Genomic DNA, 115343 nt, shown 5'->3' with positions numbered 1-115343 from the left:
CGGCTTTATAATATCAAACAAACGAAACAGCAAAAAACCTACAATAATCGACTTCCACGATACAGGGATTAACGCCATCGTAATTAAATAGCCGACAATTTCATCCCAAACAATAGCCGGGTGATCATGCACTTTTGCGGCTTTAGCAGCATGAGAACAAATATAAATACCAAATAGCGCCATCACGGCGACTACCGCTAAATAAGTCATAGTGGGTAGCGGCGCTAATAATAAAAAGACAGGAATTGCAGCTAAAGTTCCGAAAGTTCCAGGTGCTTTAGGAATTAATCCGCTACCAAAACCCAGTGCTAAAAACTGCACGGGATCTGACAACGAAAATTTGGATTTGATCTCTTTGGGTTTATTATTCATTTGCAAAGTGCTCGAACCCTTTCACATTCAGCTGTGTTGGTTTGTTATTTAACGTGGTAGTGATTTTATGGTTGCCGTTTAACTGGCCAATACAAGTCACTTTCGTACCCATATCTGCTAAAGTAGTTTCCATACCCACTTTGTTGTCTTCTGAAACCGCCAGCAAAAGTTCGTAATCATCTCCTCCTGACAGCGCGAGTTCCATAGCTTTTTCAGCACCTAAACACGTCAACATGGTGTCAGACAGAGGCAAGTCTTCAAGTACAATATTAGCACCAACATTCGATGCTTTACATATGTGTGATAAATCCGCTAACAAACCATCTGAAATATCGATGGCCGCTGATGCGTATTCCCTTACTGCTTGACCCGCTAACACTCTAGGTTTTGGCTCGTTTAAGCGATTCATTGCATAAGCAAGCGAGTCACCTCTTAATGTGATATCGCCGTAGTAATGTTTTAACGCTAAGGCGGCATCACCTAATTCACCTGTAACGTATATCCAATCACCGGCTTTAGCACCACTACGACAAATTTGCTTATTCACAGGTACAACACCCTGGGCTGTAATCGTAATGCTTAATGGGCCTTGGGTGGTATCACCGCCGATGAGTTGTACATTATAAAATTCACATAATGCAAACATGCCTTCACAAAAGTTACTGATCCAGTCTTCATCTATTTCGGGTAAGCTAATGGCGATAGATATCCAAGTTGGTTCTGCCCCCATTGCTGCAAGATCAGATAAATTAACGGCAACAGCCTTATGGCCAATTGCTTTTGCAGGCGTATTTTTAGGAAAATGAACGCCAGCAATTAATGTATCAGTCGTGATGGCAATATTTTGTTTTTCTGCCGGCGTGATAACGGCACAGTCATCCCCTATGCCCACCACTACATCACGTCGATTTACCAGTTGTTCGGTAAAGTATGTGTTAATCAGCTCAAACTCTTTCATAACAAACCCTAATATAAAAGCAAAAGGCGCTTAAAAGTAAAGCGCCTTATTTGTTTTATTTTTCGTAGAAAAGTAATTATTCTGGGCGAATAACCTTAACGGTTTTATCTAATACACCATTGATAAATTTATGGCTATCATCAGCAGCAAATACTTTTGCAAGCTCTATCGCTTCATTGATAACAACACGATACGGTACGTCAGCACAGTCACTGAGTTCATAAACAGCTACTCTAAGAATCGCTTTTTCAATATGATCTACATCATCTAAATCACGATCTAAATACGGTGTAATCGCTAAATCAATTGAACTTGTTTGACTTGTAACACCACGAAATAGCTTTTGAAAATAGTCAATTTCAAAACGACGTTTGGCATTTTCAGTAATAAAATGCGCTTCAACGTCAGTCACTGAGTTGTCACTCATTTGCCACGAGTAAACCGCTTGAACCGCTAACTCACGAGCTTTTCTTCTAGGAGATGGTTTCACAAATATATCCTGTATTAATTTCTAGCTTAATTATAGCTTAGCAAGCACATTAACCATTTCTAATGCGCCAAGAGCCGCTTCACCGCCCTTGTTACCAGCTTTCGTGCCTGCACGCTCTATGGCTTGTTCAATTGAATCTGTTGTGATCACGCCAAATGATACCGGAATTTCAGATTCTAAACACACTTGCGCTAAACCTTTGTTACATTCACCAGCAACAAAATCAAAGTGTGGTGTTCCGCCACGAATAACGGCACCTATTGCAATAATTGCATCGTATTTCCCTTGTGCTGCTGCTTTTTTAGCAACTAAGGGTAACTCATAAGCGCCAGGTACTTTAATGACTGTAATATCACTTTCGGCAACATCACCATGACGTTTAAGTGTATCAATAGCACCTTCTAGCAAGCTATCAACAATAAAATGGTTGAACCTAGAAACCACAATGGCAAACTTTTTACCTGTTGCAACAAAGCCACCTTCAATTACATTCATGGAAAAATCACTCTTTAGATGAAAAATTGCCGCGATTCTAGCAAAAAAACTGCTATTTAGGTACTAGTTTGTCTACCAAACAATAAAATACTTCTACAAAATTAATAAATGATTCATTCAACCAGTTAATGTAAAATATGCTAAATTCCACAGACGAATAAATCATGACTATGGCGTTCTATTTATCTTCAAAAAATATTTCCAAACTAAAAGATTGCTCTTTAAAAGAGCGAAAAATAAAGATAGCGGATGCACAAAATAGAATACCAGCTCCACAAAAGTTTATTTTAAATATCCTTAAACTCGTAATTTTGATTCCTCCATTCTTTTTTCTTTCGCAACAAAGTTGGGGATATTTAGCATTGAGTTTATTGTTATCGCTCATTTTTTACTTTTTCATTGCGGTTCCTATTAAACTTCAATTTTGTCTAAAATATCTATGAATACGAACCATTCATTATTTAAATAAGTAAATAACTCAAAAAATTCATTAAAAGTTTGTTACGTTAGTCAAACTTTCAATTTAAAAATATCAAGTTGCTATTACCCCCAGATAATCTGACAAATAGTAAGATATTTTCTAAATAGGACGTATTAAAATGCACGTTAACCTTCCTAAAACTGTAGATTGTATTTATCAAGAAATCGAAACTGAGGGTTTCGCCTCAATTGAAGACGCTATTAGTGCTGAAGACTTAAATACACTACAAAGTTTTATCATTGAATTAACCAATAAAAATAAAGGAACATTTTCAATTGTTGGACATGAAAACCTAAAAAATTCATTACTTGGTTCTTTGTATAACAATGAAAAATTTTTATCATTTCAAGCAGAGCTTGTTTCAAAAAAAACTAATGAGAATCCTGACTCTTCTTCTGAAAAGTATCAAGTATTAAGAGTTCTCAATGGAGGGAACCTCAATACCCAATCTCATTTATTTCACTTTGACAACTTTACCTTAACGGTTCTATTACCGATTTTTATTCCTTCTGCGGATAATGAAAAGAATGGAGACTTATTAATATTACCTAATATTAGAAAAGTATCATCATCACCGGTTAAAAACGCACTCATTAAACTCTTCACACAAAATCCTGTAACTAGATTTATTTTAAAAGCTGCTATGGTAAGGAAGCTTTTGAATTTTAAAAGCATCAAATTAGAACCAGGTAAGTTGTATTTTTTCTGGGGATTTAGTACGTATCATGGCAATGACGATTGCCATCCAGGCAACATGCGCTCTACGGCTCTCTTTCATTTTCATAAACCAGTAACAAAAAAAAGTATACTATCAAAAATTACAAGCACAAAAAAACGCTCAAGAGTTAAGGTATAAAATGAACATGCAATATAGAAAATTAAGAGGTACCGACTTAAAATTATCTGTACTAGGAATGGGGTGTTCAAGCTTTTGGGCATTAAAATCCACACCTGAAGAGACGGCTATATCGCTTCTTCAGCATGCTTACGATAAGGGAATCAACTTCTTTGATACGGGCTCAAGTTATGCGGATGGAAATGCAGAACGTAGGTTAGGTAAATTCATTAACAGTATTGAAAGAAGTTCAGTTGTTGTCAGTACAAAAGCTGGTACAAAACAAGCTTCTATGGGGAATGCCACAAAAGACTTCAGTCCTAAAGCAATTAGAGAGTCAGTAGCAGAAAGTCTTGAAAGACTTAATACTGAATATATTGATATACTATTTTTACATAGCCCTAAATTAGATGAGTTATCAAGTGAGCTTTTTAATGAGATCGAAAAACTCATAGATGAGGGAAAAATTCGATTTGCAGGCGTTCATTCCTCAGATAAAGTGGTAGTGGACACAGTAAAATCAATCGATTGTTTTACAGTGTTTCTTTCAGACTTTAACCTAACAAGAGCAAGTTTTGAAACAACAATTAATGACATTGCTAATTTAAATAAAGGCTTCATAGCAGCGACACCGTTAGCCCAAATGCTATTTACAAATAAAATATTTTTCCCGACGAGTAAAAAAGACTTTTGGTATTTAGCGAGGGCTTTAAAAAATAGAAGGAAACAACTAATAAATAGCTTTAAATTAAGGTTTGCAAGTCAATTGCCTAATATTCCAGCAGAAGCCGTTGCTTTAAATTTTGCATTAGACAATAAACATGTTTCTTCGGCAATATTTGGCACCACTCAACACAAAAACATTGATAAAAACATTGAAGCATTAACGTTTTCAATCCCCCAAGAAGTATTCAACAAAATAAGAAGAATAAAACTTCCTTTCAGAGAATAAAAACACGAAAAGTATCTTTAAACACTTGATAGTTAGGTAATTAAGAGGGAACTATGAGTCCACTTACTCCCTCTTTGAATCTCTATTTAAATCGGATCTCCAGCACTTTTCTCTAAATTAATTTATTGGTTTAATTTGAAGAAAGCCCTTACAGCATAATGAGAAAATACATAGCAGGATTTAATTAAAGATAGCTTTTCAATTTCTCTATAAACTCGCCATATTTTTAAAGCTTTTTTGTACTTATTTCTTGATAAGGAGTTTTCTACAATTCTATATTCACTTAGAGGTTTCGAAAAAATAAAAGCATCTTTTCCAGTTTTTAAAAGCTTTAGCCACAATGCATAATCTTGGCCAGCACGAATCAATGGCATAGTTAAATCATTGAATGAACCCTTACGAACCATCACTGTACAACATCCCATTGTTGCTCTTTTTAACAACATGTCTTCATAATCAAAAGCACCTGACAACCGCATATCAACACTTACATTTAACCTATTACTACTTTCGTCAATTAAATGATACGGTGTAAAAGACAAATCTATATTATTGTTAAGCATAAACTCAAGATGTAACTCTAGCTTTGAAGGGAGCCATAAATCATCACTATCTAAAAATGCGATGAACTCACCTTGAGCCCTTGATATAGAATTATTTCTGCTTACCGCGGCGCCAGAGTTTTGCTTATTCTGTATAGGCTTCACGCGACTATCTTGCTTTTGCAATTTTTCTAATATTTTCCAAGTATTATCACTTGAACAGTCGTCAGTTACTAACCATTCCCAAACTGTATGTGTTTGATTTTTTATACTTAGGTAGGTTTCTTCAATAAACTTTTCTGAATTGAAGGACGGGGTAATTATAGAAACTAGCATTTAACCCTCATAAAAATTTTAGTCATAAAAATTACTTCTTAAAAAACTTAACCCTGAACCAATCGAGTAAGTACTTAAAGGGTTTAAAATTTAAGTTGATAAATAGTGACAGTGAATACTTAATATTTTGTCTATTGGTTAACCTAACGAAATCAACAGCCCCGAAATGCTCTTTTGTTAACTTTTTACGCAATATTTCCATTGATGCTTTATGATCTTTATTCATTAAATAACTATGCTTCTGATAAAATAAATTAAAAGCATTAACACGCCGGATTGGGCTCTCACTAATACGACCTAAATTGTGATCTGTAAACCAAATATAACTTGCAATGCTTGACTTATACGCTAAACCAAAACGCTGAACCAAACGTACCCAAGTATCATAGTCTTGAAAAGCTGGCATATTAGGATCAAAACCATTAATTTGTTTTAAATAATCAGTCTTTGTAAGCACTTGGTTTCCCAAAAGGTTATGATGTAATAACTTATCTAAAGAGATAACCCCAGCCCCCGAAGTTCTAGTTATGTCACCCTGAGGTGTTCTTTCAGTGATTGAACTAGCGATACATGAAAAACATCCTTTTTCAAACTCCGATACCAAATGTGAAACCCTGTTGGACGTCATAACATCATCATCATCCATGCCAGTAATGTAATAACCTTTAGCAATTTGAATTGCTAAATTTCTAGCAGCGCAAGCTCCTTTCGGAACTTCACTCTTAACATAAACGATCTGTTCATTATCAATATAAGGCTGTAACCGTTCATAAGTCTCATCTGTTGAACCATCATCCGCTATAATTAATTCTATATTGGAATAGCTTTGATTAAACACCGAATCAACTGCTCGAAGCAATAAATCAATTCTATTATGAGTAGCGATATAAACAGTCACTAATTTATTATTAGCCATTGTTTTTCCTTACGTAATTTTGATACTCCCAGAATGTCATGACTGCTAAGAAAAAGTAGAGCGGAAGAAAATAAACAGCCGAACTAATAGCAATTACAGACCCAAGAGTAGGTAAAGCAATAAAAATACTTCGCCAGGGCAATCTACTCGCAAGTAATTTCATCATTCCAAGATAAAAAATGTAATAACTTACCCCTAGGTAAACTATAATTTCCAAATAAAATAAATGAGGTGAAAAAAATTCGATTAAACCTCCCCATTTATTGTTTATGAAAGATATATTTAAATTGCCAAATCCAATACCAAACACCCAGTTAAAGAAAGAAAAATTTGATAAAACACTTAACATCTCAGACAGTGCATATGCTCTAATAGCAACAGAAAACATATTGCCAGAAGATACAATTTGTTCCAGCAGCTCAGGGTTTTCGAGTAACTCAAATACTCTGTCCAAATTATTAACAACAGCATCAACATGTTTATCAAATAAAAACAAAATTAAAGGTGCTAAAAATAAAAGGGCTATAATGAAAACAACTCTAATTACGCCATTCTCTATTAACTGGACCCATAATATTTGGCCAATTAACGCTAAAATACATAGTTTAGCATCAACAAAAAATGCCAAGATCAATAATGGAAATGTATTCAAATAAAATGATTTTTTGGCACCCAAGAAATATAAAGACGTATTAAAAAGTATTAATGCTACTACATTTGTATTCATATTCGCCCAAAATGAAGATCCAACTTGATACTCCGTACCAGCAAGCGGGTTATTTCCAAAAAAACTAGCACCAAGCATAATTTCAATTGAAGCAAATATAAGATCCAAATAAATAAAGAAGTTGATAAATCGACATATCAACTCTTTTGACAAAATAAAAAGAGCTCGAAATGAACAATAATAAACAAGGAGCGTAAATGTAAAATAAAAAACATACGCTAAATACCTTATAGATAAAGAGGAATAAAAAATGTGGCTAACTATCCAAGCACTTAAAAAACTCAGATAGAAAAACAATAAAACAAGTTTTCGCTTATCAAAAGCACCGGCTCTAATAATATACAAGCCACTCAAAACTAACAAAAAGAAAAGCGCTAAATGCACTCCCCTTAATTCAAAAATAGCTAACGTTGGCCCCAAAAAAAGAGAAATTAAAAAGACCAAATACCTGATAGGCGTATTACTGGTTGCATAGATAGTGGAATCAAACTTATGCATGGTTTTCGCTAAAGTCTTGATATAGTGAAATCATAGTTTCAACAGTCGAAACTTCACTAAACCTGTTTAATACATCCTTTCTTCCAGCCTTACCAAAAGACTTGCTTTTCTCAATATCTTCTATCAGGACAATTAGAGCATTGGAAATTTCTTCACTAGATTCCGGCTTTACAACTAACCCCGTTTCTCCATCTGTAATAACTTCAGGCAGCCCCCCTGTATCCGCTACAATACATACGCGTTCACAAGCAAGAGCTTCAACAGCCGATACACCAAAACTTTCTATACGGCTAGGCACAACAAAAATATCCATCTCATTAATATATTTTGGAACAGAGTCATTTGGTACTTTCCCTACAAACTCTACCTGAGAATCAATTAACAGCTTATCAACTTGTGCACTTAATACCTCTTTTAACTCTCCCCCTCCAACAATCATTAATTTAAGTGTTATGGGTATATTTCGATAACAAAAGTACTTTTCTAAAGATGAAAATGCTTCAATTAAAAGATCAATGCCATATTTATGTTCTAGCGTTTTAACAATACCTATCGTTATTTCAGCGCTAGAAAAAGGATCTCTCGTAGAATAAAACTTTGATAAATCAACTCCGAATGGCGTAATTGCAATATCTTTAGGATAGTCTTCTACTAACTTCAAAACTTGTCTAGCCATATCATGGCTTGTTGAGGCAATTTGATCAGCACTCAATAAGGACTTCCTCGTTAACCATCCTTTAAAAGAGGAAAGGTACGGATATTCATAAACATCACTCCCCCACACTGATAAAATATACGGTGAAATTCCAGATAACATGGCTAAAGTGCCATACCCAGTTGCATAGTGTACATTTACCACATCAGGTTGCAGCTTACTTATCATGCGACGCAAAAGTATAGCGTTTAAAAAGTAACCTAAAGTGCCTGAAAAAGGTAAATATTTAACTGTAACACTTGGACGAAGTCTACTTTCCACTCTATGTTGCGTAATCAAAGTAACATCGATCCCTTTTTCACTTAAGGAATTGACCCACTTAACAGTATGATTCACAGAGCCAGGTGATATAAAAGCAAGTTTCATAGACGAATATATAACTTAGTAAGCTATCTATTTATTATAGTTAGCAAAATAACGTACAAGAGCAATAATGGTAAAAATGATGCTTCCTGCAATGGTAACTAATACACAAATAACAGCTCTGGCCGGTTTAGACTTCTTTTCAGGAACACTAGGAGGGTCAATTGTTCTAAATACATAATCAATGCGAGCTTTACTAAGCATTAATTTTTTCGTTTGTTCTTCAATTAAGGAATAAAATACTTGATGTAAATTTGAGTTATTTGTTTCTTCAATGAGTGAACTTAAGTATTCAATATTCTTAGATGTTTGACCAATATCATACTCTCTGATTGTGTTATTAACTTCAGCAATCAACAGTTCTAACCATTCTTGAGCTAAATATGGCGAATAAAATTCCACACTTAATGTTAACACCCCAGTTTTTGAGTCTTCACTTAAGCGAACAATTTCCTTAAATCTTTTAACTACGTCTTCCTTTCTTGGACGTAACAATGGATTTGAGTTTTCGTCAATTTTCCATTCATTTAAAGATGAGTCATAAATATCTTCATCATTAATTAATTCATTGGAATCTACTTTCCAACCTTTACTTGCCATCATTGGGACTAACATTAAGTGTTTATCTACAAAATTCAAGATAAACCCCTGTGAACTGATAAGCTCCCTTGCAACAATAGGGTTAGAGTTATCTGAACTATTACCGATATTTATCCCTGCAATATTAGCTAAGCCGCCTAACCCGCCAGCTAAGCTAGCCAATTTACTATTTGAATCAACATTAACAATAAGTGTCGCAGAAGAACGGTATTGATTAGGTAACGATAAAGACACAACAACGGCGAGGATTGCAGAAGCGAGTGTGCCTAAAATAATGATGAATTTACCATGGTAAATTCCCGAGAATAATTCAGCAAAAGTTATGTCTTGTTTATTATTTTGTGTTGCCAATTGTTATCTCTCCTTGATCTTACTGCAAACTGTCAGCCACATATCTTCAGTGATAGCTTTAAATTTTTTAGCAGAACTATTAATGTTAGCCAAATACTCCGTGTTATTATTAATAACATCATCTAATAATCGCTCTAAATCATCTTTTGAGCTATTGGGATTGATTAATAGCTCAGGTACTATGTACTCGTTAAAAAGCTGCTCATATTTATGACTCCAGCTTGTGCCTAAGTTAGGAATACTTTGAGAAAGCGCACTTACACAGCCATGAAAACGTGAGCATACTATTGCTTTAGAAGCACCGATAATCCCCTTCACTTTGAGAGGATCACTTTCTTCAATAACCTCTAATTTATTATCAAAAAAACTATTCAATTTCTCACAAATATCCCTATCACCATCACCTTCATGATTTAATAGTACAGGCACTAAACCAAGTTCTTGGGTTTTTTCCATTAATAACTTCATGATATCAAGGTAATTTTTTTTCCAACTTTCGTTCTGATTTTTATCCCCAATCATATTACTATTTGGAATAAAGCAGACTTTAGTGTCACCATCTTGCCAATAATCTGGTACTACACCTTTTACGGCATTAGTAAAATCTGGGTATTGTATTAAATTACTTGCATCACCAATAATATCACGAATATTGTCATAAGATTGTTGTTCACGAGCACATATCAATGCAGCTTTAGGTAAATGATTTTTTAATACTTTAATATCCTCGCTACGAGTGAATGGCCCGAGCGCTTGAGGTAAAAATATATATTTACAACCATTCTTTTTATATCGTTTTAGTTCACCACCAAGGTGCTTTATCTTTAATGCCCCCCACTGATCACCATAAGCAAAGCCTGCAGCATCTAATACTACGTCGATATCAGCTTCGGTAACGACCCCCCATTTTTTCAAATAATTTCGAATAAAATTTGGTAAATAATAAGCAATAAAATTCAAATCCAAAACATTTTTTCGTAAAGATAACTTTTGAAAAGCGCCTAACATCGCCCTACTTTTGTATGGGGAAAAAGGATTCCCCTCTAACACAATTTCAGCTTCCGGCCAGTATTGTTTTACTCGCTCAACCACTGAAGCTAACATTAGTTCAGCCCCTTTATTAACAAATTGAACGCCTTTAATTTCAATAAACATTTAGTTAACTTCCTTTAATAATATTTCCGCACTTTTCTTCTGAGAATAAGGGATTTTCCCAGTTGATTGCCCATAACCGACTGACATTAACATGATAGGCCGCAAGTGTTTGTCGAGCGCTAATTTTTTAGCAATTTTCCGTTCACAAATTTCAATGTCGGGCCAATTAATAGGACATGAAGATAGACCCAATGTTTCAAATGCCAACATCAACTGCATTGATGCTAGTCCACCATCGATATAGATAACATGTCGATCTCTTTCTGCTGGATATGCAGATAAATCTCCCATAACAACGATCAATGCAGGAATATTATCTGAAAATCCTGTGGTCCCCATAGCAATAGATGCAACATCAGATGCTTTATTCATATCGGTAATGGTATAAAATTGGAAAGGCTGCCGATTGCATGCACTTGGAGCTTGTGATGCCATTTCGATCGCCTGTTTTATCAGTTCTAATTCAACAGGCTTTTGTTCGTACCACCTGACAGAGCGCCGCTGTTGAAACAAGGCCAATAATTGATCGGAGGAAACTTCAGCTTGAACTCTAGCTTGATGCTGATATGGTAAAGACTCAGAAGCACACTCAAATGACTTCAATGTTAATGTTTCAAAACGCGCTTTTGCATTATTTATAATATCGCTATCACCAACAATAGCAAAATAACTAACTAATACATCTTGCGCCCACTTTAGTTCATCTGAGCAGATTGATGAAGATGCAATACATTTACGAAAGCACTCTACAGTTTCTTCAATATAAGCCTCAGCAAATATTTCTCGCCTTGGCTGCATGATAAGGCCTTTTTCTAAGCGATGAGTATTGCGTCTTAGCAGTACACTTGAATGATTAATAGCATCAAGAGATGCCTTATAGGCTAACCTACCTTTTAATACAGATTGATGTTCACGTCGAAACTTAGTGCTAAAAAAACAATAGTAAAAAGAGCTTAGAAAACTATTACTAGCAAAGAAAGGGATAATTTTTTTGTCTACTCTTTCTACCACACTTTTTAATGACGAAACTAACGATGGCGATAAGAGTTTGCGTAAAACAGATTTCATAACTTGAGTTCTATGCTCAACATAAAGTAACAACTAAACGGGCTGCAAATTCTACCCGATCACAAGATAAACAGCTAGATAAGATAACAATTTGAAACTTTTAATTTCGTGATTAAACAATCAAAATCCAATACAAGCGCTATTATTTTATTTAGAACAATAAAAAACGATGAAACTTAAGGTAATTAACATTTATAAAGACAATTCGCTTATTACTTTGTTTAATGCTAAGGTCGCCTAATATATTTAACCAGATTAAACATTTAGTTCTTCAACAATTGAATAATGAAACAAGACAAAATAGATAAGATTTTAACGAAAGCTAGTACAGCTATTAAGACAAAAAAATTTAGCCAAGCGGTTACCTCATTAAAAAAGCTTAATGACTCAATTTCGCTTCGTTCATATCGAAGTCTCATGTTAGAAGCAAATGCTTTATCTGAATTAAAAAAAAATAAACAACTACTACAAACCTTATACAAATTAAACCAATTAGAACTCACTAAAGAACAGAAAGTCATAGTTTTAGGGTATATAGGCTGTGTTTTAAGAGACTTAACTTTCTCAGGAGAAGCGACACAAGACGAAGCTATTTCTTTTTTAGAACAAAGTGTTAAGCTAGATAGTTCAGTCAATAATGCACATAATCAATTAATTTTGTGCGAGCTTTACCAAGAAACTAAACGCTTTAAAGAGTCAGAGTTATTAGCAAACAACCTGATCAAATGGAGCGCATACTTTTCACATGCCCAATATCAATTAATATTAATCGCAAGAAGTCAACGCGATAAAGAATTAGTTGTTTCACGTACAAAACACTTATCTAATCATTTTAAACAAATTGACGATAAATATATTGAAGAAGCCATTGAATCACTAAACTTTGTTGGTGCTGAAGATGATGCATACCTATTGTTACAAAAAGCCCAGTCACATTTAGGCTCAAAAAACTGGATGAAATATCCAGAAGCTGTTTATTGGTATGGACAAAAAGAATATGAGAAAGTAACCAATTTAATAACGGATACAGTAATAAGTACAACAACTTGTCCTAAAAAACTCAAAAAACTCTATAGCTTACGCGGGAATGCCTTTGATAAGTTAAAGCTTTATGATGACGCATTTCAAGACTTTTCAACCTTAGGAGCATTAAAAGAAAAAATCTATAAAAACAAAAAGGTTACCGACTATGCAGCGGTCTATGAAAAATTAAACTTAACCTCTTTACCTAAAACATGCCAAAAAGTGCCAAAATATACCCCTATTTTTATGGTTGGCTTTCCTCGTTCTGGAACTACACTATTAGATAGTGTTATAGATACACAAAAAAATGCGGTAACACTTAGTGAAACAGCAACACTTTTCACGACTATATGTGCCTTCAAAAAACTGAATAAAACTTACCCAAACGATTTACTAACTCTAAAAGATAGTGAAATTAATTTTCTACGTAATGTCTATTATGACTTTGTTGAAACATTAAATTTGAAAATAAATGATGAAACACTTGTAATAGATAAATTGCCTCATAATACCGTTCATTTACCGCTAATTTTAACGCTGTTCCCAGAGGCAAAAATTATTTTTTCAATACGCCACCCGTTAGATGTTTGTTTAAGTAATTTACAACAAAATTTTTCAATTAATATTGAAAACTCACACCTTACTACTTTACGCTCTTGTGTTCGAAGGTATCGGCAAATATTTACCTTATTTGAAAGCTATCAAGAAAACTTAAAACCAACCGTGTATTTTGTAAAATACGAAGATTTAATTGATAACTTTACTGAAGAAGTAAACAAAATATTTAAATATTTGAATATAGATAACAATGAAAGATATGACAATTTTCATAAACACGCGCAAACACAAATTATCACAACATCATCAAACAAACAGGTTACACAAGCTCTATACGCAAATGCTAAATATAGATGGAAACATTATCAAAAACATTTATTGCCTTTTGCTTCTGAATTACAAAAACAAATGAATAAATTTGGCTATGAAATATAGTTTTAACTTCAAAGATAAGTAGTCAATTCAGCACCGTTCACTCTTTAACCTAATATTCAACATGGTATTAGTCCTAATGTGCTTTTGTTTTTAACTTGTGTTTCTGTATTTTCAGTACTTTCATGGCTAAATACGAAAATAAAGTGCCGTTAGCATAGGGGTACTTTAGCTTACGAAGTAGCCAACGATAAAAAGGAACTAACGCGTAAAGCCCATTTTCATCAGTAAAGTAATCTAATATGGTTCTTAAGCGCCTTAATTTTGGCGAATATTGATCAGCTACATTGCCATACCTGATATCATCACCTGAAATTTCACTATATTTATCTTCGACAAAATTTTGCCAAAGCTTTGAGTTTATTCGATGCTCTACCGGTGTTTTTTGCCAAAATGAAATTACCGATTCATTCCACAACGGCATCCACCAATCTAGCTTAAAGAAGTCATAATAGCGATTTGAATTGACAATAAACTTAGCCTGACGTTCAAAAAACTCCCAAGATTCAAATACTGATGCGGCGCTGGCTTCAGCCCCCATATTTTCTGTATATTGCCTTACTTGAGACCTAAGTTTATTGTTAAGTTGAACAAAATCTACTTTCTTCACCTTATTTTTAAAATGACGAGACTTAATCGTTTCTATAATCATGTCTTCATGATCTTTAGCGAGTTTGCCGATTAAGTTGTGTGGAATGTGCCCGCCAGAAACAAAATCGCCCGTATGCCCTGGCACAACCACTGCATCTTTATCAATAACCCCTTGTTCAAAAATTGCTTTTATTGCGGGGTAAACTTGAACATTAGGCACAGAAACAAAGTTGCTAATATACATAAGGTATTCATTAAACAGTGAACTCTTTTCTATTGTCGACCATAATCTACTGTCATATTCTACAAAATGCCATGGAAACCCAAGTGAATCAGCAATGCGCTTACTTATCACCACTTCTTTACTCGACATTCGTCCAAAAGTAAAAGTAACAATATTCTCGTAACCAGATTTTTTTAAATAAACAGCAATTGCTCGAGAATCATAACCACCACTTAAAGGTACAACTAACTGCCGTCCATTTGCGTAGGTAATCAGTTGTTCAATTGCTTGCGTCATCGCTATATCAAGCTCAGAATAAAGTAATGCTTGGCTAATTACGGAGTTGTTATTATCAGGTTTAAACTGAAAGTAACAGGCTTGTTCTACCGTTTGATAATTTCCAAAGAGCATATGACCAGCTTGCACCTGATATACATCCTTAAGCAAGGTGTCACTACCAGTGACATAACCTGACAGTTGAAACTCTTGTTCCGATATCTTTGAAAACTGATCTGCGCCTACTTTATTGACTAATAAAGCAACAGAATCAGAGATGCATAATGTATGTTCTGCGTCAAGCGCGTAAAATAAAGGTCTACTTCTGGTTTTATCGCAAGCAACTAACACATGCCCCTCTTTAATTAGCACAAGGGAATAAAAGCCGGATAGCTGAGCTAATAATGATGAAATTGATTGTGAAGTTATTGCTGCTTTTAGCTGTTTGTAGAGTTGCGCCGCTGTTAATGGTTTTTCATCAACAAAAGCCTGGCCAATATAATAAAACTTTTGTTCTATCGTCTCTACATTACCGAATAAACCATCTATGTTAGCGTCAACTCGTTTAATGTCAGCTTGTAATCCCTTTGGGTTCATACCGTTAATTCTCTTCTGATATCTTATCGCACTCTTTGCAACAACAATAATAAGCTAATGCGATAATCACCACATTATGCAAAATACTTGCAACAACAAAAAGCTTGAGTGCTAGCCATTCATCATTGGTATAAAGCGCACCCGCAATTAACACTAACATGCGTATAGGCATTGAAATTACATTAACCAATAAAGACCGTTTCTGCTTTTTCAAGGCAATGATCATTTTCAAACTTGGTGCATTAATTAAAATAAAATAGGTCCATAGTGATAACCATTTAGCATACATGCCAGCTTGATACCAAGCGTCACCAAATACCCAAGAGAATAATTCAGGCCCATAAAACCACACAATACCTAAAGGTAGAAGAGCGACAACAGCGAGCGAGCTAGTCGTTTGAATAAAGTACTTTCTCGCGTCGTCAAACTGCTGTTGATTAATTTGTTTGGAGAACCTACCAAAACATACATCGCCTACGGCTTTACCCATTAAGGTAATGGGTATCGCTAATATAGTACGGCTAAAAGTATAAAACCCGGCAGACACAGGGCCGAAGAAAGCGGCTAACACGATAACAGGGCCACTTTGCGAAAGAGCATTTAGTAATGCTTGGGGTGATTGAAACAATGGAAAATCACGGTACTTGGTTGTCAATTGCTGATAAGAAGGCCTCTCATGCTTATCGTCTTCTGTATTATGCATCAGCGCGTTACGAATAGGCACACCCAGTAATAAACCATTAAGTAACGGGTTAACAATTGCAATCGCAATTAATGTAATAGCATGAGGTATAAAAAAGCCAATTACTAGCTTTAGTGCATTAATAATTAAGGCATGTAAAATCGATACTTTTGCTCTTAACTTAAAAAGAGACAATTTTATGGTCCAATTCTCACCTAACTGGAGTAACGCACCACATAACACGGCAACAGGCACCCAGTATAAATAACTGCCATTACCTTTAGCGTTTAAGACATTAACTAACCATTGTTTGTTTATCACAATAAATAAGGTAAATACTAAAGACACTAACAGGGCTAGATACATTGAAAGCTTTGTCAGTGCTTTTGCTTCATTATTTGATTTAGCAAGCACAACTGCCATGGGCAGTGTTAACGCTGTTATCGGCATTAAAATGGCAAACAATGCTAAAAATACACCCAAATGGCCGAAGGCTTCCGGTGAAAAAATGCGGGTAAGTAAAGGCGTAAACGCTAACGTTATCACTTGTGCGCCTGCTGTACCTGTGAGCACAGTAAAAATAGCAGAGAGGTCTTTACGCACAATGTCCCTTTTTCGTGATTAATTAGCAAGAGATAAAAACGAAGCTATTTAACCATAAAACCGTTAGAAATTCGAGTATTGTTCACGTTAAGGGTGATAGATAACCGCTTGTCTTAATGGTGTAATAAATAACTTGCTTTTTTAATAAACAACACCTTAATAAAAATGTTTCAAGCTAAAAAATTAGCCTTGTAGCATAAGTATGCGCTCGATATTTTACCAAAAAAAAACGACCCGAAGGTCGTTTTTAAACAAGTCAATAATCTAAACTATAGATTAGTTACAAGTGATAGCTAAATCATCATTACCAGCTGTACCTGTTAACACACAGTTAGCTTTATCTGATTCACCTTCGTATGCATCACTTAATAGTGCCATACGACCACCAGAAGCTAGGTTGCTATAACCAGTGATCTTGATGTCAGCATCAGGAGCAGTAGTAGAGAAAGTAACGCTTAATGACGTACCAGCAGCTAAGCCTAATGCACCATATACTTCAGCACCACTAATTTTCGTTAATGATTCTGCTTCTGCTTTACCTTCTAAAGTACCGCTGTAAGCAACACCTTCACGAGTGAATGCAGTAATTAACACATCGCCTTCTTGATCGCCTGAGTTAGCAAGTTCGAAGTTAGTTGTGATGTGGTCATAACCGAGTGGTGCGTAAGGGAATGTGATTTCAGAACCGTTTAAGTCCCAAATAAACGCATTCGCGCCAGCAGATGAGCTACCTAAAAGGTAAAATGCTTCTGTATCCGTTTCAGTTGGTGTAATCATCATAGAAGCTTTAACAGTACGTGTTGCAAGGTTAGTATCACCGTCAACTGTAATTGCAACTGTTGCATCAGAGATACCAACACCTTCAACCATGTTGTCAGCATCGAATACTGCCGTATCATCAGTACCAACTAAGTCAGTCTCTGTATAATCTGCTTGTTCAACACCTGAAAAGTTACCAGTTAATTCCATCGCAAACTCTGCGGTTGTATGATCAATACCTAAATCAATCGTACCGTCAACTGTAATATCAAATACAAAGTCAGTTGTTACATCATCACCGATAGCATCAGAGAAGAATAAACGATCTTGTTCAACATCAATGGTATCAGTTACTGCTGTTGCAGTTAATGCAAATTGGTTAGCCGTAGTTACTAATACTTCTGCGCCAGCTACTGGTGCAGATAAAGAAACACCTGTGTCATCTTTTGCTTCTGGTAATGAAACTGTTAAATCACCTGTGCCAATTGTTGCTTTAGTGAAGTTAGTTGTAATATTCGCAGCGCCATCATCATTTGTATCATTAAACACTAATACTTCATCAGCTGTTAATGTAGCATCAGTAATTTTAAATAATGCCCATGTGTAGTCGCCATTTGCATCGGTACCAAAATCAACCAAATCTGCTGCATCTGCAGCATTCGTTGGAATTACAGTACTTGTGATTGCAGTATTTAACCCTTTAATATTTGCAACAGTAGTCGCGAAGTTAGTATCATACAATTCGGCATTAATTGCTGTTTTAGCTGCTGTACCATCAACTGTTTCATCAGCTGCTTCTGCATCTGTAATTGCACTAATTGCAGCTGCTTTTAAATTAGCTAAATCACCTGCAGTATCAGCTGGTGCCAATTCAACAACTGCGTCTACAGCAGTATCAATTGCAGTCTGAATTGTTGCATTATCAGCATGAGTTGCAAAAGCAGTAATTTTTTGTAGTTTAAGACCAGTATCAGCTGAAATTGCACCACCGTTAAATTCAAACTTCAAAGTATTATTAACGCCTAAAGCAATACCTGGAAAGTAAGCAATACCGATAGCGGCCGTTTCTAAGTTACCTTCTAATGCTGAACCAGTGTAGGCATTTAAGTACTCATTACCTACTTTATAAGCGGTACCTGAAACAACAATATCACCAGCAAATGCTGAACCTGTTGCAGCAGCAAGAGCAGCTGCCATCAATGTTTTTTTGAACATTTTAAATCCTTATTTTTCATGAAAATGAATTTTATTATAACTTTAGTTATTATTTAGCTAAGTAATAACTAAATAAAAGTCATTATTTAACGTTAAAAGACTTTAACATGTTAGTGGAAGTACCGCTAAAATGCCAAATCTTGAAACAATTTATATCAACTAAACCAAAGGTGTCAACACCTAATTTCGTAATTAATTCAGTGTCTTTTATTTAGCCAGTGCTAATTTGTTTATTAAAACAGCAAAACAGAACTTATCGGTTAACGTTAAAATAAAACGCTATGATAACACACAAGAGCAGCGATTTAGCAAGTTATTGTTTTTAAAAGACTATAAAAACACAAATTACTCGCGAAGGTAAAAAATATGTTAACCATAAAATTAAACCGCGTTAACCACTTAAGCGCGAACCTTGTTGCTACTTGCTTATAAGCATAAAATTAAAAGGTTAAATATTCTAAATTTTGTTTAAATGAGTCTGTAATTTCTTGCCACTGATCTGTTCGGTCTATCACCTTAGGCGTTATCAGCATGATTAACTCAGTGCGGTTTGTACTTTCGCCATTTGATTTAAATAAGTGCCCAACTAACGGAATATCACCTAATAATGGCGTTTTCTTATCACCTTGGTTGGTGTTTTCACTGATTAGGCCACCTAAAATAATGGTTTGACCGCTTTGCGCGACAACTTCCGTTTTTAAGCCACGCTCAAAAATATTGGGATTGCCACTTGCGCCTGAAGAATCAGGTACTTCATTAGAGATTGTTTGGCTTATTTCCATGATCACAATACCGCGGGCATTAATTGACGGTGTAACCGTAACATCAACACCCGTTTTACGGTATTCCGAACTGGTAGTTTGTCTATCACCACTGATAGGGTCTTCTGTGGTTTCACCAACAACAGAAATATCAGAACCTACATTAATATTAGCAGATACACCATCACGCACGAGTAAACTGGGGTTAGATAATACTTTTATTAAATCATTTGTTTCAATAAAATTCGCTTTTATGCTACCGTCTGCGCCGTTTAACGCTAAACTAAAGCCGCCTATTCCCGTAACACCAAAGGCATCTTTTGTGCCCATGCTAAGTTCACCTTGGGTAAACGCCCATTCAACGCCATGTTTAAATTCATCGCTTAGGTTTACTTCGGCAATGGTAATGTCTAGCATTACTTGGCGCGGCAATACATCTAGTTTTTTGATAAGTGGCAACAATGCTTGATACTTATTACCTGAGGTATAAAAAATAATCGCGTTTGACCGTTCATCGACCACTAATGTCATGTCTTCTGAACTTACGCCTGTCAAGCGGGTATTTGAAGGCGCATTGCCAGTAGAGCTTTTACTACTTTGACTGTTCGCTCGAGCTGTTCCACCTAATAATGCCGATAAGCTTTCACCCAGATCTGTTGCTCTGGCATATTGCGGATGATACATAAAATATTGCTTTGTCACGCTTTGTAAAGGCTTATCAATTAATTTTGCCCAATAACGCACACGATCAAGCAACGATTTATCAGCAGCAAATACCGCAATAGAGCCTATTTGCGCAATAGGTACCATGACTAAGTTTTTACTACCCGCGTTATTTGTGGCGATAGGTATGCCTTCATTTTCTAATAACGTGGTAATTTGAGTGGTAAACTCTTCACTGGTTATATAGGTTAGGTTAATTAACCCGATATTTTTACCACGGTTTGATGGCGCATCTAGTAAGTGAATAAATTCAAGTGATCGCAGTATTTCTTCGCGCTTACCTTGTAAAAATAAAGCACTTTGATCTGCATCCGTTGATATTTGCACACCTACTAATTGTCTTAGTGCTTTTTCAATACTAATTTTAACGCCATACTTTAATGGGATAATCTGCAGAATATCTTGTCCTGTTTGCGGCACGTCTTCTAATTCTCTGCCTACAGCAGTCACTACATTTTTTGCACGCTTATTAAGCTTAGGTTTATTAATAAAGTACAAACCATCATTGAAGTTGATGCTGATCTCTTGTTCCATTAATAACTCACTGGTGAGTTGCATTAAACGACGTGGACTAATGTTTTCTTGTATATTTAAGGTTATTTTTTCTTTTGATGGTTCTACACTTTTATCAATAATATAATTTATGCTTAATAACTCACCCAACGCATAATGTAAAAATTCGTTTAACGGCATTTCATTAACAGATAGGCTCAACGTCGCTTCTTGTGAAAACGGTGCAGATAATTTTTCAGCTTTACGTAAATTAACTTGTTGGCGAGGTAATGGTTCAAGGTTTTGAATTTGTGCTAAATCAGTATGTACAAATTCTTCTTCGTCTGGAAGCGTTTCCTCTGTTGAGATCACGACCGTATCGTCTTTACCATTTAAGTATGATTCTGGTACTTTAAACCCAGAGCTTTGACCTGCTTGGTTTTGTTGTGTAGAACTGCAACCAAACAAAGCAAGTGTACAAAGTAGTAATGCGAGTTGTGTATTTCTTTTGTTCATAATTATTTTACTTAACGTAACCTACTGCTAGCTATTTGTATTATACAGGTGAAGGTTTATCTCATTATTGTAACCAGTTAATACAAGTTTATTTGGCAAAATGTTCTGTACGGTGTAACCGTCAATGGTATCAGATAAGCTGACTCTTAAAAGTTCACGCTTGCTTGTGGTTAAATTTTCCTGAGCAATAACCGCAAAACGGCCACCTTGATTAAAAACACCGACTAACGTTAACCGCATGTTTTTGGCGTATAACTCGTTTAAGTCACCTTGTTGGGCGATTCTTTCAGCTTCAGTTAACCCTTGTTGTTTTTCAACGCCTGGTTTTTCTGATTGTTCGAATTTATCTAATTTATTAGCAAGCTCATTCAAGTGAACGTTATCTAATAGCAGTAACGGTGTTGTCGACAAACTTTGTTGAGACCATACATTATTTATATCATCGCTGCTTGTATTTATGCGTGTAAATAGATCAAATAATATAAATATGATTAGCACTAGCCAAACAAAGAGTAATTCTTGTTTGGTGAATCTATTAAGCCAAGTTGCCTTGCCGTGTTGTTTTTTTGACGATTTTTTTAAGTTCAACATTATTCAGCTACCTTTTTGCTACTAAGGTTATAAGCTGAAAAAACAAGACTTCCTGATGCAACACCTAAAGAGTCTTCTTTCATTTTTCTGATGTGAATTGTCCATTCAGCAATGTTAAAAAGCTTTGTTTGAGCGGAAAGGGCCAAATGTAATTTTGCAAGATCTTTGGTATTGCCATCAAAAAAAACTTTGGCGCGTAATTCTGTAATATTACCTGGTAATTCATTAGGCCAAGTAAAATTTTTAATTTTCACCGAATGCTGGCTAAATATCTTTTCAACTTGCTGTTGCAACGATAATTTCATAGCATTTGTAGATGTAAAGTTATGGTATAACACCTCTGTTTCTTCGTTACTTTGCTGAACATCGCTAAGAAGCGTTGTTAATTTAGCTTGTCTGTTGATTACGTTTTCAGCTTTATCCAATCGTGTTATTTTTGCATCGATATCATCAATTTTTTCTTCTTGCCATTCAAATATGGGCACAATAACGAAACGAATAACAGCTAAAAGCGCTACAATTAATAGTAAATTTTTGCGAGTTACTGAACTCATCGTTACTCCTTACCAGCAACAGTTGTTGCTTCTTTAACAGATGCTGTAACTGTTTGCTCTGCAGCACTGGACATGACTGCTTGTTCACGATTAAGCGAAAAACTAATACTGAATTCTTCACGCCCTCTGCTTTTACGCACTGGTTTGGAAAAGCTAGGCTGTAAAACGTAAGGATTTTTTGTCAATTTCGCTAAGATATCAGTTGCTCGATTCCCTTTATCTGCCCAACCCTGAATAGTTACCGTTTCATTTTTGTAAACGATGGATTTTAATGTAGATTCTAAAGCAATAACGTCTAACGCAACATGCCATAAATTCCAATGGGGTATTTGTTGCTGTAATGGTACTTGCAACTGTTGATGCCTTGATAACTGGGTTTGATACGCTTTTTGCAAGGCAAGAGATTCATTCACTTGTTCTGTATTCGTTGTTAGCGCATACTCTAGTTGCGCCTCCCTTAGCGTTAACCAGCCGCTAGTAAGTATAAGGTAGCTAGTAAAAACTGCTGAACATATTATTCCAGCTTCTTTCCAAGGATAGTGTTTCCAATTCACTTTTTCAGACTTGATGAAAAAGCCTTGTAATGAAGCAATCGATTGTTTGCGTAACCCTTGGTAAAGCAGTTCAATAAATGCCTGATGGTCTTCAGTGGTTAACTGTTTTACTTCGCCATTTGCAAAAGGTGCCCCTGATGCTAAAGCGAATAGTTCAATTGACGGAGTATTGGCCGACTTAATACCCGAAACAATTCCTTGGCTGGTTTTAGAAATAAATAACGTACTTGTTAATGTGTTAATACTGGCTATCGATATTTCGTTATCAAGCGCGTTTGCTAACAAAAAAGATTCTGGAATTACCAACCAAGGTTTTATGTTTAATGAATTAAGGAACTCAGGCTCTATTACCCAGAGTGTCACTCTATGACTATGTTCATTAACACGCTCTATAAATTTAAGTGTGGTGCCGGTAAAAGGGGTATTGCTGTCATCGTACTCTATTGCTTTAAGAAGCTCTCGTTTGTTTGCAATAGGGTATACTTTTGACACTTCAAAATAGTGTTGTCTACCCAATATCAACCAATTAGCCTTTGACGCCATGTTATTGGGCTGTTTAATTAATGCAACATTATTATTTTTTTGTTCGATTGCATAAAAGTCATTCGCGAAATAGCCACCTCGCTTTGCTAACAAATCAGTGATGAGAGTTAACATACGCGATTTAGATTGAGTATATTCAGATGTTTTATGATTGGTTTGTTGCAATGTTCTTTCTTAATAGTCGCCGAATGATCGGGGGTAAAATTATACACGACAAAAGTTATATTGGAAGTGTCGATTCTTGTTCAAGGGTCTACCAAGTTTTATACTTAAAACAAAGCTTACAATATGTTTATACCCTTTACTCTTTTAAATTGATTTCATTTAGTAAAAGAATATTTCGAACATCGCTACCATTATAAATATCGTACACATGACAGTTAATAACCATTTGTTTTATTTATAAAATTCAGTTCAAGAAAGAAAAAATTGATGAGATATTTTGCATTGCAATTATATTTTAGTAACTCACAACCTATCACGCAACGCATTCAGTTCACCCCGCGTATCACCTGTCTGAAACTGTAGCAATCAGATAGTAGTACCTAATAACGCGCGAAAATAGTCAGAGGGTTATTGGTATATTGTTCAAATTTGAATTCTATCGTTTCCTGTATGGTAACGTCACTTATTTTGACTTGAATACTCATTGTAAGATGATCAGCGGAGAAAAAGGATAAATACGTCTCATCATATTGATTATTCAACAAGCCAACTATCTCTTGTTTAGTAATATCATCGTTACTACGTTTTGAAATAATTTGTTCCGCAACATCAGTTGAAAATAATAGCGTTAATAACTGGTTAGGAGCATTCTGAACTTTAAATCCAGCTAAGGGGTAAAGTGTGCTGATTGATTTTATCGTTTCTAACGTAGAATGATCTTGTTCAAAAAACAAATCAACTTCTTGTGATAACTGTGCCGGAAAGTTTCGATATTCAAAGCCATTATCTAAGGTGAGCGGTTCTTGTTCGCCAACAATCCATGAATCGGTATCATGATCTTGCCAATCGCTAAAGCGCCCTATAAACTCTTTTGCTTCTTGCTCTTGTACGCCTAAATTTTCAAGAGCAACGCGCCAAAATGGCCATTTAATAAACTGTAATGGTAATAGGCCCGCATTGTCTTGAATGCGTACTTTGATTTCAATATCTTCGTTACGTTCTAAAAGGAAAGGTTCGCCATAAACATTCCATGGTTCACTCGAAGGGTATAACTGCTCTAAATGTTCTTGGTTTTGTTGTGTTAGTAGTAAGTAAAGCATAGTGCTTTGTGTTGATTTTAATAGGTGACTGGCACTTACTCGATTTTCAAGTGCTGATGCTGTGGAAACTTGTTCACGGGCAGTATAGCTGAAACTCAAGGCCAATAGGCTAATTATCATACTGATAAGTAACACTTGCACCAAGGCAATTCCTGATTGGCGAGCATACCTAGTGTTTTTATTGTTGTTGATTGGCATAATTTGACAGTACGGCAGGGATTGGCTTATTTAAACGTGATTGCAATGAATATTGTTTGTCGCTTATCGTAAAAGCAACTCTGACTTGGTTTGGAAAAACATTTTTCTCTAAACTATTGTAGTTACTCGACCACTCTTTGGTGGGGGGCTGCATACTCGTAAAATCAGGTGTCCAATTCTTACTTGCTAATGATGGCCAACCATAATAGCGAAACTCAGCATTTTTAACACTTTCGAATAACGTCACTGAATGCACAAAGTCTAAGTCTTGTGTTGCTTGCACTAACATTTGATCTTCCATTGGTGACTCTTGATAAATTAAACGAAAAGTAAAGTCATCATTTTGTTCGAATTTCAACCTTACAACTGCTGCAACACTTGGGTTAAACATTGACCTTAAGGTAACCGCAACAAAACCATTACGGTTTCCCTCAAAGTAGTATTTGGCGCTTTGATTGTCATCAGAAACAACATAACCGATTATGCTTTGTAGTGACTCTTGCACAAGTAATAAATTTTTCGTAGTCGCTAACGTTTGATTAAAGTGGCCTAATCGACCATTCCACCGTTCACTAAATAAAGAATAGGCGCTAGTTGCGATGAGCATCACCATAGAAAGTAATGTCATTGATACTAACATTTCAATTAACGTGAAGCCTGCTTGTTTCTTCACCAACTTACCTCATTAAAGTGATAAACTCTCAGTGCGTTATCTATCTTAAGCTCTAATTCTACGTTCCATAATACAAATTGATTTATCGATTTTTCTAACTCACCGCTAGCCATATTAATCCGTTCAGGTGGTGCTGCAACATAAGCAGGCGTAGCAACCCACGAGTAGATAACAGTTCCCCATGTTCCTTGGCCATCAACCATATCAGTTTGTTTCGTTGCTTGAATATTAGCTCTTATGCTTTCAGTAATTGGTTCAACGGCGGCTGTAAATAATAAAGTACGTTCAGCTTTACCACTCGACAAAAGTGCGCCACGATATACCAGTGTGATTGACGCAATCACTAAAAATAATATAAATGAGGCCACTAATACTTCTATTAACGTAAAGCCCTGCTGTTTTATGTTAACTCTCAAAGTTCAGCCCCATTTAATGTTCCAACAAGGCAATCAAGTTAAGTTGGCGACTTTTATCTAGCTGTTGAATCTCTAATATCTTCGTATCTACCATACCGTTTTTATTAAAAAACAATATAGTTTCTTTGAAGTATAGAAATTCAAATGTTTGTTCCAACAAAACGGTATTGTTAGCTTCTGATTGTTTGTCAAACACATTATTAGCATCTACTTTTGTAATGACAATGCTATTTTTATTCAGCTGAATTTTTACTCTTGCGCCATTGACAAATGCTTTTGTGCTCGCTCTTCTTAATAGGTTACAGAATGTTAAATATTCACTTTGGGCACTTGCTTTATCAACAGTGTTTATCGCAAGGGGAGCAACGATTGACATCATTGTCATCATGATTGTTATCACAACTAATAATTCAATCAAGGTTACACCTTTTATGAGCTTCTTAGTTTTTTTATACGTGATCAACCCCGTTGATGATTGAAGCAACATCTTAAAATCCGAGTTCATTAACCGAGATAATACTTAATAACATTGTTACAACAACACTGCCTACGATTCCACCCATCGTAAGAATTAATAACGGCTCTAAAGTAGAAGTCATTTTGTCTGTCCAACTTTCAAACTCAACACGCGATCGAGAGGCTATTTCGTTAAAAACCGGCGAAAGCTTGCCACTTTCTTCACCAACTTCTAGTAACGACAAAAAGAAATCTGGATAAATTGGACTTCGACCTAACGAAGCTGTTAAGCCTTCACCCTTCTTTATTTGTTCTTTTGCTGCTATCAGACCTTGACGAATAAAGCGATTATTAACACTGCCGGCAGAAAGTTCTAACGCTTTATCAATAGAGATACCGGCATCTAACATCATTGAAAGTGCTGCATTAAACCTTATTCTTTCAACGACTAATAACGCCCCTTTTATTAATGGTACCTTTAATAAAAATTCGTCTAGTCTTCGTTTAGTATTAGGATTTTTAAATGCCATCACTATTCCAATGATCGCAGCAACAATAAAGATGAAAAGAAACCACTGATATTGTTGCATCCATGCACTAACGTCTAACAAAATTTGTGTATAAATAGGTAATTCAGGCAGCCCGTCAAATAACCCGCTCATTTGAGGAACAATATAGTTAAAAATAAATAGTATACACAGAATACACACACTCAAAATAACTAATGGGTAGGTCAAAGATTGGATAATTTTTCGTTTTAAACCCGCTTTAAACTTTAAATCTATGGCAAGTTTTTCAAAAACATTTGAGAGATCACCACTAGCCTCCCCTAATCGCACTAAGTTAATATATAAAAGGTCAAACACCTTCGGATGTTCAGCCATCGCATCAGATAACATATGCCCACGTTTTACCGCTGTATATAAATCTCTTAGTAACTTTTCTGACGCTCCTTTGGCTTTATTCTTTTGAAGTATATATAAACTTTTATCAATTTTAACGCCGTTTTTTAACAATATTGAAAGCTCTGAAGTAAGAAACTCAAGCTCTTCAAGGCTGACGGTTTTGCTTTCAAAAAAATTAGTAGACGTTTGACTGTTAGTTTGTTCTTTTAACGAAACAATTATCAGCTTTTGCTGTACGAGCTCTTGTTTAGCTAATTCAAACGACTTAGCCTCTATACTACCTTCTACTTTTGCGCCATGAGCATCATAAGCTTGATACAAAAAAAGAGCCATTAACCACAAACCCTTATAATTTCATCAATGGTAGTAAGACCGCGCATTGCCTTTACTAGCCCATCTTCAAGTAAGGTACGACCACCAATACTCTTATTATGTGCTTTAGCTTGAGCTATGAACCTTTCATTTTTAGGAAGGCTTGTGATTTCATCATCTGAACGAAGGTACTCAATGACTGCCATTCGCCCTTTATAACCAGTATTATTGCATTGCTCACACCCGTTCGGTTGGCAAAGGTCAATTTGTGTTAAATTGCTTTGTTGTGCTAGCTTTTCTAATTGATACTTTTCAATCAACTCTGCTTGTTCAGGATGCGGCACAGTACAGTGTTGGCATACTTTTCGCGCTAAACGTTGAGCAATAATAGAAACTAAGGCAGCATTTAACAAAAACTCTTCAACACCCAAATCAAGTAGTCGCGTATATGCACTTGGCGCATCATTTGTGTGAACTGTAGAAAATACTAAGTGTCCTGTTAACGCTGATTGCATCGCTATTCGAGCCGTTTCAGCATCACGAATTTCACCGATCATTATGATATCAGGATCTTGTCTTACAATACTTCGTAAACCAGCACTAAAATCAAAACCAATGTCAGGTTTAACTTGTACTTGGTTAACTCCTTCTAATTGATATTCAACAGGGTCTTCCAATGTGATTATTTTAACGTCATCGTCGTTTAATTCATTTAAAAATGTGTACAAAGTGGTAGTTTTACCGCTACCTGTGGGACCTGTAAGTAAGATTACACCTGCAGTATGTTTTAAATCGTCTTTAATTTTTGTTTCAATATCTTCTGATAGCCCTAGTACGTTCATTTCATACTGAACAGCGTCTTTTCGTAAAAAACGCATAACCATACTTTCACCATCGTTTAATGGTAGTGAGGAGACACGAATATCTAGCGCAATATTTGAAATTTTCATTTCAATTTTACCATCTTGCGGTCTACGCTTTTCGGCAATATCCATATCAGACAATATTTTTAACCTTGAGATCACAGGAAGTTGAAGTCGGATAGGTAGTGTTTCGATTTCTTGCAGTACTCCATCTATACGAAACCTTACTCGATATCTTCCCTTTTGTGGTTCAAGGTGCATGTCTGATGCACCTTGTTTTAAAGCTCTAGCAATCAATGAGTTTAACAAGTTTACCGTTGGTGCTTCACTTGCTAATTCTCTTAATTTGTCTTCTTCTAAATCTGATAATAATTGCGACTCACTACTATTATCTTCATCTTTTTCAAGTAAATTAGTTTGAAAATTTTGAAACACATCATCAGTAGTAATGACACTACTGTAGTCAACATTTAAGCTTTGTAAATATTGTATAACTTCCCAATTTAATGGAGCTACTGTCGCAAAGCTAAATTTTTGCCCACTTTGTTTAAACGGATACCAACCCCGATCAGATAAAAACTTTGTATTAAACGGTGTATCAACGGGAAGTTTTAGTGACTCAGCCTCATCTGACGACAACATAGGGAGCTTTAATAATCGACTATAAAAAAAAGGCAAATTATCTTCTGAAAAGCTCCCCATATTTATCAGTAATCGTTCTAAAGCTCCCCCAAATTTTGCTTGGTAAGCTTTTGCTTTTTCAATATCTTCAATAGACACATCAAATTCAAGTAGCGTTTGTTCCATTTTCAACATTATTGATGTACCAAATCTTCATCTTCATCTTTACCACCTAATTCGCCATCCTTTCCATAACTCATTAGTAGGTATTCTTCACCATTAGGACCAGGTGACTTATAATGATAAGCATTACCCCAAGGATCATTTGGCACAGCTTTGGGTATATAAGGTCCATCCCAATTTGGTTTTTCTGAAGACCTTAACTCTGAAAGAGTTGTAGGGTAATCACCAATATCTAAACGATAGGTATCTAGAGAGGTTTGTAACATTTGCATCTGTGCCAATGCGGTTTTTTGTTTTGATGAGCCTACTTTTGAGAACATTTTAGGAGCTACTAAAGACATTAGTAAACCTAAAATAACAATTACAATCAGCAGTTCAATTAAAGTAAATCCACGATTTCTGTACATAAAAAGATAACACTATTAGTCAAATTAATGCCGCAAATACTATCAAGTTAATACAAATGAGTCATTAAAAGATTAATGGCAATATGTAAGAAAACACTTATAAGCTTCAAGAACATTTAGCCTTTATGAAGCACAAATAAACTATATATTTTTATTGATGTGTTTAATGAGTCGCCAAGCATGCTGCATTGAGTAAGAATAAATGCAAAATATCAATAAAAAAGTGCTTAACATGATCGGTTCTGATACGTTGAAGATTTCTCCCATAATACCAATGCTAGAAAAAATAACGGCAAGAGCACTGATTGCCCACAACGCTTGACGAGAAGACAAACCCAATCGCATACAAATATGATGTAAATGACCATTATCGGCTCTGAAAGGCGATACACCCTTACGCATTCTTCGGATCATAATCGCAAACATGTCCATTAATGGCACTGCGATAACCCACAAAGCAGTGACAGCTCTAAATGAGGCTTCGCCATAAACCGTATCTTGTGTTTTTAATGTTAACAACCAAATAACGGTTAATCCCATAAACATACTACCAGCATCGCCCATAAAGATTTTTTTACCACGCGGGTTTCGGGTGCTTACATTGTAAAAAAGGTAAGGAATTATCGCGACAACAAGAATTAATGGTAAAAGTACATCTGCCGAATTATCGTTAAGCATGGTTAATAAAGTAATAGAGAGTATTGAAATAATACTCATTGAGCCTGCAAGACCATCTATGCCGTCAATCATATTAAAGGCATTAATAGCAGCAACACAGGCAAGCATGGTAAATATCATGCCATATGAACCGACATTTACATTACCAAACGAGAATAAGTTGCCGAAATCATAGATATAGATACCGGCACCAAACACCATTAAAGACGCAACAATGCCTTGAAAGATCATACGAGGAGCAACACTTAAATCGTAAATGTCATCCATTGTGCCAATAAACACGAGTAACGCTGAGGAAATAAAATATAAATTAATAATTTGATTTTGTTCAACAAAAAAAGTAGAAGCAATTAACACCCCAGTATAAATTGAAATGCCGCCAATTAACGGAATTGCACCATCGTGCTTTTTGCGATCATTGGGTAAATCAACTAAGCCAATATGCGGCGCTAAAGGGAGTAATACTTTAATTGTAGAAATAGATACACAGAAAGCGACAAGTAAAGCACTTAAAATAAGAAGCATTCAATAAACCTTGGTATTTTTAACAAATACACTAGCTAAGTAAGCATAAAAAATTGCGCTAATTATAGTAGGCATGCCAGCTAGAATCTAGGGTAAACAGTAAATATTTTACAAACAATGTAAGGTCTTCATAAAATATAGCGCTAGCGAGTTAATACTTTACCCATTAACTCGCTATGAAACCAACGTTAAAGGTTAGAAATTGCCGCAACTGCAACCGCTGCTTGATAAATTATCTGTGTGGCTGCCTGCCACAAGGTTAAATCTTCCATATAATAAGAGTCTAACGGTACAACAACGGTATCACCCGGCTTTAATCCTTGTGAACTGGAAGCGAACCAGCTGCCATCATTTGGAATATGCACTTGGCCATTCGCTTTGATGACATAAACACGTTCATCATCCGCTTGCTTTTTCATTCCACCACTTAAACCTATATAGTCAAATGCATCTAAATGTGTTTGATAAATATGTGATGAGGTCACTTGTACTTGTCCTACCACATTCACAGAATTTTGTTTGGTAGGAATATACAACATATCACCGTCTTCAAGTATGACATCTGTTTGTTCATTGGCGACAATTAACGGAATATCAACTACTAGCCTACCTATTGGTTTAACGCTGGTTAAGTCAGCAAGTAATTGGCTCGTTTGTTCGTAGTCAAACGAGCTATTGCCGTCTCTATCTGATAGATTTTTAGAGGCAATCTCCATACGCAAGCTTTCTGACACCTTAACAAGGTTTTTCAGCTCTAACTCTTTGATGGTTTCTCGCGTAAATAATGAGCCTTCAAGATAGGCAAAATCAGTAAAACCACCTACGCGTTTTATTAATTGCCCTAGTGTTTCTCCCCTGCGAATGGTGTATTTACCAGGGAACATAAATTCACCTTTTAGCTCAACAGTGTGGTTTTCTTGCCAAGCAGGTATGTGATGAATATTCAATCTATCTTTGCTTTGTAGTTGTTTATTTTGACTGCTTTCCCCTGCAAGTGCACTTGCAAGGTCAATTTTAAACGCTTGTTTTACCGCTAAACCTTCTACAATATCATTTCTGGTCATCTCAGCATTTGCCAAATATGCCGACTCTTGAAGTCCACCAGCTGCTCTAACTAAGTCATCAACTCGACCATTTTTTGCTAATGGATAAACCCCCGGAAACTTTACCGCGCCATCCACTTCAACGAGTTGTAACGGTTCACCAGAGGCCGCTTGACGTTTTAGTTGTTCAATAACAGGTGCTAACAAACGCTTACGTGAGAAAAAGTTAAGCTCTCGTAGTTCCGGCTCCTTTTCTTCAGCGCCGGTTAATTCTTCGATTGATTTATAGGTTTGTTTGAGTGTTTCTTCCGCTTTGTTGACTTCTTCCGTTAAATTCAATGAGTTCTGTGAATTTTCATCTTCATAGTATTGCCAGAACAGTTTATCTTCATGCCTTTTTTCTGCATTTTCTTTTTCTAAGGTAAGCAACTCATCTTTAGTAAAGGCTAAACTTTCTAAGCTATCGATTTCAGTTGATATAACTTCTTGATTCGAAAATATTAATACTCTATCACGCGCTTGAAGTGCTAGGTTGTCTTCTGAGTTTTTGTCGCTAACTGCGTTAAATAAATTAAACTGTAGAGTGTCAATATTACGACCAATGTCTTTTTCGCGGATCACTAAACCATAAGTTAAGTCGGCATCACTGGCAACATAAGCATGAATGTTCGGAATTAAATCAGCTATGCGTTGCCCTTCGTACCATTGATATTTACCTGGACGAGTAACTGCACCAATAAAGGTAACAGAGTTTTCGTATTGCTCAGATGTTTTCATCACCTTGATAACATCACCGTCTTTAGCGTTCTCAGATAAAGCTTTAGATGATTTGAAATCAACCGTTTTGACTGTTCTAAGGTTATTATCATTAAATCCTTCAACAATGGTCGACGATGGATATGCAGAAGGCAACATGCCACCAGCCATTTTAATAACATCTTGGAAGTTTTCACCTTCTTTTACTTCGTAAATTGCAGGTCTTTTAACTTCACCATCGACAGTGACTCTATCTCCAACAGAGGATATAAAAACTACGTCTCCAGATTTTAAAAGAATATCGTGACTAGAATCGCCTTTGATAAGTAAATCATATAAATCTAGGTTTGCGACGAGTTTTCCACCGCGTTTAATTTGTATGTCACGCAACGAGCCTACCTCACTAATACCACCTGCTGCGATAATAGCGTGTGTAGCGCTGGATAACGAGTTTAACACGTATTGACCTGGTCTATAGGCATCACCTAGCACAAACACACGGATTGAGCGTAGGCCATCCAAAGTAACAATTACGTTAACGCCTAATACTTTGTTTTTGATTTCACTGGCTAAATATTGCTTAGCCTCAAGAAAAGTCATGCCGGTAACATTAAATGCTCCGAGTTGTGGAACAACAACATCACCTTCTCGTGAAACATCTATTTCATAATCATTACTTTCTTTGCCAAACATTTGAATTTTTAGCGTATCACCCGGACCAACTAAATAGTTTTCTGGAATAGCAATATCCATAGATGGAGCAAAAGTAAAAGGTTCATTGGCAAACACATCATAACCAAATGGCTTTGGTTTACCGTCATCTTCTTTTTCTAGTTCGGCTTCTTGATCAAAAATTGGGTTACCAAATTCATCGTATTTAGTACCTCGAGGAAAAAGTTGCGGCAACGCTTCTTCTTTTTGCTCTGTTTTTTTGTTGCTGTTACCAGAAAGCTGAGCTCGTAGCGCGTTGTAATCAATTCCCATGCTTTGCGCTAATGATTTTTGCTGCGCCGGTGGCAACCGTTTAAATTGTTCGAGCTGCTGTGGAGAAATATTCGAAGGTATTTGTGCCGCTATAGCATTGCCTATAGATAAATATATAAACAAAAATACTGTGATAATTTTTTTCATTGATAAAACCAAGTTAAACCCAAATTATTATTACTTACTCTTCGCTGCCGTCGAGTTCGTCCATAAACGCTTCAAAGTCTGCATCGTCTTCACTCTCTTCAATAGGAGGATTACCATCATAAACTTTAAACTTCATATTTTGAAAGTACGCATTTTTAACAAACTGGTAGGTGTCTGTCGAATTTTCTAACATTTGTTCTTGATCTTTTAACTGCGCACGTTGTTCTAACGCGATAATACCAACTCTGACTAGGTTTGGCCAAAAGTCAATCACCGCCATTGGCCAGTAGTAACGATCAACATAGTCGCCTACTTCATCGCGAACAGAAGTCGGCCCCATCGCTGGCAACATTAAGTACGGGCCGTCGCCAACGCCATAACTGCCTAGTACCTCACCAAATTCTTCATGTTTTCTTCCCCAGCCAAAGTCGCTTGCTGGATCAAAAAAACCTAATAAGCCGATGGTTGAATTTAATAGAAAGCGCCCTGTACTTTTAGCTGCATCGCTAAATTTACCCTGTAATAGGTTGTTTATCACCGCAGAAGGTTCATTTAAGTTCAATGCCATATTGTAAACACCAGAGCGAAAGTCTTGGTCTACATTATTTACATAGGCTTCAGAGGCTGGTTTTAACACATACTTATCAGCGTATTCCCAATTAAACGTCCAAATTGGGCGGTTAATGGTTTCAAAAGGGTCTTTAGGATCACCAGCGCCTTCATGATGCGTTGGTGTAGAAGAGCAACCTACCAACCACAAGGTGGCAAATGCAATACATAAACTTTTTAGGTGAATAAATGACCGTGACAACGTACTCTTTCCTTAAGAAAATCTAAGCTTAAAAAATTCCGAGCAAAGTTTAGCACGAGCTAACGCCGCGATATAGCATTTAACACGTGAAATTAAGTAGAAAAGTTTATAAAAAATGTAAGATTTAATAAAATCAACTCGTCGTTGATAGCGCTAATTTCTTTGTACAGCGTGGAAAAGGTGCCTTGATTTTTGGTGAACTTTTGAATCTAGACAACAATATTATCTGAAAGCACCACACGTTCCACAATTAGCTTGTAGGTTTATTATTTTTCTTATGCATAGCAATTAACATTTCAGCTTCTATTCTAGGCAATTGGCATTCTGTCATCAGTTCATCAACATCAGCGCCTAATTTGACCATTTTTTGCGCGCGTGAATATAATTTGTCTTCAGGTTGTTGTTGCACAAATTCAGCTAATTCTGCTTGTAATGTAGCGATTGAATCTTTCAATGCATTTGTTCGGTGAGTTAATTGACCACTAACTTGTTCTTGTTCTACTTGCCAATCAGCTGCTATAGATAATTTATCGTTAACGGTCTTCGAAGTGTTCATCAACTCTTGTTGTAAATCTGTAACAAGAATTTCCAAACCGGAAAGTTGAGTGGTTAAGTACGCTGTTTTTCTTGAAAGATTCATTATTTTAACAAAACAAATAATGATCAGTAGCAGCAAGCACGCAATAACTGCATATTCAATATAGTTGAGTAGCTCATTCATAATGTTTATGGTATTTGCCACCTCAGTGGCAACTACTTAGAATTGCTTCAATTCATCCCACTCGTCGTCAGTTAGTAACTTATTTAAATCAACTAAAATAAGTAATTCACCGTCTCGGTTTGATACACCTTGAATAAATTTAGCACTTTCTTCGTTACCAACATTTGGGGCAATATCAATTTCAGACGCTTTTAAATAAACCACTTCAGCAACGCTATCGACTAAAATTCCTATCACTTGCTTTTCAGATTCAATGATGACAATTCTTGTATTATCCGTGACTTCGGATGATGGCAAACCGAATCGTGAACGGGTATCAATGACAGTAACAACGTTACCACGTAAATTGATAATGCCCAGCACATAAACCGGTGCGCCAGGTACTGGTGCTATTTCACTATAACGTAACACTTCTTGAACTTGCATTACATTAATGCCGTAAGTTTCGCTATCTAGCTTAAACGTTACCCACTGAAGTACTTCATCATTAGTGTCTACGTTATCACTTGCACTGCGTCTTTCATCAGACATACCGCTCGCCTCTTTCGCGTTAATTCTTCAAAAACCTATTATAAAGATAGATTTACCTTGTTAATACATCAAATTAATTCTTACGTGTTCAAGTATTTTGATGAATATTAGCACCATCACTTAACATCTTGATTAATGCGTCTACATCAATTAATGCACACATACGTTCTTTTATTAAGCCCGCTAACCATGGACGCTTCGTTGAATCTGTTAACCATTTTACGTCGTCTTGTTCTAAGGTTACCGTATCAATTAGATTCTCAGCCAACAAGCCCCACTGACTGTTATTTAACATTATAACATACTGATAGTTCAATGAATTAATTAGTGTCTCATTACATTTTTCCGGCATTATCCATTGTGCGGTATCAACAACATTAATTTTTTCGTCTCTGTGTAGCATAACACCTTTAAACCAAGCGGGTTTACCCATTAAACTATTGGTTTTATCTACGTTATGAATACCGCCTAATTCAATAAGAGGTACCGCAACAATAAGCCCTGCCACATCGAAAAACATTGCCTGAAAAGCTCCTTTACGATAGTTTTTTTCAGGTTTAACGGTAAATTCAGCTTTACTCTTACGTGTGGTAATTGCTTCAGGTTCTTCTGTAGTCGCTGGTACTTTTATTTGTGGTTCAGCCGTTTTCTCTTTGGCTTTTATTTCAGCTTTAGCTGTTATCTCAGGGGGTTTATTTAACGACTTTGCAGAAGTGATAACATCAAGTTGTTTTTCATCAACATTGTGCGTCACACTTGCTTGCTGTAATAACTGATCTAACTGTTTTTTCTGTTCTAGAATAGGCTCAACGGGATCTTCTGTTAATAATTCAGACAGATAATTTTTCATTAAACCTTTGCTTGCACTTAACGAGCCTTTACCTTTTGCAGCCATTAATGACGCTCCTGAATACTTTCAAGAGATAAAAGATAATCTAACAAGTTTTTATAGGCTGTAACCCCTCGCGTTGAAGCTTGAAAATCAGAAGGTATTTTTTGTGCTAAGCTGGCATTTCTAAAGTTTGTATCTATCGGGATAACTCCTTGCCAAACGGTGTTACCATAGACTTCTTGAAGCTTTCGGTATGCTAAAAGTGATGCTTTGGTTCGTTTATCAAACATGGTTGGCACTATTGTATAGGTAAAAGGATCTTGTTGCTCACCTTGCATAATATCAAGCGTTTTCATCATTCGATCTAACCCTTTCAACGCTAAAAATTCAGTTTGTACTGGCACAATAATACGATCTGCAGCGGCAAGTGCATTCACCATTAAAACCCCTAATACTGGTGGGCAATCCATCAAGACTACATCATACTCACCATGAAGTTGCGCAATGGCTTTTTTGAGTACTAAGCCCATACCGCCTTTTGCACCTAATGCTCTATCTAACGTAGCTAAACCCATGGTGGCGGGTAATATATCAATATTTTTATATTGTGTAGGACACAGGCTTTGCATGATCTGTTCTTTGGTAGACACTTGCGTAAACAGGTCATAAACGCTTAATTCAAGATCTTCAGACTCTATACCAAAGTAATAGCTTAATGATGCGTGAGGATCAGTATCAACAAGTAAAACGCGTTTACCTTGCTCGGCTAATAAACCGCCAATCGAAATTGTTGTGGTTGTTTTACCCACACCACCCTTTTGATTTGCAACTGTCCAAACTAACAAGTTATCACCTATATAGCACTACGGTGCTATCCGTACTGTATTTCTTTCAAAATAGCGTTAGGAAATTCAAGTAAAGGTAAATCTGCTGTTGATATACCCGCTTTAGCAACGGCTTGGGGCATGCCATAAACAACACAGCTTTCTTCGTCTTGTGCCCAGATAGTCGCTCCCTTTGCTTTAAGCATTCGTGAACCTTCTCTGCCATCAGAACCCATACCCGTAAGAATAATTCCGAGTACAGAGCCAGAAAAAACTTTAGCTGCTGAACCAAAACTCACATCAACACTAGGCTTAAAAGCAATTCTATCAGTATCATCAACCACTACTTTTAGCTTAGCATGGTTTTCTTTACCTTCAATCAGCATCTGAGTGCCGCCTGGTGCTAGGTAAGCTACGCCTGGTTTTAACACATCCCCGTTTTCTGCTTCACGGACACTTATTTTGCATAAGCTGTCTAAACGCATAGCAAAAGCTTTAGTAAAGGCAGCTGGCATATGTTGTACCATTATAATTGGCAAAGGAAAATTTTGCGGGAGTTGAGTCAATATTTTTTGTAAAGCAACCGGCCCGCCAGTTGAGGTACCGATTGCTAAGAGTTTATATGATTTTCCCGATGGGCGAATATTAGCAACAGGCCGTTTAACTAGTGTATTTCCCGCACTATTACTAGCAGATGTGGTACTTGGTTTAGTAAGGGGGGTTCTCGTTAATGGCCTAGTACCTACTCGTCGAGCACTCAGCCTTTTGCGAGCAATTTCTAATACTCGGCTACGTAATATACTGCCAGCGTCACTATTTGCATTCGCAATTTCATTGAATTTTTTCGGCAGAAAGTCGAGCGCACCTGCATCAAGTGCATCAAGCGTCGCCTTAGCGCCTTGATGGGTTAAAGATGAGAACATTAAAATAGGGATTGGGGAATTAGCCATTATTTGCTTAACAGCTTCAATACCGTTAAGTAATGGCATTTCTATGTCCATAGTTATTACATCAGGCTTTAAAGACTTTGCTTTTTCTACTGCCTCAATGCCATTAACAGCAACGTCTATAACCGTTAAGTTCTCATCACTATTAATAATGTCAGTGACTCGACGTCTAAAAAAACTCGAATCATCAACAACCAGAACTTTATAGGCCATTTAATATCTCTTTTGCGTATTGTTATCGTTAATTATGAACGCAATTTTTTATTTACCGCGGATTTTTTCGCATAAAATTTTAACATGCTTGGTACATCAATAATTAATGCTATACCACCGTCACTTGTTATTGTTGCGCCTGCCATACCAGGGGTGCCATGTAATAAACGATCAAGCGGTTTAATCACGACTTCTTCCTGCCCGATCAAACTGTCTACCACAAAGCCAATTTGTTGAGCACCTAATTGAACAATGACAACATGCCCTTTATCTCTCGGTTTTTCTTTGAAGTCTCTCACTAACCATTGATCAAGATAAAATAACGGGATCGCTTTTTCTCGTACAATGATTGTTAGTTGGCTATCAACTACATTGGTATTCGTTAAGTCTAAATGGAAAATTTCATTAACTGCGGCAAGTGGTAACGCGAAAGTTTGTTCACCAACGACCACCATTAATGTAGGTAAAATAGCTAAAGTAAGTGGGACTTTAATCTCAAGTACCGTACCAACACCTAATTCAGAATCTATATTTACCGTACCGTTCAATTGGGTAATTTTCGTTTTAACAACGTCCATTCCAACACCACGGCCCGACACTTCCGAAATCTCAGTTTTTGTTGAAAAACCTGGGGCAAAAATAAGATTAAAAGCGTCAGAGTCAGACATTCTTGCTGCTGCATCAGCATCTAATACACCGCGCTCAATGGCAATTTCTTTTAGTTTTTCAGCGTTCATCCCTGCACCATCATCTCTAATGGTCAGTAGGATATGATCACCTTCTTGTGAAGCTGATAAAATAACCGTACCTTCACGCGGTTTACCGTTTTCTTCTCGAGCACTTGGTGTTTCAATGCCATGATCAACCGAATTACGCACCAAATGCACCAAAGGATCAGCAAGTGCCTCGACAAGGTTCTTATCGAGATCAGTTTCTTCACCTTCTAATATTAACTTAATTTCTTTATTTAAACTTCTGGCAAGATCTCGTACTACACGTGGGAAACGCCCAAAAACTTTCTTAATAGGCTGCATGCGAGTTTTCATCACCGCACCTTGTAAGTCAGTTGTTACCGCATCTAAATTAGATACGGCTTTGGTAAGATCTTCGTCTTCTTTGGTCATGCCTAAACTTGTCAGCCTATTACGCACTAATACTAATTCACCAACCATGTTCATAATTTGATCAAGACGCTGGGTATCAACACGAACGGTTGTTTCACCTTGCGGGGCATTTTGTTTATCCGCAGGTTTTTTCGCTGGTGCTTTGGCAACTGGCTTAGCCGCTGCAGTTGGTTGTTCAGCTGGCTTTGGTGCTGTTGCTTGAACAGGCTTAGGTTGGGCAACCGCTTCTGGTGTTTGGTTGCTGCTTGTTTGAGGCGCTTTACCTTTACCATGCAATTCATCAAGAAGACTTTCAAAATCATCATCGTTGATTTCATCATTGTTTGTAGCTTCAGGTTTTACGCCAACAGTGGGTGCAAAAGCACCTTGACCATGAAGTTCATCTAGTAGATTCTCAAATTCATCGTCAGTGATGTCATTGCTGGAATTTTCTGAGCTAGCTGCAGTGGCAGTACTTTGTGCTGGCGGCGAACTAGGTGAGCCACCACCATGTAATTCATCTAATAAGCGTTCGAACTCATCTTCAGACATTTCATCTGACGATGCATCATTGCTTGGTGTGTCTGTTGATACGACTTGTGTCGGCATTTCAGGTGTTGCGACAACTGGTTCTGCGCCTTCTGGAGAACTTAGGCGGTGTAATTCTGCTAATAATGCTGGATCGGCAGGAATCAGTTCTTCACGAGCTTGCACCAAGGCAAACATATCATTAATCGTATCTAACCCTTGCAGAATAACATCCATAAGTTCAGGTGTTACACTACGTTGACCATTACGTAAAATATCAAAGATATTCTCAGCGCCATGACAAACATCAACAAGTTCAGTTAACGATAAGAAACCTGCACCGCCTTTGACCGTATGAAAACCGCGAAAAATAGCGTTTAAGAGATCAGCATTATCTGGATCATTTTCGAGTTCAACAAGTTGCTCAGATAAGCTTTCAAGTATTTCACCTGCTTCGATTAGAAAATCTTGAAGAATTTCTTCATCTGCTTCGTATGACATCCAGCAACTCCTATTAGAATCCTAAACTTGATAAAAGATCATCAACATCGTCTTGATCAGCAACTACGTCATCTCGATTATCTTTATTAACAATTGGGCCTTCAACGAGGTTTTCACCAACCGATGGCTTACCCGTACCCTGCATACTTTCACTTGTGACACCAAAAGCCGTCAACATATTAATTAAGCTATCTTCTACTTCTCTAACCAGATCAATCACTTTTCGAATAACTTGTCCGGTTAAATCTTGGAAATCTTGCGCCATTAATACATCAGTCATTAAACCATGCATACGCTCAGTTTCACGTTCTGAGGTTTTCAGTAATACGTCAATATCATGACATAAAGATTTAAACTCACCGACATCTAAATTATTATGCATCAGTTTATTCCACAGCGGTTTAACTGTGCTAATTTGGTGTTGAATGGTATTAACAACAGGGAAGATAGATTCAACCGCATCCATCGTTTTGTTGGCAGCATCTTCTGTACGACTGATCACATAATTTAATCGTTCTTTTGCATCAGGAATATCTGCTGTAGCTAAATCGTTCAATCGCGAATCTAGCTGAAAATTCATCAATGAGTCATGAAGTTGACGAGTTAATTTACCAATTTCAGCAAATAACTCGGAATTAATCGGGTTTTGAATTTCGGCAATTAATTCATCTGCTTTATCTTGTTGATCGGTTTCTAAATATTCAACCAACATTTTTGCCTGTTCCAATGAAACATGGACACCGTTATTTATACTCATGCAACGTCCTTACGTGGCAACTCGTTATTATCCTAAACGCTCAAAAATTTTATCAAGCTTAGTTTTTAACGTTGCTGCAGTAAAAGGCTTCACAATATAACCGTTAACACCCGCTTGCGCAGCCATCACGATTTGTTCTTTCTTAGCTTCAGCTGTTACCATTAAAACAGGTATATGCGATAAACTTGCATCTGCTCGTATCGCTTTGAGTAAATCGATACCTTGCATCCCTGGCATATTCCAATCAGTAACGACAAAATCAAAATCACCTTCTTTAAGCATAGGTAAAGCTGTACTGCCGTCGTCTGCTTCTTGAATATTAGTGAACCCTAAATCACGTAGTAAGTTTTTTACGATACGTCTCATTGTTGAAAAGTCGTCAACAACAAGTACTTTCATATTTTTATCCAAGGCACCCTCCAGGGACTTAATTCTAAATGCTTATAAATATATTGTACTTAACTTTGCCAAGATTGCATACGGGCTTTTAATCGATGTAATGCTTGGCTATGAATCTGGCTAACTCTCGACTCACTAACATCGAGCACTTGACCAATTTCGCGTAAATTCAATTCTTCGTCGTAATACAGAGACAGTACTAAAGCTTCTCGCTCTGGTAAAGTAGTAATGCACTCTGCCAATGACTTTTTAAACACTACATGTTCTATATTTTGATATGGATCAGTATTGTTTTTATCTTCGAAGCTTGAAACAGAATCTTCATTGACACCTAAATCTTCAATACCTATGATTTTGCCGCCATTTACTTCGTTAAGAATATGATGGTACTCATTCAACGAAATATCAAGTTTTTCAGCTACTTCAATATCAGAAACATCTCTGCCTAGTTCTGCTTCTAAGGTTTTTATGGCTTCGCTGACCATTCTGCTGTTTTTATGTACTGATCGGGGAGTCCAGTCACCACGACGTATCTCGTCTAGCATTGCGCCACGAATACGTATACCCGCGAAAGTTTCAAAGCTAGCACCTTTGGTATTATCAAAGTTATTTGCCGCTTCCAATAAACCAATCATGCCCGATTGAATAAGATCATCAACAATCACACTAGCAGGCAGGCGAGCGAGTAGATGATAAGCGATACGCTTTACTAGACTGCTATGCTGCTCAAGCAATGCCGTTTTATCAATTTGCGAACCGTATGCACTGGCTTTACCCAAAATTGCTTACCTTCGAATTAGTTTTCAATTAATTGTTCTATAAAAAACTCTAAGTGTCCTGAAGCATGGTTTGGCACTGGCCACTTGGTTATTTTTTGAGCTAGCGCTCTAAATGCCCTGGCTGCTGGCGAGTCAGGAAAAGCTTCTACAATAGCTTGTTGCTTCCTTACTGCGTTACGAATGTTTTCATCAAAAGGAATGACACCCACTAATTCTAGCGCAACATCGAGGAATCGTTCAGATACTTTAGAAAGCTTGCCAAATAATTGCTGTCCTTCTTTCGGACTTCTTACCATATTTGCAACGACTTTAAATTTAAACACTTCATGATCACGGCTAAGTAATTTCATTAATGCGTAACAATCGGTGATTGAGGTTGGTTCATCACAAACAACCAATAATACGTCTTGAGCCGCGCGAGCGAAGCTTAATACCATATCTGAAATACCTGCTGCGGTATCAACAATAAGTACATCAAATTGCGTTTGCATATCGCTAAAAGCACGAATTAATCCAGCATGTTCAGAGGGTGTAAGATCAACCATTGACTGCGTACCGGAAGTCGCTGGAATAATTTTAATGCCTGCTGGGCCTTCAATAATAATATCGTCGAGTTCACACTCGCCTGACATGACATGTGATAAATTACGTTTTACACGTAAACCAAGCATTACATCAACATTGGCTAAGCCTAAGTCAGCATCAAGTACAAGTACTCTTTTCCCAAGTTGAGCTAAGGCAATAGACGTATTAAGAGAGACATTGGTTTTACCCACTCCCCCTTTACCCCCAGAAACTGCTATGACTTTAATTTGATTTTGCTGTTGCATTTTTCTTAAGCCACTTGCCTGATCAATCATTTACATCACTCTAATTAAACATCAAAAATAATTTACATGCCCACTGCCATTGAAGCAGAGGTAGGACGCCACGAGTTGTGGCCATTCAATTTTGTTGCAAGCCTATCAGCAAGCGTAACTAACTTTTCAGCATTTGCAACTTTAATATCTTCTGGAACTCTTTGTCCATCAGTAAGATACCCTATTGCGAGACCATTTTGTATAGATGTAGCAATTATTTCACCAACGCTCAAACTTTCATCTAGCTTTGTATAAATACACCCCGCCAACGGTACTTTTTTAAAGCGTTCTACGTTTTCTTGCATGACACGTTGTTGGGTATTGGCTGATAATACTAAGTAATTTCGAATTCTAACACGAGAATTCGCGATCAGGGTAGTAAGGTGATCGTTTAATCTCATATCACGCTGCCCCATACCTGCGGTATCAATTAGCACTAATTTTTTATCTGAAAACTGTTGTAACAGCGTATCAAGTGCAGCGCCATCTTTAGCAAGCTTAACTTGGCAACCAATTATACGTCCATAGGTGGTTAACTGTTCAAAGCCTGCAATGCGGTAGCTGTCTGTAGAAATCATGGCGACTTTATCGGCACCATGAATTTGAGCAAAACGTGCTGCTAACTTTGCAACCGTTGTTGTTTTCCCGACACCTGTTGGCCCTACTAACGATACCACACCACCACGGTGGATAATTTCATTGTTTGTTGTATGTAATTGACTTGCAAGCAGCTGTTTAGCTTGTTTCCATGCTTCGTCTTCATTATCAACACTGGGTAAATAACTTGCCACTTGATCAGCAACATTTTCAGTGATCCCCATGGCCATTAAGCGGTCAACTAATAGCGCTTTAGCAGGGTTTTTCTGTGCCATATCTTGCCACATCAAACCGGATATTTGATGTTCAAGTAGTTGACGAATAGAAGACATTTCACGGCGCATTGCTTCAATTTCACGGCTTTGCTGTGGCGTATTTTCTTTCGTATTTTGATGAGATGCTGTCATCGACACTTGCTCATGCTGATGAACATTGTTTGATGTTTCACTTGATAATACTTCGGGAGCCGATTCAGAGGTTTGTTGTTGATGTGTTGGTGCTTGATGTGCCCCTTGTTCTAAACGGTCAGTGAAGTTTTTTAGCTGTTGCTCAATATCTAACGCATGTTGTTGTTGATGTGCGGCAGATGTTTGAATCGGCGTTGCTTTGTTTTTTGGCGTTTTTTGCTGACGCTGTAAAAGTGCCGCTAGACTGTCTGCTGGTGGTTGTGCTTCTTCACTATTTGACTGTACCGATGTAGGTGCTTCGTTAGTTGCCAATGGTTGCTGACTTAAAGAAACCACATCATGGGAGATTTCTCGTGAGGCTTGCTCTGGTGATTCTGTTGCAGGTGTGGTTTGTTGGCTATAATCTACCGCCGCCATTAATTCGACACCTTCTGGAATCTTCTTATTTGACATGATCACAGCTTCTGCACCAAGTTCTAGCTTAATTTGTTCAAGCGCAGTTCTCATATCTTTTGCAACAAAACGTCTTATTTTCACGTTGACCCCTTACCGAACACATCACGGCGTTATATTTGTTAAATCAGTTACTGCATCAACATTTCACAGTGTTTAACGACAATTATTACTGACCAATTGAGCTGACAATTTTAATTTGCTTATCATCAGGTACTTCTTGGTAAGAAATCACCCTTAAACCTGGAATGGTGTATTTAACAAACTTAGCGAGTACGGTTCGTAACATACCTGATGTCAGCAATATTGGCGTATCCCCTGCCATTTCTTGCTGTTGAGCACCTTCTGTTAACGAAACTTGTAACCTTTCTGCTAAGCCAGGCTCTATACCTGCACCATCGTCTCCTGCCATTTGCATTGACTGGTGCAACATTTGTTCCAACTCTGGTGACAAAGTTATGACGGGTATCTCGTGCGCCGAACCAACTAGATCTTGAATAATAAATTTGCGTAACGTAATTCGAACTGCCGCCGTTAAAATATCGGTGTCTTGGCTTTTCGGACCATATTCAACCAGTGTTTGCACAATGCTTCGCATATCGCGCACTGCAACACCTTCGTTCATTAGGTTTTGTAATACCTTGACCACGGCACCTAGTGTTAACACTTCAGGAATTAAGCCTTCTACCAGTTTAGGGTAATTTTTAGCGAGAATATCTAGTAAATTTTGTACTTCTTCATGCCCCAGAAGTTGTGCTGCATTATTTGTCAGCACCTGGCTAAGGTGAGTGGCAAGCACCGTTGCAGCGTCTACCACGGTATAACCTAATGATTGCGCTTGTTCACGTTGAGCCTGCGTTATCCAGATAGCATCTAAGCCAAATGCAGGGTCTTTGGTGTGAACACCATCAAGTTTGCCGTAGACCTGTCCTGGGTTGATCGCTAAGTCATGATCATGGCGTATTTCTGCTTGGCCAACTGTTACGCCCATTAACGATATTTGATAGGTGTTAGGGTCTAAATCTAAATTATCTCGAATATGTACTGCTGGCACTAAAAAGCCAAACTCTTGAGATAGCTTTTTTCTAACCCCTTTAATTCGATTGAGCAATTCTCCACCCTGGCTTTTATCGACTAATGGGATCAAGCGATAACCAATTTCTAAACCAACAATATCAACGTGGTTGACATCATCCCAATCTAAGTCTTTCACTTCTTGCTGATGTTGCGCTGTTTCTACCTCTGCAATTTCTTGCGCTTTGGCGTCATCCACCGCTTTTGCTTTTTTCATTTTACTCGATAAAAAAGCACTGCCAGCTATCAGTACAGCAAAGGTTAAAAAGGCAAAATGTGGCATGCCTGGTACAATGCCCATAATAAACATGACAGAGGCTGCAATATATAGCGATTTTTCTTGGCCTAACTGTGTGCTCATTTGTGAGCCCATGTCTTGGCTAGTATTTTGTCGTGTCACCACTATTGCAGTTGCTACTGATAATAATAAACCTGGAATTTGAGCAACTAAACCATCACCAATAGTTAACAAGGTGTAAACTTCAACCGCGTTATCAAAGGTAAGATCATGCTGCACCATACCTATAACTAAACCACCAATAATATTGATGAACAGAATGAGTATACCGGCAACCGCATCACCTTTTACAAATTTACTGGCACCGTCCATTGAGCCGTAAAAGTCCGCTTCACTGGTGACTTCTATACGACGTTCTCTTGCTTCGTCGGCATTGATAAAGCCAGCATTCAAATCAGCGTCTATCGCCATTTGCTTTCCTGGCATCGCGTCTAAGGTAAAACGCGCGGTTACTTCTGATATCCTGCCTGCACCTTTGGTAACCACAATAAAATTTATGATGATCAAGATGAGAAACACCACTAAACCAACCGCATAATTTCCCCCGATTACAACTGAGCCAAACGCTTCAATCACTTTACCTGCAGCATCAGGCCCTTCATGGCCTTCTAGTAATACCACCCGGGTACTGGCAACGTTTAGCGCTAATCTAAGGATAGTGGCGATTAATAAAACCGACGGAAAGGAACCAAATTCTAAAGGCTTTAGGGTGTATACCGTAATTAACAGCACCACGAGTGATAATGCAATATTAAATGAGAATAATACATCGAGTAACATTGCAGGCATGGGAAGTATCACCATACCCAGTATCGCTATTACGAGGAGCGGCGTTCCAGCTCCTGATAAAACATTAAACTTCTTTTGTTTTAATTGATTGAAATGTGCTGCAAATTGCATTTAATCATCACGATAGTTTTTTGACGCATATCGCGAAATTGCAAATTTTAGACCAAGTAATACCATCACTTTAAGAAAATGCTCACTTAAAGATGAGAAACGCTATTATCGTGAGAATAAGTGATTGAAAATGCATCACTAAGGTTAAAGTTAGTACTTGTAGTCGTCAGGGATGGGTAAGTTTTTTGCTAAGGGTACCGGTCGGTTTGCTTTACCTTTTTTGAACTCTGCCAGTTGATACACAAACGCAAGTACCTGTGCAACCGCCGCAAATAATTCTTCAGGAATCTCTTCATTGACATCTGCGGTGTAATAAAGTGATCTTGCAAGTGCTGGGGAAGCTAAGATTTCAACACCATGTTCTTTGGCAATGGTGCGAATATGAATAGCCATTTCATCAATCCCTTTTGCAACAACACGCGGCGCACCACCAAATTCAGTATCATATTTTATCGCCACGGAATAATGCGTTGGGTTAGTGATCACAACATCGGATTCTGGCACTTCTGCCATCTGTCTTCGCTGTGATATTTCATATTGAGTGCGTCTAATGCGCCCTTTATTTTCAGGACTTCCTTCAGAGTTTTTTAATTCATCTTTTATTTCTTGTTTGGTCATTTTTAATTGACGTATGTGATCCCACTTTTGATAAGGCGCATCAACAGCTACGATGATGATCAGAGATAAACTCAATGCTAAAAACATCCACAATAACAGCTCTACTGCATGAGCAAAGTTCAACGGAATCGCTTCAATACTTAACGACAGAATTTGATCAAATAAGGTTACAAGTAATAAATAAGCACTAAAGAAAACCACAAAAAACTTTAACAATGATTTAATCAATTCAACCCACGCTTTAACCCCAAACATGCGCTTAAAACCTGCTATTGGAGATAGCTTACTGGCTTTAGGCGCCATCGCTTCAACCGAAAAATTTAAACCACCAAGAATAATATTGCCAACAAAAGCAGCGATCATAATGATAAAAAACATCCAACCTATTGGTACCACTAGAGAGTAAAGTGCATCACTAATAATATTAAACAGCTTATTTATGTCCATCACTTCTTCACGAGTTAAACTGAACAAGCGTTTCATGATAGAAGACAAGCTACTGACCAAAGTACTGCCTGTCATCATCAAGGCAACGGCACTACCAACTAACACGAACATGGTGCCTAAATCTTTAGAGCGGGCAATTTGACCTTTTTTTCTGGCGTCAGAAAGCTTTTTCCCCGTGGGTTCTTCTGTTTTTTCACCTGAATCTGACTCAGCCATCGTGTTAACTCGCGCAGTCGATTAAATGGCAGGTTAAATCTAATGCTCGTTGCCATTGTAATTCAAAATGCAACATGAAGTTTTCCATAGTTAGCCACATGATCAATAAACCAGAACACATGGTGATGGGAAAACCAATCGCAAAGATATTTAACTGTGGGGCGGCTCTGGTCATAATGCCAAAAGAAAAGTTTATTAATAGCATGGCCGTTAAGGGGGCCATCGCAAGTGACAATGCCGTAGCGAACATCCATGCTCCCCAATCAACTAAATCACGAAACTTTGTGGATGAAAACTCTTCAAGCGGAATAGGCAGAGTAGAAAAGCTTGCGGTTACAAATTGTAAATAAGCTAAATGTCCATCCATAGCCCAAAATAATAACGTCGATAATATTAGAAAAAATTGCCCCACGGCTGGAACATTCATACCACTGGCGGGGTCAACTAACGAGGCAAAGCCTAGACCTGTTTGCATGGCAATGATTTGGCCAGCCATGGTAAAGGTATTAACCACTAAGTTTGTCACCAAGCCCATCATTGCGCCTATCATTGTTTGCTGTGCAACCAATAGCACCATTTCAAAGGAGAATAACGATTCAATGTTAACCGGAGGTATCGCAGGCATAATGGCAAAGGTAATAGCTATTGAGAGGAAAAGCTTAACTTTCATCGGTACCGCTCGTGCGCCCAATGCAATCATCGACATAATTAACGCTGAAACGCGTGAAAATGGCAGAATAAAATCTGCCATATATTGGTTAATGACCGTTTCAGAGAATTCCATGGTAACTAACCGTTACGCGATCACAGACGGTATAGATGTTACTAACCTAATGGTGTAATCCATCAACTTTTGCACTAACCAATGGCCACCAACAATTAATGCAAGCAGGGTCACAATTAGACGAGGCAAGAAGCTTAACGTTTGTTCATTGATAGACGTTGCCGCTTGAAAGACGGCGACAATTAAGCCAACGATTAAGCTAGGCACAATGACAGCACTAACAAGTACAATAACGAGGAAAAGTGCATCTCTTAGTATATCAACAAATATTTCAGGGCTCATTACGGGGCTCCCATTCCATAGCTACTTGCTATTGTGCCGATCACTAAATTCCAACCATCAACCAGGACAAAAAGCATCAACTTAAAAGGTAACGATACAATCATTGGTGATAACATCATCATACCCATTGCCATTAAAATACTAGCAACCACTAAGTCGATAATCAAAAAAGGAATAAACAGCATAAAGCCAATTTGAAAAGCTGTTTTTAACTCACTAATAATAAATGAAGGAATAATCACCGTCATCGGCAAGTCAGTGGGTTTATCCACTTGAGTAATACCGGCCATTTGAGCAAGGGTGTCTAAATCTTTTATCCGCGTTTGCTCGAGCATGAAAGCACGTATTGGTACCTTAGCGCTATCTAACGCTTCAACAGAGGTTTTTTGTTCAGCAAGATAGGGTTGAATTGCTGTTTCATTAATTTGGTTGTATACCGGCGTCATGATAAATAAGGTCATAAACAACGTTAAACCAATAATCACTTGGTTCGATGGTGTTTGCTGCAATCCAAATGCTTGGCGCAGAATTGCCATGACAACAACGATACGAGTAAAAGAAGTCATCATGATGACGGCTGCTGGAATAAAGCTCAGCGCAGTCATAAAAATCAATATTTGCAGCGTGACTGAATATTCTTGACTGCCGTCAGGATTCGTTGACAGTTTAAGGGCGGGTAATGATAACTCTTGTTCTGCAAAAGCATGGCCACTCAACATCATGCCGATACACAAAATTACGAACCAAAACAGGCGTATATTTATGTGCTTACCCGATGTTAAATTGCTCATGCTATTCTCGATTATTGTTGATTTTTTGATTGATAAACTTTGCTAAAGGGTTGTTCATTGACCCTGTTATTGGGCTATTTTCAGGAAGTGGCGTTTCCAAGGTTTTAATTAACGTAACGTGCTGGTGACTCACGCCTAACAATAGCTGCTCATCACCGACTTGTATCACCATTAACTTTTCTTTACTTCCTAAGGGTAAGCTGGCGATGACTTTCATACCAGAAGATACTTTATTGATCATCGTGAATTTTTTCAAGACAAACGCACTGACAACGATTAATGCGAGTACTAACAATAATGCTAATATCATACTCGCAGCGTCCATGTTTACGTTTGCATGTTTACCCACTTCAACGTTGTTTTCCTGTGCAAGGCTGATCACAGGAAATAACAGAACCAGCAAACTACTGGTACGTCGTAATGTAAAGTATCGTGATACTTTTTGCATTATTTAAGCTTTTTAATACGTTCAACCTGACTGATCACATCAGTTAAACGAATACCGAATTTATCATTCACTACGACCACTTCACCATGTGCAATCAATGTACCATTTACCAATACATCTAACGCTTCACCGGCTACACGATCAAGCTCAACAACAGAACCCTGGTTCAGTTGTAATAAGTTACGAATACTAATTTGGCTTCGACCTACTTCCATAGAGATTGTCACTGGAATATCTAGTATTGTATCGAGCTTACGCTTTTCTTCACCGGTGATCGGTGCGTCTTCTTGCAGTTCGTCCAATTCTACAGCTTCTGCATTTTCTTCATCAGTTTCAGCTTCGGCTTGTTCATCCATCGCCTCATCCCACATGCTCAGATCTTCGTTTTCGTTCTCGTTTTCATCACTCATATTCAGCCTCGGTTCTTAATAATCTAAATCATCTTCAAGTAAGTGCAATTCAGCGTCACTGTCTAAACGTTTGCCACCTTTGGTTAAGATGGTTAATTCATTCTTCACAGATTCTGGACGCTTAATTTTCTCTTGAATTTGTAATGCTATGTTTTCACGGCGTTTACCTAGTTTGGCTCTAAAAGTAGGTAAATCTTCAATCAACACGGTTATATGTTCTGGCATTTCTATCGGAATTATATCGCCAGATTCTAATTCCATAATGCTTGATAATGGAATATCAACTTCTAAAAACTTGGTTGATAAAGCCACCGGAACATCCATTATTTCATCGCGTAACGCCTTTGACCAACGCATGTCGGTGTCTTCTTTGTCACTTTGTACACCAGCATCTAACAATTCCCGAATAGGTTCTAACATTGAATACGGCAAGGCGACATGAAAATCACCACCACCACCATCAAGTTCAATGTGGAAAGAGCTAATAACGACCACTTCAGTGGGGCTAACGATGTTCGCCATTGAGGGGTTTACTTCAGAATCTAAATATTCAAAGGATACATCCATCACTGGCGACCACGCTTCTTTGTAATCTTCAAAGATAAGCTTGAGTAGCATTTGAATGATACGACGTTCAGTTGGGGTAAATTCTCGGCCTTCAATTTTGGCATGGTAACGGCCATCACCGCCAAAAAAGTTATCCACTAAAATAAACACTAAGCGGGCTTCCATGGTGATCAGCCCAGTACCTTTTAACGGTCTAAAACGCACCATATTCAAGCTGGTAGGTACAAACAAGGTATGTACGTACTCACCAAACTTGATCATTTGAATACCATTAATAGACACTTCTGCCGTACGGCGCATCATATTGAATAGGCTGATCCGCATATGTCGAGCAAAGCGTTCATTAACCATTTCGAGCGTCGGCATACGACCACGCACAATACGATCTTGCGACGAGAAGTCATAGTCGCTGGTGCCTTCTCGTTCAGGAACGTCTTCAGCAACCTCGTCTTCTTCAACGTCGTCTACGCCATGAAGTAACGCATCAATTTCGTCTTGTGAAAGTAAATCACTCACGGTGGTATCTCTTTAAAGTTGTGTCGTTATTGCATCACAAAGCCAGTAAATAATACTTGCTCTATTACTTTTTGCTCTTCTATGTCCATCATTATTTTATGTACTTCAGATAATGCTTGCTGCTTTAATGATGTTTTACCTGCACTGGTTGCAAGATCATCAGCATTTGATTGAGTAAATACTGCTAATAAAGTACTTTCAATCAACGGAATATGTTTTTTCGCAGCTTCCTCGTTATCAGAGCCTCTAACCAATAACTGCACTCTTATCTCTACAAAACGGTCACGGTTCGCACCAGGAATATTAAAACGAAAAGGTCTTGGCATCGGTACATATAATGCGGTGCCTAAACTAGCATTTGCCACAGGTTGAGCGCTACCGTCAGTAACCGCTTCTCCTTCAACGCCTGAATCTAATGCTGCATCTAGCTGCTCTTGTGTTGGGCCACTATCGCCACCCATAAAGAAAAAAGCGGCGCCACCGCCTACCGCCAATATAACCACGGCTGCAATAATAATGATTAACTTCTTTTTTTTACCAGAACTATCAAGTTCTAATGCTTTTTCTTCTTCAGCCATAAATAGCCCCTATTGATAAAACTTATATATATCAGCAACTATATCTTCGATTACAGAATGCGCAACTGCTTTTATGCAATTAAGCGTAGTAATCGACACCGGTTGACGAAGCTTTATACAAATTTACCTCTGAAGCAGCTATTTGCTCTTGAGTCGAGCTATTTTCACCTCGATTTTTGCCCTGTGCTTGTTCACCACCCGCTTCGTCGCCATCATTGGTTTGTTGATCACGCTGTTCAATATTAGCATCACCGACATCAACACCTGATTGTTCAAGCATTTCTTTTAGTTTACCCATATGTTGTTCTAATGCATCTTTTGCTTGCGGGTTTTGCACAACAAAGTTAACGGCCGCTTGTTCATTTTGCATATTAATTTTAACTTGCATGCTACCAAGTTCTGGGGGATCTAACCGAATTTCGAGTTGTCTCAATTTTTGATTGATCATCACCATAACTTTCTCTTTAACCTCGGCACTAAAGTCTTTGCGATTAATCGCAATGGTTTCTTGAGCGATAATCTGTGTTGAGCGGGTTGCTTGTACCGAAACACTTTCTGCAGAGGCCTTAGCGTGTATCGCCTGCGCAGCTTGTTCTTGCTCTGGCGTTAGGCTAGTAGTTGGCCTAGTTGGCTCTGAAAAGGTTACTTGACGCTCTGTTTTTGGCTCAACTATTGTCTGCTTATCCGAATCAACTGGAATATTAGCTTTTAAGTCAATTGACTGCTTTTGAGCGTTTTGCTCAGTATTATGTTGTTGCTCACTATCACCAGTTGATGAGCTATCGGTTTTAGCATCAACATTAACCACATTGGCAGTTGCTTGATTTACGATACGGGTGTTGTTTTCTTTATTATCGGCTTTTTGTGTATTTTCTATGTTAATTGGCGCTACTGAAATTGGTTTTTCTGCGCGTTGCTTTTCAACGGCTACCGCGTCAACTTCAGCAGTTTTATTAGCATTTAACGCAGGATTAACAACGGAGGCAGAAATGACCGGTTCTGTCGTTTTTTTGGTATCAACATCTAAACTTTCATCAATTATGGCATTCACTTGCTTAGCTTGCTGTTGAGTTAACTGCGAAGCCTTTTGAACATCACCTTCAGTGTTATTTTCCGCATCTACACTATTTGCCTGTTCGCCGGTACTCGCCGACTTTACACGATTTAATTGCTCCGTTGATGCCAACGTTTGTAACACTTTTTCATTACCATTCACTTTCTTTAAGTCAGTGGTATTTTCGTTGTTTGCTTCACTATTGCCAGAAACGGTAATTGCTTGAGCTTCTTGGGCTTTATGAGATTGATTTTTTGTTTCTCGTCCAGCCAATATGGCTTGAATTTCAGTGGCAAGCTTTTGCTCTTTTTGTGACAACTCTACTTTTTCAACCGGCGCTTTACCAGACTGCTCAATTTGTTGCTGGACATTAACCTGTTTAGCCATTTCCAGTGCTGCTTGTCTTGACTGCTCATATTTTTGACTATGTTCAGTAGAGGTGACCTCAGAGGCATTAATAAAGTCTAATAATTTGGTGGCAATTTCAGCACGCGTATTCTCGACAGTTGCATCTACATATTCAGTTGACTTATTTTCGAATGCTTTTGTCTGCTCTGACGTTTCTTCCTCAACGGTATCAGTTTGAATATCTTGATTGTTTGACTTTTCTTCTGTTACTTGATGATTAACATCTTTAGTATTCTCTGATGGTTGCGCTGATTGCTCTGACGTTTGTGATCGTGAGACAGCTTGCTTATCATTCGCTATTTGTGATTGTTGTTCATTTGCGGTTTCTTGCCGCTTTTTGCCGTCATAGCTGGCAGACTTATCCGCCATGTAATCTGAAAAGTTACTGGATTTACTTTTTCCAGCACCCGCACTTTTTTGTGTATCGATGCTTGACAATATTCCTTTACTTTCAACACTTTGACTTACATCTACGGGTAGTACGTTTACTTGTCTCATCGTAAAAAACCTTCACTGATCAGTTAGATAATATTTTCTTGCTTTACGCGTTAACGCATTATTAATAAATATTCTGCAATTTTTATTCCACTACATAGCTTCGCATTAATTTTATGGTGTAAAAACCGGTAGTCGCGAGATCAGTACTGTGGGTTACGGCGACGAAAATATTGTTGTGCTGCAATTTCATCAAACATCGCTTGCTCTGCTCTGTTAGCCTTTTTAGCGAGTAACATTTTTTGTTTTTCTTGTAACTTTTCAATTGCCTGCACTTTTTGATGCTGTAACGTCCATTGTTGCTTTCTTTGTTCCATTAACGCTTTTGCTTGCTTGATGGCGATCTCAACTTGTTCTGCTGCATTGTCTAATTTAGCAACAAATGCATGAAAATGGCGGTAAGTTACGCTATCTACTCCTGATACTGCCCGTTGATCAAGTCGTTTCATATATTCCAGCCTAAACTCACCAACACTTTGCAAGCGAATGAGGTTCTCTTGGTAATCTTTTTCAGCTAATTGCAATTGTTGAACTGCTTTATGCTCTTTGTCTGATTCATACTTATGTATCGTATTCAATTGTGTCATCGACATTTTTAATTACCTCAGCTCTAACATTATTCAGACGCTGTATTTTGTTGTTGAGCATGCGCTTGCGCCGCGCCTATAACTTCTTGCAACTGTGCCAAACTTTGATCGTAGGGTACAATTTCATGCATTTTTTGTTGAAGAAAAAAGTTAATTACCGGCAATAATTGAATTGCCTGATCAATTCTTGGATCAGTACCTTTGCTGTATGCTCCAATGGAAATTAAATCTTTATTTTGTTGATATAGCGAATAAAACTGTTTTAAATTTCTCGCAAGATCTTGGTGTTCATCACTGGTAACCATAGGCATAACCCGAGAAATAGAGCCTTCAATATCAACCGCTGGAAAATGTCCACTATCTGCAAGCTGGCGAGATAATACAATATGGCCATCAAGTATTGCCCGTGCAGCATCAGCAATAGGGTCTTGTAAATCATCACCCTCGGTTAATACGGTAAAAAATGCCGTGATCGCACCTTGCCCATCACCACCATTTCCTGCACGTTCAACAAGTTGTGGTAACTTTGAAAATACCGACGGCGGGTATCCTTTTGTCGCTGGCGGTTCGCCAACAGCTAAAGCAATTTCGCGTTGTGCTTGAGCATAACGAGTAATAGAATCAATCAGTAGTAAAACATTCATGCCTTGGTCGCGAAAATATTCAGCAATTTTCACCGCTGATTCACAGCCTTTTAGTCGCATTAATGGTGAATTATCTGCCGGGGCTGCAACAACAACAGAGCGTTTTCGCCCTTCTTCCCCTAAAATTTCTTCAATAAACTCTTTAACTTCTCGGCCACGCTCACCTACTAGCCCTACCACAATTACATCAGCGGTTGTGCCACGAGTCATCATACCTAATAATACACTTTTACCTACACCAGAGCCTGCAAATAACCCCATCCGTTGGCCTTGGCCTACCGTAATAAAACTATTGATAGAGCGAACACCAACATCTAAGGGTTGTGTGATTGCACGACGTGCTAATGGGTTGATGGGCTCAGAAGAATGCTTTGCTTCTGGATCCGTTTTGATTGGCCCTTTACCATCTAAGGGTTTGCCTACACCATCTACCACTCGGCCAAGTAATTCCATTGACAATGGTAATCGTGCTTTAGCTGTTAAGGGCACAACGCGTGCACCAGGCAATACCCCTTGCAAGCTTTGTTCAGGCATTAGATAGGTAGTTTCGTTTGAAAAACCAACCACCTCAGCGATTAAATCACCTTGGGCGGTTTCAACTAGACATTGACTGCCCACTTGAGCTTTAACACCAACAGCCTCTAGCGTTAATCCAACAACGCGCACTAATCGCCCAGCAACCGATATAGGTTGGCGATGAATAAATTGTTGGCTATTAGCCAGCCGTTGAGTAATGCCTTCTACGTCTATCATCAAATATTTGACACTCTGAACAAAAAACGATTATTGATGTAATGCGTTTTGCAAGAAAGATTCCAACACATCGGTTAATCGTGTTTTTATCGATAAGTCGATATTTGATGTGCTATTTTCGATTTGACAACTGCCTTTGGGTAACTGTGGTGAGGGGAGTAATCGCCAGCCCTGTTCACTAATGTATTCAGGCGTAAACTGTTGTTCTACCAGCATGATATCTTCAGGGTTTAGTAATATTTGCGTTTGTGCCTCTTGACTAGGCAATGCTTTCATCCCTTTGTTGATGGCTTCAAATAAAATATCTTGATTGGTTTTAGCTTCTTGATAGGTCACAGCTTCGGTTAATTGAACAACAAGTTGAAGTAACTGCTGTTCAACATTTTTTTCAACTGTTTTTATTGGTTTGTGCAGCTGGTCAACTAACATTTGCCAATTATTTGCAAGGGTTTCTATGGTTTCTTTACCTTCAGTTAACCCTTTATCAATCCCTTCAATATGGCCTGCTTTAAAGCCCTCTTCGTGCCCAGCTTTTTGACCTTCTTCGAAACCAGTAGAAAAACCTTCCTCTTTACCTTGGTTAAAACCTTCTTGATGTGCGGCTTGTCGAATGGCTTCGATATCTTCCGCTGTTAAAGGTGGTATTTCTTCCTCGACTTCTTCAGGCGGCTCGTAACGCCATGAAGGTTTTTTACCCAGTGCATTTGTCGGTATTGTTGATTGGTCGATATCTTCTTCAACCGTAGGATATGCCCAAACATCAGACTCAGTCGTCTGTTCTGGTTTAATAATGTTTTCTTCAACATTTACGCCTGAAAAATTTTTCATTCTTGCACCATTTACACGCTAGAAACGTAAATCAAGTTATAGGAATTCATCACCACCGCCAGCACCACCTAGCATTATTTCACCAGCATCTGATAATCTTCTTGCCACTGATAAAATTTCTTTCTGTGCCGCTTCAACTTCACTGATACGTACAGGGCCCATGGCCTCTAAATCGTCAGCCATCATTTCAGCTGCGCGTTTAGACATATTGGTCATTATTTTCTCTTTCAAGGTATCATCTGCACCTTTAATTGCTTTCATAAGAGCATCTTGCTGAACTTCACGTAGAATCGCTTGAATACCGCGATCGTCAACGTCAGCTAAGTTTTCAAAGACAAACATTAAGTCTTGAATTTGTTGACTCATTTCTTCGTCATGTTCACGAATTGAATCCATTAGCATACCTTCAACATTGGTATCTAAATAGTTCATAATATCTGCAGCTGCTTTCAAGCCGCCCATTTTCGCAGCTTGCGCGCCAGCTTGACCCGCAAATTGTTTTTCCATAATTTCATTGAGTTCTTGAAGGGCCGCAGGCTGAACTTCTTCAAGGTTTGCGATACGCATCATTAAGTCTAAACGCGTTTTCTCTGCAAACTGCCCTAATATCTCAGCAGACTGTTCTGGCTCTAGGTATGATAAAACGATCGTTTGGATCTGTGGATGCTCATTTCGGATAATATTCGCTACTTGCTTAGAATCCATCCATTTAAGTGAATCTAAACCTTTGGCACCACCACCCATGACAATCTGATCAATCAAGTTGCCGGCTTTATCTTCACCTAAGGCTGCAGTTAACGCTTTGCGAACAAATTCTTCACTTTGGAAACCTATGGTACTAAAGTTTTGAATCTCATTAATAAATAGCTTATGCACCGCGGTGATTTTCTCTTGAGTAAAATCTTCCATCGCGGCCATAACCATGCCCACTTGTTGTACCTGTTTTGGTTCTAAGTGTTTTAATATTTGCGCGGCATCTTCCTCAGATAAGCTTAACAATAAAATTGCAGCTTTCTCGGCTCCATCGAGTTTGTCTACATCAAACCCTTGTGGAATTGCGGCTAGTTCTTGTGCTTCATCACTCATCTTCAATCAACCAACTTTTGACAACTTGAGAGGACAACTCTGGTTCATTCGCTACCAAAGCTCGAACGGCTTTTAAAATATCTTCATCACGGTGTAAGTCTGGTAATTGTAGACTACCGTCAGGCGCAAAACCAACCGCACCAGCATCGAAATCAGCAGATAACATATCCATGGTTTCATCACCTAAGTCTACATGACTATCAAGTGACTTATCACCATAATCTTCAGGTTTTTGATCAGGATAAATTAATCGTTTCAGCATTGGTCTTACTACAGATAATATCAATATAATAATCACCACAGCACCTAACGACAGCTTCAATATTTTAAGGAACCAGGCTTCTTGATAAAAAGGCACCGCTTCTTCAACTTCAACTTCCATACGAGAAAAAGGTAAAGTAACAACTTCTAAGGCATCGCCACGTTGTAGGTCAAAACCAATACTGCCTTGCAGTAACCGGCGAATATTCGCTAACTCTTCAACACTTCTTGGCGTTTGTACCGCATCTCCGTTTGCGTTGGTTGAATTTAAATAATCAAGTGCCACCGAAACACTGATGCGGCGAATCACACCTGATTGCTGTTTGGTATAGCTAATTGATTCATCAAGCTCAAAATTTTTCGTGGATTCAGAGTGCTTGCGGCTAGGCGTTGAACGTTGGCTATTGGTTCCTGTTGCATTTTCAGGAATATTTGAGTCTAACGGTGGTTGATTGGTTAACGCACCTGGAATACCGCCAAGTGTTCCGCCAATAGAGGTTTCTTCCACTTTCATTTCGCTACGTAGTGCAGGTAAATCGGGGTTGTAACGACGTTGTGTTTCTTCTGAATTGGTAAAATCCATTGTTACATCAACTTGTGCCGTGTAATTGCCTAAACCAACAACGGGGATCATGATGGTATCAATTTTATCCATGTACTCTTGTTCGCGCTTTTGTTCAATTTCAAATTCTTTGCGTGAACGTGATGAAATGGAATTTTGAGATCCTGAATTAAGTAAGCGGCCATTTTGATCAGTCACGGTTACACGGTTAGGCGTTAAACTTTGCACCGCAGAAGCGACGATATCTACAATGGAATCAACTTCTTCTTCTGATAATAAACGCCCTTTACGTAACGTTACCACAACCGTTGCAGAAGGTGATTTTTCACGTTTTGCGAAGACATTTTCACGTGGAATGGCTAATAATACCTTTGCACGACTTACGGTTTGTAATTCTTGAATAGTACGCGCAAGTTGTTGTTCACGAGAGTGCTTTAATCGCTCGCGTTCTAAGCGTTGGCTTACGCCAAAGCCCATATCTTGCATGATGATTTCTTCTCGGTCGTTTGGTTCGTCAGTTAAACCTTCACGAGCAAGCATTAACTTAATATCTTGATAGCGGTCAGCAGGTACAGAAATAGTATTATTTTCTTGGATATAGTCATCTACGCCGTTGGCATCCAAAAAATCCATCGTTTTAATCAATTGGTCAGTAGGAAGCTTGGTTAAGTAGCGATATTCTGGCTGGTTTGCCCACATGATCACGAATACTGCAATCGCTAAACAAATGGCTAATGCCATAATAAGCGTTACTTGACGTAACACATCAACGTTACCCATCATTGCCGATAAGCCAGACTTTTGCTCTTCGATACCGTCATTTGCGTTGTCATTCGCAACAAGATCGTTACCACCGTCAGCTGTTGCTAATGCTGTATTTGTTGTATCAGCCACTATATATTCTCCGCTTGACTACTTTTTACGCGTACGATTATGCTATCCGAACGATTAAACAGGCATACTCATAATTTCTTTGTATGCTTCGACAAATTTATTTCTCACTTGCACTGTGGCTTCAAACGCGACACTGGCCTTTGATGCAGATATCATCGTATCTGCAAGCGTAACGCTGCGATCACCCATTTCAAAGCGCGTGCGTTTATCACCAGCTTCTTGTTGAATATCATTGACGGTATTAACCGCCTGTTTAAGCATGGAAGCAAAGTCACTTTGAGATGAGTTTACTGGCGCAACTTCAGCACCAATAACGTTATCATTCTTGATGGTTGATGTGCGGTTACCCATTGCTTCTAATTGCATATTTTGCATTTGGGCATACAAGGAATTGCTTTTGATATCCATGATATTCTCGCTAGTGTCAAACTTTTGAAAAATTGTGTACTAACGGTAATAAAGCAACATTAATGCCACAAAAAACATTAATTATTTAAATTAAAAATCATACAGATAAGGATTTAAAATAAGAAAACACCGAACTTATTAACAATAAAAATAAGCATCGGTGTTTTAATTGAAGGGATTATGCAGGAATTTGAATACCACTATCGCGCATACGTGCGATTTTATAACGGAGCGTTCTTGGGCTAATACCTAATTTTTCCGCCACCGCTTTGCGACTACCATGGCATGCTTGCAAGGTATCTAAAATAATTTGGTGTTCTTGCATTTTTAGCTCACTTCCCAACTTATCATCACTCGCAGTTACTGTAGAAACATCAGCAATAGCTGGCGTATCAAAATTTTCGATTAATAAATCTGCTGCATCAATGACACCGTCACTATGTAGAATCAATGCGCGTTGTATCACATTATCTAACTCTCTAACATTGCCTGGCCATTGATAAGCATTTAATTTACTGCAGGCTGCAGGCGTAAACTCAGGAGCCTCTTGCTGATTTTTTTGACAAATTCTTGAAATCAAATGATTAGCGAGCGGTACAATATCATCACGGCGCTGCGCAAGTGGTAACCAGTTTAATGGGAAAACATTTAGTCGGTAATATAAATCTTCTCGAAATATACCTTCGTTAACGGCTTCTTTAAGGTCTCTGTTACTGGTTGCGATAACACGCACATCTAATTTAATGGTTTTTCGGCCAGCTAACCGCTCCACTTCACGCTCTTGTAACACACGTAATATTTTCGCTTGCAAACCAAGATCCATCTCAGTGATCTCATCAAGTAAAATAGTACCGCCCTGTGCTTGTTCAAATTTACCAGGGCATGCTTGTATAGCACCGGTAAATGCCCCTTTTTCATAACCAAACAGAGTCGCTTCTAGCATGTTTTCTGGGATAGCTGCACAGTTTATCGCAACGAAAGGTTTATTCGCCCTCGATGAATGTCCATGTACATATTGTGCTAAAACTTCTTTACCTGAGCCACTTGGGCCTAATACCATGACTGATGCGTCTGTAGAGGCAACTTTTCTTGCAAGTAATAACAATTCTTTACTTTTGCTATCAGCCACTATAGGTTCAAAAGCGTCATTTTGCTGGATTGGTAAGTATTGATTAACCATATTTAATAATACTTCAGGGGCAAAAGGTTTAGCCATATAATTACAGGCACCATCTTTCATTGCCTGTACAGCATCATCAATCGTACCGTAGGCTGTCATAATAAGTACCGGCATTTTGGCAAACGATGACTTGATGCTTTTTAATAGGTTTAATCCTGACATACCTGACATTTGTACATCACTTACTACCAAATCTACTTGATGGCTTTTCAACAACAGTAATGCGGCTTCGCCTGACTCTGCTTCAATGCATTGGTATCCTGCAAGGTTTAAGGTATCAATTAATGCCTCTCGTAATCCGGCATCATCTTCTACCACTAAGATTTTACTTTGACTCATCGTAACTCTCCTGAGGTGAAGTTAACGACTCGCTACCAGTTTCATTTGGCAACAAGGGTAATGATATTACAAAATGTGCGCCTTCTCCTGGCTTACTTATTAAATGCACTTCACCTTGATGTGCATTAGCAACTGATTTTACAACGGCAAGTCCTAGCCCAGTGCCTTGACTGCGGGACGTGTAAAAAGGTTCAAAAATTTTGGCGGCCTTTTCTGCCGCTATTCCACAGCCATTATCTTTGACACTGATATACGCTTTTCCATCTTTGCAATAACAGGCAATATGAATGCTAGCCTTTGATTCAATGACTTCTAGGCTATTATGAATAAGGTTTTGAATAGCACCACTTAGCGCGGTTTCATTGCCTAATACATGACAATCTTCTGGACAATATTGAGTATCAACTTCAGCATCTGCTTGCTCAATAAGTGCTTCCATTCCATGAACTGCAGCGTTGACTAATGCATTGACCGACAAAGATGAGACAACTTGTTGTTGGCCACTTTTTGCAAATAACAACATATCATTCACAGTTTGTTCGAGATCAGATAAACGCGACATGAGCTTTGCTTGAAAGTTATCACGTTCAGTAGTTTGTAACTGCTTACTTTTTAAATTAGCACCATATAAAATCGCTGCTGAAAGTGGTGTACGTATTTGGTGAGCAAGTTTCGACACCATCTGACCAAGGGATGACAACCGCTGTAACTGACTCAACTTATCTTGCAATAAGCGAGTTTCCGTTAAATCAGTGATCATTATCAGCTGCCCTGGTTGATCGATTAACGCGGTAATTTCTAACTTTACACGGCGACCATCTTTAAGTGATACCTCATGCCAATCATCGGCACGAGGCTTAAAAGAACGGCGGATCACTTCAAACCATGGATGGCCTAAAATTGGCTCTTCAAGTAATTGGCTGGCAATTTTATTCATTTTGACCACAATGCCATTTCCATCGAGCATTATCATACCCGTTGGCATTACATCGATTAGTTTTTCGAGTTGATTTGATTGCTGTCGTAATAAATCAAGCTCGCCAACATATGACTCTGTGGCGAGTTTATGCTTATTGGCAATAAATGGCTGTTCAACAAACGGAAACACCTTTTGTTGATTCATAGTAGAATTAGTTTGATTTGCAACGGCTACAACCATAATACACTTCTCGAATAACGATAATATTCAAGAAAAAGCATTAATTATGCCAACAAAATTTCTCTATGTTTATCAAAGAACTGCAGAAAGAAAATATATGAGTCAAGATTTTGTCAATGTTAAAACGCTTAAACGCCACTATGCGTTAAATATTGCTTTATTCAGCGTTTCGAGGTGTTGGAAATACGAACTTGCTGCATTTCCGCAAACGTCTTTTTTGCAAACAAACTCATTGAGTGAACGTATTAACCGCGCAAACGAGCAGTAGCTATTTATTATTGATAGACCCACTGGATATAAAGCAAAATAATTGCCACTTATCATTAATCGTCACTTTTTTGTACGTTATATTTTCGCATCTTCTCAACAAGTGTTGTTCTACGCATACCAAGTAATTCTGCAGACCGTGCTACCACCCAATCGTTTTTGTCTAATGACTGAGTGATCAGAGACACTTCTAAATCTGCTAAATACTCTTTTAAATTTAAACCGTCTGCCGGCAATTTATCAACTTGTACGGCACTGCTACTTTGTTCTTCAAAGCCAGCCATCAAACTGTCATCATTAATATTTTCATCGCCAGTGTCAGTATCAAAACCAGCAAATAACTCATTAATTGCTTCGCGTTCCTGCAATTCTTCGGGGTATTCAGGGTTGTACTCTTCAACATCAATGTGACGATAACGCTTAGGTAGTTCTGACACGTCAACCACTTGTTCATTGTACATGATAATCATGCGTTCTATTAAGTTTGATAACTCACGTACGTTGCCTGCCCAAGAGTGTTCTTGTAGTGAAGCGATAGCACGCTCTGTAAAACGAACCGTTTGTCCTTGTTCGTTTTCAAAACGCGACATTAACTCTTTTAGTAATAACGGAATATCTTCTTTGCGGTCTCGAAGCGCGGGGGTTTCAATCGGGAAAACGTTGAGTCGGTAATATAAGTCTTCACGAAAGGCATTGGTTTTGATCATTTCTTCTAGGTTTTGATGAGTTGCCGCGATCACACGTACATTCGCCTTTATACTTTTGGCTCCACCGACACGCTCAAAGGTTCTTTCTTGCAACACACGTAAAAGTTTTACTTGCATTGGTTGCGGCATATCACCAATTTCATCAAGAAAAAGTGTACCACCTTCGGCAAGCTCAAAACGGCCTTTGCGGGTTGAGATAGCCCCAGTGAAGGCTCCCTTTTCATGACCGAATAACTCGCTTTCTAGTAAGTCAGGAGGAATCGCACCACAATTTACCGGTACAAAAGGCGCTTTACCGCGATCAGATAAGTTATGAATGTTGCGAGCCACAACTTCTTTACCAGTACCCGATTCGCCAAGTATTAATACATTTGCTTGCGTTGATGCAACTTGTTCAATTAGAAACCGTACATGTTGCATTGGGGCACTGCCACCCACCAGTGAACGAAAAAGTGCAGCATTGCCTGCATTTTTTGTTTTATTGATCGGAAGCTTATTATGGTATTGATGGCAATGATGGATCATTTCCGTTAATTGCGCGTAATTTAGTGGCGCACTAACATCACCAATAACATTCACAAAACCTACAAGTTTTTGTTTATCAATAACATCATGCAATAAAAAAGGACAACTAGGGTTACGTTTAACTAAAGTAACCACAGCATCATTCACATCACCACACAGGATAATGGTCAAAGTATTAGAGAGTGTTGGCAGTACATCAATAATTTCATCCTGTGCGTAGCAATGAAAATGCTCACCGACGAATGCTAAAATTGTAGCAAGTTGCTGTGCTCTTGCTGCGTCATTATCAACGACAAGAATATGTTTTTGACCCTGCATAATCCTTTGATAACCTTTATTTTTAAACGTTCCAGTTTTGATTGTAGCGAGGATTGGTGAATATTCAACAAAATTTTGACACTGTGGCGTCATAACTTTGACTTTACGGCGCTTTATTTATGATAGTTATAAGTCTGAACGTGCAAATTCGGCAAATTACGCGTAACCTTTTGCTTATGTAGAGTAATGGCGTGTAATTTGCTATGTAATTTGCCATTAGTCATGAAGAAATTAGTTCATGGTAATTAATGTATTCTATTTTGATAGGCAGAGGCGATAAAATGGAAATAAACGACAGTTTTTTAACTTCTCAATTTGGCGAGGAGTATTTATACCTAATCAATAGAAACGCTTTTGAAAAACAACCCTCTCAAGCAGTCTTTGAGAATTTATACGATGAAAAACTGCAAGCTGAAGAACGATTCTACATAATTCTTGGCACCGATTCGGGCTTATTACTCGATCATGTCGCTCAACTCGATAAGCCTGTTGATACTCGTTATTTATTTATTGAATTACCAGCAGTCATCGAACGGCTAAAACAAAAAAACAAACTTGACGAGTTACCTGATTACATCACTATTACCACCATTGATAAATGGAAAGAATGCGCTACAGCGTTTGGTATGGACTTATATTTGTATAAAGATTATTGTCAGTTCATTAAGTCGGTTGCCGCCATCGACTCATTTGTTCCAGCATACAATGCCGCCATTTTACAATTCGAACAAGAATTTCAAAGCTACCGCTTCATAACACGGGCAACGCTTGGTGTATCTCCTTTTATGAGTCCACAGTTAATGAATATCTGTGAAAATCAAACACCTGCGTTAGTTTTTAAAAATAAATTCAAAGGCGATACTTGTATCATTCTTGCTGGCGGCCCTTCATTAGATGAAGATATAGAATGGGTTAAAAAACATAAAGACCACGTAGTGATCATTGCTGTATCGCGAATCGCAAGAAAACTTAATCAAATAGGGCTTATCCCTCATATTGTCGTTTCCGTTGATCCGTATGAAATAAGTTATGACGTTAGTAAAGAGTTGCTGTTGTTTCCTTCCAACGTGCTATTTTTGCACTCCAACAGCGTTACGCCATTTTTGTTGGCTCAATGGCACGGTAAAAGTGCATACCTTAACCGAAGATACCCTTGGGATGAAAAAGGTGATGAGAAAAACCTAAAATCTGCTGGTCCAACGGTGACTAATACTGCACTAAAAGCGGCTGTAGACATGGGGTTCAGTAACATTTTATTATCGGGTGTTGACCTCTGTTTTTCTGAAAAAGGGGTTACTCATGCCTCAGGAAGCAATGAAGCAAACATAGGCCCGACACTTGGACGCCCAGGCACTTGGGTGAAAACTTATGCTGGAAATACCGTTGAGACACTTATTGTTTTTGGCACTGCTGGCGAGCGTTTATCTGAAATCGCCGAAGAGGCTAAGAAAACAGATCAAGCTGTTTATAACTTATCCGCAAATGCAGCTTGCTTACCACACATTGAACACGTTCCTACTTCCGCACTGTCTTTTACGCATGACAAAGAACACTATGCAGATAAAATTCTCAACTGTATTCCTAATATGACAACAAGTGAAGTACAGCATGATTACAATGTAGTGAAAACAAATGTTAAAAAAGTACTCGCTGACGTTAAAGATATAAAAAGGCTTGCAGAAAAAGCATTAAAAGCAAATGAGCAACTCTTTAGCGAAAAAGGGAATGAAAGCGAAAATTTCAAGCATAAAATTGAGATGGATAAAATTGAAAAGAAACTAGATACAACGTTCAAACGCACGTCGAAATTCATTAAAAACTTTGGCATTGATAAGTTCATCAGCTCAGCCCAAGCAAACTCATCTGATGAATGGTCTGATGATAAAGTAGAAAAAACAGGTAAGCTCTACTATCAAGCCTATATTGTTACCTGCGAAAACCTCATCATTTTACTTGATAAGTCATTAGAAAGAATTAAAAGCAGAATAGAAGAACAAAAACCCACTCCACGTTTATCAATAATGTTTGCGCAGTGGGAAAAAGATAGAGTGTTCGGTAGAGCGCAGTATTGGTTAGAAAATACTCACGTTGATCAAAGCACGTTCACCGGCGAAGAAAAATCTATGTTTGAACGTTATGCAACAGTACACTCTGCAGATATCGATAACGTTGAAACAAAACATTTAACCCGCACCAAAAAAGAAGCTTCTCTAGATGGGGTTAAACGTAAAATCATCACTTTATTTCATCAAAAAAATATCGATGCATTAACAACATTAATTAATAGTTTAAAGATTTCAATGGAAACTGAAGAGCGAGCTAAAGAATTGTATAATTTAGGATTAGCTTACTGTTCAATCTTAACTGAAAGCTATCAGGATGCGTTATATTATTTTGAACAGCTGCCTCCAGAAAATATTGAAGAAGATGAACTTCAGCAAATTGCAGGTATTGCATATAAGCTTAAGGATTACGATTTAGCAAAAGCGTGCTTACAAGAACTTTCGGTATTGTCGATAACTTATTTACCGCAATTTGCTAAATTATTACGGCTTTTAGGGGATGAAAAAGTTGCATTAAACTATTTTCACCAATGTATTGAGCAAGACCCTAAAAATGCGTTTTTATGGAATGGTTTAGGGGAGTTTTATTTCGATGGGAATGCGTTTGATTCAGCAAAAATAGCATTTGAAACTGCCCTATCAAGTGCGCCGGATGATAAAAAAGCGAAAGAGTTTTTACAAAAACTCAATGCTTCACAATAAAAGGTGCGATAAAGCTAAAGAATAAACGCATCAGTGACGATATATAGGTTGGTATTGTTTGCTAACCTTAACAGTTAATACTCATATTTAAGACAACCAACAGGAGCGACCATGAGCGATTTATTAAAAGGTAATTTCACCACTAAAAAGCAAGTCACTAAGCCAAATGAAACCAAGGACAGTGACACATTAGAATCTACGTTTAAAAAAGCAGCTCTAAACTCTATTGGAGGCAGTATGGTTTATGTTGAACGCACCGATTTAACATGGGACGGCGAAGACTAAACAAGTAAAAATATTCGTTAAGAGAGTGCAGAATGACGCAAAGCGACATGAATGAAAAATTTGTTGATGTAGTTTCCAAAATTACTGAAATTGGTAAAGATTGGCATAGCCAAGATCTTGTCACTAATGCTATGGCTAATTTACCCTATACAGAAAAAAGTTTTAAAGACTTACCGCCTCTATCTGAAAGCAAAAGAAACTCTGCGATTATTGTTAGTGCAGGCCCAAGCTTACATAAATTTGATGTATTAGCAAAATTAAAACAAAGCAACTATCCGGGGGCTATTGTTGCCATTGATGGTTCATTAGTTAAGTGTTTAAAAAATGGTATTATTCCTGATTATGTTTTAACACTTGATCCGCACCCTACTCGCATCGTTCGCTGGTTTGGTGATAATGAATTTGAAGAAAACACTCGAAATGATGATTACTTCTCACGTCAAGATTTAGACGTGGAATTTCGGAATAATTCCATCAAAGAAAATCAAGAAAACATTGATTTAATTAACAAATATGCACCACAAATAAAGCTGATCATATGTTCTTCTGCACCTAAAAATGTTGTAGAACGAGCAAAAGATGCAGGATTTGATATGTACTGGTGGAATCCGATCGTTGATAACCCAAAAGATCCGGATAGTCTCACTCGTCAAATTCATCAAATAAATAAAAAATCTTGTATGAATACCGGTGGTACAGTCGGTACTGCTGCATGGGTATTTGCCAATGCGATATTAAAAGTGCCCACCATTGCTTTAACAGGCATGGACCTTGGATATCATAGCGAAACACCAATTGAAATGACCCAAACTTATTATGAGTTGCAAGAATTTGCGAATACGCGAGAAGAATTAGAACAACTGTTCCCCACGTTTATATTTCCATTATCGAATGAACAATTTTATACCGACCCAACCTATTTTTGGTATCGGAATAACTTTTTAGATTTATTCTCTCGTGCATCAGGAAAGACCTACAATTGTTCAGAAGCTGGTACGTTGTTTGCAGATAATTTACCCTGTATTACTTTCAATCAATTTCTCAATAGCGAGCAATAATTATGGCTAAAATACTGTTTATAAACCCCGTTGTTCGAGAAGAAGATGTGCCTCGCCATATACCTTATGGTATTGCATTACTTGCCGCTATTGCCATGAAAGAAGGTCATCTAGTACAAATTTATGATGCGAATGCCCATCGATTACCGTTAGAAACCATTATCGAGGTTTGCCAAGCAGATGAATGGGATGCTATTTGTATTGGTGGCTTAACAACCACTTACAATTACATTAAAAAATCCTGCAAACTTATTAAAGAAAGCGCACCAAACGCTCAGCTTATTGCTGGCGGCGGCTTTTTAACTTCTATGCCTCATGAAATTTTCGAATGGATCCCTGAAATTGACGTAGGTTGTATCGGCGAATCATTTGTCACCTTCCCTGAAGTACTCAAAAAAATAGATAATAAAGATTTTAACTACTCAGACGTGCTTGGTGTCATTCATCGAGATCTTACTGGAAAAAGTTTTTTAACCAATATCAGACCAAACATTAAAGACTTAGATACGTTACCTTGGCCTGCATGGCATTTATTCCCATTAGATATCTATTTTGCCAATTCCTCAAACTTATTTAGTGAAGAATCATTTACTTCAAAACGCCGTATGGACATTAACGGCAGCTTTGGCTGTGGATTAACCTGCAAGTATTGCTGGCACTTAGGCACAACTGGCGACATGCTTGTTGAAGAAAATGACAACGGTGAAAACGATGTAGTATTTACCTATGGCCGTAACATTCGGTACCATAGCGCTGATTATATTGTCAGCATGGTTAAACACTTATATGAAGAATATAATATTGATTTTGCTGCTTTTATTGATGAAAACCTCATGACAATGGATGTGGCCAGTAAAGGCACTTGGCTAAAAGAGTTATGTAAAAAATGGATTGAAGCAGGCTTACAGCCTACATGTCGGCAACAAGGTATCCCTCACGATGAAAACTGTAAAGGTGTACATTGGAACGGTACTTCACATGCGGGTTTACATCGTCCAGAAACGTTAAAATTAATGTATGAAGCTGGCTGCACACACTTAGTGTATGGTTTAGAATCGTTTGATCCCACGGTGTTACGTAACCTTGGTAAAGGCTCAAACGCACGTAAAAATAAGCAAAGTATCGCAACCTGTTTAGCTTCTGGTATTAAACCTATTCCAAATATCATCATTGGTTTTCCTGAAGAAAGCTTTGAGAGCGTCAGAAATACAATTGAAGCATTAGTTGAGCTAGGCATTACCGCTAAACCGCATTTTGCCACTGCTTACCCAGGTTCTGAATGGTACTATGCCTACAAAGATTCTATTATGGAACAGTATGATCAGGACCTTGAGGCGTATATTATGGATCTAGGTGATGCGAGTAAGATCACAGCAACCATTAGCCATGAATTTTCACCAATGCAGTTATTAGGTCTTCAACAGATTGTTTATCTAAAAGATCTTCGATTATTAGATTTATCAGAGCAGCATTGGGCACCTGTGCAAGAAAAACTTGCGCCAGTGATCCAGCCTAAAATGTCTTTTAATTTAAAAACCGTAAAAGAAGCAGGCCCGCTTGCGAGCTAACATGCGTAATCAACACAATAATAATCTACTTTACAATGATGTAGGCAAACATTCATGGCGTTAAACAATCAAACCCGTATATTGGTCACTGGGGCAGATGGCTTTATTGGTTCTCATCTTGTCGAAATGCTGTTAGCGCAAGGTTACCATGTCAAAGCGTTGGCACAATATAATTCATTTAACTATTGGGGTTGGTTAGAAGACATTGCTCATCATGACAACCTAGAGATTGTGTCAGGCGATATACGCGATCCGCATTTTTGTCGCCATATTACCCAAAACATAGATATTGTTTATCATTTAGCTGCGCTCATTGCGATACCATACTCGTACGTAGCGCCTGAAAGTTATGTGAGCACAAACGTTACCGGCACCTTAAATATTTGCCAAGCGTGCCTTGATAATAACGTTTCGCGCATTATTCATACTTCCACCAGCGAAGTTTACGGTACCGCACAATATGTTCCTATTGACGAGAAGCACCCGTTGCAAGCTCAGTCACCTTATAGCGCTTCAAAAATTGCTGCTGATGCAATGGCAATGAGTTACTTTAATGCGTTTAACCTGCCATTAACTATCGCTCGACCTTTTAATACTTATGGTCCAAGACAATCAGCTCGTGCGGTGATACCGACCATAATTAGCCAAATCGCTAATGGTGAATCACAAATTAAACTTGGTGATGTATCACCAACGAGAGATTTTAATTATGTTACAGACACTTGCAGAGGCTTTATTGCATTAGCGAACAGTGAAAATGCCATAGGAAAAACCGTCAACATCGGCTCTAACTTTGAAATAAGTGTTGGTGATACGTTAAATATGATCAAAGACATCATGAACAGTGATGTTGAATTTATCGTCGACCAAGAAAGAATACGCCCTGATAAGTCAGAAGTGTTTAGATTATGGTGTGATAATACTTTGATTAACTCACTTACCGAGTTTTCGCCTGAAATCGATATAAGAACAGGATTAAGCAAAACAATTGCCTGGTTTTCTAAACCGCAAAACCTCGCGAAGTATAAGCATTCAATTTATAACGTGTAGGATGAGTGAACCGCATGAAAAAAATAGCTGTTTTTACGGGCACTAGAGCAGAATACGGATTGCTATTCGGCTTATTAAAAGCAATAGAATCATCTAATGCAAGCCTAAGTTTGCTTGTCGGCGGAATGCATTTATCATCAGAGTACGGTGATACAGCCTCTACCATTGAAAGCGATGGTTTTGAAATTACCGAACGACTAGATTACCTGCTGTCATCAAGTTCCCCTGTAGCAATTAGTAAATCAATGGCATTAGCTCAAATTGCTGCCGCAGAATGTTTCTCAAGAATAAAACCAGATATACTTGTAGTTTTAGGCGATCGTTTTGAATCGCTAGCTGTTGCTCAAGCTTCAATGATTGCACAAATTCCTATCGCACATATTCACGGAGGTGAATTGACACAAGGACTTATTGATGACCCTATTCGGCATTCAATTACCAAAATGGCTCAATTACATTTTACATCGACTGAAGTTTACAGAAAAAGAGTCATTCAATTAGGAGAGCAACCCAGCAGTGTATTTAATGTTGGAGCGCCCGGTATAGATAATATTGCAAACCTTTCATTACTATCATTCGAAGAACTAAATATTACACTAAATAACAAATTGTCTAAGCCTTACTTTTTAGTGACATACCATCCTGTAACGTTAGAGAAAGAAGGGGGTATCACGGCGATGAACAACATGTTAAAAGCGCTATTAGCATTCCCTCACCAAGTTCTTTTAACCTACCCAAATGCAGATACATTTGGAAAAGAACTACTCACTGAATTAACAGACTTTGTTAAAAATCACCCTAAAAAATTTATAATAAGCGAATCTTTAGGGCAAAGAAGATACTTGTCAGCATTAAAGCACACAAGCGCCGTAATTGGGAACTCATCGAGTGGTCTAATAGAGGCCCCTTCTTTTAACGTACCTACTGTAAACATTGGTAATAGGCAACTTGGGAGGATCACAGGGGAGTCTGTCATAAACTGTGGCGAATCAAGTGATGCAATTCAGCAAGCCATTTCTCAATCACTGTCACCAAAATTTAATGATAAAATAAAAAAAATTAAGAATCTCTATGGTGATGGAAAAGCAAATGAGCGTATATTGTCGGTTTTATTAAACTACTCCCATTCTTTTTCAACTCAAAAAACGTTTTATGACATCTAAAAGCCCTCTTAATATCGTATTTATTGGTTGTGTAAAATTCAGCCACACCATGCTTAAACAGTTATTAGAGACTAATGAATTAGCAATTAACATTTGCGCCATAGTTAGTAAGTCGGCATCTCCATTTAATAGTGACTTTCAAAGTTTATTACCATTAGCAAAAGAGTACGACATTCCCTGTTTGGACTATAAGAAAGACACAAAAACACTTATTAATTTTCTAAGCCAATATGAATTTGACGTTATTTATTGTTTCGGCTGGAGCGAACTTTTGTCAGAAAAGTTATTGCACTCTTCTCCACTAGGTGTAATAGGGTATCACCCAACAAAACTGCCTAAAAATAGAGGGCGACACCCTATTATTTGGCCACTTGTACTTGGCCTATCAGAGACTGCATCTACTTTCTTTATAATGGATAAAGGTGCAGATTCAGGCCCAATTGTTAACCAGCAAGATGTATCTATTGGTTTAGACGACGATGCCACCAGTCTTTATAAAAAATTAACAAATACAGCTAAGAAGCAAATTACTCAGCTTACTCAAGCAATCATTGACTATGACTTACACCCAATCACTCAAGACTCCTCTCAAGCTACTTATTGGCGACAAAGAACACCAGAAGACGGAAAAATTGATTGGCGGATGCAAGCTTCTGATATTTACAATTTAGTACGCGGCCTTACCAAACCTTATGTTGGTGCAGAATTTATCTTTCAGAAGAAAACATATAAAGTTTGGAGCTGCAAGATTGACGATCTCAGTTATGATAAGTCTTTAATTCCTGGAACGGTGATAAAAAGAATAAGTAATGATTCAATTTGGTTAACCGTAAAATGTGGGGGTACCTCCGCAATTTCATTTCCCTTAGAAAATAGCTGTAATAATTTACAAAAAGGTACAATGTTATGAGTAGAAAAATACTTGTCGTAGCTCCGCATCCAGATGACGAAACCTTAGGATGTGGTGGAACCTTACTAAAGCACAAAGCACAAGGTGACACCATTCACTGGCTTATTGTAACGAAAATGACAGATAAATTGGGCTATTCAAATCAACAGATTACAAACAGAGAAAAAGAGATAAAACAAGTTGCGGATGCATATGATTTTGATTCTATTAATCAATTAAGTTGGCCACCCGCAGGCTTGGATAACATTCCAACGGGAGAGCTTGTTGGTTCTATTTCAACAATAATGCAAAACATCAAACCAAACATAATTTACTTACCTTACAAATATGATGTACATAGTGATCACAAATATTGCTTTGATGCTTCAGTTTCAGCTAGTAAGTCTTTTAGAGCCCCCTTTATTCAAAGTATTCGTGTCTACGAAACCTTATCAGAAACCGATTTCAACCTTGATCCAAATCATGTATTTACGCCCAACTTATGGATCGATATAACTGGGTATTTAGAGAAAAAAATTGAAATAACAAATCATTACCAATCTGAATTCGGCTTGTTTCCTTTCCCTAGAAGTGAAGAAACATTAACTGCTTTAGCACAATTAAGAGGCGCTCAAATCAATTCACATGCAGCAGAATCATTTATGCTTTTAAAGGAAATACAATGAATAAGACTATTATCATTGCAGAAGCAGGTGTAAACCATAACGGCTCTTTAGAATTAGCTTTCCAACTCATTGATAAAGCAGTTGATTGTGGTGCAGATATTGTAAAGTTTCAGACGTTTGTTACTGAGAATTTAGTGACAAAAAATGCTAAACAAGCTAAATATCAAGTTGATAATATTGGCCAAGAAACAAACCAATGGCAAATGCTTAAAGAATTAGAATTGAACTTTGAACAACATATTGCTTTAAAAGACTATTGTACAAACAAAGGAATTGAGTACTTATCAACAGCTTTTGACATAACTAGTCTCAATTTTTTAACTAAAACGCTTCATTTAAATAAACTAAAAATTCCTTCTGGGGAGTTAACCAACTTACCTTTTGTATTAGCGCATGCCGAAAAGGGCTGCGACTTGATCGTTTCTACAGGGATGGCAACTAATAAAGATATTGAACTTGCTTTAGGAGCAATTGCTTTTGGTCTTTTAAATACGCACGGCGAGCCTACAATTAAGGCATTTAATGAAGCCTACCAAAGCCCTCTTGGCAAGGAATTACTTCAGCAAAAAGTCATATTATTACACTGTACAACTGAATATCCTGCGCCATTTGATGAAATAAACTTAAACGCAATGGATAAGATGAAGTCAAACTTTTCTTTGCCTGTAGGCTATTCAGATCACAGTGCTGGAATAGTTGTGCCAATTGCAGCAGTAGCAAAAGGTGCATGCATATTAGAGAAGCACTTTACATTAGATAAAACCATGGAAGGTCCAGATCATAAGGCTTCCGTAGAGCCCGATGAATTAGCCAGAATGATAAAAAGCATTCGAATAACAGAAAAAGCGCTCGGTAGTTCAGTGAAGTCACCTTCACCTTCAGAAATTGAAAACAAGGCTATTGTTCGAAAAAGCATCGTAGCTAAAATAGATATTAAACAAGGTGATTTATTAACACAAGAAAATTTAGCCATCATGCGCCCTGGCACAGGACTTGAACCGAAATATTACTGGGAATTATTAAATACACCTGCGATCAGTAGCTTTAAAGCAGGTGAATTAATTCGAGGCAACGTATAAAGCCTTGTCATATAGCTTTAATTTGGTATATATTTTGCTTCATATGTAAATGATAATTGAAGCAAAAAAGTTAGGGGGTTCAATGAGTCACAACTGGCAAGATGTATTAATACCACCTACTACATCAATGGAACAAACCATCTCCGTAATAGATAAAGGTGCCATGCAATTGGCGCTTGTCGTAGATGAACACCTAGCATTGCTAGGTGTTGTTACTGATGGAGATATTCGTCGTGCTTTGATTCGTCATCAAGGACTAGATACCCCTATTTCAAAGGTCATGAATAAAGCCCCTTTGGTAGCTACTGAAAATACTTCACGCAATAAATTATTAAGCCTGATGAATAATAAAGGTCTAGGAGCAATTCCAATCATTTCTGAAGGGAAAGTGATTGGCCTAGAAACACTGCAACATATCATTAAAAAGCCATCATACGACAACCCAGTTTTTTTAATGGCTGGAGGCTTTGGTACAAGATTAAAACCGTTAACAGATAACTGCCCTAAACCTTTACTAAAGTTAGGCGATAAACCCATACTTGAAACAATTCTCAATAGTTTTATCGCCAGCGGATTTCATCAATTCTACATTTCAACCCACTACATGCCAGAAGCTATTCAAAATCATTTTGGTGACGGCAGTAAGTGGGGGGTAAAAATTCACTACGTTCATGAACAAAAGCCCTTAGGCACCGGCGGCAGCCTAGGACTCTTACCTGATAGCTTACCCGATTTACCTATTATCATGATGAACGGAGATGTACTTACAAAAATTGATTTTGAACAATTATTAAATTATCACAATCAATATGCTCCTATTTGCACAATGTGCGTCAGAGAAGAAGAATATAAAATACCTTATGGTGTTGTAGAAGCCGAAGGCTCAAAAATAATCAGTTTAGTTGAAAAACCAACCCATAAATATTTTATTAATGCAGGTGTATATGTGGTTAGTCGTTCAATGATAAACGCAGTCAATAAAAACCAACGAGTTGATATGACAGACCTTATCGAGAGCTATATCGCTAATAAAGAATTTGTAGCAATGTTTCCAGTACATGAATACTGGTTAGATATTGGAAAGATGGTTGATTTTTATCAAGCACAAAAAGATGTAATGCAAGGTGGAAAATTCTATGGTTGATAAAATATTAGCGATAATCCCGGCACGCGCAGGTAGTAAACGTTTACCGGGAAAAAATAGCAAAATACTTTGTGGCAAACCGCTAGTACAATGGACAATAGAAGCTGCGCAACAAGCACCTGAAATCTCTGACATAGTTGTGAGTACCGACTGTGAAAATATCGCGGATATCGCCAAAAAAAGCGGCGTACCCGTTCCTTTCCTCAGGCCTAAAAGTATCTCTGGCGATAAAGCAACAGCGATAGATGTTGTAAAACATGCAGTTGAATTCTTTGAAGATAAGAATAAGTATTACGACTATATCTTGTGGTTACAACCCACTTCCCCACTTAGAACTAATAAAAATATTTCTGAGGCAATTGCTACACTGCGACATAAAATAGCTAATGGAGTAATCAGCGTCTGTGAGTGTGATCATCCACCTTTATGGAGTAACACCTTAGATAAAGACGGAAACATGCAGAACTTCATCTCATCTTTTGTTAAGAAGAACCCAAGGAGCCAAGCGCTCCCCACTTATTATCGATTAAATGGCGCTATTTATATCGCAAAAATTGAACAATTACTCGAACAAGAGACCTTTTTCTTAGACAGTAATGTGTATTCATATGTGATGAAAAGAGAAGATTCCGTCGACATTGATCATCATTTAGATTTCAAATTAGCAGAATTTCTGTTATCTGAACGTCAACAAAATGACTAGATAAGGTTGGGTGGAGGTAGTGAAATTAAGAAAGCTAAAATGCCGTAAAAATTAGTTATCACTCACTATTTGATAGGTATTCACCGCTTTTTTGGTTTTGGATTGCTTTTGCCCTTCGGCTAACGATTTTGCACGTTCTTTTACAAGTTTATCCACTTGTACTTTATCTTGAGCTTGCACATTGAGTAAAAATTCATGAAGTTTGACTTCATCCGCTTCATTCCCTGCTTGGCGAACTTCATCAGCAAGCCTTTTTAACAGGGTTAATCGAAAAGCGAGTTTTTCTTCTACATGTTCAAACTCATCTTTATCCGTTAGCATCGCTATTTCAGCAGAAAGATCTTCAATCTGCTGATATAACGCAATAAATGACATACTAAGCTCCTACGGCCGCCGTAGTATCATCATTTTTTTGCTTTAGTTTATCTAATCCTTCCTGTTTTGCATCTTCAGGCATTTCTGACCAGGCGCTTCTTACCGGCTTGATCATATCAACCACTTCATCTAACTTAGCGACATTTAACGACGTACTCGCTTCCATCAAACAATCGATACAATAACTGTACATCACTTCGAAATTCTTTGATATTTCAGGTTGGCTATCAAAATCTAGTGACTGAATTAACGCATCTAAAATATTAATCGACTTCGTTAAAGACTGTGCTTTTAGTTCAAAATCTTTTCTTTCTATTGCCCCTCTAGCGGTAGCAATACCTTTTAAAAGACCATCGAACATTAATAAAATAATTTGATGTGGATCAGAAGCTAATATATTGCTGTTGATATCGACCTGCTTATAAGCACTTAAGTTCTTTCTCATGATTATTCTCCTACTGCATTACTTTTCAGTATTTGCATTTTCTTAACTGCTACTACCGGTGTTTGCTGGTTTTAGTGCAGTTTCTAACCAATTCGCTGTGGCATTATAACCAGCAACCGTTGAGTCTAAAAAAGCAAATCGCTGTCTTAAAGTATCTTCGTAATTTCTTAAACGCGCTTCTAAATTATCGTATTCGTCAGAGATATCTGTCAAATCTTCACTTAAATTTTTCTGTCGCTGCGTCAATGTACCATCACTATCATTATAGCTTTCAATTAACGTGGTTAATTGATCGATGACACCATTAGGAGAAGCAAAAATTGCACCAACTTCATCAAGATTATTTTCAAGTGCGTCTGAAAGCATTTCAGCGCCACTTTGCATTGAGCCAACACCTACGGAAGAAACTTTCAATGCACCAAATTCATCAAACTGTATGCCCATGTCGCCTAGTGATTTAATATTACCACTCATGCCTGAAACAGTATTAATTAGAATATTTTTTAATTGCCCATCCATAGAACGTAAATCTGAATCGAAGGCCAATTTACCAAATTTAGCAGAGCCTAATACATCCATACTTTCAGATAAGGCGTTAAATGCACTGACAAACTCTTCAATTAACGCTTTAGGCGCTTCTTGATCTTGGCTGATATTTAACGTTGCTGGGCCAGATGCAGAAACATTGTTTGCGACAATGGTAACGTCTTCAATACTGTTCTTGAATTCATTGGTATCATTGGTGATAAAGTTACCATTACCATCCACTTCAATAATGGCATCTTGTGCATTACGAGTTATTGTTGCATTTGTGGCTAAACCGTCAAGAGCTGCATCACCAGTAGATACAGATAGCTCATTGGCTAAGCCAGTATTATTTGATGTGTAGGTTAAATATGTGCCAGAGTCGCTGTTGATTAAGCTAGCAGTTACACCAAAGTTGTTACTATCAGCATTTATTTTATCGCGAATAGCGGAAAGATCGTCTGTACCATCAATTGTCACATCAAAGGTATCAGCGCCTGCGCCAAAAGTTAATGTGCCTGCGCCGACTGTGGTGGTTGAACTCGCATAGTCTTGAGTTTGTATACGAGTAGCTTGAGCTAGCTGTATAACTTCAATATCAAAACTACCATTACTAGCAAAACCATTGGTGGTAACAGAAATGTCTTCATTACTAGATGAAATTATCTGTTGACTAAAATCATCTACTGACGCAAGTTTTTCAGCAACTGATTGAAAAGTAGAAAGTGCTGATTTAAAAGTACCTAGACCAGAAAGTTCAGCATTTACTCTGTCTTCTTTCTCTTGTAATCTTATTTCAGTAGGGATAGATTCAGCGGTAACAAATGCTTCTATGATAGACTCAAGGTCTAAACCGGAACCAACACCCGCAGACGTAATGTTCATAATACCCTCCTAAAATAAAGTGCGGATTACAATAAAAAAGACACGTTAGACTTTTTCATCAAGAAATATACCAGATTTAAGGTCAATATCTTGACGCAAACCTTTAATTTTTTGAGCTAATTCAATGAGCTCATCAGATGGAAACTGTTTTATCAATTCATTGCTTTCAGTATCGAAGACTTTAATAACCGTTTTCTCAGATTCTTCATCCATTGAGAAATTTACATTGCGATTATAAAGTTGCATAAACTCAGAAATTTCATTGAAGGCTGTTTCTATTTCAGCGTTTGTTTCCTCTTCAGTTTTTACAACTTGAGCTTCTAACTTCTTTTGCTGCAATTCTTCAATATCTTTTAGTTTAGCATAGTCGAGCTCAACAGCTTTAAGTTCAGCTTTTTTGGCTTCGTCGTCTTTACTAACTTTCTGGGGCTGCTGGGCAAGTTCAGAGAATTGGTTTGATGGTCTTGCGTCTACTACAACTGCTTTAACCATAATTTACTCCTACTTTTCATTGGTAAAATGGCACTCGTTGTGAGTGCCATTAACTATCTAAACTATAACTTACCTTTCGTTTATAATAAAGATAATGCTATTTGTGGCTGCTGATTAGCCTGAGCTAACATTGAGCTTGATGCCTGTTGTAGTACAGTGCTTCTTGCCAATGCAGCACTTTCTGCAGCGTAGTCAGTATCTTGAATACGAGATCTTGATGCTGATAAGTTTTGCGACGTATTATCATTACTACGAATGATAGAAGAAAAGCGGTTTTGCTTAGCACCTAAGTCTGCTCGCGTATCGTTAACCGTTACTAGTGCAGCATCAATCTTCGCTAATGATGCAGAAGCAGCCGTTGCTGTTGTCACACCTACGATACTTGATAACACAGAAGCAGCAGTAAAGTTTTGACCGATACTTAACGTAATACCTTGGTTATTATCAGCACCTACTTGGAACACTTTACCTGTGTAAGTACCGTCTAATAAGTTTTCGCCAGCGAAACCTGTATCAGTAGAAATACGCGTTAATTCTGTTTCCAACTCTTGGAATTCTGAATCTAGCGCTGTTCTATCCGCTGCACTGTTAGAACCATTCAAAGCTTGAACAGAAAGTGTACGCATACGTTGTAGAGTATTTGTGTACTCTTCTAATGCACCCTCAGCTGTTTGCGCTAAAGAAATACCGTCATTGGCGTTACGTGAAGCCTGGTTTAAACCGTTAATTTGTGCTGTTAAGCGACTTGAAATTTGTAGACCAGCAGCATCATCTTTTGCACTGTTGATACGCTTACCTGAAGATAAACGCTCGAAATTTGTTGATAAGCTATTCGTTGAATTAGCTAATTGACGCTGTGAGTTGATTGATGCAATGTTACTATTTACTACTAAAGCCATGATTACGCTCCTGGGAAAACCCATTCTAGTTAGTTAATCTATGAGGTTAGTTACATAACCAAGCCCCTTCTGAGAACTTTATCGGTAAATTAAAAATTAACTTTAAACTTTTTTATCAAAAAGACGCATAAATAACGTTATTCATCACTTAAGTTATTGGTTTTTCATAAAATAAAAATATATAAAAAAACCCTCAATTGAGGGTTTTTAAAATAAAATCTTGAACTATGTATATATTACTGTAACAACGATAGCGCTATTTGCGGTTGTTGGTTCGCTTGAGCTAACATTGAACTAGATGCTTGCTGAAGTACGGTACTTCTTGCTAATGCCGCACTCTCATGAGCATAATCGGTATCTTGAATACGCGATCTTGAAGCAGACAAGTTTTGCGCCGTATTATCATTACTACGAATAATAGAACCGAAACGGTTTTGCTTGGCACCTAAATCAGCACGTGTAGACGTTACTACCGCCAATGCACTGTCAATTTTTGCTAGTGCATCAGAGGCATGACTTGCTTCTGAAATACCATCAATACTTGATAAAATTGATAGTGCGGCAAAGTTTTGCCCGATACTGATTTCAATATTTTGGCCATTATCAGCACCTACCTGGAATACTTTACCCGTATAAGTGCCATCTAATAAGTTCTCACCGGCAAAACCTGTATCTGTCGAAATACGTGTTAATTCTGTTTCTAGTTCTTGGAACTCAGCATCAAGTGCTTTACGGTCAGAGTCACTGTTTGAGCCGTTTAACGATTGTACTGAAAGTGTACGCATACGTTGAAGCGCATTTGTGTACTCATCTAGCGCCCCTTCAGCAGTTTGTGCTAATGAAATACCATCGTTAGCGTTACGTGCTGCCTGATTCAGGCCATTGATTTGTGCCGTTAATCGACTTGATATTTGCAAGCCCGCGGCATCATCTTTTGCGCTGTTAATACGTTTACCTGACGACAACCTTTCAAAGTTAGTCTGTAGGTCATTTGTAGAGCCATTTAATTGGCGCTGTGCATTTAAAGATGCGATGTTACTATTTACTACTAAAGCCATTGCTATCATCTCCTAAAAATTTGTTAGGTAGTGGTTCTTGTGCTGATAACAACAAAGTTCTGAACCACGATAATCAAAAAAATTGACAATCACATACCTGCATACGCTGTGCCAACATTACAAATAATTAAATAAACTTAGGTTTTTCACTTGAACAAAGGTTTGCTGTGCGGCCTGTAAAGAAACTTTTGATTGTTCGAATTCTGCGATGGCTTTGGCATAATCCAGATCCTCAATGTTTGAGCGCCCTTTTTGTAGATAAAGCTCAGAATCAAGGTGATTATTTTCCTGATTTTCAATAAGTTGCAATCTAATACCTGCAGTGGTTTGATTCGATACTACTTGATTTAACGCCGAATCAATCTGGCTTAGAATATTATCGTAATCAACTTTATGTTGAGTAGGGTCAGCTGGGTTATTACCTTGAGAGATCCAATCTATCGCCTGTTTCATTGTTTCAAAAACACTCACATTTTGTTGTGGTGTAAGATCAAAGTTGTCACCCGGCAATGGGTTGCCGTCTATCTGAACTTCAACACCATTAGGCAAGGAAACGATTTGCCCCGGTGTATAACCGGCAATACTAGTCATTACATCACCATCGGCATCGGTTACCACTAAGTCAGTAGCCGATACAAAATTGAAGTTATAATCAGGAGGAAAACCTGCACCCGGTGTAACATTATTTAAGCCAGGATTAACAATTTCTGCGCGATTAACACGAATGCCTGAGGTATTGGTATTATAAACAGCGCTATAATCGCCAATAGTATTGGGTGCTTTCATAAAAGCGTCGTCACCCGATAAATTAGTTGGTACATTGACACTTTTCGCAATTTGTAACTGACGTTCTCCACTGTCACCTTGATAAACCACCGAGTTATCTGGCTGAAGACTAAAAGGCTGAACATCTATTTGATAGCCAGAAAAAATATAACCACCTGTTTCATCTTTCAAATTGGCGATATCTAACATTTGCTCTAAACTATCTTTCGCTAAATCTGCTAACGCTAATAAATCAGAGTCTGATTGCGTACCATTTTGAACTTGAATAAATCGTTGTTTAAACGCTTGCATGATATCGGTAGCGTTTGCGAACGAAGTTTCAATCAAGCTATTGCGACTTTCTGCTTGGGAAATATTACGTTTATATTTCTCAATATTAGCTAATTCATCTTTATAGCCTGTTAATGTGCCAAATTGTACGGCATCATCTTTCGCTGTTAATACTCGTTTACCACTTGAAATATACCCAATTTGATCATTAACACCAGATTGCTTATTGCTAAGTTGCAGGCTATTTTGATAATAAAACTGTGCTGTTGATACGCGCATAAATCCTCCTATCTAGCCACTGCTAACAAGGTGTCAAAAATAGTATTCGCCGTTGAAATAATTTGAGATGCAGCCTGATACGCTTGCTGGAAGCGTAATAAATTAGCCGCTTCTTCATCTAAATTAACGCCAGACGTTTCTTGGTTTCGATTATAGGCTTGGGTAAATAACGCTTGAGCGGTATCCGCTACTAGCTCTGCTGATGCTGCTTTTGACCCAACATTTGCAGTTGATACACCTAAGCTTTTTGAAAAAGACTCCCTGCCACCATTAATAACTCCTTGCTCTTGAGTCAACGCCATATCTACAGCGTTACTGCCATTACCAATACCATAAGCATCTTCAATAAAAAATTGCTCAGGTGCATTAGGAGCAGAACCTGATGGCGTTCCAGAAATATTGACCTGAAATTGAGCTGTTGCAGGTGCAGGAGGTAAGTCAACGGTAAAGGTTGCTGGTGGTGTAGGTGGCGTATACGGAATTGGCGCTGATGTCACGCCAAGTTTATCGGTAATCGTATAATTAAAAACACCAACTGGGTTCTCTAAAATATCAATCCTCATCGGCATTTCAGCACGAGCAGCAACAGGGTCAATCATATTTACAATTTCTATTTTACCTGGGCTGACATTATTATCTGATGGTCTGATAGCCACAGGAGTTGCAGCTGCAATGGCTGCACCATCTGTTATTTGAGCTTCAATGAGTGCTGCGCTATTTTCTGTAGGTCTGATAACAAAAGAATCATTGGCACTAGGTGCACCGCCTGTTTCAACAAACTCAAAACCATAAGCTGTAGTATAAGTACCACTACCTGGCGCGCCTAAATTATCAACCGTACCTGTAGTCATATTGCGCATTTGATAGTTTGCACCATCAAAGGTGATTTGAAATTCATCAGCAGGCACTAAACTAATATCACTAATGGATACTTCAGCAGTTAAGTTACCAGCGTTGCCTGTAGGGGTTAACACACGAGCAGCCATTAATGTCGGCGAATTGATATCGGTGAATAAGTTTGCCCCTTGAATTTGATTAAGATCTAGCCCATCAGCTTGGCTAGCATTTAATGTTTCTGAAATGGCCATCGCTAAACGATCAATATCTCGTCTCGTTTGATCTAGGTAGTTATCACGAAAGGTAAATTTAGCGCCTAATTGTCCACCAAGTGTTTTTTGCGACAAGGCCACTGAACCATTAGCACCGACAATTTCTAATGTCGTTTTATTCGGATCAGGGTCACCTGCCAACACATTAACACCTAACGGAGTTAGTCCAGCAACGAGTGTTGCACCACTACCTATCATGACGGTCATAACACCGTTTTGATCCGAAACAGTGTTTACACTGGTAAATTGACTTAATTCACTAATTAACTGATCGCGTTTATCTAACAGATCATTGGGCTGCCCTGCTGCCCCAAAGCCTTTATTATGCAATATCGATTCATTAATTTTAGCCAGCTCATACGAAATCTCAGTAATCTTACTGGCCACTTGATTGATTTCATTGTTAGTAGAGTTCTCAAGCTGATCGAAGTTTTTACTAATCGATTGTAAATCACTTGCCAATATTCCAGCTTGCGTCAATGCAATGTTGCGTAAGCCTAAGTCGCTTGGGTTATCTGCAATACTATTGATAGCAGTGTAAAAACGTTCTATCGATGAAGACACTTGGTTACCAGAAGTACTCATGATCTCGTTTAATTGTGTCAAGCTTGCGTGTAGAGCGTTAGACTCTCCTAGATTTGAGCTATTAAGCAGTTGTTCCTTATATGAAAATTGATTATACAATCGCGTAATATCTTCCACATAAGTGCCTGAACCAAGGAAGTTTCCGCCAAAGCTATCACCTGATAGTGTGGTTTGTTCAGCACGTTGTCTGTTATAACCTTCAGTATTAACATTGGCAATGTTGTGGCCAGTTGTCGCCAACTGTTGCTGTGAAGATAGTAACCCACTAACCCCAGTTTGGTATAAATTGAACGACATGATTGACACTCCTACAGAGATAAAACAACTTAAAAATTAAGGTTTATTTACTTAATAAGCTGGTTACTCTACGTAGTGTCCCCATGATTTTTGTAGCATATTGAGGGTCCGTCGCATAACCGGCACCTTGTAAGCTATGCAGGAATTGTTCCACATTACCAACCTGTTGTAATGCACCTTGATAACGGCTGTTTGTTGACAAAAAATCGACATAATCAACAGCGCTTTCCATTAAGTTGTTATATACCCTGAACGGTTCACGCTTTTTCACCATAGTGCCTTGCTCGTATTCAAGGGTTTCTTTGTGAATTTTATCGCCGCTCCAGCGGTTATCTGCCTTGATATTAAACAAGTTATTTGAACTAGTACCGTTCTCTTGTTGAATAATTTTTTGTCCCCAGCCCGTTTCAAGCGCCGCTTGAGCGATAACGACTTCAAAAGGTACTTTTAACTTTTCTTCCACCAATTTAGCCGGCGCAGTTAAGGCATTAACAAAATCTTCTGGGTGTTCAAAGTTCGTCTGTGTTGAAGTATTAGTTTGCGCTGAATTAGCTGCTGATGGCGTTAAATTGCTGTCAGGAATTTGACGATTCAAAAGCGAGTTAGCGGATAATTCGCTATTTTTCGCTTGCATATCGGTGAAAGAATTCGACTTAAATAATGACTGCGGGGTGAAGTTTTCAGTATCGCCACCTAGTTGACGAACAATTAAATCAGAAAGCCCAAGTGAGCCATTATTCGATAATTCTAACGCTAATTGTTGATCATGCATGTCGCGATAAAACTTTGTTGACTCGCTGTTAAAGGGACTATCAGACTCAAGTACTTCTTGTGCACTACGCATACTTTTAAGCAGCATTTGCATAAAAATCGCTTCAAATTGCTTTGCTGCTTGCGATAATGCTTGCTGTTTATCTTCTTTGTTAGTTTGCTTTGATTGCAAGCGAATATCATTTAAGCCATTCAGGTCTAAATAATTTTGTGCATCACCAATTCGCGTATTCATCATGCAGCTCGCTAAGTTAAATAATAACCAACTCGCCGCGCAATGCGCCAGCTTGTTGTAAAGCTTCTAAAATGGCCATTACATCACCTGGCCCTGCACCCACATTATTCACTGCTCTAACTAACGCATCTAAGGTAATGCCGGGGTTAAAAACAAACATGCGATTATCATTTTGATTCACGTCAACAATCGAGGTTGTTGTGATCGCCGTTTCACCTTCTGCGAAGGCGTCAGGTTGAGTCACCTCTGGGTTTTCATTAATGGTAACGGTAATACCACCGTGAGTAATAGCTGCTGGTAATAAACGTACATCTTTACCAATCACTATTGTGCCTGTTCTTGAGTTAACAATCACTTTTGCAGCTGGTGAATCTGGTTCAAATTCAAGATTTTCTAACATTGAAAGAAACGTTACCCGCTGGCTTGCATCACGTGGCGCTGTAACTTGCACTGATGTTGCATCAATCGCTCTCGCAATAAAGGTTGCTGGATCATTCGGGTTTGCAAACTCACTATTAATGGCTTTTTCTAAGTTTTTGGCTGTCGTAAAATCAGAGTTCCGTAAATTAAAGGTAATATGATCACCCATAGCAAAGGGTGACACCACTTCTCGCTCAACAATCGCACCATTAGCAATACGGCCAACCGTTGGCGTGTTCACTATCACTTTAGAGCCATCTAAACCTTCTGCACCTAAACCACTTACCACTAAGCTGCCTTGCGCAACAGCGTATGCATTACCATCAATCCCCATTAAAATGGTTTGTAATAAGGTTCCACCTCGTAAACTTTGAGCACTGCCCATTGATGAAACAGTAATGTCTATGGTTTGTCCTGGTTTTGCAAATGCAGGTAAATCAGCATGAACAGCCACGGCAGCAACGTTTTTAATTTTGGGTTTTAAATTTTGTGGCATGGTAATACCGAAGTTACTCAGCATCGTTTTAAAACTTTGTTCGGTAAATGGGCTTTGCTCACCAGTACCTGGTAAACCCACAACTAGGCCATAACCCACTAATTGGTTATTTCTAACACCTGCCACATCTACTAAATCTTTAACCCGTTGAGCACTGGCGTTACATGTTGCAACTAACGCAAACACTACGAAAAATCGTTTTAATAAAACAGTCATGTTAATCACCTTTTATAATGGCCACCAAGAGCTGTTAAAGAATTTACTTAACCACCCTTGTTCTTGTACTTCAGCAAAAGTACCCGTACCCGAATATTGAATACGTGCATTTGCTACTTTTGACGAAATAATGGTATTAGCAGACGTGATATCTTGCGGACGAATAACACCGGTTAAACGAATATATTCATCACCTTTATTAAGGGTTAGCCATTTCTCACCGCGGATCATTAAATTACCATTGGGCAATACTCGTAATACGTGTACTGAAATATTACCGCTTAAACTATTGCTTTGATTAGATTTAGAGTCGCCTTTAAAATCCGAGTCTTGGTCTAAACCAAATTGCACAGAATCTCCTTTAAAGGTCAACGGTGCTCCACCTAAACCTACAATAGGGTTTAACGTGTTACTGTTTTCTTTCTTTAATTCTGTTTTGGCATTTTTTTGCGCTTGGGTATTTTCATTTAAAATAACAGAAATTATATCGCCAACACGATGCGCCTTTGAGTCTGAATAGATGTTATTAACATAGTTGGTACGAAATAAAGACCCTGTTGGTACAACAGGCTGTTCATGTATTTCAGGTTGAATAGGTGCAAAATCTGGGTCATTAGGCAATATTTTGGCTTGTTCTACACTCGCACAGCCCGTCAACGTCATCCATGTAACGAGTATTAAGGTTAACTTTTTCATGTGACGTCTCCTACCGATTATAACTGCTGATTGATATAGCTAAGCATTTGATCAACGGCTGAAATAACTTTTGAATTCATTTCATATACTCGTTGGCTTTCAATCAAGTTAACTAGCTCTTCTGTGGTATTTACGTTTGAGGTTTCTAATGCGCCTTGTACCAACATACCAAACCCTTCCAAGCCGGGAACACCTTCTTGTGGTGCACCACTAACAGCCGTTTCAACAAATAGGTTTTGCCCTATTGGCTCTAAGCCCGTTGGGTTAACAAAATTCACCGTATTAATTTGACCTATTACAGCTGGCTCTGCTTGCCCTTGTAATGTGGCTGATACTTCACCATCTTGCGACACAATAATTGATTGTGCATCTGGTGGAATGGTAATTTGTGGCTGCATCAGATAGCCTGCGCCAGGGGTAACAACATTACCCTCTTCATCCATTGTAAATTGTCCATTTCGCGTATAAGACAAGCTACCATCAGGCATTAATATTTGGAAAAAACCTTCCCCTTGCACCATCAAATCAAGGGAATTATCTGTGGTAATCATGTCCCCTTGCGTGTGTATTTTTTGAGTGGCAACGACTTTAGTCCCCGCACCTAACATTAAACCTGATGGCATTTCAGTATCTTGTGCTGAACGACCGCCTGGTTGATTGATGGTTTGATAAAGCAAATCTTCAAACACCGCACGGCTTTTTTTAAAGCCGACGGTACTGGCATTTGCCAAGTTATTTGATATAACGGCAATTTCTTTTGTTTGCGCGTCTAAGCCTGTTTTACTGATCCACAATGCTGGGTTCATAAATCACCTCAATAATTCGTTAGAAAGCACGCAATAATGATGCGCTCGCTGAATCAATTTCTTCAGCGGTTTTCATAAGTTTCAATTGCATTTCAAATTGACGTTGCAAAGCAATCATCTCTGTCATTTCTGAGACAGGGTTTACATTACTAGATTCAAGCATACCGTTTTGAATCACCACGTTAACATCTGCATCTAATACGTTGTTTGGCGCAATATTGTTAGGATTTGCTTGTGCGTTTACTCGAAATAAGCCGTCATTACCCCGAGTTAAATCTCTCACATCAGGGTTAACTAACTTAATACGCCCTACTTCTTCCTGTATTGAAGCTGGCGCACCGGCTGGCTGAACCATAATGGTGCCATCTTTCGATATTTTAATGTTGTTCACTGGTAAAGGTAGAAAAACTGGACCAGTATCACCCATCACCAGATCACCATTCGGTGTTTGTAAATAGCCTTCTTCAGTAATGGTTAAATGACCATCACGCGTGTAGGCTTCTAAACCGTCTTTAGCTTGCACGGCAATCATGCCTGGGCCTTGAACGGCAATATCTAAATCACGACCAGTGGTTTGTAACGCACCACTGTCAAAGTTTTGGCTAGCTTTTTCAGTCATGGAAAATACACGCGTTGGTAAACCTTCACCAAATGCTTGCATTGAACGTGCTTGCGCAAGATCGGCTTTAAAGCCTGTTGTCTTAGCATTAGCAAGGTTATTTGCGTTAATGGCTAACGCATTCATGTTTTGCTTGGCACCACTCATGGCGATATAAAGCATTTTATCCATGGTAATTTCCAATCCTAAAAAGTAATAACTAATAAAATGCAAATAAAATGCCAACTAGCAGAAAAAATGAATATACAGATTAAGAGGTATAAATAATCAATGTAAAAAAGCCCTTAACAAATGCTAAGGGCTTTTCAAAAAGTGGGCAGCTATTAAAACTTATCTGATCTGTAAAATTGTTTGGTTGAGCTGATTATCTACTTCAAGCGAACGGGAGTTGGCTTGGAAGTTACGTTGAGCAGAAATCAAATCAATCAGCTCAGTGGTTAAGTTCACGTTCGATTGCTCAAGCGCTGACGATTGCACGGTACCAAAAGTACCTGTACCACCTTCACCAGCCAATGCCTCACCCGAACTAATACTTTCTTTCCACGATGAGTTACCTATTTGGGTTAAGCCTTGTTCATTAGCAAAGTTAACCAGTGCAATACGTGATAGCGGCTCAGAGGTACCGTTACTGTAGGTTGCGCGGATCAAACCATCAGTATCAATATCAATACCCGTTAATCGACCAACGGCTAAACCATCTTGCTCTAGCGCTGTCACTTCAAAGTTAGAGGCAAACTGAGTCGGTTCATTAGCATTAGGGCCACCGGTATCAAGGTTAAAGTCAATTGCAATGGTTTGGGTCGCATCGGCACCATTAGCTAATATACCAGCACCTAAAGGAAGCGTAACAATACCGCCTTCTGCAGGTGTTGGTATCATCGAATCAAAATCACCAGAATTGGTAAAAGTTAACTGAGCACCAGTAATACCACCCGGTGACAACGGACCAGAAACGGTACCACCAACGGGGTTAGTACTACCACCTGCAGGATCATCAATTGGTACTAATGTGCCATCGACTCCAGTAAATACATCCCAAGTATTAGCCGCAGATTTGACAAAATAATAGGTCATTACATGACTATCACCAAGTGAGTCAAATACCGTCACAGACGTTGAATGGTTATAGGTTAATGGGTCGGTATGATCAAAGTTACCCGGTGCACCAGTAATAATGGCATCACCTGCAGGCAAATTCATACGAATATCCACTTCACTGGTTTGTGTTGGCGCACCAGATGAAGTTGGAATACGAATTGGAGCAGCAGTACTTAAACTCACTGACGCTGAAGAACCGTCAGCATTAACAGGGAAACCTAGTAGATGTTGACCTTGTGAGTTGACCACAAAGTTACTGTCGTTTAATTTAAACTGACCAGCACGCGTATATGACGTTTCTAGGCTACCTAGTTCAGGAACGGTTGCGAAAAAACCGTTACCTGTGATCGCCAAATCAAGTGCGTTGTTAGTAAACTGAATACTGCCTTGAGAAAACTGCTGAGCAACATCAGATGTTAACACCCCGTCACCCACTTTCGTTTTACCAGCAGCTAATAATGAAGATGCATACACATCAACGAATTCAGCGCGTGATTCTTTAAAGCCAACGGTATTAACGTTTGCGATGTTATTAGATGTAACATCTAAATCTTTTTGTGCGGCATTTAAACCACTTAGTGCGATATTAAAAGACATAACTTCACCTCTTTTACTAAATCTTTTTCAATACTGAAACAGGCTATTCGCCACGATTAACTTTCTGATACTTCAACAACATCTATGAGTTTCATGGTGCTACCACCATTTAAGTTCAGAACAATATTGCCACCTGATCCTGCTAACGTGACACTGTCTACTTTTCGATACGTCATGGCTTGTAATTCACTGGCTTCGCCATCAACTAGCCCTGCAATTCTAAAACGATACGCACCTTCTGGCGCTTGCTCTCCTATGGAGTTTTCACCATTCCATGTAAACGAAAATTCACCTGCATCAACATTACCAACGGGCACTGTTTGAATAATTTCACCTGCGGTGTTTTCTACATAAATATTGACATTACTAGCGGGTAAATCAGTCACTAACTTGCCTCTTACTTCTTCACCTTCGGCTTTACCAAAAATATTGTCATCAACCAGCACGCTTCGTCCAACAAGTGATGACGCTTGCAATGCTTGGCTAGACGACATAGAAGAAGCAAAGTCAGTGAACTTTTCATTCAGCTTTTGTACGCCATCCGTAGTCGAAAATGCGGTCATCTGGGAAATCATCTCATTATTTTCCACTGGCTTTGTTGGATCTTGATGAGAAAGTTCTTTTGTTAATAGCGCAAAGAAATCTTCTTGGGTAAGCATGCCATTATCATTCTCGTCAGATTTTTTGTAATCTTCCTGCTGCCAACGCATATATTCTAATGGGCTACCGCCAGTTACTGAATCCATAATTACTCCAAACTAGAAATTATCGTTGACCTAACATTATCGTTTTGTTCAACATATTCTTAGCTGATTCTGCTAATTGAATATTGGTTTGATAAGAACGTGACGCAGAGATCATATTGGTCATTTCCTCAATCACATTCACATTAGGCTTATAAATATAGCCGTTTTCATCCGCCATCGGATGATCAGGTGCATGTTCAATATTCAACGGTTTATTACTTTCCACTATACCCATCACCTTAACACCGACGGCTTCAGACTGACCCGCAGCTGCGGCAGCTTTTTGCATCTCGGCGGCAAAAACTGGATGACGTGCACGATAGGTTTGATCAATGCTACTACTAACACTATCAGCATTGGCAATATTACTTGCCGTTGTATTTAATCGTACCGATTGAGCGCTCATGCCTGTGGCAGAGATGTCGAACACATTAAATAAACTCATAATTAACTACCTCCGCCTAGCGCTTTTTTCAATCCACTTATCTTACTATTCATAAATTGCAGGCTAGCTTGATAGTGCATGGAATTATCTAGATACAAGTTTCGTTCCATTTGTACATTAACCGTATTACCGTCACCGGTATCTGGTTGATTTGGAACACGAAAATCTACATTATTATTAAGTTGCCCACGTACATCAAAGTGTTTTTCATGGGTACGAGACATGCCGCTTTGTTGCCGGTTTGCCGCTTGGGCAAGTGCCGTCTTAAAGTCCATGCCTTGTGCTTTATATCCTGGGGTATCGGCATTAGCGATATTTCCCGCGATTACCTCTGCATTTTGTGAACGCACACGTAAACTGTCGGGGTGAATACCAAATGCTTTTTCGAAACTAATGGCCATAGGGCTTCCTCCAAACTAATGTCAGTAGCCATACAAAAATTATGCCATCAAAGAATTATTAGGAGGTAGGTTTACTTCTTCTGATAAACTATGCCGGGGTGGCAACGTAACATATCAAAATTTTTATTAAGCCCTGAAAGTGACTCAGAAGCCCCTAAAAACAGGTATCCGCCGCTATTAAGTGAGCCATGAATTTGAGATAAAATTTGCGCTTTTATTTCCGGAGAAAAATAAATCAGCACGTTACGACAAAAAACAATATCAAACCGCCCCATTAAGCTATAACTGCCTAGCAAATTAAGCTGGCGGAAATTCACCATTTTTTTGACATGGTCTTTTACCTTTAGCATACCGTTATCACCATTTTCAAAAAACTGACGTTTTCTTTCTGGTGATAGCCCGCGTGATAAAGCAAGTGAATCGTAATGAGCATACTTACAATGCTCTAACATGGTATTAGAAATATCGGTGCCGATAATTTGTACGCTACCGGGTAAACTGCCAGGATTTGATTGTTGAAACTCTTGCGCTGACATCGCAATAGAATAAGGTTCTTGACCCGAAGAGCTTGCTGCTGACCAAATTTTGACAGGTGTACGTTGTCCTTTAAACTCTGGAAGTAGCCTCTTCTTGAGTAACTCAAAGGGATATTCATCACGGAACCAAAGGGTTTCATTCGTCGTCATGGCATCGATAACCGCAGAGCGCAATTGTCTTTCCATAGGGCTTAATGTTCGTGTAACCAAGTCACCTAAAGTCAGCACATCAAATTTTGCCATCAAAGGAGCAAGACGACTTTTAACTAAATACTGTTTATTGTCGCCCAGCACTATACCGCATTGTTGCTCTAAAAACTCTCTAAACTGATGATAACTTTTATCATCAAGTTGTCTAGCTGACACTATATATTTCCTGCCTTATGCTACGCGATGAAACGGGCTAAATTGTCTTAGCTCAATTCTTCTACTTTTAACCATTTTTTAACTGCGGTGGCCAGCTCATCTGGGTGAAACTTAGGAATAAAATCTTCAGCACCTACTTTTTCAACCATTGCGTTATTAAACACACCACTTAACGATGTATGCAAAATCACAGGCATTTTTCTCAGTTGCTCGTTGCTTTTGATTTCCGCGGTCAATGTATAACCATCCATTTCTGGCATTTCAATATCAGAAATTAATAACGCCACTTTTTCATCAATAGATTTGCAATCTTCAGCCAATGCCATAAGTTGATCTAAAGCATCTTGGCCATTTTTCGCCAATAGCATTTTTAACCCTAATGGCTCTAACGCCCTTTTGACTTGGTTTCTGGCAACAGTAGAGTCATCAGCAATCATAATAACGCGATCACCCATGCTAACCCCAACACTCTCATCAATGATGCTTTCACTTAGTTCTGTTGATATTGGGTTAATTTCGTTAAGAATTTTTTCTACGTCTAAAATCGACACCATTTCATTGTCAATTTCAGTTACTGCGGTTAAATAACTTGATTTACCTGCGCCTTCTGGCGGTGGCATGATGTCTTGCCAACGAATATTTATTATGCGTTCAACACCTCCAACCAAGAATCCCTGAACGCTACGATTATACTCAGCAATGATAACGAAAGCATTTTCATCAGGAATAATTTCAGGCCCACCAGTGGCTTTACTTAAATCAATAACAGAAATAGTTTGCCCACGAATATGAGCAACACCTTTAACAAATTTATCTTGTTTAGGCAGCAATGTTAATTTAGGGCAAGGCATTACTTCTCGTACTTTAAACACGTTGATGCCAAACCGCTGACGCCCAACCAATTTAAAAAGTAGTAACTCAAGCCTATTTTGTCCTACCAACTGTGTGCGTTGGTTAACCGAGTCTAAAATTCCTGCCATAAAAAACCTCTAATAATTTTTCCTGCAACCTTTAACGGCTAAAAGGCATAATTCTTGATAGTATACTTAGCAATTACATTTAGTGCCTAATTATTGACACAAAATAACGACAGCGATGCTCTCTACATAAGCATAGACGAGTATTTCAAATTCCCTAGTATTTAGATTACAAAATTTATGAGCAAATTAAAGATATTTATCACTTTTTCTGTCTTAAGCACTATATTCTTTAGCCCAATAAGTGCTGAAGAATACACACGCGAAGATATTAAATTATTTGCAAAAAATTACGTGGCACAAAATTTACCAGCTTCACAAGGAAGTAAACGGGTGATCACTCCCGCTGATATAGACCCAAGAATTCACATTAATCCCTGCGCGGTTCCATTACAGGCGAATATACCTGAAAATTACTCAACGAGAAACGTCAACGTAAAAATATATTGCGAAAGTTCAACACCATGGAACATTTTTCTTCCTGTTCGTGTGACAGAAGAAGTGCCAGTTTTAGTGTCAACAATCAAAATAGCAAAAGGTACGGTACTCGATGAAGGTAATATCGCCATAGAATGGCGGCCTATCCATCAAACTCGCGGTGAAGTAATTCGTGATCCAAAGATGGCGTATGGTGCGAGAAGTAAACGCAGCTTAACAAGTGGAAGTGTCATTAGTAAACGCATGTTTTGTATCGTCTGCAAAGGAGAAAGTGTTGTGATCAGCGCAATAACTGATAACCTAACCATCAAAACAAAAGGTACAGCTCTGTCTAACGGTGTTAGAGGACAACAAATTAGGGTGCGAAATAATCAATCGGGTAGAGTCGTTACCGCTGAAGTTAAAGCTATTAACCAAGTAGTGATTAATCTATAATAAAAGGGTTAAAGAAAAAAACGCATTTGCCGATAAGTAAATATACACCACAATTATTTGCCGATAAGGTTTTATTATGGCTATAAATATCAATAACTTGTCAAATTCGGGGCAAGTAAAACAAAAAGTTGATCAGCAAACTCAACTTAAACAACAGCAAACGCAAAACACGACAAACAGTGAACAAGCTAAGGTCGCGAGCAAAGACTCATTTTCAATAACGCCACAAGCTAAGCAGCTTGGGGATTTACAGAAAAAAGTCGAAAATGCACCCATTGTCGATCAGAAAAAAGTGGAAGAGCTGAAAAAAGCGATTACTTCTGGTGATTATAAAGTTGATCCTGAAAAATTAGCGGCTAGTATCGCAAATTTTGAGTTCGATTTAGCTGAATCAATTTAGATACGATTTAAGGAAAGTAAGTGGCTGATAACATCGATTACCGTCAATTATTAGATAAACAATTTGCTCAATTACAGCAACTTGAAGTAATTATTGATGAAGAGCGGCTTACGTTGCAAAAGAACTCTCCTGATGCACTTGCTCAGGTTACCGAGAAGAAAAACGCCCTATTGCTTGATATTCAAACATTAGATCAACAATTCTCACAAAGTTTGGCATTTAGTAAGCAAAAAGCTAACGGCGAATTAGATGAAGTACTAGAAGCAATAGAACAAGCGTTATTACGCTGCAAAGAAAAAAACCAAGTTAACGGCCATATCATTCAGCAATCGCAAATGGCCGTTGAACGTTTAAAAACGACTCTATTGCAACAAAATGATAAATCTTCTGTTACCTATGATAGCAAAGGTAAAACCTCTGGTGGGCTTAGCAGCCTGGGAATAAAAGCTTAGCTACAAAGCTAAACATTAGATCTGAAATACACAATAAAAAAATGGCCTTACAAACGTAAGGCCATTTTTTTAAACAGAGAAAGACAGTTAATAATATTTAACGTGTTTAATTTCTTTCTGTCTATTATTCGCTAAATAAATGTCCCATACATCTTTAAAATCAAGATGTAACTCAGTGGTGTAGGTATCACCAACCGGGTAGCTTTTTATCACTTTAGCCCCACGAATAACACCTTGTACAGATGTTTTTAATCGTTGATCTTCAATAATTAAATTACGCATAGTTAAGTCGCTAGAAAGCTGCTGTCCATAAACTTGCTCAGCGAGCTCGGCATAGGCGGCAATTTTAGAGGCATGAATTGCCATCAACATTTTTTGTGTCTCGTTGGTTGACTTCTGTAGGCTGATTGGCGCTTGACCTACAGCAGTAAGAACAGGAAATGCTTCAGGCTTTACTGCTTGCCATTGCACATGCTTATCATACACAGAACTACAGCCGAGTAATGCTAAGCAAGCAAGCACACAGCAAATTTTAGATAAAGAACGAGTTTTCATATGCACACCTTACTGTTGAATTTTAACAGCTCTTTTTTCTTCAAGCATTGCCTGAGAGTCACGTAAGATCATGCCGTCTTTTATCCGTACATTTTCCCTACGTTGTAATTCATCACCAATCACCCATTCAGGTATAAATGACTGCGCAGTAGCAACAACTACCCGTGATTGCATACCAATCATACGAGCGTTTACCATCACACCGCCATTCTGTTCCATCATAGTGCCCGTAACTACGTAGTCAATTATCTGACGCTCAGGTAACTCTTTCCAATCACGACTAAAGACATAATCACCTTCTTTTGTAACACGTATATGTCCGGTAGTTTTAAAGTCAACGACAATTAATCCGTGTCGCTGTAACTCATGAACAAAACTTTCTGAGAGTTGATTACCTAACCAGTTCGTCGACTCTAAATCAGCTAAGTGAACAAATGAAGCAACCGCCACCGGCGTTTTAGGGGTCACAAAAGTACTACTTTGTAACATCTGAAACGCTAAGCCTTTTACCACATCATTTATCGCATGCTTTGGTAGTTGGTAAGCATCAATTTCGCCTTTATTTTTATGAGCGGCTTGATAAAAGTCATCATCTGAATTGTTATTTTTCGAATGCATCGCACTACACGACACTAATCCAGACAATAACATAAGCGTTAACCAAGTTTTCATTGAGCTCCCCTCAAATACAACTAAATTCTATAGTCAATCACAAAGCAAAAATTACGCCAACTTATCAAACCAATGTCTTGGAAATAACTATAGGCATAAAAAATGCATTACACTGGCTAACCATATATGAGTCGAGCTTTTGACACATAGTTTATGCCTTCGTATCGTGCGAATTAATTCACCATACGTAAAACGTTAACTAAACTATAAAAATCAAATGCAGGATTAAAGCCAAGATAAATTCAGGTGAGCAATGCAACGACTAAGCTTTGTAATTTTATGTTTATTTCTATTAGTAAGCCCAACATACGCCCAGTGGTATGAATCACAGGGACATGCTTACGTCATTCAAGGTGACTCTATAGAAGCACGAAAAAAAGCAATTGAAAATGCGCTGAAAAAAGCACTGCTCGTTGCAGGTGCTTCTGTTTCAAGCGTTCAGCAAGTGGTCAACGGTCTGCTAACACAGAATGAAATCAATATTCGTGCTACTGGCAACATTAATGCTTTTGAAATTATAGATGAAACCCATGAAGATAAAACCATCACAGTTACCATAAGGGCAGATATTATTCCGCAAACGCGGCAATGTTTTTCCGCTGATTATCGTAAGTCTATGCTGATCACCAAAAGCCATTTAGTACATAGAGAACAGGCCAACATTGGCGGCATTTACTCCTTAGACTCAGCGATAATGAAACGCTTATCGGATCAGATAAAACAAAATGGCACCTATCTTTCACCGCAACTATCAGTGAAATCAAGTAGTGCATTCTCAAGATATAACAATAGTTTACAGCTAGATAAAATTAAAGCAGTGTCAATGTCGTTAGCCAATATCACCGACAGCCAATACGTAATGTATTCAGAAATTGAAGATGTTTCATTCGCCACACAAGCGGAAAACTCTTGGGCATTTTGGCAAGAAGATATATTTGAACGCTTTTTTCAATTAACTGTGCATATTTATAATGGTGCTAATGGTGAACGTTTATTTGAAAAAACCTATCGAAACGCTGCTCCATGGACATTCAATAAACGCGAACAGGTAGACCCTCATTCACAGGTATTCTGGCAAAGTCGTTACGGTCAGATCATTGACCAAGCGCTAAACCAAGTGAGTACCGATATCGATGACAACATGATGTGCCAACCTACTCGAGGTAAAATTGTACAAGTCAATGCTGATCAAGTACGGTTTAACCTAGGAAAACAACATGGTGTGCAAATTGGTGATGAGTTTTCTTTGTTACATCTTAAAAACTTCACAACCGACAGTGGCCATTCATATGCAGGGTTTAATGTGAGTCCGTTTAACGTAAAGGTTATTCGAGTATCACAATCAAGTGCAGTTGCACAAACCACGGATGGCGCTTTAATCGACAGTATTCAAATAAATGATCTTGTTGTGCGCTATTAAAAGTTCGAACCTTTTTGTAAATATGAGCAACGTTATTTATTGATCAAGATAAATAATAACGTTTAAATAAAGCGAAATTTCGTCCTCATAGTTTAACTGGATAAAACTGCGGCCTCCTAAGCCGCTGCTCCAGGTTCGAGTCCTGGTGGGGACGCCATAAAAAAACCGCAACAAATGCGGTCTTTTTAAATGATTTAATTAGCACAATATCGTTAAAGTCTTAATTGGCTAACTCTGTCATTACTTCCTTGTCGTCTGCAACTGAGGTATTACTTAGTACGGCAGATAATGCCAACACAAAGACTGCTAATATGACGGTTGTCAGCTTTATTCCTTTTGAAGACGACTGTTTCATTGTTATATCCAAGCAGGTTTATCATTGTTATTTTGTCTACTACCTGACCAACTTATCTGATAAATATCTTTAATTCAATAGTTTACCTTAAAAACAAGTCATTTTTTGAACAATAGTTACGCTTAGGCTCAATTTCTGATTTAAAATCCCCTCTTAAAGAGCACGTTCAACCATTGATCTTGTCGCATATGCAATAGAAGTTAATCATCATTGAACAAAATATAATAAATAGCGTAATAACATTTGCAGTCACGGCATTACTGCGTAAAAATAGCGTCTCTAAAAACACCCTCATATGAAAAAATAAAATAGTTGGAGCCACTATGCCATCGCGTAAAGATCTCGCTAATGCTATTCGTGCATTAAGCATGGACGCAGTACAACAAGCAAACTCAGGTCACCCAGGAGCCCCTATGGGCATGGCAGATATTGCCGAAGTTCTATGGCGCGACTTTCTAAAGCATAACCCTACCGATCCAAATTGGGTAGATCGTGATCGATTTATCTTATCGAATGGTCATGGCTCAATGCTTATTTATTCTCTATTGCATTTATCAGGTTATGATTTACCTATTGAAGAAATTAAAAACTTTCGTCAGTTGCATTCAAAAACACCAGGTCATCCTGAGTATGGCTATACACCAGGTGTTGAAACTACCACGGGCCCTTTAGGCGCCGGTATTTCAAATGCGGTAGGTATGGCAATTGCCGAAAAAACCTTGGCGGCACAGTTTAACCGTGAAGGTCACAACATTGTTGATCATTACACCTATTGCTTTTTAGGTGATGGCTGCTTAATGGAAGGCATTTCACATGAAGTATCTTCTCTAGCAGGTACGTTAGGCCTAGGTAAGCTTGTCGCTTTTTGGGACGATAACGGTATTTCAATTGATGGCCATGTTGAAGGTTGGTTCTCTGACGATACCCCAAAACGTTTTGAGTCTTACGGTTGGCATGTAATCGCAGACGTTGATGGTCACGACCCTCACGCGATAAAAGAAGCGATAGAACAGGCTCACCTGATTACTGACAAGCCAACTATGATTTGTTGTAAAACTATTATTGGTTTTGGCGCTCCTAATAAATCAGGCTCACATGACTGTCATGGTGCACCATTAGGTCATGATGAAATTGCTGCGGCGCGTGAATTTTTAAACTGGCCTCATGCCTCTTTTGAAGTGCCTGATGATATTTATAGTCAATGGGATCAAAAAGAAAAAGGTCAATCAGCGCAAGCTAATTGGCAAGAGAAATTCGCTGCTTATAAAAAGGCTCATCCGGAACTTGCAGCCGAATATGAACGTCGTGTGATTAATGGCGACCTTCCAGCTGAATTCGAAGCAAAAGCAAATGCTCTTATTCAAGAGTGCCAAGAAAAGTCAGAAAGCATTGCATCAAGAAAAGCATCGCAAAATACTATTGAAGCATTCGGCGCCATTTTACCTGAATTATTAGGTGGTTCAGCTGATTTAGCAGGTTCCAATTTAACCCTGTGGTCTGGCTCTAAAGGTATTCAGGACGATCCTGCCGGTAACTATATTTATTATGGTGTTCGTGAATTCGGTATGTCTGGCATCATGAACGGTATTTCATTGCATGGCGGCTTTATTAATTATGGCGCAACCTTCATGATGTTTATGGAATACGCGCGTAATGCAGTACGTATGTCTGCGTTAATGGGCATTCAAAACATTTTTGTTTATACCCATGATTCAATTGGCCAAGGCGAAGATGGTCCAACGCATCAGCCGATTGAACAATTAACTAACTTACGCACTACACCTAATATGGTGACATGGCGTCCTGCTGATGCTACTGAATCAGCAGTTGCATGGAAAAATGCAATTGAAAGACAACAAGCGCCAACGGCATTAGTATTTTCGCGCCAAGGTTTGCCTGCAGTAGCACGTAATGCTGAGCAAGTAAGTAACATTGCTAAAGGTGGTTACATTGTAAAAGACAGTAACGGCACACCTGACGTAATTTTAATAGCCACTGGTTCTGAAGTTTCTCTAGCGTTAAAAGCAGCCGAAGCTCTTGGTGATAAAGTGCGTGTTGTATCAATGCCTTCAAGCAATATTTTTGATCAGCAAAGTGATGCTTATAAAGAGTCTGTACTACCAAGCTCTGTTACCAAGCGTGTTGCTATTGAAGCTGCACATACTGATTTTTGGTACAAGTATGTAGGCTTTGCCGGCAAAGTTGTTGGCATGACTACCTTTGGGGAGTCAGCGCCAGGAAATGCGTTATTTGAGCACTTTGGTTTTACTGTTGAAAACGTTGTTAACACAGTAAACAGCTTATAATTTAATGGCGCCATTAATTATGGCGCCTTATTTCCCAAGGTAACTTTCTTTAGATATGCCTACAAAAATCGCTATCAATGGTTTTGGTCGTATTGGTCGTAGCGTTGCTCGTGCCTTATATGAACATAACCATCGCCAAGATTTACAACTTGTTGCCATCAACGAGCTAGCAGATCCTGATGGGATTGCCCATTTATTAAAATATGACAGTACCCATGGTCGGTTCTCATTTGCTGTTTCCCGCGAGGCCAACCGTTTAAATATTGCTGGCGACGATGTATTCTTGACCCATGAAGAGAATATAAACCTTCTTGACTGGCAAAAGTACCAAGCGGATATTGTACTTGACTGTACTGGAAAATATAGCTCTAAAGCAGACGGACTCGCACATATTCAACAAGGTGCCTCTAAAGTGCTTTACTCGCACCCTGGTGCGAAAGATTTAGACGCAACCATCATATACGGTATTAACGATAACACACTAACCACTGATCATCGGGTAGTCAGTAATGGCTCCTGTACGACAAACTGTATAGTTCCTGTTATCAAAGTAATTGATGATGCCTTTGGTGTTGAAAGTGGCACCATTACAACCATTCATTCATCAATGCATGATCAACAAGTCATTGACGCTTACCACCCTGATCTGAGAAGAACAAGAGCTGCAAGCCAATCAATCATCCCTGTTGATACTAAATTAGCCGCTGGCATTGAGCGAATACTGCCTAAATTTTCAGGTCGATTTGAAGCCATTGCCGTTCGGGTACCTACCATCAATGTAACCGCTATGGATCTTAGCCTAACGGTTAGCTGTGATGTATCCATTGCACAAATTAATCAAGCCATCGTTAATGCACAGAACAATGGTTTACAGGGGATCCTTGGTTATACTGAAGAACCTTTGGTATCAATAGACTTTAATCATGATCCACATTCAGCCATTGTCGATGGCAATCAAACGCGTGTAAGCCATAAACGCTTAGTTAAAATGTTAGTTTGGTGCGACAACGAATGGGGATTTGCTAATCGAATGTTAGATACTGCTAAAGTGATGGCAGGTCTGCAATCATGAACTCATTATAGGAACAACTCATGTCTGTTATTAAAATGACTGATTTGGATCTCGCCGGTAAGCGCGTGTTGATCCGTGAAGATTTAAATGTACCCATTGCTGACGGTAAAGTCACTTCAGACGCTCGCCTTCGAGCATCTTTACCGACTATTAAGCATGCCCTAGCTGCAGGTGCAAAAGTGATGGTAATGTCACATTTAGGTAGACCAACAGAGGGTGAATACGAAGATAAATATTCTATGCAACCCGTTGTTAATTACTTAGCCGACGCTCTTTCAAGCCCTGTGCGCTTAGTAAAAGATTATTTAGACGGTGTTGAACTTGCCGATGGTGAGCTCGTAATCTTTGAAAATGTTCGTTTTAATAAAGGCGAAAAGCAAGATGACGAAGCATTATCAAAGCAACTGGCTGCACTTTGTGATGTGTATGTTATGGATGCTTTCGGTACTGCACATCGCGCACAAGCGAGTACTCATGGCGTTGCAAAATTTGCTCCCATCGCCTGCGCAGGACCATTATTAGTTGCAGAGCTTGACGCACTATCAAAGGCGCTTGATAACCCTGCCCGACCATTAGTTGCCATTGTAGGTGGTTCTAAAGTATCGACAAAACTAACCGTATTAGATTCACTTTCAAATATTGCCGATACCCTTGTTGTCGGTGGTGGTATTTCGAATACCTTTGTTGCATCAGCGGGTAACGAAGTAGGTAACTCGTTATATGAAAAAGATTTGATCCCAGAAGCACAAAGATTACGTGAAAAAACTGAGGTTGTTTTTGCCAATGATGTAACGGTTACACGTGATAGTTTCGACAACTGGAAACATGACTCAGTAGCTACAGTAAAAACATTAACTGACGTTCAACCAGAAGATGATATTATTGATTACGGACCCGAAACAGCAGCTAAAGTGGCAGAAATCATTAAAAATGCAGGCACAGTATTATGGAATGGTCCTGTTGGTGTCTTTGAAATTGATGCGTTCGCTAAAGGCACAGAGGTGATATCAATGGCAATTGCAAATAGTGAAGCGTTTTCAGTAGCAGGCGGCGGCGATACACTAGCAGCCGTAGATAAATACAATATCGCCGATAAAGTTTCTTATATTTCAACTGGCGGCGGAGCATTTTTAGAGTTCCTAGAAGGTAAAGTATTGCCAGCAGTAGCAGTGTTAGAGTCGCGCGCAAAAAACTAAATTATCATTCCTCTATCTTTGCAGTTAAAACCTTAGTATATCGCTAAGGTTTTTTTATATTATTTAAAAAATAATTTTGTTGTAACCTTTCATAATAAACTTCAAATATTTGCTTATTTGCCATCAGTACCGCCTATTTTTTTCGTAATTCTTATTCATTTTAATCCTAAATCGCTTTAATCCTTATTTTTCGTCACTTAACAAGAAAAATACAATGATGCAAAGCATGAAAACTTTCTGCTAGAATTACACAATGAAACATAATTGTTTCGATGTGAAAGTAATTTAATGCTATTTCCTCAACCAAAATTGTAACTTAGGAGTTTTTCATGGCTTTAGTTTCCATGCGACAAATGTTAGATCACGCCGCTGAATTTAATTACGGTATTCCAGCATTTAACGTAAATAACTTAGAGCAAGTTCGCGCGATTATGCTAGCAGCTGATGAAACAGACAGCCCTGTCATTTTACAAGCATCTGCTGGCGCTCGAAAATATGCAGGGGCACCCTTTTTACGCCACCTCATTTTAGCTGCTATTGAAGAGTTCCCTCATATTCCTGTTGCTATGCATCAAGATCACGGAACCTCACCGGCAGTATGTCAGCGATCGATACAACTCGGCTTTTCATCAGTAATGATGGACGGCTCATTAATGGAAGACGGTAAAACACCGTCAAGTTACGATTATAACGTGGATGTTACGCGAAAAACGGTTGAAATGGCTCATGCTTGCGGCGTTTCAGTTGAAGGGGAACTTGGTTGTTTAGGTTCGCTTGAAACAGGCGAAGCTGGTGAGGAAGATGGCGTTGGAGCTGCGGGAAAATTAACTCAAGAGCAAATGTTAACTGACCCAGAAGAAGCCGCAGACTTCGTTAAAAAAACACAAGTTGATGCCTTAGCAATCGCATGTGGTACATCACATGGCGCTTATAAATTTACCCGCCCACCGACAGGCGATATTTTATCAATCGATCGCATTAAAGCAATTCATCAACGTATACCTAATACACACTTAGTTATGCATGGTTCATCGTCTGTACCACAAGATTGGCTAGCTATAATCAACGAATATGGTGGCGCTATACCAGAAACTTACGGTGTACCTGTTGAACAAATTCAAGAAGGTATCAAAAACGGTGTGCGTAAAGTCAACATTGATACAGATCTTCGTTTAGCATCAACAGGTGCTATTCGCCGTTTTATGGCGCAAAACCCGAGTGAATTTGATCCAAGAAAATACCTTGCTGAATCAACAAAAGCTATGTACGAAATTTGTAAAGCACGCTATGAAGCGTTCAATACGGCTGGTAATGCGTCGAAAATTAAACCCGTATCGCTCGATGTCATGTTTGAACGCTACTCAAAAGGTGAACTAGTTGCATTAGTAAAATCTTAATACTACATAGTTTCAATTAAGGCGTGTACTTCTTTCGAGTATAAGTTTGTACAAATACTAAATACAATGCTGGAATGTACACAATAAAGATCACCTCCTTAATATAACCTCTTAAAAATGCCGAATTGTTGTTGTCAGTTTGGCATTTTTACTACTACCGTTTCGCTAGTACTTTCCTTGTCTAAAAATAATAATGGGCTTAGCCTGTTAAATTTATTATAATTTGTCGACTAATTATTCTATGACACAGAGGGAGAACTCGTGGAAAATTTAATGAACTGGTTTGCTGAAAATCAAGAGCTATTTTATAGCTACGCGTTAAATATACTCATTGCTTTTTTAATATTTATCATCGGTCGTATTGTTGCACGCATAATAGCCTCAACACTGAACAAAATTCTCAGACATAAACAAGTTGACGATACCGTCAGCAGTTTTATTTGTAGCCTAGCTTACGGCTTACTCGTATTGGTTGCCTTTATTGCTGCTATATCACATTTAGGCTTTAATACTACCTCATTAGTAGCTATTGTTGGTGCTGCAGGTTTAGCTATTGGTTTAGCACTTCAAGGTTCTTTATCAAACTTTGCTTCAGGTATTTTATTAATCACCTTTAAGCCTTTCAGAGCAGGTGACTTTGTTGAAATAGCAGGAACAGCTGGAATTGTTGAAGAAGTACATGTTTTTTCAACCAACTTAAGATCTCCTGATAATAAAACAGTTATTGTACCAAATGGTGCCATCACCACAGATACCATCACCAATTACTCAACTAAGCCAACACGTAGAATTGATCTTGTTATCGGTGTAGGTTACAGTGCCGACTTAGCGAAAACCAAAGAGATACTTACACGTGTGACGAAAGCACACGAACTAGTACTTAAAGACGAAGACGTTACTGTAGGCGTAAGTGAATTAGCTGATAGTTCAGTTAATTTTGTTGTGCGCCCTTGGGTAAAAACCAGTGACTATTGGCCAGTTTATTTTGATCTAATGCAATCTATCAAAGTTGAACTGGACAACGCAGGAATCGAAATTCCATTCCCACAATTATCTGTTCACGTAAACCAAGAGAATACCAATGAATCTTAAATTAGCAACTGCTGCACTTTGCCTTACCCCCTTTTTAATACAAGCAGAAGAGCAAAAAGAAACCTCTCCAATGAAAGCATCCGCTGAATTTGGTGCATTATTTAAAACGGGCGACACTAAAAGCGGCGATTTAAAAGCAGGCTTAGATTTTAGTTTTGAAAAAAATCAATGGCGTAGTTCATTAAACTTTGACGTACTCGTTCGAAAAACTGAAACAGAAGTCATCCAAGAAGATGGCACAGTAACGGAAGAGTTTGAAACCTCAGATCAAAAATGGACGATTGTTGGTCAAACCAACTATACCATTGAGCCAAATGGTAAAAACTACGTCTATGGTAATGCATCTTATGCAGATAACCGTTTCAGCAGCTTCGATAATCAAAGTTCTATCTCATCTGGTTGGGGTCGACGTTGGTTTGAAACTGAAAAAGCCACATTAGATGCTGATGTTGGTCCTGGTTATAAGCGTGATGTATTAAAAGAGCCAGACGAAAACGGTGAAACAACACATGATGCATTTATTATTCAAGCACAAGCGCTTTACAAACGAAAAATCAATGAACATGTAGAGTTTAAACAGTTAGTAGTCGCTAAATACGCACCAAAAAACGGTGCCAACAGCACATATAAAGCTGAGTCATCAATTACCACAAAGCTGATTGAAACGTTACAATTGAAATTTAGCTTTATTGTTGACCATAATACCGATGTTGACGAAAGCAAAGAAAACACAAATACACAAACAGCAATGACGCTAGTATATAGTTTTTAATTAAACCGTTATTCTTTTTATCAAGCCCTGTTAGCGCATTAACAGGGCTTTTTTATTATTCATTTTACGTTGTTATTTAACCAGCTACTAAATTCTTTCGGCTGCTCTAGCGGCAACATATGACCTGTACGTTCAAATACCGTTAAGTGCATTTTCTTATCTGCAAACGCCAGTCGGTTTAAGTCATCCAAATTCACTAATGTATCTTCTCGGCCAACACAAAAGTGTTTATTGATAGGCAAAGCACGCAACTGCTTAAATAAATTTACTCGCTGTGTCGTCGCGCGTAATTGCGCCATTAACACTTCGCCACCAAGCGATTTATCCATCTCAGCGATCAATGCTATCACTTCTGTATTATCGTGCGCATTGTTCGCCATTAGATTTAAAATGCGCTTTTTAGGAATACCACGATAACCATGTTTTTTGATCCAAAGAATCGTTCGAGATCTTTCTTTCACTTCTTCAACGGGTAAAGCGCAAGGAAGATTTGAGACGATAAAAAGCGTCGAAACTTTCTCAGGGTATCGTACGGCAAAAGCGGTGGCTAAATAGCCGCCTAATGAAAAACCAAGTAAGTTAACTGGCTCGTTTGGCAACTGCGTTGCTATTTGCTGTACGATCTCATCAATCGAGTCACCATTATGTATTGTTAAAAAATGTGGAATAAAATGGTTTTCAGCCACAGACAACATTGGCTGCCAAAGTCGTTCGTCGCACATTGTGCCGGGTAATAAAAATAATCGCTGCATGATTATTGTAAGTATTGATCAAAAGGTAACACAGTAACTTGTTCGTCAGCTTGCACATTACCCTGCTCTTGCGATAACACAATATAACAATTTGCTTTTGCCATGCTCGTTAGCATGCCTGAGCCTTGGCTACCTGTTGATGTTACAGTTAACTGACCTTGAGTATTCGCTTGCATTACACCACGTTGAAAATCCATGCGCCCAGGGGCTTTTTTCAGCGGTGTATTAGACCTTGCGCTCAACCTAACGGGTGAAGATTGATTGATATTTTGTAATTTCGCTAACGCTGGCAATACCAGTTGATGAGCCGTTACTAAAGCCGAAACGGGGTTTCCAGGTAAGCCAAAAAAGTAACTACTAGGTAAATGACCAAACGCAAACGGTTTACCGGGTTTAATGGCGACTTTCCAAAAATCAATATGCCCTAATTTATCTAAAACAGCTTTAATATAATCGGCATCGCCTACTGAAACGCCACCCGAGGTGATCACCACATCAGCTTGCTCATTTGCAGATACCAACGCTTGCGAGATCTGTTCTTCATCATCAGAAATGATGCCCATCGGTATTACATCAGCACCAAACTTGGTTAACATCGCTTGTAAAAAATGACTATTACTTTCGTAGATATCACCAATAGATAACGGTTCTCCGGGGTTTTTCAGTTCATCTCCTGTTGAAAATAAAGCAACTTTTATAGGTTTAACCACCGGTACTTCTGCAATACCAAGTGATGCTAGTACACCCACATCTATTGATGTTAAGCGCTTGCCTTGTTCAAAAACGAGCGCTCCTTGTTTTATATCTTCTCCAACATTTCGCACATTAGAGCACTGAGGAACTTGTTTTTGAAGGTGTATAATATTGCCATCTTGTTGACATTGCTCTTGCATGATCACGGTATCACAGCCTTTTGGCATGGCTGCACCCGTCATAATGCGAACACACTCGCCTTGCTGACACGCTCCTAAAAACGGCTTACCAGCCATGGAACGACCAATAACAGTTAACGAATTAATGTCAGCGCCGGCATGTTTAAAAGCATAACCGTCCATCGCCGAATTATTCATTGGTGGAACATTAACAGGGCTATATACATTTTTCGCTAGAACACGGTTATAACTCAGTGCAAATGATATCTCTTCGCTGGCTGTTAAGGGTTTTATTTCCGCTAACATCTGATTTAATGCTTGCTCAAACGGCATTAAACCAGGTGCAGAACAACAATCATTCATCATCTATTCCTGATTCTATTTTTCGGTATCAATTAATGATACTAATTATCAGTTAATTAAAAACAAGATGCTATGACTTATCTTGTCATACTTTGATACACCTCAAGTTTTAACCTATCAGATAATAGTATTATCATCGTTGGGCATTATGTACTACTATAAAATGTAAATTCGCCGAGCTTCTGTTGCTAAATTTCAAGTAAATATGCAACTTTAGCCGTGATTATTCTTTAATCGCCAGGGTTAATAGGGAAACTTATTAGCCTCCCGACATTTGGAAAGGTGAAATGTTAACTGACAACTATGGCCGTAGGTTTTATTACCTAAGGCTCTCTATTACTGATGTATGCAACTTTCGTTGCGATTATTGTTTGCCTGATGGTTATCAATGTGATCACGATCGTGACTTTCTATCGTTAGCTGAAATTCAACGTTTAGCAACGGCTTTTGCTTCCTTAGGTACAGAAAAAATTCGTATCACCGGTGGTGAACCTTCACTACGCAAAGATTTACCGCAAATTCTGCAACATTGTAAATCTACCCCCGGTATTAAAAAACTTGCCATCACCACGAACGGCTATAAATTAAACAGTCAAATTCAAGATTGGGTCGATGCAGGGTTAGACGCCTTAAATGTTAGTATTGACAGTTTAGATCCTCGACTCTTCCAGTCAATTACCGGTCACGATAAGCTACAAGAGATACTTTCAGGTATCGATAAAGCGTTAACTCTTGGACTTACCCAAGTGAAAGTAAATACAGTATTAATGCGACAATACAACGGCGCAGATATTGATACCTTTTTAAACTTTATCAAAGAAACACCTGTCACACTTCGCTTTATCGAATTGATGCAAACAGGTGATAATGAAACATTCTTTAATGAACAACATGTACAAGGCTCGCGCATAAAACAGCAACTAGTACTTGCAGGTTGGCAGCCGGTTATTAAAGAGAAATCATCTGGTCCAGCGCAAGAGTTTTATCACCCTGACTATCGTGGCAAAATTGGCTTGATCATGCCTTATAGCAAAGATTTTTGTGCTTCTTGCAATCGCCTTCGTATTAGTGCTTTAGGCAAATTACATTTATGCTTATTCGCCGATCAAGGTTTGTCATTAAGAGAGCACTTACAATCAGATGATCAAGTGCCATTAGTAAATGCCATATCACATTTGCTAACAGATAAAAAAGCGACACATTTTTTACAAGAACAGTTAACTGGCGCAACCAAAAATCTTGCGATGTTAGGTGGATAAAGCATGCGAAAACCTATCCATTGTTTAGGCGTTGTACTAGCTGGTGGTAAATCTTCCCGAATGGGTAAAGATAAGGCACTACTTTCATTAAACGGGGAACGTTTACTCGATCGTGCAGTGTCGTTACTCAATAAAGCAGGCGTTGATCAAACCATCATTAGTGGTGATATTCACGGCGAACAAGACAAACTTGAGCGCATTGGTCCGCTAGGTGGCATTTATACCGCGTTAGTGAAGTATCAGCCCTATGCATTATTAGTAATGCCGGTAGATTTACCTTTTATAGATCTTACCACTTTACTGCAGTTAAAAAATGCAGGACAACTCTCAAATAAGGCATGTTTTTATCAGCAACATTATCTACCCATGTACTTACCTAACAATCACTTTTGTCAGAGCTTTTTTACCAAAAACATTGCCTTTCAATCGTCATTCACTGCTAAAAGTAAAACCAAAACATACTCAGTACGTTCGTTGTTGAGCCATATACCTCACCGCGAATTACCCATAAAAAATCCACACGCTTTATTCAATGCTAATACACCGCAAGATTGGCAACAAGTCGAAGAAAAGTTAGCGAAAAATAGGAACTACAATGTCAAATTCTGATCATGCAAAAAACATGTTTATTTCACTAAAAGTCGCTGTATTAACAGTATCTGACACAAGAGATGAAACAACGGACACTTCAGGTAAAGCGCTTGTAGAACGCGTTGACAATGCAGGTCATCAAGTTGTCGACAAAGCTATTGTTAAAGATGATATTTACCAGTTAAGAGCCATAGTGTCTCAATGGATAGCTGATGAAGGTATCAACGTCATTATTAGCACTGGCGGTACGGGGTTCACTGATAGAGATAATACACCAGAAGCCTTACTGCCATTATTTGATAAAAATATAGAAGGTTTTGGTGAAATTTTTCGTGCCATTTCGTTTGATGAAATTGGCACTTCAACCATACAATCTCGTGCTTTAGGGGGTATTGCTAACCATACCGTTATATTATGCGTACCTGGTTCTACTAATGCGTGTAAAACAGCATGGGATAAGTTAATTGCAGAACAGCTAAATGCTCAGCATAAACCCTGTAATTTCGTGCCGCATTTAAATTTATCAACTCAATCATGTACAACAAGAGACAAAAATGAGTAATTCATCAGCCAATACTTTAAGCCATATTAATCAGCAAGGTGACGCCAATATGGTTGATGTTACCGATAAAGCAACCACCGCACGAGTTGCTATGGCTGAAGGTTTTATTAAAATGACCCGCGAAACATTGACGTTAATCACGCAAGGTAATAATAAAAAAGGTGATGTGTTATCGGTTGCGCGTATTGCAGGCATTCAGGCAGCAAAAAAATGTAGTGATTTGATCCCATTATGTCACCCGTTAATGCTAACAAAAGTGCAAGTTGATTTTACCCTTGATGAAGATAACACTTGTATACGTGTTGAAAGCCTTTGCAAGCTATCTGGTCAAACAGGAGTTGAAATGGAAGCATTAACGGCAGTATCAGTTGCTTGTTTAACGTTGTTTGATATGTGTAAAGCCGCTGACCCAGCCATGGAAATTTTTGGTATTAAAGTGTTAAGTAAAACAGGTGGAAAATCAGGCCACTGGCAACCGAATTCAAAGGAGCACTTATGATCAAAGTTTTATTTTTTGCTACTTTACGCGAGCAGTTATCTTGTCACGAGCTTGAAGTTAGTACCGATAATATTAATACTATTGCGGCATTACTCTCACACTTATCCAGCCAATCTACTGATTGGCAACATGCCCTTTCAACCAATGTATTATGTGCTGTAAACCAACAAATGGCTGATACTCAACATAGAATTAACGATGGCGATGAGGTTGCCTTCTTTCCGCCCGTTACGGGAGGTTAGCATGTCAGATAACTCCACGATTAGTATTCAATCACATGACTTTAACCTAGCTGATGAATACAACAAGTTGCACCTCAATAACGATGAAGACGGAGCTGTTGCCACTTTTTGCGGCAAAGTTCGCAATAATAATTTGAAGAAACAAGTCACCGGTTTATATCTTGAGCATTATCCTGGTATGACAGAAAAGCAACTTGCAGCAATTATCACAACAGCTCGAGAACGCTGGGCTATTAATCGTGTAAATGTCATTCATCGTATTGGACAATTAGCAGTCGGTGAGCAAATTGTGTTTGTTGGTGTTTCAAGCAAACATAGACAAGATGCGTTTGCTGCCTGTGAATTCATTATGGATCACCTTAAAATCAAGGCCACCTTTTGGAAAAAAGAACTAACTGCTGACGGTGAAAACAATTGGTTGGCGGCAAGAGAAACGGATCAACAAAAAGCCAATACTTGGAAATAACCCATCTGGAAATACAATGTTAACCACATCTGAGAAACTACGTTATAGCCGTCAAATTATGGTAAATAAAATTGGTGAGTCTGGGCAGTTGGCGCTTCGAAATGCCACGGTGTTAATTGTTGGGATGGGTGGATTAGGCAACCCCGTAGCAATGTATTTAGCTGCTGCCGGCATAGGAAAGCTGATTATTGCAGACGGTGATACTGTTGATATTACGAATCTACAGCGACAAATATTATTCAATCAGCAAGATATCGATCACAATAAAGCTGATACCGCTGCCGAAAAACTGGTGTTGAATAACCCTGATGTAGAAATAGAAATCGTTGACGAAATGCTAGATGATGAATTAGCCCAGTATTACGTACAACAAGTTGATTTGGTTGTTGATTGTTGCGATAACATTGCAACACGATATTTAATGAATAGAACCTGTGTTGAATTTAATAAACCCTTTATTGTTGGTGCTGCTACCGGCTTTGATGGACAACAGTTAACCATAGTGCCTAAGCTAAAAGATAGCGCTTGTTATCAATGTGTTTTTCCTAAGAGTGAACAAGCCCCAGAAAATAATTGTCAAACGGTAGGTGTTATAGGCCCTGTGCTTGCAGTAATTGCGGGAACTCAAGCCATTGATGCAATTAAACTACTTGTTGGCATTGAACAGTCAAATAATAAATTAGCCTTATATGATGGTTTACATCAGCATTGGCAGCATATTCATGTGAAAAAACAAAACAATTGTCCTGTGTGTGGTGGCAGATAGCAAAAAGCCCTTAAACAAGGGCTTCTTTTGTGTACTTTTATGAAACGCGCTACCTAAATAACCCCGCATTTTTATCTGACATTGCCTCACGCCAACCACCTAACCATTCAGATTTTGCATTAGTATTCTGATAAGGACAATTTTCTCTATTTTTACCGGAAACACCCGCTTGGTAACCATTAGAATATGCTCTATCTAAACGATCTCTTTTTTGTCTTCTCATGAAATGAATCTCCATAACCATTTGAAATTTATGATTTTATAGAACTTCCCTAATTGATAAAAAATATCAATCAACCACTTCATTTAAGAATATTTACCTTTTTATTGCAAGTATAGAAATGTCATTAAATTGTCATAAAATCATGTAAAACTGAATAATTTTCATGCCAATTTTTAGGTCAAAAGATAACCACCTGAAATTCATTCTGTTATTTATTTTCTGTTAGATCGTTAAGAAATTAAAAAAATATTTATATAAAAACTTCATTTAAGAATAACTCAGCATTACCCCCTCAATAACGGTGTTAACATTCCTTCTAATCCATTCAATTTAATTTCATATACTAACGCTAATTGCTCGCCTAATTTTCCCTCGGGGAATCCTTTTCCATGAAACCAAACCAGATAAGGCTCGGGTAACTGTAACAGCTTGCGGCCTGCATATTTACCAAAGGGCATGGTTTGATTAATTGCTGCAATCATAGCTTGTTGATCAAGTTGCATTATTTACCAACTCGTAGTGTAAAAATAAAAAGTATCATACACGCTTCAGTTATTTATGTGCGTGTTGCTTTCATTTTTTTGTCATAAACCAAGTAAAAAATCAAGATTGAAAACTAGAGCGTGTTGATCTTTGCTGTTTGAGTTTTGTTCAAGGTAAACGCCTTCTGATCGCGGCACTTGGATTCTTGCATAGTCATTCTATGGTTAATTCAAGTAA

The 115343-nt window shown here is 38.2% G+C and carries 117 protein-coding genes, 1 tRNA gene and 1 riboswitch (1 of these 119 running past the window's edge); of the genes, 34 read left to right on the top strand and 84 right to left on the bottom strand.

Annotation, left to right across the window (positions count from 1 at the left end; all coding sequences use genetic code 11):
- The 4 genes from Q4489_RS05805 to ribE form a co-directional block, all read right to left on the bottom strand.
- Window positions 1–372 carry the 5' portion of a phosphatidylglycerophosphatase A gene (locus Q4489_RS05805; protein WP_303478053.1) on the bottom strand. The gene continues 108 nt to the left of window position 1, outside the view, so only the first 372 of its 480 coding nucleotides appear in the window; its start codon is at window positions 370–372; its stop codon lies beyond the left edge, outside the window.
- Window positions 365–1330: a thiamine-phosphate kinase gene (gene thiL, locus Q4489_RS05800; RefSeq protein ID WP_303478052.1), complete on the bottom strand. Its 966-nt coding sequence runs from the start codon at window positions 1328–1330 to the stop codon at window positions 365–367. The genes Q4489_RS05805 and thiL overlap by 8 nt, the downstream gene beginning before the upstream one ends.
- A 76-nt stretch (window positions 1331–1406) precedes the next feature.
- Window positions 1407–1820, bottom strand: coding sequence for a transcription antitermination factor NusB (gene nusB, locus Q4489_RS05795; RefSeq protein WP_303478051.1), 414 nt, complete (start codon window positions 1818–1820; stop codon window positions 1407–1409).
- A 30-nt stretch (window positions 1821–1850) separates the two neighbouring features.
- On the bottom strand, window positions 1851–2315 hold the full coding sequence (gene ribE, locus Q4489_RS05790) for a 6,7-dimethyl-8-ribityllumazine synthase (RefSeq protein ID WP_303478050.1): 465 nt from the start codon (window positions 2313–2315) through the stop codon (window positions 1851–1853).
- A 164-nt stretch (window positions 2316–2479) separates the two neighbouring features.
- Between ribE and Q4489_RS18285 the strand changes: the two genes are divergently transcribed.
- The 3 genes from Q4489_RS18285 to Q4489_RS05780 all read left to right on the top strand — a co-directional run bounded on the left by Q4489_RS18285 (window position 2480) and on the right by Q4489_RS05780 (window position 4583).
- Window positions 2480–2758, top strand: coding sequence for a DUF6170 family protein (locus Q4489_RS18285; RefSeq protein WP_368389587.1), 279 nt, complete (start codon window positions 2480–2482; stop codon window positions 2756–2758).
- A 156-nt stretch (window positions 2759–2914) separates the two neighbouring features.
- A complete protein-coding gene (locus tag Q4489_RS05785) occupies window positions 2915–3652 on the top strand; it encodes a hypothetical protein (protein ID WP_303478048.1) in 738 nt (245 codons plus the stop codon).
- Between the two features lie 7 nt (window positions 3653–3659).
- On the top strand, window positions 3660–4583 hold the full coding sequence (locus Q4489_RS05780) for an aldo/keto reductase (RefSeq protein WP_303478047.1): 924 nt from the start codon (window positions 3660–3662) through the stop codon (window positions 4581–4583).
- Window positions 4584–4705: 122 nt separating this feature from the next.
- Here Q4489_RS05780 and Q4489_RS05775 read toward each other — a convergent pair whose 3' ends face one another.
- From Q4489_RS05775 to Q4489_RS05745, 7 genes are read right to left on the bottom strand one after another with little or no spacing between them, the layout of a single operon-like run.
- Window positions 4706–5461, bottom strand: coding sequence for a glycosyltransferase family 2 protein (locus tag Q4489_RS05775; protein WP_303478045.1), 756 nt, complete (start codon window positions 5459–5461; stop codon window positions 4706–4708).
- A gap of 31 nt (window positions 5462–5492) precedes the next feature.
- Window positions 5493–6377, bottom strand: a complete 885-nt coding sequence (locus tag Q4489_RS05770) for a glycosyltransferase (protein WP_303478043.1) — start codon at window positions 6375–6377, stop codon at window positions 5493–5495.
- The gene (locus Q4489_RS05765; RefSeq protein ID WP_303478041.1) at window positions 6370–7602 is read right to left on the bottom strand and encodes a hypothetical protein; all 1233 of its coding nucleotides are present in this window, start codon (window positions 7600–7602) and stop codon (window positions 6370–6372) included. The genes Q4489_RS05770 and Q4489_RS05765 overlap by 8 nt, the downstream gene beginning before the upstream one ends.
- Entirely contained in the window at window positions 7595–8683 is a 1089-nt protein-coding gene (locus Q4489_RS05760; protein WP_303478040.1) for a glycosyltransferase, read from the bottom strand. Before Q4489_RS05760 ends, Q4489_RS05765 begins: the two co-directional genes overlap by 8 nt.
- 27 nt (window positions 8684–8710) lie before the next feature.
- On the bottom strand, window positions 8711–9631 hold the full coding sequence (locus Q4489_RS05755) for a Wzz/FepE/Etk N-terminal domain-containing protein (protein WP_303478038.1): 921 nt from the start codon (window positions 9629–9631) through the stop codon (window positions 8711–8713).
- Window positions 9632–9634: 3 nt separating this feature from the next.
- Window positions 9635–10786: a polysaccharide pyruvyl transferase family protein gene (locus Q4489_RS05750; protein WP_303478036.1), complete on the bottom strand. Its 1152-nt coding sequence runs from the start codon at window positions 10784–10786 to the stop codon at window positions 9635–9637.
- On the bottom strand, window positions 10787–11854 hold the full coding sequence (locus tag Q4489_RS05745; protein ID WP_303478035.1) for a nitroreductase family protein: 1068 nt from the start codon (window positions 11852–11854) through the stop codon (window positions 10787–10789). It lies immediately after the preceding gene.
- Between the two features lie 285 nt (window positions 11855–12139).
- Between Q4489_RS05745 and Q4489_RS05740 the strand changes: the two genes are divergently transcribed.
- On the top strand, window positions 12140–13870 hold the full coding sequence (locus tag Q4489_RS05740; protein WP_303478033.1) for a sulfotransferase: 1731 nt from the start codon (window positions 12140–12142) through the stop codon (window positions 13868–13870).
- 73 nt (window positions 13871–13943) lie between these two features.
- Here Q4489_RS05740 and Q4489_RS05735 read toward each other — a convergent pair whose 3' ends face one another.
- From Q4489_RS05735 to Q4489_RS05510, 46 genes are all read right to left on the bottom strand, one after another.
- Window positions 13944–15554 (bottom strand): asparagine synthetase B family protein, encoded by a 1611-nt coding sequence (locus Q4489_RS05735; protein ID WP_303478032.1) that lies wholly within the window; start codon window positions 15552–15554, stop codon window positions 13944–13946.
- 4 nt (window positions 15555–15558) lie between these two features.
- Window positions 15559–16839, bottom strand: coding sequence for a lipopolysaccharide biosynthesis protein (locus Q4489_RS05730; protein ID WP_303478031.1), 1281 nt, complete (start codon window positions 16837–16839; stop codon window positions 15559–15561).
- Window positions 16840–17115: 276 nt separating this feature from the next.
- The gene (locus tag Q4489_RS05725) at window positions 17116–18813 is read right to left on the bottom strand and encodes a hypothetical protein (RefSeq protein WP_303478030.1); all 1698 of its coding nucleotides are present in this window, start codon (window positions 18811–18813) and stop codon (window positions 17116–17118) included.
- Between the two features lie 440 nt (window positions 18814–19253).
- On the bottom strand, window positions 19254–21305 hold the full coding sequence (locus Q4489_RS05720; protein ID WP_303478028.1) for a secretin N-terminal domain-containing protein: 2052 nt from the start codon (window positions 21303–21305) through the stop codon (window positions 19254–19256).
- 27 nt (window positions 21306–21332) lie between these two features.
- Window positions 21333–21896 carry a hypothetical protein gene (locus tag Q4489_RS05715; protein ID WP_303478027.1) on the bottom strand — a complete coding sequence of 188 codons (564 nt, stop codon included), beginning with the start codon at window positions 21894–21896 and terminating at the stop codon, window positions 21333–21335.
- The gene (locus Q4489_RS05710) at window positions 21896–22450 is read right to left on the bottom strand and encodes a hypothetical protein (RefSeq protein ID WP_303478026.1); all 555 of its coding nucleotides are present in this window, start codon (window positions 22448–22450) and stop codon (window positions 21896–21898) included. Before Q4489_RS05710 ends, Q4489_RS05715 begins: the two co-directional genes overlap by 1 nt.
- Before the next feature lie 2 nt (window positions 22451–22452).
- A complete protein-coding gene (locus Q4489_RS05705) occupies window positions 22453–23712 on the bottom strand; it encodes a PilN domain-containing protein (RefSeq protein ID WP_303478025.1) in 1260 nt (419 codons plus the stop codon).
- Window positions 23713–24092: 380 nt separating this feature from the next.
- On the bottom strand, window positions 24093–24953 hold the full coding sequence (locus Q4489_RS05700; protein WP_303478024.1) for a type II secretion system protein GspK: 861 nt from the start codon (window positions 24951–24953) through the stop codon (window positions 24093–24095).
- A 37-nt stretch (window positions 24954–24990) separates the two neighbouring features.
- Window positions 24991–25683, bottom strand: a complete 693-nt coding sequence (locus Q4489_RS05695) for a PilW family protein (RefSeq protein WP_303478023.1) — start codon at window positions 25681–25683, stop codon at window positions 24991–24993.
- On the bottom strand, window positions 25680–26099 hold the full coding sequence (locus Q4489_RS05690) for a prepilin-type N-terminal cleavage/methylation domain-containing protein (RefSeq protein WP_303478022.1): 420 nt from the start codon (window positions 26097–26099) through the stop codon (window positions 25680–25682). The genes Q4489_RS05695 and Q4489_RS05690 overlap by 4 nt, the downstream gene beginning before the upstream one ends.
- Before the next feature lie 13 nt (window positions 26100–26112).
- Entirely contained in the window at window positions 26113–26586 is a 474-nt protein-coding gene (locus Q4489_RS05685) for a Tfp pilus assembly protein FimT/FimU (RefSeq protein WP_303478020.1), read from the bottom strand.
- Window position 26587: 1 nt separating this feature from the next.
- A complete protein-coding gene (locus Q4489_RS05680; RefSeq protein WP_303478019.1) occupies window positions 26588–27793 on the bottom strand; it encodes a type II secretion system F family protein in 1206 nt (401 codons plus the stop codon).
- The gene (locus Q4489_RS05675) at window positions 27793–29451 is read right to left on the bottom strand and encodes a GspE/PulE family protein (RefSeq protein WP_303478018.1); all 1659 of its coding nucleotides are present in this window, start codon (window positions 29449–29451) and stop codon (window positions 27793–27795) included. The genes Q4489_RS05680 and Q4489_RS05675 overlap by 1 nt, the downstream gene beginning before the upstream one ends.
- Window positions 29451–29846 carry a type II secretion system major pseudopilin GspG gene (gene gspG, locus Q4489_RS05670; protein ID WP_303478016.1) on the bottom strand — a complete coding sequence of 132 codons (396 nt, stop codon included), beginning with the start codon at window positions 29844–29846 and terminating at the stop codon, window positions 29451–29453. The genes Q4489_RS05675 and gspG overlap by 1 nt, the downstream gene beginning before the upstream one ends.
- Before the next feature lie 141 nt (window positions 29847–29987).
- On the bottom strand, window positions 29988–31049 hold the full coding sequence (wecA, locus tag Q4489_RS05665) for a UDP-N-acetylglucosamine--undecaprenyl-phosphate N-acetylglucosaminephosphotransferase (RefSeq protein ID WP_303478014.1): 1062 nt from the start codon (window positions 31047–31049) through the stop codon (window positions 29988–29990).
- Window positions 31050–31237: 188 nt separating this feature from the next.
- Window positions 31238–33979, bottom strand: coding sequence for an SLBB domain-containing protein (locus Q4489_RS05660; protein WP_303478012.1), 2742 nt, complete (start codon window positions 33977–33979; stop codon window positions 31238–31240).
- Between the two features lie 34 nt (window positions 33980–34013).
- A complete protein-coding gene (locus tag Q4489_RS05655; protein WP_303478011.1) occupies window positions 34014–34790 on the bottom strand; it encodes a VacJ family lipoprotein in 777 nt (258 codons plus the stop codon).
- 250 nt (window positions 34791–35040) lie between these two features.
- Window positions 35041–35430: a DUF2802 domain-containing protein gene (locus Q4489_RS05650; RefSeq protein WP_303478010.1), complete on the bottom strand. Its 390-nt coding sequence runs from the start codon at window positions 35428–35430 to the stop codon at window positions 35041–35043.
- Between the two features lie 117 nt (window positions 35431–35547).
- Entirely contained in the window at window positions 35548–36042 is a 495-nt protein-coding gene (locus tag Q4489_RS05645; protein ID WP_074500625.1) for a chemotaxis protein CheW, read from the bottom strand.
- An 88-nt stretch (window positions 36043–36130) separates the two neighbouring features.
- Window positions 36131–36937 carry a chemotaxis protein CheW gene (locus tag Q4489_RS05640; protein ID WP_303478009.1) on the bottom strand — a complete coding sequence of 269 codons (807 nt, stop codon included), beginning with the start codon at window positions 36935–36937 and terminating at the stop codon, window positions 36131–36133.
- On the bottom strand, window positions 36937–37719 hold the full coding sequence (locus Q4489_RS05635) for a ParA family protein (RefSeq protein WP_303478008.1): 783 nt from the start codon (window positions 37717–37719) through the stop codon (window positions 36937–36939). Before Q4489_RS05635 ends, Q4489_RS05640 begins: the two co-directional genes overlap by 1 nt.
- Window positions 37720–37745: 26 nt before the next feature.
- Window positions 37746–38858, bottom strand: a complete 1113-nt coding sequence (locus tag Q4489_RS05630; protein ID WP_303478006.1) for a chemotaxis response regulator protein-glutamate methylesterase — start codon at window positions 38856–38858, stop codon at window positions 37746–37748.
- A 32-nt stretch (window positions 38859–38890) separates the two neighbouring features.
- The gene (locus tag Q4489_RS05625) at window positions 38891–40990 is read right to left on the bottom strand and encodes a chemotaxis protein CheA (RefSeq protein ID WP_303478004.1); all 2100 of its coding nucleotides are present in this window, start codon (window positions 40988–40990) and stop codon (window positions 38891–38893) included.
- 13 nt (window positions 40991–41003) lie between these two features.
- The gene (locus tag Q4489_RS05620; RefSeq protein ID WP_074500629.1) at window positions 41004–41747 is read right to left on the bottom strand and encodes a protein phosphatase CheZ; all 744 of its coding nucleotides are present in this window, start codon (window positions 41745–41747) and stop codon (window positions 41004–41006) included.
- 27 nt (window positions 41748–41774) lie between these two features.
- Window positions 41775–42158 (bottom strand): chemotaxis response regulator CheY, encoded by a 384-nt coding sequence (gene cheY / locus Q4489_RS05615; protein WP_074500631.1) that lies wholly within the window; start codon window positions 42156–42158, stop codon window positions 41775–41777.
- Window positions 42159–42205: 47 nt separating this feature from the next.
- A complete protein-coding gene (locus tag Q4489_RS05610; protein WP_303478211.1) occupies window positions 42206–42928 on the bottom strand; it encodes an RNA polymerase sigma factor FliA in 723 nt (240 codons plus the stop codon).
- A gap of 14 nt (window positions 42929–42942) precedes the next feature.
- Window positions 42943–43785, bottom strand: coding sequence for a MinD/ParA family protein (locus Q4489_RS05605; protein WP_074500637.1), 843 nt, complete (start codon window positions 43783–43785; stop codon window positions 42943–42945).
- Between the two features lie 32 nt (window positions 43786–43817).
- On the bottom strand, window positions 43818–45326 hold the full coding sequence (flhF, locus tag Q4489_RS05600) for a flagellar biosynthesis protein FlhF (protein WP_303478002.1): 1509 nt from the start codon (window positions 45324–45326) through the stop codon (window positions 43818–43820).
- Between the two features lie 85 nt (window positions 45327–45411).
- The gene (gene flhA, locus Q4489_RS05595; protein WP_303478000.1) at window positions 45412–47514 is read right to left on the bottom strand and encodes a flagellar biosynthesis protein FlhA; all 2103 of its coding nucleotides are present in this window, start codon (window positions 47512–47514) and stop codon (window positions 45412–45414) included.
- A gap of 150 nt (window positions 47515–47664) precedes the next feature.
- Window positions 47665–48795: a flagellar biosynthesis protein FlhB gene (flhB, locus tag Q4489_RS05590; protein WP_303477998.1), complete on the bottom strand. Its 1131-nt coding sequence runs from the start codon at window positions 48793–48795 to the stop codon at window positions 47665–47667.
- A 4-nt stretch (window positions 48796–48799) separates the two neighbouring features.
- Window positions 48800–49579 carry a flagellar biosynthetic protein FliR gene (gene fliR / locus Q4489_RS05585; protein ID WP_303477997.1) on the bottom strand — a complete coding sequence of 260 codons (780 nt, stop codon included), beginning with the start codon at window positions 49577–49579 and terminating at the stop codon, window positions 48800–48802.
- Between the two features lie 12 nt (window positions 49580–49591).
- Window positions 49592–49861, bottom strand: coding sequence for a flagellar biosynthesis protein FliQ (gene fliQ / locus Q4489_RS05580; protein ID WP_074500650.1), 270 nt, complete (start codon window positions 49859–49861; stop codon window positions 49592–49594).
- The gene (fliP, locus tag Q4489_RS05575) at window positions 49861–50583 is read right to left on the bottom strand and encodes a flagellar type III secretion system pore protein FliP (RefSeq protein ID WP_303478209.1); all 723 of its coding nucleotides are present in this window, start codon (window positions 50581–50583) and stop codon (window positions 49861–49863) included. The genes fliQ and fliP overlap by 1 nt, the downstream gene beginning before the upstream one ends.
- A 70-nt stretch (window positions 50584–50653) precedes the next feature.
- The gene (gene fliO, locus Q4489_RS05570; RefSeq protein WP_303477996.1) at window positions 50654–51100 is read right to left on the bottom strand and encodes a flagellar biosynthetic protein FliO; all 447 of its coding nucleotides are present in this window, start codon (window positions 51098–51100) and stop codon (window positions 50654–50656) included.
- The gene (gene fliN / locus Q4489_RS05565) at window positions 51100–51510 is read right to left on the bottom strand and encodes a flagellar motor switch protein FliN (RefSeq protein WP_303477994.1); all 411 of its coding nucleotides are present in this window, start codon (window positions 51508–51510) and stop codon (window positions 51100–51102) included. Before fliN ends, fliO begins: the two co-directional genes overlap by 1 nt.
- A gap of 15 nt (window positions 51511–51525) precedes the next feature.
- A complete protein-coding gene (fliM, locus tag Q4489_RS05560; protein WP_303477993.1) occupies window positions 51526–52593 on the bottom strand; it encodes a flagellar motor switch protein FliM in 1068 nt (355 codons plus the stop codon).
- Between the two features lie 26 nt (window positions 52594–52619).
- Window positions 52620–53171 carry a flagellar basal body-associated protein FliL gene (gene fliL / locus Q4489_RS05555; RefSeq protein ID WP_303477992.1) on the bottom strand — a complete coding sequence of 184 codons (552 nt, stop codon included), beginning with the start codon at window positions 53169–53171 and terminating at the stop codon, window positions 52620–52622.
- Between the two features lie 79 nt (window positions 53172–53250).
- On the bottom strand, window positions 53251–55131 hold the full coding sequence (locus Q4489_RS05550; RefSeq protein ID WP_303477991.1) for a flagellar hook-length control protein FliK: 1881 nt from the start codon (window positions 55129–55131) through the stop codon (window positions 53251–53253).
- Window positions 55132–55271: 140 nt separating this feature from the next.
- Entirely contained in the window at window positions 55272–55721 is a 450-nt protein-coding gene (gene fliJ, locus Q4489_RS05545) for a flagellar export protein FliJ (protein WP_303477989.1), read from the bottom strand.
- A gap of 23 nt (window positions 55722–55744) precedes the next feature.
- Window positions 55745–57112 carry a flagellar protein export ATPase FliI gene (gene fliI, locus Q4489_RS05540; RefSeq protein ID WP_303477987.1) on the bottom strand — a complete coding sequence of 456 codons (1368 nt, stop codon included), beginning with the start codon at window positions 57110–57112 and terminating at the stop codon, window positions 55745–55747.
- Between the two features lie 30 nt (window positions 57113–57142).
- Window positions 57143–57940, bottom strand: a complete 798-nt coding sequence (fliH, locus tag Q4489_RS05535; RefSeq protein WP_303477986.1) for a flagellar assembly protein FliH — start codon at window positions 57938–57940, stop codon at window positions 57143–57145.
- 36 nt (window positions 57941–57976) lie between these two features.
- The gene (gene fliG, locus Q4489_RS05530; protein WP_074500676.1) at window positions 57977–59026 is read right to left on the bottom strand and encodes a flagellar motor switch protein FliG; all 1050 of its coding nucleotides are present in this window, start codon (window positions 59024–59026) and stop codon (window positions 57977–57979) included.
- Window positions 59019–60632 (bottom strand): flagellar basal-body MS-ring/collar protein FliF, encoded by a 1614-nt coding sequence (gene fliF / locus Q4489_RS05525; protein WP_217693852.1) that lies wholly within the window; start codon window positions 60630–60632, stop codon window positions 59019–59021. Before fliF ends, fliG begins: the two co-directional genes overlap by 8 nt.
- A gap of 165 nt (window positions 60633–60797) precedes the next feature.
- Window positions 60798–61151 (bottom strand): flagellar hook-basal body complex protein FliE, encoded by a 354-nt coding sequence (fliE, locus tag Q4489_RS05520; protein WP_303477983.1) that lies wholly within the window; start codon window positions 61149–61151, stop codon window positions 60798–60800.
- 178 nt (window positions 61152–61329) lie between these two features.
- Window positions 61330–62670, bottom strand: a complete 1341-nt coding sequence (locus Q4489_RS05515) for a sigma-54 dependent transcriptional regulator (RefSeq protein ID WP_303477981.1) — start codon at window positions 62668–62670, stop codon at window positions 61330–61332.
- Window positions 62657–63793 carry a PAS domain-containing sensor histidine kinase gene (locus Q4489_RS05510; RefSeq protein WP_303478206.1) on the bottom strand — a complete coding sequence of 379 codons (1137 nt, stop codon included), beginning with the start codon at window positions 63791–63793 and terminating at the stop codon, window positions 62657–62659. The genes Q4489_RS05515 and Q4489_RS05510 overlap by 14 nt, the downstream gene beginning before the upstream one ends.
- 133 nt (window positions 63794–63926) lie before the next feature.
- On the opposite strand from Q4489_RS05510, the gene Q4489_RS05505 reads away from it, so the two are divergent.
- Window positions 63927–64097, top strand: a complete 171-nt coding sequence (locus tag Q4489_RS05505) for a hypothetical protein (RefSeq protein ID WP_303477979.1) — start codon at window positions 63927–63929, stop codon at window positions 64095–64097.
- A 55-nt stretch (window positions 64098–64152) separates the two neighbouring features.
- Here the strand turns inward: Q4489_RS05505 and Q4489_RS05500 are convergent, their stop codons facing one another.
- On the bottom strand, window positions 64153–65646 hold the full coding sequence (locus tag Q4489_RS05500; protein WP_303477977.1) for a sigma-54 dependent transcriptional regulator: 1494 nt from the start codon (window positions 65644–65646) through the stop codon (window positions 64153–64155).
- Between the two features lie 281 nt (window positions 65647–65927).
- Here Q4489_RS05500 and Q4489_RS05495 point away from each other — a divergent pair, with 281 nt between their 5' ends.
- From Q4489_RS05495 to Q4489_RS05445, 11 genes are all read left to right on the top strand, one after another.
- Window positions 65928–68411 carry a 6-hydroxymethylpterin diphosphokinase MptE-like protein gene (locus Q4489_RS05495; RefSeq protein WP_303477975.1) on the top strand — a complete coding sequence of 828 codons (2484 nt, stop codon included), beginning with the start codon at window positions 65928–65930 and terminating at the stop codon, window positions 68409–68411.
- Window positions 68412–68522: 111 nt separating this feature from the next.
- Entirely contained in the window at window positions 68523–68696 is a 174-nt protein-coding gene (locus Q4489_RS05490) for a hypothetical protein (RefSeq protein WP_303477973.1), read from the top strand.
- A gap of 32 nt (window positions 68697–68728) precedes the next feature.
- Window positions 68729–69754, top strand: a complete 1026-nt coding sequence (locus Q4489_RS05485; protein WP_303477971.1) for a 6-hydroxymethylpterin diphosphokinase MptE-like protein — start codon at window positions 68729–68731, stop codon at window positions 69752–69754.
- 2 nt (window positions 69755–69756) lie between these two features.
- Window positions 69757–71322 carry a radical SAM protein gene (locus Q4489_RS05480; protein ID WP_303477969.1) on the top strand — a complete coding sequence of 522 codons (1566 nt, stop codon included), beginning with the start codon at window positions 69757–69759 and terminating at the stop codon, window positions 71320–71322.
- A 54-nt stretch (window positions 71323–71376) separates the two neighbouring features.
- Window positions 71377–72372: an NAD-dependent 4,6-dehydratase LegB gene (locus tag Q4489_RS05475; RefSeq protein WP_303477967.1), complete on the top strand. Its 996-nt coding sequence runs from the start codon at window positions 71377–71379 to the stop codon at window positions 72370–72372.
- A gap of 14 nt (window positions 72373–72386) precedes the next feature.
- Entirely contained in the window at window positions 72387–73535 is a 1149-nt protein-coding gene (gene neuC, locus Q4489_RS05470) for a UDP-N-acetylglucosamine 2-epimerase (RefSeq protein ID WP_303477965.1), read from the top strand.
- Entirely contained in the window at window positions 73525–74445 is a 921-nt protein-coding gene (locus Q4489_RS05465; protein WP_303477963.1) for a formyltransferase family protein, read from the top strand. The genes neuC and Q4489_RS05465 overlap by 11 nt, the downstream gene beginning before the upstream one ends.
- Window positions 74442–75110, top strand: a complete 669-nt coding sequence (locus Q4489_RS05460; RefSeq protein WP_303477961.1) for a PIG-L deacetylase family protein — start codon at window positions 74442–74444, stop codon at window positions 75108–75110. The genes Q4489_RS05465 and Q4489_RS05460 overlap by 4 nt, the downstream gene beginning before the upstream one ends.
- The gene (neuB, locus tag Q4489_RS05455; protein WP_303477960.1) at window positions 75107–76189 is read left to right on the top strand and encodes an N-acetylneuraminate synthase; all 1083 of its coding nucleotides are present in this window, start codon (window positions 75107–75109) and stop codon (window positions 76187–76189) included. Before Q4489_RS05460 ends, neuB begins: the two co-directional genes overlap by 4 nt.
- An 82-nt stretch (window positions 76190–76271) precedes the next feature.
- Window positions 76272–77333, top strand: coding sequence for a nucleotidyltransferase family protein (locus Q4489_RS05450; protein ID WP_303477959.1), 1062 nt, complete (start codon window positions 76272–76274; stop codon window positions 77331–77333).
- A complete protein-coding gene (locus Q4489_RS05445; protein ID WP_303477958.1) occupies window positions 77326–78036 on the top strand; it encodes an acylneuraminate cytidylyltransferase family protein in 711 nt (236 codons plus the stop codon). The genes Q4489_RS05450 and Q4489_RS05445 overlap by 8 nt, the downstream gene beginning before the upstream one ends.
- Window positions 78037–78087: 51 nt before the next feature.
- Here Q4489_RS05445 and Q4489_RS05440 read toward each other — a convergent pair whose 3' ends face one another.
- The 19 genes from Q4489_RS05440 to Q4489_RS05350 all read right to left on the bottom strand — a co-directional run bounded on the left by Q4489_RS05440 (window position 78088) and on the right by Q4489_RS05350 (window position 95469).
- Window positions 78088–78411 carry a hypothetical protein gene (locus Q4489_RS05440; protein ID WP_303477957.1) on the bottom strand — a complete coding sequence of 108 codons (324 nt, stop codon included), beginning with the start codon at window positions 78409–78411 and terminating at the stop codon, window positions 78088–78090.
- A gap of 1 nt (window position 78412) precedes the next feature.
- Window positions 78413–78856, bottom strand: coding sequence for a flagellar export chaperone FliS (gene fliS / locus Q4489_RS05435; protein ID WP_303477955.1), 444 nt, complete (start codon window positions 78854–78856; stop codon window positions 78413–78415).
- 42 nt (window positions 78857–78898) lie between these two features.
- Window positions 78899–80266 (bottom strand): flagellar filament capping protein FliD, encoded by a 1368-nt coding sequence (gene fliD / locus Q4489_RS05430; protein ID WP_303477954.1) that lies wholly within the window; start codon window positions 80264–80266, stop codon window positions 78899–78901.
- A gap of 45 nt (window positions 80267–80311) precedes the next feature.
- A complete protein-coding gene (locus Q4489_RS05425) occupies window positions 80312–80758 on the bottom strand; it encodes a flagellar protein FlaG (protein WP_303477953.1) in 447 nt (148 codons plus the stop codon).
- Between the two features lie 80 nt (window positions 80759–80838).
- Window positions 80839–81657: a flagellin gene (locus Q4489_RS05420; RefSeq protein WP_303477951.1), complete on the bottom strand. Its 819-nt coding sequence runs from the start codon at window positions 81655–81657 to the stop codon at window positions 80839–80841.
- 236 nt (window positions 81658–81893) lie between these two features.
- Window positions 81894–82715, bottom strand: a complete 822-nt coding sequence (locus tag Q4489_RS05415; protein WP_303477950.1) for a flagellin — start codon at window positions 82713–82715, stop codon at window positions 81894–81896.
- Window positions 82716–82832: 117 nt separating this feature from the next.
- The gene (gene flgL, locus Q4489_RS05410; RefSeq protein ID WP_303477949.1) at window positions 82833–84050 is read right to left on the bottom strand and encodes a flagellar hook-associated protein FlgL; all 1218 of its coding nucleotides are present in this window, start codon (window positions 84048–84050) and stop codon (window positions 82833–82835) included.
- Window positions 84051–84058: 8 nt separating this feature from the next.
- Window positions 84059–86041 carry a flagellar hook-associated protein FlgK gene (gene flgK / locus Q4489_RS05405; protein ID WP_303477946.1) on the bottom strand — a complete coding sequence of 661 codons (1983 nt, stop codon included), beginning with the start codon at window positions 86039–86041 and terminating at the stop codon, window positions 84059–84061.
- A 43-nt stretch (window positions 86042–86084) separates the two neighbouring features.
- Window positions 86085–87050, bottom strand: a complete 966-nt coding sequence (gene flgJ / locus Q4489_RS05400) for a flagellar assembly peptidoglycan hydrolase FlgJ (protein ID WP_303477945.1) — start codon at window positions 87048–87050, stop codon at window positions 86085–86087.
- A gap of 13 nt (window positions 87051–87063) precedes the next feature.
- Window positions 87064–88179 (bottom strand): flagellar basal body P-ring protein FlgI, encoded by a 1116-nt coding sequence (locus Q4489_RS05395; protein WP_303477943.1) that lies wholly within the window; start codon window positions 88177–88179, stop codon window positions 87064–87066.
- A 12-nt stretch (window positions 88180–88191) separates the two neighbouring features.
- Entirely contained in the window at window positions 88192–88875 is a 684-nt protein-coding gene (gene flgH, locus Q4489_RS05390) for a flagellar basal body L-ring protein FlgH (protein ID WP_303477941.1), read from the bottom strand.
- 17 nt (window positions 88876–88892) lie between these two features.
- The gene (gene flgG / locus Q4489_RS05385) at window positions 88893–89681 is read right to left on the bottom strand and encodes a flagellar basal-body rod protein FlgG (protein WP_074500738.1); all 789 of its coding nucleotides are present in this window, start codon (window positions 89679–89681) and stop codon (window positions 88893–88895) included.
- A 19-nt stretch (window positions 89682–89700) separates the two neighbouring features.
- Entirely contained in the window at window positions 89701–90471 is a 771-nt protein-coding gene (flgF, locus tag Q4489_RS05380) for a flagellar basal-body rod protein FlgF (RefSeq protein WP_303477938.1), read from the bottom strand.
- A 159-nt stretch (window positions 90472–90630) separates the two neighbouring features.
- On the bottom strand, window positions 90631–91995 hold the full coding sequence (flgE, locus tag Q4489_RS05375) for a flagellar hook protein FlgE (RefSeq protein WP_303477936.1): 1365 nt from the start codon (window positions 91993–91995) through the stop codon (window positions 90631–90633).
- 56 nt (window positions 91996–92051) lie between these two features.
- Entirely contained in the window at window positions 92052–92741 is a 690-nt protein-coding gene (locus Q4489_RS05370) for a flagellar hook assembly protein FlgD (protein ID WP_303477934.1), read from the bottom strand.
- A gap of 19 nt (window positions 92742–92760) precedes the next feature.
- Entirely contained in the window at window positions 92761–93186 is a 426-nt protein-coding gene (gene flgC / locus Q4489_RS05365; RefSeq protein ID WP_074500749.1) for a flagellar basal body rod protein FlgC, read from the bottom strand.
- 2 nt (window positions 93187–93188) lie between these two features.
- Complete coding sequence (gene flgB, locus Q4489_RS05360; RefSeq protein ID WP_303477931.1) at window positions 93189–93587, bottom strand: flagellar basal body rod protein FlgB; 399 nt, start codon at window positions 93585–93587, stop codon at window positions 93189–93191.
- Between the two features lie 71 nt (window positions 93588–93658).
- Window positions 93659–94489 (bottom strand): protein-glutamate O-methyltransferase CheR, encoded by an 831-nt coding sequence (locus Q4489_RS05355; protein WP_303477929.1) that lies wholly within the window; start codon window positions 94487–94489, stop codon window positions 93659–93661.
- A 47-nt stretch (window positions 94490–94536) separates the two neighbouring features.
- Complete coding sequence (locus Q4489_RS05350) at window positions 94537–95469, bottom strand: chemotaxis protein (RefSeq protein WP_303477927.1); 933 nt, start codon at window positions 95467–95469, stop codon at window positions 94537–94539.
- A 177-nt stretch (window positions 95470–95646) separates the two neighbouring features.
- Here Q4489_RS05350 and flgA point away from each other — a divergent pair, with 177 nt between their 5' ends.
- The 3 genes from flgA (at window position 95647) to Q4489_RS05335 (ending at window position 97191) form a co-directional block, all read left to right on the top strand.
- Window positions 95647–96339, top strand: a complete 693-nt coding sequence (gene flgA, locus Q4489_RS05345; protein WP_303477925.1) for a flagellar basal body P-ring formation chaperone FlgA — start codon at window positions 95647–95649, stop codon at window positions 96337–96339.
- Window positions 96340–96415: 76 nt separating this feature from the next.
- Window positions 96416–96739, top strand: coding sequence for a flagellar biosynthesis anti-sigma factor FlgM (gene flgM, locus Q4489_RS05340; protein ID WP_303477924.1), 324 nt, complete (start codon window positions 96416–96418; stop codon window positions 96737–96739).
- Between the two features lie 20 nt (window positions 96740–96759).
- Complete coding sequence (locus Q4489_RS05335) at window positions 96760–97191, top strand: flagella synthesis protein FlgN (protein ID WP_303477922.1); 432 nt, start codon at window positions 96760–96762, stop codon at window positions 97189–97191.
- Window positions 97192–97278: 87 nt separating this feature from the next.
- Here Q4489_RS05335 and Q4489_RS05330 read toward each other — a convergent pair whose 3' ends face one another.
- Both Q4489_RS05330 and Q4489_RS05325 read right to left on the bottom strand, forming a co-directional pair.
- Complete coding sequence (locus tag Q4489_RS05330; protein ID WP_303477920.1) at window positions 97279–97746, bottom strand: LPP20 family lipoprotein; 468 nt, start codon at window positions 97744–97746, stop codon at window positions 97279–97281.
- A gap of 9 nt (window positions 97747–97755) precedes the next feature.
- Complete coding sequence (locus tag Q4489_RS05325; protein ID WP_303477918.1) at window positions 97756–98418, bottom strand: FlgO family outer membrane protein; 663 nt, start codon at window positions 98416–98418, stop codon at window positions 97756–97758.
- Between the two features lie 253 nt (window positions 98419–98671).
- Between Q4489_RS05325 and Q4489_RS05320 the strand changes: the two genes are divergently transcribed.
- Both Q4489_RS05320 and Q4489_RS05315 read left to right on the top strand, forming a co-directional pair.
- Complete coding sequence (locus Q4489_RS05320; protein WP_303477917.1) at window positions 98672–99838, top strand: flagella assembly protein FlgT; 1167 nt, start codon at window positions 98672–98674, stop codon at window positions 99836–99838.
- 81 nt (window positions 99839–99919) lie between these two features.
- A tRNA-Arg gene (locus Q4489_RS05315) sits at window positions 99920–99995 on the top strand.
- 63 nt (window positions 99996–100058) lie between these two features.
- On the opposite strand, the gene Q4489_RS05310 is transcribed toward Q4489_RS05315, so the two are convergent.
- A complete protein-coding gene (locus Q4489_RS05310; RefSeq protein WP_303477915.1) occupies window positions 100059–100193 on the bottom strand; it encodes a hypothetical protein in 135 nt (44 codons plus the stop codon).
- A 323-nt stretch (window positions 100194–100516) separates the two neighbouring features.
- Between Q4489_RS05310 and tkt the strand changes: the two genes are divergently transcribed.
- From tkt to Q4489_RS05280, 6 genes are all read left to right on the top strand, one after another.
- On the top strand, window positions 100517–102499 hold the full coding sequence (gene tkt, locus Q4489_RS05305; protein WP_303477913.1) for a transketolase: 1983 nt from the start codon (window positions 100517–100519) through the stop codon (window positions 102497–102499).
- 55 nt (window positions 102500–102554) lie between these two features.
- Window positions 102555–103571 carry an erythrose-4-phosphate dehydrogenase gene (epd, locus tag Q4489_RS05300; RefSeq protein ID WP_303477911.1) on the top strand — a complete coding sequence of 339 codons (1017 nt, stop codon included), beginning with the start codon at window positions 102555–102557 and terminating at the stop codon, window positions 103569–103571.
- Between the two features lie 20 nt (window positions 103572–103591).
- Complete coding sequence (locus Q4489_RS05295; protein ID WP_303477910.1) at window positions 103592–104767, top strand: phosphoglycerate kinase; 1176 nt, start codon at window positions 103592–103594, stop codon at window positions 104765–104767.
- A gap of 329 nt (window positions 104768–105096) precedes the next feature.
- On the top strand, window positions 105097–106164 hold the full coding sequence (gene fba / locus Q4489_RS05290) for a class II fructose-bisphosphate aldolase (RefSeq protein ID WP_303477909.1): 1068 nt from the start codon (window positions 105097–105099) through the stop codon (window positions 106162–106164).
- Between the two features lie 261 nt (window positions 106165–106425).
- Window positions 106426–107256 (top strand): mechanosensitive ion channel domain-containing protein, encoded by an 831-nt coding sequence (locus Q4489_RS05285; protein WP_303477908.1) that lies wholly within the window; start codon window positions 106426–106428, stop codon window positions 107254–107256.
- Window positions 107246–108028, top strand: a complete 783-nt coding sequence (locus Q4489_RS05280; RefSeq protein WP_303477906.1) for a YdiY family protein — start codon at window positions 107246–107248, stop codon at window positions 108026–108028. Before Q4489_RS05285 ends, Q4489_RS05280 begins: the two co-directional genes overlap by 11 nt.
- 59 nt (window positions 108029–108087) lie before the next feature.
- On the opposite strand, the gene Q4489_RS05275 is transcribed toward Q4489_RS05280, so the two are convergent.
- A complete protein-coding gene (locus Q4489_RS05275) occupies window positions 108088–108780 on the bottom strand; it encodes an alpha/beta fold hydrolase (protein WP_303477904.1) in 693 nt (230 codons plus the stop codon).
- A 2-nt stretch (window positions 108781–108782) separates the two neighbouring features.
- Complete coding sequence (moeA, locus tag Q4489_RS05270; RefSeq protein WP_368389586.1) at window positions 108783–110018, bottom strand: molybdopterin molybdotransferase MoeA; 1236 nt, start codon at window positions 110016–110018, stop codon at window positions 108783–108785.
- 157 nt (window positions 110019–110175) lie between these two features.
- Window positions 110176–110316, top strand: a riboswitch (molybdenum cofactor riboswitch).
- Between moeA and moaA the strand changes: the two genes are divergently transcribed.
- From moaA to Q4489_RS05235, 7 genes are all read left to right on the top strand, one after another.
- A complete protein-coding gene (moaA, locus tag Q4489_RS05265) occupies window positions 110303–111274 on the top strand; it encodes a GTP 3',8-cyclase MoaA (RefSeq protein WP_303477903.1) in 972 nt (323 codons plus the stop codon). (Overlaps the previous riboswitch by 14 nt.)
- Window positions 111275–111277: 3 nt before the next feature.
- Entirely contained in the window at window positions 111278–111883 is a 606-nt protein-coding gene (locus Q4489_RS05260) for a molybdenum cofactor guanylyltransferase (RefSeq protein ID WP_303477902.1), read from the top strand.
- The gene (gene moaB, locus Q4489_RS05255) at window positions 111870–112427 is read left to right on the top strand and encodes a molybdenum cofactor biosynthesis protein B (protein ID WP_303477901.1); all 558 of its coding nucleotides are present in this window, start codon (window positions 111870–111872) and stop codon (window positions 112425–112427) included. Before Q4489_RS05260 ends, moaB begins: the two co-directional genes overlap by 14 nt.
- A complete protein-coding gene (moaC, locus tag Q4489_RS05250; RefSeq protein WP_303477899.1) occupies window positions 112420–112926 on the top strand; it encodes a cyclic pyranopterin monophosphate synthase MoaC in 507 nt (168 codons plus the stop codon). Before moaB ends, moaC begins: the two co-directional genes overlap by 8 nt.
- The gene (gene moaD / locus Q4489_RS05245; RefSeq protein WP_303477897.1) at window positions 112923–113168 is read left to right on the top strand and encodes a molybdopterin converting factor subunit 1; all 246 of its coding nucleotides are present in this window, start codon (window positions 112923–112925) and stop codon (window positions 113166–113168) included. Before moaC ends, moaD begins: the two co-directional genes overlap by 4 nt.
- A 1-nt stretch (window position 113169) precedes the next feature.
- Window positions 113170–113634, top strand: a complete 465-nt coding sequence (gene moaE / locus Q4489_RS05240) for a molybdopterin synthase catalytic subunit MoaE (protein ID WP_303477895.1) — start codon at window positions 113170–113172, stop codon at window positions 113632–113634.
- A gap of 16 nt (window positions 113635–113650) precedes the next feature.
- Window positions 113651–114400 (top strand): HesA/MoeB/ThiF family protein, encoded by a 750-nt coding sequence (locus tag Q4489_RS05235; RefSeq protein ID WP_303477894.1) that lies wholly within the window; start codon window positions 113651–113653, stop codon window positions 114398–114400.
- A 49-nt stretch (window positions 114401–114449) separates the two neighbouring features.
- Here the strand turns inward: Q4489_RS05235 and rmf are convergent, their stop codons facing one another.
- On the bottom strand, window positions 114450–114623 hold the full coding sequence (gene rmf, locus Q4489_RS05230) for a ribosome modulation factor (RefSeq protein WP_074500812.1): 174 nt from the start codon (window positions 114621–114623) through the stop codon (window positions 114450–114452).
- A gap of 284 nt (window positions 114624–114907) precedes the next feature.
- Window positions 114908–115126, bottom strand: coding sequence for a DUF3820 family protein (locus Q4489_RS05225; protein WP_303477893.1), 219 nt, complete (start codon window positions 115124–115126; stop codon window positions 114908–114910).
- Window positions 115127–115343 lie beyond the last annotated feature (217 nt).

The organism is Thalassotalea sp. 1_MG-2023 (assembly GCF_030546745.1).
Classification (GTDB): Bacteria; Pseudomonadota; Gammaproteobacteria; order Enterobacterales; family Alteromonadaceae; genus Thalassotalea_C.
This window is presented reverse-complemented; position numbering and strand designations above follow the sequence as displayed.

Bases quoted from the DNA above. Each gene is read 5' to 3' on its own strand.
- flgA (WP_303477925.1), top strand. From the start codon at position 95,647: ATGAGCAAATTAAAGATATTTATCACTTTTTCTGTCTTAAGCACTATA.
- flgK (WP_303477946.1), bottom strand. From the start codon at position 86,041: ATGTCGTTCAATTTATACCAAACTGGGGTTAGTGGGTTACTATCTTCA.
- moeA (WP_368389586.1), bottom strand. From the start codon at position 110,018: ATGATGAATGATTGTTGTTCTGCACCTGGTTTAATGCCGTTTGAGCAA.
- Q4489_RS05650 (WP_303478010.1), bottom strand. From the start codon at position 35,430: ATGAATCTTTCAAGAAAAACAGCGTACTTAACCACTCAACTTTCCGGT.
- fba (WP_303477909.1), top strand. From the start codon at position 105,097: ATGGCTTTAGTTTCCATGCGACAAATGTTAGATCACGCCGCTGAATTT.
- Q4489_RS05395 (WP_303477943.1), bottom strand. From the start codon at position 88,179: ATGACTGTTTTATTAAAACGATTTTTCGTAGTGTTTGCGTTAGTTGCA.
- Q4489_RS05515 (WP_303477981.1), bottom strand. From the start codon at position 62,670: ATGAGTCAAAGTAAAATCTTAGTGGTAGAAGATGATGCCGGATTACGA.
- flgF (WP_303477938.1), bottom strand. From the start codon at position 90,471: ATGGATAAAATGCTTTATATCGCCATGAGTGGTGCCAAGCAAAACATG.
- Q4489_RS05370 (WP_303477934.1), bottom strand. From the start codon at position 92,741: ATGGATTCAGTAACTGGCGGTAGCCCATTAGAATATATGCGTTGGCAG.
- Q4489_RS05450 (WP_303477959.1), top strand. From the start codon at position 76,272: ATGAGTCACAACTGGCAAGATGTATTAATACCACCTACTACATCAATG.
- tkt (WP_303477913.1), top strand. From the start codon at position 100,517: ATGCCATCGCGTAAAGATCTCGCTAATGCTATTCGTGCATTAAGCATG.
- flgL (WP_303477949.1), bottom strand. From the start codon at position 84,050: ATGCGCGTATCAACAGCACAGTTTTATTATCAAAATAGCCTGCAACTT.
- Q4489_RS05490 (WP_303477973.1), top strand. From the start codon at position 68,523: ATGAGCGATTTATTAAAAGGTAATTTCACCACTAAAAAGCAAGTCACT.
- rmf (WP_074500812.1), bottom strand. From the start codon at position 114,623: ATGAGAAGACAAAAAAGAGATCGTTTAGATAGAGCATATTCTAATGGT.
- Q4489_RS05440 (WP_303477957.1), bottom strand. From the start codon at position 78,411: ATGTCATTTATTGCGTTATATCAGCAGATTGAAGATCTTTCTGCTGAA.
- Q4489_RS05770 (WP_303478043.1), bottom strand. From the start codon at position 6,377: ATGGCTAATAATAAATTAGTGACTGTTTATATCGCTACTCATAATAGA.
- moaC (WP_303477899.1), top strand. From the start codon at position 112,420: ATGAGTAATTCATCAGCCAATACTTTAAGCCATATTAATCAGCAAGGT.
- fliD (WP_303477954.1), bottom strand. From the start codon at position 80,266: ATGAACATTACGTCTGCGGGTGTTGGTTCCGGTTTAGACCTTGAGTCT.
- Q4489_RS05225 (WP_303477893.1), bottom strand. From the start codon at position 115,126: ATGCAACTTGATCAACAAGCTATGATTGCAGCAATTAATCAAACCATG.
- fliL (WP_303477992.1), bottom strand. From the start codon at position 53,171: ATGGCTGAAGAAGAAAAAGCATTAGAACTTGATAGTTCTGGTAAAAAA.
- neuB (WP_303477960.1), top strand. From the start codon at position 75,107: ATGAATAAGACTATTATCATTGCAGAAGCAGGTGTAAACCATAACGGC.
- fliJ (WP_303477989.1), bottom strand. From the start codon at position 55,721: ATGTCGATGACACAATTGAATACGATACATAAGTATGAATCAGACAAA.
- Q4489_RS05465 (WP_303477963.1), top strand. From the start codon at position 73,525: ATGACATCTAAAAGCCCTCTTAATATCGTATTTATTGGTTGTGTAAAA.
- Q4489_RS05475 (WP_303477967.1), top strand. From the start codon at position 71,377: ATGGCGTTAAACAATCAAACCCGTATATTGGTCACTGGGGCAGATGGC.
- flgM (WP_303477924.1), top strand. From the start codon at position 96,416: ATGGCTATAAATATCAATAACTTGTCAAATTCGGGGCAAGTAAAACAA.
- fliN (WP_303477994.1), bottom strand. From the start codon at position 51,510: ATGAGTGATGAAAACGAGAACGAAAACGAAGATCTGAGCATGTGGGAT.
- Q4489_RS05550 (WP_303477991.1), bottom strand. From the start codon at position 55,131: ATGAGACAAGTAAACGTACTACCCGTAGATGTAAGTCAAAGTGTTGAA.
- Q4489_RS05350 (WP_303477927.1), bottom strand. From the start codon at position 95,469: ATGGCAGGAATTTTAGACTCGGTTAACCAACGCACACAGTTGGTAGGA.
- Q4489_RS05750 (WP_303478036.1), bottom strand. From the start codon at position 10,786: ATGTTTATTGAAATTAAAGGCGTTCAATTTGTTAATAAAGGGGCTGAA.
- Q4489_RS05645 (WP_074500625.1), bottom strand. From the start codon at position 36,042: ATGTCTGATGAAAGACGCAGTGCAAGTGATAACGTAGACACTAATGAT.
- Q4489_RS05605 (WP_074500637.1), bottom strand. From the start codon at position 43,785: ATGATTGATCAGGCAAGTGGCTTAAGAAAAATGCAACAGCAAAATCAA.
- fliI (WP_303477987.1), bottom strand. From the start codon at position 57,112: ATGATAGACGTAGAAGGCATTACTCAACGGCTGGCTAATAGCCAACAA.
- fliH (WP_303477986.1), bottom strand. From the start codon at position 57,940: ATGAAAAATTTTTCAGGCGTAAATGTTGAAGAAAACATTATTAAACCA.
- Q4489_RS05740 (WP_303478033.1), top strand. From the start codon at position 12,140: ATGAAACAAGACAAAATAGATAAGATTTTAACGAAAGCTAGTACAGCT.
- Q4489_RS05510 (WP_303478206.1), bottom strand. From the start codon at position 63,793: ATGAATCAACAAAAGGTGTTTCCGTTTGTTGAACAGCCATTTATTGCC.
- Q4489_RS05735 (WP_303478032.1), bottom strand. From the start codon at position 15,554: ATGAACCCAAAGGGATTACAAGCTGACATTAAACGAGTTGACGCTAAC.
- Q4489_RS05710 (WP_303478026.1), bottom strand. From the start codon at position 22,450: ATGAGTTCAGTAACTCGCAAAAATTTACTATTAATTGTAGCGCTTTTA.
- fliO (WP_303477996.1), bottom strand. From the start codon at position 51,100: ATGCAAAAAGTATCACGATACTTTACATTACGACGTACCAGTAGTTTG.
- moaD (WP_303477897.1), top strand. From the start codon at position 112,923: ATGATCAAAGTTTTATTTTTTGCTACTTTACGCGAGCAGTTATCTTGT.
- Q4489_RS05620 (WP_074500629.1), bottom strand. From the start codon at position 41,747: ATGAGTATAAATAACGGTGTCCATGTTTCATTGGAACAGGCAAAAATG.
- Q4489_RS05760 (WP_303478040.1), bottom strand. From the start codon at position 8,683: ATGAAACTTGCTTTTATATCACCTGGCTCTGTGAATCATACTGTTAAG.
- Q4489_RS05425 (WP_303477953.1), bottom strand. From the start codon at position 80,758: ATGGTTAAAGCAGTTGTAGTAGACGCAAGACCATCAAACCAATTCTCT.
- fliF (WP_217693852.1), bottom strand. From the start codon at position 60,632: ATGATGGGTAACGTTGATGTGTTACGTCAAGTAACGCTTATTATGGCA.
- epd (WP_303477911.1), top strand. From the start codon at position 102,555: ATGCCTACAAAAATCGCTATCAATGGTTTTGGTCGTATTGGTCGTAGC.
- Q4489_RS05715 (WP_303478027.1), bottom strand. From the start codon at position 21,896: ATGTTGAACTTAAAAAAATCGTCAAAAAAACAACACGGCAAGGCAACT.
- Q4489_RS05765 (WP_303478041.1), bottom strand. From the start codon at position 7,602: ATGCATAAGTTTGATTCCACTATCTATGCAACCAGTAATACGCCTATC.
- flgE (WP_303477936.1), bottom strand. From the start codon at position 91,995: ATGTCTTTTAATATCGCACTAAGTGGTTTAAATGCCGCACAAAAAGAT.
- flgG (WP_074500738.1), bottom strand. From the start codon at position 89,681: ATGAACCCAGCATTGTGGATCAGTAAAACAGGCTTAGACGCGCAAACA.
- Q4489_RS05630 (WP_303478006.1), bottom strand. From the start codon at position 38,858: ATGGCCTATAAAGTTCTGGTTGTTGATGATTCGAGTTTTTTTAGACGT.
- Q4489_RS05775 (WP_303478045.1), bottom strand. From the start codon at position 5,461: ATGCTAGTTTCTATAATTACCCCGTCCTTCAATTCAGAAAAGTTTATT.
- Q4489_RS05295 (WP_303477910.1), top strand. From the start codon at position 103,592: ATGTCTGTTATTAAAATGACTGATTTGGATCTCGCCGGTAAGCGCGTG.
- wecA (WP_303478014.1), bottom strand. From the start codon at position 31,049: ATGCTTCTTATTTTAAGTGCTTTACTTGTCGCTTTCTGTGTATCTATT.
- fliQ (WP_074500650.1), bottom strand. From the start codon at position 49,861: ATGAGCCCTGAAATATTTGTTGATATACTAAGAGATGCACTTTTCCTC.
- Q4489_RS05720 (WP_303478028.1), bottom strand. From the start codon at position 21,305: ATGAACAAAAGAAATACACAACTCGCATTACTACTTTGTACACTTGCT.
- Q4489_RS05260 (WP_303477902.1), top strand. From the start codon at position 111,278: ATGCGAAAACCTATCCATTGTTTAGGCGTTGTACTAGCTGGTGGTAAA.
- fliP (WP_303478209.1), bottom strand. From the start codon at position 50,583: ATGATGTTGAGTGGCCATGCTTTTGCAGAACAAGAGTTATCATTACCC.
- Q4489_RS05660 (WP_303478012.1), bottom strand. From the start codon at position 33,979: ATGAAAAAAATTATCACAGTATTTTTGTTTATATATTTATCTATAGGC.
- Q4489_RS18285 (WP_368389587.1), top strand. From the start codon at position 2,480: ATGACTATGGCGTTCTATTTATCTTCAAAAAATATTTCCAAACTAAAA.
- Q4489_RS05745 (WP_303478035.1), bottom strand. From the start codon at position 11,854: ATGAAATCTGTTTTACGCAAACTCTTATCGCCATCGTTAGTTTCGTCA.
- Q4489_RS05480 (WP_303477969.1), top strand. From the start codon at position 69,757: ATGGCTAAAATACTGTTTATAAACCCCGTTGTTCGAGAAGAAGATGTG.
- Q4489_RS05460 (WP_303477961.1), top strand. From the start codon at position 74,442: ATGAGTAGAAAAATACTTGTCGTAGCTCCGCATCCAGATGACGAAACC.
- flhA (WP_303478000.1), bottom strand. From the start codon at position 47,514: ATGCAATTTGCAGCACATTTCAATCAATTAAAACAAAAGAAGTTTAAT.
- Q4489_RS05280 (WP_303477906.1), top strand. From the start codon at position 107,246: ATGAATCTTAAATTAGCAACTGCTGCACTTTGCCTTACCCCCTTTTTA.
- Q4489_RS05320 (WP_303477917.1), top strand. From the start codon at position 98,672: ATGCAACGACTAAGCTTTGTAATTTTATGTTTATTTCTATTAGTAAGC.
- Q4489_RS05675 (WP_303478018.1), bottom strand. From the start codon at position 29,451: ATGTTGAAAATGGAACAAACGCTACTTGAATTTGATGTGTCTATTGAA.
- Q4489_RS05505 (WP_303477979.1), top strand. From the start codon at position 63,927: ATGAGTCAAGATTTTGTCAATGTTAAAACGCTTAAACGCCACTATGCG.
- Q4489_RS05445 (WP_303477958.1), top strand. From the start codon at position 77,326: ATGGTTGATAAAATATTAGCGATAATCCCGGCACGCGCAGGTAGTAAA.
- fliR (WP_303477997.1), bottom strand. From the start codon at position 49,579: ATGGAATTCTCTGAAACGGTCATTAACCAATATATGGCAGATTTTATT.
- flgB (WP_303477931.1), bottom strand. From the start codon at position 93,587: ATGGCCATTAGTTTCGAAAAAGCATTTGGTATTCACCCCGACAGTTTA.
- fliG (WP_074500676.1), bottom strand. From the start codon at position 59,026: ATGAGTGATGAAGCACAAGAACTAGCCGCAATTCCACAAGGGTTTGAT.
- Q4489_RS05495 (WP_303477975.1), top strand. From the start codon at position 65,928: ATGGAAATAAACGACAGTTTTTTAACTTCTCAATTTGGCGAGGAGTAT.
- Q4489_RS05780 (WP_303478047.1), top strand. From the start codon at position 3,660: ATGCAATATAGAAAATTAAGAGGTACCGACTTAAAATTATCTGTACTA.
- flgH (WP_303477941.1), bottom strand. From the start codon at position 88,875: ATGAAAAAGTTAACCTTAATACTCGTTACATGGATGACGTTGACGGGC.
- Q4489_RS05725 (WP_303478030.1), bottom strand. From the start codon at position 18,813: ATGTTCAAAAAAACATTGATGGCAGCTGCTCTTGCTGCTGCAACAGGT.
- Q4489_RS05275 (WP_303477904.1), bottom strand. From the start codon at position 108,780: ATGCAGCGATTATTTTTATTACCCGGCACAATGTGCGACGAACGACTT.
- Q4489_RS05785 (WP_303478048.1), top strand. From the start codon at position 2,915: ATGCACGTTAACCTTCCTAAAACTGTAGATTGTATTTATCAAGAAATC.
- fliE (WP_303477983.1), bottom strand. From the start codon at position 61,151: ATGGATATCAAAAGCAATTCCTTGTATGCCCAAATGCAAAATATGCAA.
- gspG (WP_303478016.1), bottom strand. From the start codon at position 29,846: ATGTACAGAAATCGTGGATTTACTTTAATTGAACTGCTGATTGTAATT.
- Q4489_RS05415 (WP_303477950.1), bottom strand. From the start codon at position 82,715: ATGGCTTTAGTAGTAAATAGTAACATCGCATCTTTAAATGCACAGCGC.
- Q4489_RS05500 (WP_303477977.1), bottom strand. From the start codon at position 65,646: ATGCAGGGTCAAAAACATATTCTTGTCGTTGATAATGACGCAGCAAGA.
- Q4489_RS05485 (WP_303477971.1), top strand. From the start codon at position 68,729: ATGACGCAAAGCGACATGAATGAAAAATTTGTTGATGTAGTTTCCAAA.
- moaA (WP_303477903.1), top strand. From the start codon at position 110,303: ATGTTAACTGACAACTATGGCCGTAGGTTTTATTACCTAAGGCTCTCT.
- thiL (WP_303478052.1), bottom strand. From the start codon at position 1,330: ATGAAAGAGTTTGAGCTGATTAACACATACTTTACCGAACAACTGGTA.
- flhB (WP_303477998.1), bottom strand. From the start codon at position 48,795: ATGGCTGAGTCAGATTCAGGTGAAAAAACAGAAGAACCCACGGGGAAA.
- flgC (WP_074500749.1), bottom strand. From the start codon at position 93,186: ATGAGTTTATTTAATGTGTTCGACATCTCTGCCACAGGCATGAGCGCT.
- flgJ (WP_303477945.1), bottom strand. From the start codon at position 87,050: ATGATGAATACGCGAATTGGTGATGCACAAAATTATTTAGACCTGAAT.
- Q4489_RS05325 (WP_303477918.1), bottom strand. From the start codon at position 98,418: ATGAAAACTTGGTTAACGCTTATGTTATTGTCTGGATTAGTGTCGTGT.
- Q4489_RS05310 (WP_303477915.1), bottom strand. From the start codon at position 100,193: ATGAAACAGTCGTCTTCAAAAGGAATAAAGCTGACAACCGTCATATTA.
- Q4489_RS05420 (WP_303477951.1), bottom strand. From the start codon at position 81,657: ATGGCTTTAGTAGTAAATAGTAACATTGCATCAATCAACTCACAGCGT.
- Q4489_RS05680 (WP_303478019.1), bottom strand. From the start codon at position 27,793: ATGGCTCTTTTTTTGTATCAAGCTTATGATGCTCATGGCGCAAAAGTA.
- moaE (WP_303477895.1), top strand. From the start codon at position 113,170: ATGTCAGATAACTCCACGATTAGTATTCAATCACATGACTTTAACCTA.
- Q4489_RS05235 (WP_303477894.1), top strand. From the start codon at position 113,651: ATGTTAACCACATCTGAGAAACTACGTTATAGCCGTCAAATTATGGTA.
- neuC (WP_303477965.1), top strand. From the start codon at position 72,387: ATGAAAAAAATAGCTGTTTTTACGGGCACTAGAGCAGAATACGGATTG.
- Q4489_RS05330 (WP_303477920.1), bottom strand. From the start codon at position 97,746: ATGAAAACTCGTTCTTTATCTAAAATTTGCTGTGTGCTTGCTTGCTTA.
- Q4489_RS05640 (WP_303478009.1), bottom strand. From the start codon at position 36,937: ATGGCTGCAAAAGGTAAAGGCTCGTTAAGTGCAAGCAAAGGTTTAATG.
- moaB (WP_303477901.1), top strand. From the start codon at position 111,870: ATGTCAAATTCTGATCATGCAAAAAACATGTTTATTTCACTAAAAGTC.
- ribE (WP_303478050.1), bottom strand. From the start codon at position 2,315: ATGAATGTAATTGAAGGTGGCTTTGTTGCAACAGGTAAAAAGTTTGCC.
- Q4489_RS05625 (WP_303478004.1), bottom strand. From the start codon at position 40,990: ATGTCATACGAAGCAGATGAAGAAATTCTTCAAGATTTTCTAATCGAA.
- fliS (WP_303477955.1), bottom strand. From the start codon at position 78,856: ATGAGAAAGAACTTAAGTGCTTATAAGCAGGTCGATATCAACAGCAAT.
- Q4489_RS05685 (WP_303478020.1), bottom strand. From the start codon at position 26,586: ATGTTGCTTCAATCATCAACGGGGTTGATCACGTATAAAAAAACTAAG.